Below are 90,731 nucleotides of genomic sequence, written 5' to 3'. Positions count from 1 at the left end.
AGAATTAACTTCTTTTTCATGTCCGTGCCAAGGTTGACCAATGGGGTTGCCGTTGCTATCCCACAAGCGCACTGTCGAATCATTGCTGGCACTGACAATCCACTGACCATCAGGGCTAAAGGCGACAGAATTAACTTCTTTTTCATGTCCGTGCCAAGGTTGACCAATGGGGTTGCCGTTGCTATCCCACAAGCGCACTGTCGAATCATTGCTGGCACTGATAATCCACTGACCATCAAGGCTAAAGGCGACAGAATTAACTTCTTTTTCATGTCCGCGCCAAGGTTGACCAATGGGGTTGCCGTGAATATCCCATAAGCGCACTGTCGAATCATTGCTAGCACTGATAATCCACTGACCATCAGGGCTAAAGGCGACAGAATTAACTTCTTTTTCATGTCCGTGCCAAGGTTGACCAATGGGGTTGCCGTGAATATCCCACAAGCGCACTGTCAAATCATTGCTGGCACTGACAATCCACTGACCATCAGGGCTAAAGGCGACAGAATTAACTTCTTTTTCATGTCCGCGCCAAGGTTGACCAATGGGGTTGCCGTGAATATCCCATAAGCGCACTGTCGAATCATTGCTAGCACTGATAATCCACTGACCATCAGGGCTAAAGGCGACAGAATTGACCCAATTCTCATATTTGCGCTGCGATCGCCTGATGACCCGATCTTGTAGTATTTGATCTAGCTCCCACAAACGCACTGTGCGATCGCCACCACTGATAATCAGCTTGCCATCGGGGCTAAAGGCTAGGGAATTAACCTGTCCTTCATGTCCACGCCAAGGTTGAGCGATCGCGTTGCCATTGATATTCCACAAGCGTATTGTCCGATCGCAGCTACCACTAATAATAAACTTGCCATCAGGGCTAAACGCTACAGAATTTATATGTCCTTCATGCCCGTGCCAAGGTTGACCGATGGGATTACCTTGGATGTCCCACAACCGCACTGTAGAATCACTACTACCACTGACAATCAAATTGCGATCGGGGCTAAAGGCGGCGCAAATAATTTTTGCCTCATGTTTATGTTTGTGCCAAGGTTGGGTAATGCTGTTACCTTGTAAATCCCACAAACACACCGTTCCGTCAAAACCAACGCTGATAATGCAATCGCCATTTGGGCTAAAGGCGACGGAAATAACTCCTTCCTTGTGTCCGCGCCAAGGTTGAGTAATGGCGTTACCTTGTAAATCCCACAAACACACTGTTCCGTCAAAACCAACACTGACAATGCGTACCCCGGAGGGGTTAGCGCAGCCATCGCTATTTGGGCTAAAGGCGACGGAAATAACTCCTTCCTCATGTCCCTGCCACGGTTGAGCAATGAGATTACCTTGTAGATCCCATAAACACAAAATTCCGTCAATACTGCCACTAACAATAAACTTGCCATCAGGACTAAAAGCTAGACAATTAACCTCTTGCTCGTGTCCACACAAAAATTGAGCAGTAGGATTGCCAATGATATTCCACAAGCACACCGTAGAATCGCTACTGCCACTGGCAATAAACTTGCCATCAGGACTAAAGGCTACACAATTAACCTCTTGCTCGTGTCCGCGCAAGCTATTTGCCTCTGTGGGTGTGTTCATTGCTTCCTTTAAGCTTCCCAAAACAGGAGCTAGAAGCTGGTTTGGATATTTCTCTAAATTCTCACCCATTGTTTGAATTGCCAGCACCAAACCCTCTAGTGGTTGGACAGGAAGTAAATTCAAAACTCTGGCGGATTGTTCGCGTAGTTTTAATTCAGTCAGTGCAAGGTTTAACTTTTGAATCTCTTGTTCCTGGCGATCGGGCCATCCAAGACTAGGATTAATAAATTGATTAGCTTGTTCGCTTAAATAACCAAACGTTTGCTCTTTTAGTTCTTGATAAGTCTTTGTCTTCAGAACCCGATTTACAATATTTTCTCTTTCCCACAGCACATCTAAGGTGTATGCCAGAAGTGGTAAATAATCATTTTGTTGGTGAAAATCATGAATAATTTGCTCAACTAATCCTTGTTCAAAGGTAACGCCATTTTTAGCAGCAGGTTCAGCGATCGCTAACTTTAATTCTCCATCGCTCATTCTAGTGAGTATACGACTATAGCGATCGTGGATCTTTGCAAGTTGGGGATACTCGCTAAATTTATCCAAAAAATCAGACCGCATTGTTAAAACAATTTTGACAGAGCTATCCTGCTGCTGGAACAGTTGAAAGAGACTAGCAAAAAATTTATCGCGTTCCGGTTTTTGAGTTTTTGTAAACAGTTCTTCAAATTGGTCAATAAAAATCAGAATACACTGATAATCTTGTTTGAGGAATGTGACAATTTTAATTAGGGTATTTTCTCTTATTTCTTTAGAAATATCCGCTAGTGACGATTTTTTACCATAAGTAGAAGCAAGACACTGATAAAGAGATTTAAAAGGATTTTCATCTGGGTGAAAACTTATATTAATTAATGATTTTTTATTAGATCCTAAATAAGGAATTAAACCTGCCCGAATCAATGATGATTTGCCAGTGTCTGATGCTCCTAAAAGCAAGAGTACATTATCTTTTTTTAAGCGATCGCCCAGATTAGCAATCCACTTCTCCCGACCAAAAAATTTGTCTTTATCTTTAATTTCAAAAGTTTTTAGTCCTAAGTAGGGAGAGTCTGTTTTGAGTGGACGACAATGAATGTCCTCAAAATTACTGTCAGAAAAAAAGTCGTATTCAGAAATACCTTGGACATTACAGCCAATATTTATATCGCCTTCAGAACTGTTAACCATCTTATCTCCTTACTTTTGGACATCTCTGGCTAAATCTTTACCTCAGTTATAGTTCCTCGGCTAATCTTTGTAAGTAACTCAACAAAATTAATTACACATTCTCTTGTAAAGCTTTCCCTATCGCCGCCCTATAGGATCACAAGTCGAATTACCCCCCTTAATCCCCCCTTGTAAAGGGGGGAAACCGGAAAATCTAGTTCCCTCCCCTTTAGAAGGGGAGGGTTAGGGTGGGGTAAAACCTTGGCTAATCAGCATTTCCAACTTGTGTGTACACGGTAGCCCATAGCATAGAAGTTTTGTAAATCCTATCCGTGAAAAATTAAGGTTTTAAATAGGTTTATTCAGCAAAATTACTTAAGTAACTTTCCAAAAAATGTAGTAACTTTATCCTAAAACGCCAAAAATGACAAACGGGATGGAACTTTTTGATAACCTACACCTTGCTATGTTTAGCGGCAAAGGTGGAGTCGGAAAAACGACAATCTCCTGCACCTTTGCATGTCGTTGGGCGCAGAAATTTGCTAATGAGCAAATTCTTTTAATCTCAACCGATCCGGCTCACTCTCTTGGAGATGTCTTACAAGTTAGCGTTGATGACATTCCTCGTCCCATAGCGGAACTACCCAATCTACTAGTAAGGGCGTTGGATGCAAAGCTTCTGCTACAAGAGTTTAAAGAACGTTATGGTCAGGTGTTAGAACTGTTAGTGGAGCGCGGTAGTTTTGTTGAAGGAGCAGACTTGCTGCCAGTTTGGGATTTAAATTGGCCTGGACTGGACGAGTTGATGGGCTTGTTAGAGATCCAACGCCTTTTTCAGGAGCAGCGGGTAGATCGAGTAGTAGTAGATATGGCTCCTAGCGGTCATACTCTCAACTTGTTTGGATTGATGGACTTTTTAGACACTTTCCTCGGCTCTCTTGAACTGTTTCAAGAAAAGCATCGGATTATTAGCAAGACCTTTGCTGGAAGTTACACACCCGATCGCGCTGACGAGTTTTTGCAAACCCTGAAAGCTGAACTGTCGCAAGGTCGTCGTCTGCTTCAAGATCCCACCCATACTGCTTGTTTGTTAGTTGCGATCGCCGAACCAATGAGTTGGTTGGAGTCAAAACGATTCCTAGAAGCCTTAGAAACTATGCAGGTTCCTTGCGGAGGGTTGTTTGTTAACCAAATCCTTGCCAGTGCGACTGACCCAGATCGTTACCAAGAACAACAACCGCTCATCAGCCAGTATACGGCTCTTGCTAACGGAAAGCCGATGTTTATTGTGCCACAACAAGATAAGGAGCCTTTGGGAATTGTCGCCCTCAGCAATATTATCGACCAAATCCATATTCCTCAGCTTGAACCACTATCTCCTGTTCATCTACTCCCAATTCAATGGCCTGAAAAAATTCCTCCCAGCTTTGGAGATTTTCTGACCGAAGGTCGTCGCCTGTTACTAATTGGCGGTAAGGGTGGAGTAGGCAAAACCACAGTAGCAGCTGCGATTGGTTGGGCTATGGCTCAACAACATCCCGATCGCAAAATTCGCATGGTTTCTATCGATCCAGCCCACTCCTTGGGTGATGCCTTTGGTTTGAGTTTAGGACACGAACCATATCAAATAACTACCAATCTTCGAGGTCAGGAAGTAGATGGCGATCGCATTGTCGATCAATTCAGAGCCGATTACCTATGGGAACTGGCCGAAATGATGAGTGGCGAAACCCAAACAAGCGAAGGTATTGAAATGGCCTATGCTCCTGCTGCCTGGCGCAAAATTGTCGATCAAGCTTTACCAGGGATTGATGAAATACTTTCCCTGTTAACAGTAATGGAATTGCTAGAGCAACAAGAAGAAGACTTGATTATTTTAGACACTGCTCCTACAGGTCATCTTCTGCGTTTTCTAGAAATGCCAACTGCACTGGCAGACTGGCTAGGTTGGATTTTCAAACTCTGGATCAAGTATCAGAATGTCCTTGGTCGTACAGAGTTTATGGGGCGTTTACGAACTTTGCGACAGCGCGTAGTCAAAGCCCAAAAAGTGCTAAAAGACGCACAACAAGCAGAGTTCATTGGGGTTACACTTAACCAGACTAGCGTACTTGCCGAACAACAACGCTTGTTCAAATCTATGCAAGAAATAGGTGTGAGCCAGAATTACCTTGTTCTCAACCGTTTTACTTCTAAAGCAACCATTAATTGCGATGACTGCGAGACAAATTTTCCAGGTTTGACAATAGTTCGCTTACCAATGCTTCCTCGCTCAGTTCAGCCTTTAGAACGCATCCAAGGAGCAGCTACCTGTTTATTTTAACGGCTAATTAGACTAAATTCTTTCATACCCAAAGAGAAATTTATTATGCATCGCACTCCAAACCGCAGACAAATTCCAGCCAAATTTAGCACCATGCCTCCTCAACGTTCTCAAGCAACAGCTTACTTAAATGCTTACAAAATGATGTTAGAGAAGGAGCGTTTAGAGGAGGAACTAGAGAAACTCGAAGCACGCCGACATCAGATTCAGGAGCGTCTTGCCATTTTAAATAGTCAAACAATTGCTGAAGGGGACATGACTCATCAGCAAGCAAAGACTGCCTTGGAGAAGAAGACACCAAAATTCAACACCATAATATTGGAATACTAAGTACTAAGATTTCAGCTGCCTATTCTTCGCAACTTACTTGCGCGGTCGCGGCTTAAAGTTGAATTAAAATATCGGCATTAAAACCCTTAACTAATGTCGTGAAATTCGGGTTAATCGACATTCAAGGGAAAGCGGCTAATTTAGAGCAATATGTATTGGTTAATGTGGATGGGTATAGATGAGAATAACTGTTGAAGAGTTGTTGCATATGTACGCTACTGGGGAAAGAGACTTTAGTGGGATTAATTTGAAGGCTGGTGATTTGGCTGGCGTTAACCTCACTGATGTTAACCTCAGTGCATCCAATTTGATTTTTACTAACTTTAGTGATGCTAACCTCACTGGTGCTGACTTGAGTGGTGCTGACTTGGCAGAGTCCCAATTTGATAGGGCTAATCTTAGTCGAGCTATTCTCAGAAAAGCCAATTTGAGTTATGTTGTCATGCGCTATGCCTGTTTGCAAGGAGCCGACCTTGCTGATGCTTATCTTGGGCATGGAGATTTTGAAGGTACGATTTTCAGGTGTAGTAATTTGGAAAGAGTCAGCTTTTACAGTTGCAATTTGAGGCAAGCTGATTTAGAGTCAGCCAATATTGTTGAAGTTTCCTTTGAAAATACTTATATCTACAGAACTAATTTCAGAAATGCTATTTTAGAAAATATTTCTGGGCCTACTAAAAGATGTGAGACTATTATGCCTAATGGGGAAGTCGTCTCCGATCCAGAAGTTACCACTAGTCTTAAAGACTTTTGGCCTTAAATTTGAGGCATTTTTCTAATTTATTATCGGTCGTAGTTATCCCAATGTTAATTCACCCGACTGTATATCAACGACTAACCGACGATTTGTTAACCATTGACGACCGAGCAAAACTTCTGTTAAATCTTTGCCAACATGTACAGGGATGTCAAACTCTTGGCCATCAAATAATACTTGACCAAGATAGATTTCAAATTTTACATCTCCCCGTGCAGTTCGCATTGTTTGCTCTCGTAAACGCTCCCAACCAAGTGCATCTATATCTTGCTTATTAATCGCTAACCAATACGAAAAACCTGTATCAAACATCGCCTCAACAGGTAATTCCAATCCATCTGATGTTATTAAATTAATTTCAAAAAGTAGTGCATCCTCATCACCAAAAAAACCGGCAATCGTCATATCGTGCCGCAAGCCCCAGACTCATTAATCCGAAAAGTATAGTGGATTTTGCCTGGATGCTGTTTGCGACACCGTAATGAAACTACTTCTAAATCTTTATCAATAAAATATTCTCCACTATCCGGTTCAACTGCAACAAACCAGTTGTAGTGAGTTTCAATTAATTCTGATTTGACTCGATCAAAAATAGGTTTACAACGTTGGTAAAGAGCCTCGCGTTCGGCTTCATGTCGTGCTTTTTGTTCTTCATTCCATTGAATTTCAGGGAATATTCTTCCTCTGCGTGCGGTACGAGCGGGTTTGGTTTCAGTCATGGCTGATTATATTCTGAATCGCGATACTTATATTTTCCCTCATCCACACATCGCGGATTAAATTTGATGAAAAAAGCCTCGCGTTCGCGGGTACTGTCCGTGAAAAAAGAATGCACGGTATCACAAGCTACTAATTTTCGATGTTGGCAAAAGTTTTCGGTCTACTGAAATTTATAGTAAATCAAAGGGTTTAAGACCCCAACAATACAGGTAGCGCCAGTTTCAGTCGGGGTTTAAATCCCCGTCTGAACGCAAACAGCGTGCCGTAGGCAAAATGTCTAAAATGTTTGAATTTTGTTAGCGCCGGCGGCAAGCGAGTCCGCATACTCTGTAAGAGTTGCAAGCTACGCTTTTAGCGTCTCGTAGAGAGCGTCATTTTGAATTTTGAATTGTTAATTATGGGGATTACCTTCTGCCACGGCAGTTGTTTTATGCCGGTAAACCGTCCATCGCACTACCTCCTCTCCTCCTGCCTCCTGCCTCCAACCTTACTCTTGTGTCTGATTCCGTTCCTCCTCTTCTGCTTCCAGAATCGCTAATAAAAGAGCTTCTTCCTGAATTTCAAACTCTTCTTCAGGAATTTCTCCCATATCGAAAGCAAGTTGGAGTGCAAGAAGCTGCTTGCTGAGATTCTCTTTATCATCAATTTCAGTACTCGCATGTTCTAAAATTTTTTCCCCAAGCCACGTTACCCCCATTAATGGGCCAGTAATCGGTAATAGTAAGAAGCGCAGAACCATATTTTTACACTTGTGTTGACTTCTTAAAGGTATCCTCTCAACACCGTAATCATGCTGATGACATAAATATTAAACATTACTAGTCTTGTGTTGATGCCAAAATCCGTTGGATTTGAGTCCAGTTAAGGTTGATTGACATCTGTATTTTATATTTGCAATGTAACAAAAAAGACTTTCGTATAACACATTACTATTGAGGAGGTACTTAGAGTTTGACAACAGTATTAAATGCATCTCCCCAGCGATTTGTCAATACACCTGCGGTTCAACGCGTCGCTCAACGTGCTTTGCGCTATCTACAGTCAGGTTTTTCCATACACTTACGTGGTGCAGCCGGAGTCGGAAAAACTACTCTGGCAATGCATCTAGCTGATTTGCTCAACCAGCCGATCATCCTCTTATTTGGAGATGATGAGTTTAAAACCTCAGACTTGATTGGTAATCAATTAGGTTATACCCGTAAAAAGGTTGTTGATAACTATATCCACAGCGTTGTTAAAGTTGAGGATGAACTCCGACAACACTGGGTTGATGCACGATTAACCCTAGCTTGTAAAGAAGGATTCACGCTGGTTTACGACGAATTCAATCGATCGCACCCGGAGGTAAATAACGTTTTACTCTCCGTACTTGAGGAGAGATTGTTAGTATTACCAACAAACCAACATCGAGCCGAGTATATCCGGGTTCATCCTCAGTTTCGGGCAATCTTAACATCAAATCCTCAAGAGTATTGTGGAGTTCATGCAACTCAGGATGCTTTGATGGATCGTGTTATTACCATCGATATGCCTACACCTGATGAACTGAGTCAGCAGGAAATTGTAGTTCATAAAACAGGTATAGATTCTGAGAAAGCAGAAAAAATTGTCCGCTTAGTACGGATGTTTTGGAGTCGATCTGGTTCTGGACAGGGCGGTGGATTGCGTTCCTGTCTGATGATTGCCAAAATCTGCCACGAACACGAAATTTCCGTAAACCCTGGAGATCCTAGCTTCCAAGATATTTGTGCCGATATCCTGCTTTCTCGCACGAATCAACCTCTCATGGAGTCAACTCGCCTACTGGAAGAGGTTTTAAGTGAATTCTATCATAGTATAAATACCCAATCTCAGCCGTCAGAGATAATACCAAACAACCAAAATCAGATTGTATTGGAACAACGAGTACCTTACGAGCATGAAGTCTACAACTACCTGTGTAATTCTCCAGGAAGGCGTTTCTCTGAATTGGCAGTAGAATTAGGGATCGATCGCAGTCAAATTGTGACTGCACTCAAGTCTCTCAGAGAACAGGGAGTATTAGTCCAAATGCAGGGCAATGCCGAGTCGCCGAACATCTCACAAACAGTTGCTTTTGATTCTGGCCATTTAATAAACAAATGAGTACTAATACTAATCGGGGAGCGATCGCCACATCAACTCAAGGTTCTACCTTGGCAGATATTCTAGAACGGGTTCTGGATAAAGGCATTGTTATCGCAGGAGATATTTCTATTTCCGTAGGCTCCACAGAATTGCTCAACATTCGGATTCGTTTGTTGATTTCTTCTGTTGATAAAGCCAAAGAGATTGGAATTAACTGGTGGGAGAGCGACCCCTATCTTAATAGTCAAACTCACACCTTATTAGCAACTAATCAACAACTTCAAGAGCGTCTTGCCAGTCTAGAAACAGAACTGCAATCGCTCAAAGCACTCAATCCTAATAATCATCAGAATGCAGGCGATTAGTAAATCAAAAGGTTCCGATTCCGGTTTAGCACCGTTGTTACTGACGGTTGTTGAACTGATACGCCAACTCATGGAAGCTCAGGTGATTCGGCGAATGGATGCTGGCACCCTCAGCGACCATGAGCTAGATCGAGCTTCCGAAAGCCTACAACAGCTTGAACAACAGGTTGTTAAGCTTTGCGAGATATTTGATGTTGACCCAGCCGATCTAAATATTAACTTGGGTGAAATGGGAAATTTACTTCCCCAATCTGGAGGATATTACCCCGGTGAAACCTCTAGTCAACCTTCTATTTTAGAACTTCTCGATCGCCTATTAAATACGGGTGTTGTGGTTGAAGGTGACTTGGACTTAGGACTGGCTCAGTTAAGCTTAGTTCATGCCAAGTTAAGACTAGTACTCACTTCTAAACCCCTGTAACTTTTTTATCTAAATTCTTCTTGGTAAGACATTCTTATGAGTTATGGCTTTTACATTTATGGAATTTTGACCTTGCCTGCTCCACAAAATTTAAATTTAGAGGGCTTAGATCGGCAACCCGTACAAATTAAAATTTTGGATGATTTTGCAGTCATCTACTCCGAAGCACAGCAAGAGCGTTATTTGGCCAGCCGTCGTAACCTGCTAAGTCATGAAAAAGTCCTTGAGGAGATCATGCAAGGAGGCGATCGCTATTTACTGCCCGTGCAATTTGGACTTTTGGTTTCCAGTTGGGAAAAGGTTTCACAGCAATTAATTCGTCCTCATCAAGAAGAATTGACGCAATTGCTTGCGAAGTTATCGGGTTGCCGAGAAGTTAGTGTCAAAGTTTTTTGGGATACCGAGGCAGAAATTCAGGGACTATTGGCAGAACACCCAAATCTCAAAACCGAAAGGGATAAGCTAGTCGGTCAACCCCTGAGTATGGAGCGGGTAATCCAAATAGGGCAAACCATCGAACAGGGAATTAACGATCGCAAGCAAGGCATCATTGATGTATTTAAAAGCACGCTCAACTCTATTGCGATCGAGGTGGTGGAAAATACTCCCCAAGTGGACACAATGATCTACAATTCAGCCTACCTAATTCCTTGGGAAGCAGAATTACAATTTAGCGAACACGTTGAAGCACTCGATCGTCAATTTGAAAACCGATTGCGAATTCGTTACAACAATTTCACTGCCCCGTATAACTTTGCTCGTCTTCGATTAACCACTTCCAACTGATTAATTCCTCTCTCTGTGAATAGCAATAAAAATTGAGAATGAAAAATTATTGAAACTTTTAATTTTTAAATTTTTCTCTACCTTTTATTTAAGAGGATGTTTGAAAAGTCCTCTTGTCGATAACACAACTTTCTAGATCCCCCTAAATCCACGTCAGTTGCTCATGGGGGAAACCCCCTTGGCGCTAGCCTCTCCCTTTGGGAGAAGACCGCGCACTGGCTACCCTTGTAAAGCTACGGTGTACACACAAGTTATGGAATTGGAATTACCCCTCCCTAACCCTCCCCTTGTAAAGGGGAGGGAACTAGATTTTCCGGTTTCCCCCCTTTACAAGGGGGGATTAAGGGAGGTAATTCGACTGTGTGTACACCGTAGCCTTGTAAAGGGTAGGGGGGATCTAAAATTGCCCAAAATCACAGTAAAACACTTTTCAAACAACCTCTAAGTTAAATCAATGGACGACATATTCAAAGGATTTGAACACCTATTAGAAATTGCCAAAGCTTTAGAAGAAAAAGTAGAGAAAGGGGAGTTAAAAACTTCTATTCAAATTCGGTCTCATAATCTCAGTAGTATTCCCCGGAAAGGCAATATTCCGAGAACAAGTAGTTCCAGCCGAGTCAGATCCAATTCCACCGATGCAGCTACACCAATGGATGATGCTGATGTCACCCCCCCATCAGCTCGGACGAACTCAAAAGCTTCTTGGCAAGGTATCGGCGGCTTGGCTGATGTCCTCCAAGAAATCAGAGAGTTAGTTGAAATTCCACTTAAACGTCCAGATTTATTGGTGAAATTAGGGTTAGAGCCTCCGCGTGGGGTTTTGCTCGTTGGCCCGCCCGGTACGGGAAAAACTTTAACAGCCCGTGTTTTGGCAGAAGAGTTACAGCTAAACTACATTGCCATCAATGGCCCAGAGGTGATGAGCAAGTATTACGGGGAAGCAGAAGCTCGTTTGCGAAGTATTTTTGAGAAAGCAACTCGTTCTGCTCCCTGTTTGATATTTATTGATGAAATTGACAGTCTTGCCCCAGATCGCAGCCAAGTGGAAGGTGAAGTTGAAAAAAGACTAGTGGCGCAGTTGCTTGGGTTAATGGATGGGTTTGCCAAAACTGAGGGCGTAATTGTATTAGCGGCAACAAATCGTCCCGATTATCTCGATCCGGCGCTGCGTCGTCCGGGACGCTTCGATCGCGAAGTTCAGTTTCGAGTTCCCGATCGCAATGGACGATTGGAAATTCTGACGATTTTGACAAGTGCCATGCCCTTGGAGACTTCAATTAATTTAGGAGCGATCGCCGATTTGGCTGTCGGTTTTGTCGGTGCCGATATCAAAGCTCTTTGTCAAAAAGCAGCCTACATTGCCCTTCGTCGTCAAGTCCCCTCGCTCAACAGTCCCGTTCCTGAGAACATGACTATCATGCAGCAGGATTTTCTCGAAGCAATTAAGGAGATAAAACCCTCAGTTCTCAGGTCTGTAGCAATTGAAACACCAAGTGTAAGTTGGGATGACATTGGTGGTTTGGATGATGTGAAACAAAAACTTCAAGAATCTGTAGAGGGCGCACTCCTCTATCCCGAACTATACGAGCAAACCAAAGCCAAGCCTCCCCGTGGGATTCTGTTGTGGGGGCCGCCGGGAACCGGAAAAACATTACTTGCAAAAGCGATCGCTTCCCAGGCTAGAGCCAACTTTATTGCTGTGAATGGCCCGGAATTACTCAGCCGATGGGTAGGAGCCGCAGAACAAGCAGTCAGAGAACTCTTTCGCAAAGCTCGGCAAGCAGCTCCTTGCGTTGTGTTTATAGATGAAATTGATACCCTGGCACCAATACGGGGACGATTCACTGGTGATTCTGGAGTTAGCGATCGCGTTGTCGGTCAACTACTCACCGAACTCGATGGGTTGCATGAATGCCCGAAAGTACTGTTAGTAGGAGCAACCAATCGTCCAGAAGCGCTCGATCCTGCCTTGCTCAGAGCCGGAAGATTGGACTTACAAATAAAAATCGATCTACCAGATCGAGCCAGCCGATTAGCGATTTTAGGAGTTCACAATCTAGATCGTCCCCTGGTTGATGTCGATTTAGAAACCTGGGCGACAGTTACCGAGGGTTGGAATGGAGCAGACTTGGCTTTATTGAGCAATCAAGCTGCTTTAAGCGCAATTCGTCGATACCGCGCCCAAGGATTGACTGACTCCAGCTTGATTCAGATTACAAATGATGATTTCCAACTTACATACCAAATGCTTGCTAATCAGCATCAATCTCAATAGTCTCTGACTTGAAAAAACACAGAAGTTTAGAGCGGAAGCTACTTAACGCAATGTGCAACTTATCCTTAGAACCCCACTTCCATTCCTTTCCCCCACAGGGAGAGAGGCTTTGATTCTTGCTCCCCTTCCCTTGTAGGGAAGGGGCTGGGGGTTAGGAGCGATACTTATCCTCCGAAAACATCTTTGATGTCAAAAGAAGCGTCCCGGAGAACTTCATGTGTACAAACTTAATTACAGAATAAGTATCCCAAGTTTATGTCAATATACGCTTATGCTCTTCTAATCCCGACCGCATCACCGCTGGTTCTACCTTTAGGGATGGAAAGGAATATTGAACTCGTTTACTCTTCTGGTTTAGCTGCGATCGTAGAGCCGGAAATCTCACTGGAGGCAATACAGGCAAAGGATGAGCATTTACTTCAAGCTGTATTAAACCACGATCGCGTAATTCGAGAACTTTTTCAACAAACTCCCCTTCTTCCCCTACGTTTTGGGAGGGGTTTTAGCTCTGTAGAAAAACTGCTGAATCATCTAGAAAAGCACCAAGAGCAATATCTAGAAGCCCTAACTCAGCTAGCAGACAAAGTTGAGTACACTTTAAAAATGACACCCTGTGATTTGCTTGACGATTCTGAAACTATTGATGCCAAGGGAAAAGCCTATTTATTAGCGAAAAAACAACGCTACCAAACACAGCAAGCATTTCAAGCACAACAATGCGAACAGTGGGAACTCTTGAGCCAGTTAATTCTCAAAACATATACAAATGTTATCTGTGAAACTCGACAGTCAGATGTGCGGCAAATCCACTTTTTGGCACAGCGTAACGATTCAACGCCCAGTACGCAGCTGTTTTCCCTTTGGCAGGTACAATGCTCGCACTGGCAATTAGCACTCAGCGAACCACTACCACCATATCATTTTCTAAAAAATACTCTCATATAAATTCATAAAAAATAATATTTAAAACTCTCCCAGAAAGAATAAAGACGATCTAATTTTTTATTTAATTTTTTTTATTTTCTTATATTTATCTTATATTTTTGGGAATACTAAACCCAGGAAGAATAAAACACATTGTGTAAGTTTTACCTACTGCTCAATCAGAGCAGGATGAAATCAATAATTAGAGTTTTGAGAGCAAAATAAAATGGCTGTTGAAAAAGTTAACTCATCTTCAAGTCTGGCTGAAGTTATTGACCGCATTTTGGACAAAGGAATTGTAATTGATGCTTGGGTACGTGTTTCTTTAGTTGGTATTGAACTGTTATCAATAGAAGCTCGGATTGTGATTGCTTCAGTCGAAACTTACTTAAGATATGCCGAGGCAGTTGGTTTAACATCCCAGGCTGCTGTTCCATCTGCTGCTTAACACCACATTAGAAAATGGGAGTCTTTATGGCTTCTAAGCTGATGCGCGTCTAAAGTATATAAACACTCTTGATGGTCGTTGACAGATGATTATTGACGGTTAACAGTCATCTGTCATCAGTCATCAGGTAAATGTACAAATTAAATGCGTAACAGCTTATTTAATATTTCTAGTTAACAAAATAGGAGATATCATCTGATGGCTCTCAAGAATTTATGGGAACAAGAGCGATCGCAGCGATTGCAAATAACTGCTGAACGCCGTCAAAAAGTTAACCAGTGGAAACAGCTAACTCAACAAGAATTTCAGCTGCAAGCAGATGTGGTTCATCAAGAATTGAGCAGTTTTGTTACCAGCCTTGACAACAACAGAAAGTTACAACAGCAGCAATTTCAGCAAGAGATTGTCGAGCGGCAATTGGAAATATTGCAAATAAAAACAGATGTCTCGCAACGCCAGCAAGAATACCGCCAACAGCGTTCAGCAAACGCTCAGGCATTATTCCAAAACTTGCAAAATTTCCGGGAAATCTTACATAACAGTGTTTGGGGCGATTACAGTCCCGAACAACCAGTTTCCCCGGCTCCTGTTAAAGAAGAAAAATTAGTTGTAACAGTTCCAAAATGGTCAATTTCCCGTTCTGCAATTAAAGCTAATGGTTTTCGTCCTTCCGCCAATACCATGACTCAGAAAGTGCCTGCCTTGAATGCAGATACTGTTAAATCTAAAGTGCAGCAATACATTCAGCAAGCTGAAGGAGCTACTCTGATAGAAATTGAAGAAGTGATAGGCTTAAGCCGGGTGCAAACGATAGATGTCCTGCGCTCCTTGATCAAGCAAGGCGTACTAGAACAACGCGATCGCCAATACTTTATTCGGCAACAAGCAATTTCTGGACAAACTTAATTTAAGCTCATTTTTTGTATTTGCAGACTAGCAGTTGGGCGATCGCTTATGTCTATCGCTTTAAGCAGCAGAGTACACAATCGATAAGCATTAAAGCTGGTCTATGCTTTGTAGTATTCAACATTTCCATCTTTTTCAGGTCTGGTATTGCAACTACATCTATACAAGCAATTTTCTCAATAGATGTAACATGGTAACAAGTTAACCTATTAATAATTAGAAAAAGAGCTTAAATCTTTGTTCAATTTTCCGGTTTTTAACTTTAAAAATATCCAGATTGGAAAGGGATATAACAAGCTGGGATAGCTCAATCAAGGTTTTGAACTGTGCTATTGGCAATCTCACAATGAAGTTAGTAAGCTGGATTGTTTGAGAAATTCTAATGTAAATGCAAAACTCAAGATATATAAGGAGGTGCGATCCATTGTGAATCAATTGATCGAGCAACTTCAAACTAAATTATTTACAGGCAGGCTGAATCTTGAAGCAAGGGATGGGCCGACTTGGACGCTATATTTTCGTTTAGGACGATTAATTTGGCAGGCTGGCGGTTCTAATGCCGATGAGCGATGGCGACGACACTTGTTGCGGTACTGTTCTAATCTGGATGTGACACAGTTGGAGCAGCTTGTCTCTCCCCAGGAAAATTATCGTGAGTATTCCATTCTTGCTAAGTTGCGAGAACAAAAATTAATCGAACAACAACAACTTGTTAGCCTGATTGCAAGCTCAATCACTGAAGTTCTGTTTGATATAATTCAGTACATTGAAGCCAAAAGAAATGGCAACAATCCAGCAGGGCAGTTGTCACATACTACCGTTGTTGGTGAAGTTCCTGGGGTTCTCCTAGCTGTAATACCAACAGAGGAAGTTTTGAAACGGGCTACACAAGCCTGGCAAGAATGGCAAAATGCAGGACTGGCAAACTACTCGCCCAATTTATTTCCGATCATTCAAAAAATTGAGCTACTCCAAGGACAAGCATCCTCTAAACAGATTATTGCTCTAGTTGATGGCACAAAAACTTTACGAGGTCTAGGGCAAAAAAGCGGTCGGGATGTCTTAGCTTTGACTCGGTTATTGATGACATTGGTAAAAACAGGGGCGATCGCTTTTTCACCTACCCCAAAGCTCAGGCAGGTTGTGATTAGTAAAGAAACTGGCAACCCCTCTAGTGCAGTTAATAATTCCAATTCTTCACTCAAGATAGAAGAGGACACTGTTTTACAAGTTGCGCCCAATTTCAACAAAGTTGCTCCCCCAGCGACTAGTAAAGAAATTGTCAGTCCGTCCAGTGCAGTTAATAATTTCAATTCTTCACTGAAGAAAGAAGAGAACACTGTTATACAATTTGCCCCCCCAGCAGCTAGTAAAGCAATTATTGATGTCTCAAGACCTTTAGTAGCCTGTGTGGATGATAGTCCGATGATCTGTCGCAGTTTGGAGGAAATTCTCACCCATCAAGGTTATCGCTTTGTTGGCATTCAAGATTCCTTGACGGCTGTTTTAAACCTAATTAAAAGCAAGCCAGACTTCATTTTTTTGGATCTTTTGATGCCAAAAGTCAATGGCTATGAAATTTGTTCTCAAATCCGTAAAACTCCAAGTCTCAAAAATGTGCCGGTTGTCATCTTAACCGGGAAAGATGGAATAGTAGATCGGATGCGAGCAAAATTAGTAGGGGCAACTGACTTTATGGGTAAACCTGTAGAAGCAGAGAAAGTACTCAATGTGCTTCACAAGTATTTAAGCGTTTAGGTTGAAGTGGTAGTTATGACAGTGGCTCCCCTACATTCATTTTTAAAACCGATTGTGAATGGTAAATTGCTCCCTAAATCTAGCTTGGTGTTAATTCATTTGTCGCCATTATTTTTCAAATTCTCAATTAAATAGTTAGGAAAAAATGAAAAAAGTTCTTTTAGTTGAAGATAGCCTCACAGAATCCGAAAAGATGACACGTTACCTAGAGCAAGGAGGATATTCAGTTTATGAAGTTCGCAGTGGTGAAGAGGCTCAACTCAGGTTGAAACAACAAAAACCTGACTTGATTCTACTGGATTTGATTTTGCCAGGCCAAAGTGGATTTGAGTTCTGCCGCAAGTTGAAAGCCGATCCGACAACAAAAGGAATCCCGGTAGTGATTTGCTCAACTAAAAACACAGATGTTGATAGAACTTGGGGCAATATGAGTGGTGCTGATGGCTATTTAGTCAAACCTGTAGATGAAAATACCTTGCTCCAGACTGTTAATAAATTTATTCGCTAAAGGAAACTAGGGCAATGGTACAGGCCAATGATAGCTTTTCTTCGCTACCCATTAATAGCCAATTTCGACTTGAAAACTCTTCTCAAGGAAACAACCAGAGGTTTTTAAGATTTCCGTTGAATGGAAAGGTAAATGGGTTACTCCCATTAGCTGATTTGCGGGGAGTAATTCAAGTTGCACTGACCGAGATTTTGCCAGTACCGCAGGTAGCAGAATTCTTGTTAGGCATAATGAATTGGCGGGGAGAAGCGATCTGGATTCTTGATTTAGCAGCTTTGTTGGGAGCAACACACTGGTGTCGGCGAGAAGGTGTGCGTAACTCTGGCATGGCGATGCTTGTTCAAGTCCAGAATCAAACCGTCGGGCTGTTGGTAGAGCAAGTCAATACCATTGAAGTTCACGATCCCCAAGAGCGGTTAGAGATTTCGACATCGATGTTACCTGCACGACTAGGCTCATTCTTACAGGGTTACTTTGTGGATTCTCAAGGTAGCCCTTTGATGTTACTTGACACCCAGGTTGTGATTCAAGCCCTTCAGCCTCTTTAAAGTTCAGAGCTTCCTATATAACGCCAAAAGCAGATGCACAAAGGCTTATGGACGCTGAAGCCGTTCTAGAAAAGTAATACCAATTTCAAAAAAGAATGCTCCAGATACACGCTTCCAAAGCCTTGTTCTGTCTGCCTTTCTTAATTTTGAATTTTGAATTTTGAATTTTGAATTGGTATAAGTAGTACTTTGTCAAGATAGTTTTGAGGGTTTGTAGTAAGCACTTTAGTGCTTGGAAAATAAGGACTAAAGTCCTTACTACGAACTTATTTACCCATCAATTTAAGCTTAACAAACTAGTAGCCTCCGTTCTGCATTCTACTTAATTAACTCCGACAACCTTCATAGCAAGAAAGATCATGGTAGCGCAACACAATCTTAGATCCAGCCAACCTCAATCAAATCCCAGCAACGGTTATAAGGAAACTGATAACGGGCATACCGTTGATGTACCAGCAAAACAGCAAATCACCTCCGCTCTAGAAGAATTGCGAACTGAACTGGATCAAGCTGATTGGGTGGAAACAGGGCCATTGCGAGAGAGAATCCGCAAGTTAAAAGAACTGCTAAGTGTGTTGCCATATCAAGACGGAGGAGATGGATTAGAGGTAGAGCAAGTACAGGCGATCGCCAGCAAAATCCGCCAATTTTCCGATCTAGATACCTTGCTCGCTACTGCTGTCATGGAGGTACAAAGCTCACTGCAAGCCGATCGCGTGGTACTGTATGAGTTTACGAATCCGACGCTGGGGATAGTTGTTGCGGAGGGGATGAGGGATGGCTTTACCCCAATGCTGAAGGAAAAACTGCCCGCCGTCATTTTTGGGTTAGGTTCTGCCAAGCTTTATCAACAAGAAAAATTAGTTGCGATCGCCGATACCTACACTGCTGGCTTGTCCCCTTACCAAAAGCAGCTCATGGATCGGTTTCAGGTAAGAGCTTGTGTGAGTTTGCCAATCTTAGTAAAAGATGAGGTTTGGGGTTTATTGGTAGTGCAGCAATGCACTGCTGCTCGTCAGTGGCAAAATGGTGAAATTCGGTTACTAAAATTGATCGCGCAGGAATTAGAAGTGCAACTGCAAGTTGCCGTGATTCAGGCTAAGTTGCAACAAGAAGTAGAAAAAGACCAAACCCTGGTCGGTGTAGCAAATAAAATTCTCCAGTCCAAAGATTTGGATACCATCTTTCGCGTTGCCACCCAAGAAGTGCGACAGTCACTAAAATGCGATCGCGTGGCAATCTATCGTTTCCAGCCAGATTGGAGTGGGGAATTTATCGCTGAATCTGCTGGATCTGAGTGGGTTTCTCTATTAGAAGAACAGCGAAACAACCCAGCAATTGTCAATAACGTTAACTATTGCAGTGTGAGGAACCTTGCAGACGAAGGGGGATTGGTTGGGACAACAGGGCGATCGCCCAGTGCAGATAGCTACATTCAGCACACCCAAGGCAAAAATTTCCATCGCGGACAGATTTATCGAGTCACGAATGATATCTACAGTGCTGGTTTTTCTGACTGCTATATCAAAGTTTTAGAAACCTATCAAGCCAAAGGATACATTATTGTTGCCATCTTCCAGGGAGAAAAGTTGTGGGGCTTGCTCGCTGCCTATCAAAATTCTCAGCCTCGTCAGTGGAAAGATAGTGAAGTTCGACTAATGGTGCAGGTTGCAACTCTGTCTAGTATTGCTATTCAACAGGTGCAATATCAGCAACAACTTTATCACCGCTCTGAGGAGTCAGCCAAACTTGTTGAACGAGAACGTACTGTTTTCGGCATCATTGAAAAGATTGGGCAAGCAACGGATCTTCGCACCCTTTTCCGCATTACCACCCAAGAGTTGCGGCGATTTTTAAAATGCGATCGCGTTGTCATTTATCAAATTTATCCAGACTGGAGTGGAGAAGTGATCGCTGAATCTGTGGCTGCTGGTTGGTCGTCATTGTTGGAGATGCAGGAACAAGACAGCATTTTAAAAACAGGTCTGCTATCTTCAGAGCGTTGCAATATTAAGGACTATAACTCCCCGATTAAACCTGATGCCGATACCTATCTGAAGGAAACCCAGGGTGGAGTGTACACCAAAGGAACGCGCTTTCGTAAAGTCAACGATATTTCTGCTGCTGGTTTTTCACCTTGCTATTTAGAAACATTAGAGAAGTTCCAAGCCAAAGCATACATTAATGTTCCCATCTTCCGCGCTGGTAATCTTTGGGGTTTGTTAGCAGCCTATCAGAATTCTGATGTTCGGAAATGGACTGAAGAAGAGACCGGTGCTTTGTTGCAGATCGGCGAACCGTTGAGCATTGCCCTCCAGCAAGCTGAATATATCGAACAGCTACGGTTAAAAAATCTCGAAATGACCCAAGTAGCTGAAGTAGAACACGCCATCGCCCGAATGACGGATAGAATGCTTCATTCCCAACACCCAGAAACAATTTACCGCACTACCTTGGCAGAATTGCGGCAGTTGTTCAAATGCGATCGCCTAGCAATATATCGCTTCGACTCTGACTGGAGTGGTGAATTTATTGCTGAATCTGTCGGAACTGACTGGGTGCCTCTGGTTGGCCCCGATATCAAGACCGTATGGGAAGACGAACACCTACAGCAAACTGAAGGCGGACGCTACCGCAACAATGAAACTTTTGCCGTCAATGACATCTATACTGTTGGTCATGCCCAGTGCCATATCGACCTGTTAGAGCAGTTCCAGGTTAAAGCCTACACCATCGCCCCGATTTTTGCTGGAAACAAACTTTGGGGTTTATTAGGAGCTTACCAAAATAGCGGCCCGCGCCAGTGGAATTCCGAGGAGGTGCGATTAGTGACCAAATTGGGCATTCAGTTCGGGTTAAGCGTACAGCAAGCCGAGTACATCGAACAACTGAGAACGAAGAATACAGAGTTAGCGCGAGCAGCAGAAGAGGAACAGGTGCTGACAGGGATGGTGGAAAAAATTCGCCAAGCTCAAGAGGCAGATACAATTTTCCTGAATGTGCTGCCAAGTTTACGCAAACAACTACAGTGCGATCGCCTAGCAGTATTTCGCTTTCATCCCGACTGGAGTGTGGAGTTTATTGCCGAATCCGTAAAAGATCAATGGCTGTCTTTAGGGAGTTCTGACATCAAAACGATTTGGATGGACGAACACCTACAAGAAACTCAGGGCGGACGCTATCGCAATCATGAAACCTTTGTTGTCAATGATATCTCCACTGCCGGTCACGTTCAGTGCTACGTAGAGATGTTAGACAAAATGCAGGCCAAAGCTTACGCGCTCGCTCCGATCTTTATTGGAAGCAAACTCTGGGGCTTTTTAGGAGCATACCAAAATACTGGCCCTCGGCAGTGGCAATCTAAGGATGTGCAACTGTTGCGAAAAATAGCTGTGCAAATGGGTATAGGTTTGCAACAGATTAAGTATATCGAACAACTCAAGAAGAAGAATGCAGAATTAGCGCGAACCGCAGAAGGGGAACGAGCATTGACACGGCTCTCAGAAAAAATTCGCCAAGTTCAAGAGCTAGAGATGATTTTCCGCAATGCCTTACCAGAATTGCGATCGCATTTGGAATGCGATCGTCTAGCCGTGTATCGCTTCAATCCAGATTGGGGTGGGGAGTTTGTTGCCGAATCCGTAAGTCGTGAATGGGTGGCTTTGGTTGGCCCCGATATCAGGACTGTATGGGAAGACGAACATCTACAACAAACCCAAGGTGGACGCTATCGCAACAACGAGACCTTTGTGATTAATGATATTCACACTGCTGGTCATGCCCAGTGCCACTTGAAAATTCTAGAGCAATTCCAGATTAGAGCCTATATCATCACCCCGATTATTGCCGGAAACAAGCTCTGGGGTTTGTTAGGAGCTTACCAAAATAGCGGGCCGCGGCAATGGCAAGAGAATGAAGTCAACTTGGTAGCGAAAATCGGCACGCAGTTTGGGGTTGCCGTCCAGCAATCGCAATACTTACAACAAACCTTAACCAAGAATGAGGAACTGATCAAACTGGCAGAACGGGAAGTAGCAAACGCCCGATTTTCCTATCGCCTGCCAAGTCGGTTAACAGAAATGGCCCAAAGTAATGGTAATGTTCTGGAATTTATCCAGTTTGCCACCCACGAACTTCGTCAACTGCTGAAAGTAGATCGAGTTGGAGTTTACCGTTTTGAGCCTGATTGGTCTGGAGAATTTGTAGTTGAGTCTGTGACTGGGGATTGGCCTAAGTTGGTGGGAACTAGCTTGGCCAAAGTTAGAGATACCTATCTCCAGTACAACCAAGGAGGGCGTTATGTCCGCAAAGAAAGTTTGCGGGTTGACAATATATATACTGTCGGTCATGACGAATGTCACGTCCAATTGTTAGAGATGTGGGGAACTAAAGCCTACATGATTTCTCCGATTTTTCAAGAAAATCGGCTCTGGGGGCTGATGGGAGTTTATCAAAATAGCGCACCGCGCCAGTGGGAGCAATCCGAAGAGGATGTTCTCAACCAAGCCAGCGTCCAGATTGGTATTGCCCTCAATCTTGCAGATTACCTAACACAGGTGCGTATTCAAGAGCAGCAACTAGCAGAAGCAGCAGAGCGCGAACGTACCGCACGGGAAAAGCTGCAACAAGGAGCTATCCGCGTTCTCATGGCTTTGGAACCATCCTTCAGAGGCGATCTCACCGTTCGAGCGCCCCTATCTGAAGATGAAATTGGGACGATCGCCGATGGTTACAACACTACGATCCAAAGTTTGCGAGATTTAGTGCGACAAGTGCAGATTGCTGCTGGTAGGGTGAGTGAAACTTCCAGCGATAACACGATCTCAGTAGTGAAACTATCTGACCAAGCTCAACAGCAGGCAGAACGGCTCGAACACGCTCTGGAACAATTACAAATGATGGTAACTTCCACCCAGATAGTTGCTGCTGATGCCCAAAAAGTCGGACAGGCGGTTCAAAGAGCTAATAACACCGTCCAAGCTGGTGATATCCTAATGGAAAAAACCGTAGAGGGCATTTTGGAGATTCGGGAAACCGTGTCGGAAACAGCGAAGAAGATTAAACGCCTTGGTGAAGCTTCTCAGAAAATCTCGAAAGTAGTGAGTCTGATTGAAAACTTTGCCACTCAAACTAATTTGCTGGCACTCAATGCTGCCATCGAGGCTACCCGTGCCGGAGAGTATGGCAAAGGCTTTGCGGTGGTTGCAGATGAAGTTCGTTCTCTGGCTTATCAGTCGGCTAGTGCCACCACAGAAATTGAGCGACTCGTGCAAGAAATTCAAGCTGGCACCAACGAAGTTACCGAAGCAATGGAAATAGGGATTAGCCAAGTTGTTCAAGGCTCGAACTTGATCGATGAAACTCGTCATTCCCTAAGTGCGATCGTCGTAGCTACCAACGAAATTGGTGGACTAGTACAAGGAATTACCGAAGCAGTTTCCCATCAAAGTCAGCAATCTCACATATTGACAGAGGCAATGATGGATGTTTCGGCGATCGCCCGTAAGACTTCAGAAAGTGCCATGCACATTTCCGAGTCTTTTGAGGAACTACGGATGACTTCACAACAACTGGAAACCAGCGTTAGCCAGTTCAAAGTTGACTAAGTAAGTCGTGGTGAATATTTGTTCTCAGGATAAGGCAGAGGGGCAGAGGGGCAGAGGGGCGGAGGGGCAGGGGAGAAATAACTCTCCTCTGCTCCCCTGCCTCCCCTGCTCCCCCTGCCTGCCTTAACAGATAAATCTCCTTGACACCAAGCGTATTATGAACCCCGATCCCAGTAATCAAGAGCAGGCTTTTCTTGCTGAAGCGGCAGAGTTGTTGCAAACCATTGAGCAGAATCTGATCGGTTTACTTGATGAAAAAACAATAGAAAAAGTTCATGCCTTGATGCGAAGCGCCCATACTATCAAAGGGAGTGCTGCCAGTGTTGGGCAAGAAACTATTCAGACAATTGCCCATCATTTGGAAGATGTATTCCAAGCGTTATACGCTCCAGAACTGGAAATCGATCCAGAATTGGGTGCTTTGCTTCTAGATGCTTATGAGTGCCTGCGAACTCCATTGAGTGCAGCCTTGATGGGCTTATCCTGCAATGAGGCAGAAATACTCGATCGCACTGCCTCAATCTTCGCCCAACTCCAACATAAACTAGGCGACTTTTTTGGTCGTGAGGCTCTGCTTCCCAGTTCGGAAGAACTTGGCTTTGATGTGGTAGAGTCAATCTTTTCCGGGAGTGTACTCCAGGATTTGCAACAGTTGGAAGCTGACATCCAAAGCCAAGATCCGCAACAAATTCAAACAACACTCAACTCCCAAGCCGAATTTTTTGCTGAACTAGCAGCATCTTATGGCTTATCTGGATTGGAAGAAATTGCCCAGGCGACCCTAAACGCGCTCAAAGCACATCCAAACAAAGTACTGGAAATCGCTCAGGTGGCTTTAGAAAATTTTAAAGCAGCTCAAGCAGCAGTACTTACAGGCGATCGCACTCAAGGGGGAGAGATATCTCTACAATTGCGAGAATGGGCAGGACTAACTATTCCTGTCCCAGAACCGCAAAGGCAGCCAGTTGCGATCGCTGCCCAACCCACAGAAACGACTACAACTGAGAATCAGCCATCCCCCCTCCTCAGTGCCAGCGAAGCGGAATCAATTTGGTCGTTTTTCCCGAAGCGGACTGATAACTCCGTAGCGAAAGCACCGGAGGTACTGGCACCTATTTCTCATTCTCAGGATTCGGTAGTAGTCCCCTCTGCCATAGAGCGGATTTTACAGTCAATCTGGATCGGAGATCCAGAGACATCTTGCCGATACTCAGACTCAGATCGGCCAGCCTCTCCACCACCAGCGCCAAGCCTCCAGGCTCAGTCATCGGCATCACTTCCCAGTATCAGAGTCGCGATCGAACAACTCGATCGCCTCAGCCATACAATTGGGGAATTGCTAATCAGCGAAAACCAACAAAACCTGCAATCTAACCACATCCAGAAAGCAGCTCAAGACACTCTACTACAGTTTTTGTACTGTCAACAACAACTTAGTAAAGTTTTTACTTGGTCGGATCGACATCTGCTGCTTCCCGAACGCAAGCAGCGACAGATGCATGTATCTCCCCGCCCAGTTATCTCTGTTACCGAGGCACAATCCAATTTTGATGCCTTAGAAATGGATAACTATAGCGAGTTGCACATTCTCCTGCAAAATCTTACAGAAGACATGGTGCAATTAGGAGAACGGATTGAGGCTGTTAATTCCTTAGTTCAGCAATCTCGCTTCAGTCTTGGAAAGCGCAAGCAACTGCTTTCAGGAGCGCAGGAAGATTTGCTGCAAGCCAGAATGGTTCCACTGGGAACAGTGTTGAATCGATTACCCCGGCTGCTGCAACAGATGGTAGCAACTTATCATAAGCCTGTTGAACTCAAGCTTGGCGGTACGAAGGTACTCGTGGATAAAGCCATTTCTGAGCAGTTGTACGATCCCTTGCTGCACATGATTCGCAATGCCTTCGATCACGGCATTGAACCGGTAGAAACCCGTCGCCAGCAGGGTAAACCAGAAACCGGAACGATTACAATTAAAGCCTATCATCAAGGCAACCGCACTACTATTGAGGTACGGGATGATGGTCGAGGCTTAAACTGGGAAGCCATTCGTCAGCGAGCTATAGAAAAACACCTGCTGACTCCCGAACAAGCCGCCTACGCCTCAGAAGACCAACTGGCAGAGTTATTATTTGAACCAGGCTTTTCTACCGCCAAGCAGGTTGGTGAGTTATCTGGCCGTGGTATCGGCTTAGATGTGGTTCGCACTCAATTGCAAACTTTACAAGGTTCGATTGTGGTGCGATCGATTTTAGGGCAGGGAACCACCTTCATGCTGCAATTGCCTCTAAGCTTGACAACGGCACGCTTGCTCGTTTGTCAATCTCAAGGTATTACTTATGGCTTGCTGTCTGAAGGAGTTAGCCAGGTTTTATTACCGCAGCCAGAGCAGATTCAAGTCCAGCAATCTTTACACGGGCAAGGCAGCCAAAAATTCTGGCAGTGGGGAGAAGGGCAAAGTCTGCAACTCGTTCCCATCCGCCCGCTTGCCGATTTGCTGGATTACAAATATCCTTTATTGACCCAAGACCACAATTTAAACCTCAGTCCTTTTCCAGTCAAACAACGGAACACCGTCGAACCTCTGCTGCTGTTGGAAACAGAGCATCAATACTTGTGTTTGCAAGTCGATCAGATTTTAGTCGAGCAGGAATTAGTAATTAAATCCCTCGGCAGAGTCCTGACTTTACCTAGTTACATCCAAGGCTACAGCGTGTTGGGAAATGGTAGTCTTACCCTAATCGTTGACCCGTTGGAGTTAGTTCGGCAAACTTGGGAGACAGATATGATCCCGACTTCCCCGGCATCAATTGCAACTAAACTATTGCCTGCGCCTGAGCCTGTTCTTACTCTAGAGGGGCAGCAAACCTTAACGATAACGCAACCGCAGCAACAGCCGATGGAAGTCAATACAGCCGTTGCTCAACCTAACCGACTGATGGTGTTAGTGGTAGAAGATTCGGTTGTACAAAGGCAAAGTTTGGTGCAGACGCTCCAGAAAGCCGACTATCAAGTGTTGCAAGCAGCCGATGGTCGAGAGGCGATCGCGCAAATGCTGCAACACGGTGATGTCGATTTAGTGATTTGTGACATTGAAATGCCGCAGATGAATGGATTTGAGTTTTTAGAACATCGTCGCCAAGACGAGCGTTTGTCCGGGATTCCTGTGGTGATGCTGACTACCCGTAGCGGACAGAAGCACCGCCAATTAGCTTTAGCTCTAGGAGCAAAAGCTTACATGACCAAACCCTATTCAGAACAAAATTTCCTAACCGCGATCGCTGAACTAGTTCATAACCCTTAACCCAATACCCTTGGGTTAAGCCTTTTTTCTCCCCCTGCTTCCCCTGCCCCCTGCTTCCCCTGCCCCCACCCGTAACTTCCTATGCTTAACACTCCCTTTCCGTTTAAGCGATTATCTGGCGCTGTGAGCGAGCGCGACTCATTACGAGTCGTTGTTTTTGCGATCGCAGACTATTTATTTGCCCTGCCAGTTGGTGCAGTTCTCAAGGTGATGGCTTGTCCCCCTATTAGGAGTACGGTTGAAAGTGGTATCGGGATGGTTGATTTGGGAGCGCAAACCATCACAATTGTGGACTTGCGCCAAAAGTTCATTCAGCAAGTGCAAGCCCAACAGCCGCATCAAGTTCCCTCTGCGGTTGACACTTCAGGGCGCTTCTTACTTCTGACTCAAACCCGGACTGGGGAAATTTGTGGCATTCCTGTGGACAAGCCCCCTGCCTTAATCGATATTCCTTTGTCAGCAGTGCGTCCGGTGCCGTGGTCTTATCGGCAAGTGGCGGAGTTAAGCTGTATTAGCCACATGGCTGTTTTGCCTGTAGCACCAAACGAGGAACCACTCAAAGTACTTCTTTTTGGTATGAGCCAGATATTGGCTGATAAGTTGGGGTTGCCCGGAACAACCCCAACCTTGGCTCCTGGGCTGACATCAGGCGAACAACGGCAAAGATTTCTGCGTTTTTCCTTGGGCGATGGAGGAAGTGGATTGCTACCATTCCACTCATTACAGGACATTATTCATCTCGCTAGCCAAGAAATTTCCCCAGCCCCGGCCTTACCAAGTTGGATTTTAGGTTTCTATAATTGGCAAGGACAGATGCTGCGGGTGGTTGACTTGGAACATTTGCTTGGTTATGCGCCGCTTTTGAAGCGGCAGTCACGACCAGAAAAGCCAATGGTTCTGGTTATCGAACTGCAAAATCAGGTAATCGGGTTTTTGGTGGCTCATGTCTACGATGTAGAGTGGCAGGATTTACAGCAAGCACAATCGGCACCAACCGACTTTTCCCCAAACAAACTGCTAAATTTTGTTCGAGGTATTCTGCCAGGCGATCGCTGGATTTTAGACACCAGAGCGATCGCCCAGACATTGCAATGGCAAACCCACTGATAAGAGGCAGGGGGCAGGGGGAGGAGGAGTGTGGGAGGTGTGGGGAGTGTGGGGGGTAAGACTTCTTCCCCATCCTCCCACACCTCCCACACCTCCCACACCTCCCACACCCCTTGGATTTCTCACTTGTGAGAAATCCAGGCTTGTTCCCTGCTCCCCTGCTTTTTCTATTTGACTTGATGCTGCCAAGGAGTTTTCTGTGACGATCGCAACTTTAGACCCTAATTCTGAAACCCAGCCTGTTGAAAATGAAATCCAGATAGAAGAAATTTTGGCTAATGTGGCTCTAATCAAAGCAGTCTTTCAATCTGCTAAGGGGCCAAAGGTCGCTCAATTGCAGCAGAAGGTGAGTCAAATCGAAGCTTTTATCCAAGCTTTGGCTAAGGATTCACCCAGTGACAACGATCAAAATGTTCGAGGGGCTTTTCAACTCCAGCGAGAACAACTTGCGGCCATCGATCGGCAAATGCAGCAGACAAAGGATCAAGCCGAACTTTTGGAGGTTACAGTTACCGCCCTTCGAGATGTTCTCAACGCCGATCGCGTTTTGATTTATCGTTTTGAGGAAGATAATCGCAGTAGGGCGATCGCTGAAGCGATACAAGCGGGTTGGACATCCCTGCTCAACCAATCCCTACCGATAAATTTGTTTGTTAATAAACCCGATGTTGGCGACGGACAAAACTCGCAGGACAACCTCACTGAAGTATTAGAATTAACTCCCCGCCAACAGCAATTTTGGCAACGCTTTCAGGTGCAAACTAGCCTCTGCTTACCCTTGATTGTCAAACAACAGCCTTGGGGTTTTTTAGTTATTCATCATTGCCTCCAACCCCGACAATGGCAGGAAGCAGAGCGCAGTTTGCTACAACAAGTAGGAATGATGTTGACAATTAACTTGCGCTGGGCTGAAATAGTAGCTCCACCTGCTCAACATCTGTCATCGCCTCCCCAAAAAGCTGAATCTGGCGATCGCTCTGAGTTACTAGTGCCATTTCAGCAGGTGAGCCAGGCTGTACAAGCAGGAGCAAGAATCGCCGAGCTTGCCGGCGAGCATTTAATGTCTATTCAAGATACTGTTGCTATTACTAATAAACAGCTGCAATATCTTGGTGAATTTTGCCAGCAAGCTTCTGGCTTTGTTCACCTTGTGGAAGGCTTGAGTACCAAAATTCAGGTTTTGTCCCTGAATACAGCTATCGAAGCCACAAAAGCTAGCGAGCGGGAAAGAGGTTTGCTAGCTGCTGCCGAACAGGTGGAAATTCTCGCCCGTCAAGCCCGCGACAGCACCCTAAATATAGAGGAATGGTTCCAAGAACTCCAGGTGGCAGCAGCAGACGTTGCTTCTGCTATCGAACCGTGCGATCGCCAAATCAGTGCTGGGTTGGAGTCAATCGCGCAAATCCAGGAGCAATTCAAAGCGATCGCCGACATCGCTGCTTGTAGCCTCCAAACAATATCGAAGCCATAGAATTGTCACAAACCCCATAGAAACGAGAGTTGTTTTCATGAGTACCAATTTTGTCCCCCAACCGCAGAACGACGATCGCTTCCTAGAAGAAGCGATCGATCTGTTACTGTTCTTGGAGCAGGAGTTGCCTAACTATACAAAAGACAGTAACCCTGGTACAGCTTTGGCTCTCATGGAAGCTGCTAGCTCTCTGCATTCGATTGCCATAGCAGCTGAGCTAGATGCCATTGCCATCGTTGCGGCTGCACTAGAAGAGATTTTTCAGCTGCTGCATCAGTATCGGGCAACTGTCAACGCCCCAATCGCCTCGCTGTTGTCGGAAGGATTAGATTGCCTACAGATGCTGTTGATGGCATTTTTAACAGCTTCGCAAATTGACGAAGTAGAAATTCTAGAGCGGATGTCTGCCATTGTTGCTCGTCTACAAGCAGAGTTTGGCGATCGCCAACAAAGCGTTATCGCCCAGGAGGAAACAAACCTTGAGATATTGATAGAGCAACCGCAGGAACATCAACCAGTTATTCAGTTTGGCGATCGCTTGGTCGAGGTAGAATCTTCTGCGGAGCAAATTATCGTTCAAGACAAGGAAAGTCTTGACAGGGAATTAATAGATGAAACTAGCCCCCAGTCTGGCAGCCTTGTTCACGTAGATACCGAGCAGCTTCCCATCAAAGTAGAGGAACTAACAAACCTGGAGGAGTATGGGGAAGGAGATTTTCATGCTTGGTTGGGGGATTTTTCCCTGCCTACTGAAACTTCTGTTGCATCCCTAGTTAAATCTGTTCGCGATCGCTATCCACTCTCTTTGCAAGAATCGATTTCTACCATTCTTGCAACAAATATTCCAACCGCCACACCCATTAATATTCAGCATCTCGAACAACTAAATGTGCTAGTTGCAACATTATTAATTAACTATAATCAGCAATCCTGTCAGGAAGAACAACAGCAACATACGATCGGGCGGTTGCTCCGACAAGTTAAACGATTACAACACCTGCTAGATAATCTACAGGAATGGTCAGGACGTTTAGCAGCAATTTCAGATACCCTTTCTCCCCTAGCTGCTTCTCGCTCTCAGCAATTATACAGTACTCTGCAATCTGTTTTGGCTGAAGCGTCTCAGGTGGCATCAACTGTTCATTCGCTGAATAACAATCATCATCAACTCCAACAAGAACTGATACAGCAGGAAAAGTTACTTAACCAGTCTTCCAATTTAGTCAAAAAAGTTACAACTATTCCTTTAAAAGTAGCGTTAGAACCTTTACATCGGCTTTGGTCTCAGTTACAAGCTCTACAAGATAAGTCTGCTAAACTACATTTACAAATTAGCGATATCCAAGTCGGTCGGGCATTTAGCGATCGCCTCCATGCTCTCCTGTTACATATAAGTTGCTATTTACTAGAGCAAAGTATTGAGTCTTCCCAAACACGCCAACAGCTAGGTAAAAATAGCAACGGTATTATTGAAATTCAAGTTTACCAGCAAGGAAATCAACTGATTATTGATGGCTGTGATGATGGCGCAGGACTTAACTTATCTCACATTTATCAACAAGCTTCAGCCCAAGGAATCGACCTGACAAAACCAGGGGATATCTTACAAGAACTGGTAATTGAACCAGAGGTTTCATCTGTTTTATGCGATCGTGCTGCCTTAGAGTTAGGAGTAGAATTAACTGAAGTTTGCAAGCAATTAACAGCTATTCAGGGAAGAATAGTATTGAAGTCTAAAGCTGGACATGGTACAGCCTTCTCGCTCCAAATTCCCCTCGATCAAAAAATTGCTCAACTTATCGTCTGTCAAGCTAACTCCAGAGTCTATGCATTTATTGCCGATTCTGTAGAGCAGATTTGTCTATCCCAGTCCGAACAAATCATCCAAACTCAAGCGGGACGTATGTTATTTTTGCAGTCTTCTGGCACCAGTGGCTTCCTTGGTTGCGATCGTGAGGATCTAACAACAGAAATGCTCGTCCCTATCCATTTATTGACTGAGGTGCTGATTTGTCCTAACCAGCTTCCTCCCTCAGTTACTACTTACAGCACAGATACACTAAATGCTTTCAAGCAGGATAAGCCTTTATTAGTATTTCGTTACTTAGACAAACGATGTGCTTTAGAAGTAGATTGCATCATTGGCAAGCAATCCGCTGCGATCCGTCCTCTGGGGGAAGCAATCCCAGTTGCTGCTTATATCCAAGGAACTAGCATTCTTGCCAATGGGCAACTTAGCCTGGTTTTGGATGGTCATCTTCTCACAAAATCTCTAACTTGAACTAAATATCTGCCATAATTGATACCAAGTCTTAAAGACTTATTGCAGATATGTTTGGAAATAATCGTCAAATAACTTACTAGCAATCTTTTTGAGATATCTCATCAAGATAATTTGTCGTGCAATTACGTATGTTAATTGCAAATAAAATCACCTCATGCAGAAATATAAGTTTTAGCGTAGGCGTATATCCTAGCTGAAAAGAGCAGGAGATTTGCCAAGTAGTTGAAATCTTGTTAACCTTTATGCTTAAAATTGCACAAGAGGTTTATTTAGCATCTACTAAAAGCTAAAGTCAACCCTTTGCAGGACTCCCATAAGCAATGCTGACTGAAATTTTGCCTTTCCGCTTTGAGTTAGACACGATCGCGATCGCCGGAGCGAGTTTGTGGTCATTGGCGCTATATCTAGGTTTTTCCCCAGTCAATGAATGGGTAATCGAGCAACTCAACCGCTGGTTTAACTTTGCCGAGCGATCGCTTTATACCAGCCAGTCAGAATTTGAAAAGACTCGTAAAGCTAGAGAATCCCAAAACTCTTTCTACGCTTCATTATTTAGCATTGTGCCTTTTTTGGTAATTGGTGCTTTATGTAACTGGGTTCTAGAAATTAGTTTAGGTGAGAGTTGGGGAATTAGTACAGGAATATTAGCTTGTATGGGCGCTGGCATTTATGAACTTGGGCGCAGGGATGGAGAATCTTCCGATTAAGTAGAGAAGAAAGTGAAGGAATAATTTTGAATTTTGAATTGTTTCCCACTTCCTTTACTTCCCAATTTCCTCGCCAACAATCTGTGCTATCTTCTGGGCTGCACCGCTTTCACCACGAATCTTACGGAGATTAGCGCGGATATCAGCCAATTTTTCTGGATGGGCTAATAAGTCTAAAACCATTTCCCCAACTTCTTGCGGTTGAAGTTTACCCATAAGTTCTGGCACTATCTCTTCCTGTGCCCAGATATTTGGCCATGCTAATAAACCTTTGCGTCTCACAAATCTCAGGAATAACCAATTAATCACCTTCGTAAAGAGCGTACCTACTCCCGGCAGATTTGCCAACAACCCAGGTAAACCATCCCAAGCACGCATGGCGTCAAGTTGCTGGGTTGGCAGCAAAACAATCATTGGCACTCCTAAAGCACCAAGTTCGGCAGTGTTTGCCCCCACTGTAGTTAAGCAGATGCAGCACTGGGATAATAAGTGATATGCAGGATTTTCTTGCCACAGTTCCACAGTTAAGCCTGTTGTTGTTTTGAGCAATGCCTTGCTTCTAGAGTCGTCTGGGGCAATTAAGTCAGCACCGCCAAAGCCAAACATTTCAGCAATAGGGTTTTTTTGGGGATCGGCAAAACTAGCTAAAGTTTGTAAATCTAAAGTTGGGGCTAGAGGAATCACAAATTTAGTTTGAGGTCTTTTTGCATGAACGTATTCAGCAATGCCTAAACTTAATGGTACTCCTTGGGCTAATTTTGCGGCTTTTGATCCAGGCAATAAACCAATCAATTCAGTTTGGAGTGATGCAGTGATAGGCAGAGGAGAATTTGAATCTAGGCTTTCTCCTGCTTCTAGCATCAAATCACCTACAACGGTGAACTTATGAGCATATTTCTGGGAAACATCAGCAGCAACTTTGGGTTTCATCACGCCAAAGCGATCGATCCAGTTATGCCAACGGGCTTCCCATTCGGCGTAAACCACTGTGCGATATCCCAGCTTTTTACCTATAACTACGGGGAAAATTTGATCGCCACCGAGGAAAATAACTACACCGCGACTTCTCCAATCCCAATTCTCAAAGGTTTTACCCCAAAGTAAAAATTGCCAAAAGTATTCTGCTGGCTGTACTCTATCTACTTCTGGGTAAGAAAGAGCGATCGCAGCTTCTTTTCCACTAGCATTTGAGCAAGGTGATAAGACTACACTGATCCTGACTTGATTTCGATCGTCGCCGAATTTTTGCCGCAACGCTCTTACTACTGGGCGTACCCAGGTTGTTACCTCACCTGGGCCATTTGATAGGATGAGAATATCTACTTGAGTCATTAGTTAATGTTCAAGAGTTAGGGGTCATTAGTCAAGAGGTAAATATTATCTAATTCGTTCCTAATTTTTAGAGGCACAACATCACTGATATAATTGCAGGCTATGTTCGATAACATCTGCAAGTTTTTGGCAGAGTCATTTTCAGCCGACTTTGCAACATGGCTACCTATAAATGCAATAGGATCGATACTTATAGATTAATATTTAATCATATTTATAATGTTTTATAGTGACTTCTCGCTGTCAAAAGTCAAACGCGACTTTAACTTAACTACAATTGAGAATGGACGGTTTTTACCCGAAACACAGTCCATAGAACCTAGCTTTTACCTCAAAGAAGCACTAAGCGAAGGACTACCACTAGCAACAGCAACTGATTCAGAAAAAGCTCGCTCAGAGTTAATTATTAGTCCTATCCTCGTAGAAGTTTGGAAAATTCTTGAACGCAAAGTCAGCTTTTTTTCGGGTGAAGATTTTACCGTTGCATCGGAGCTAGGCTTAAGTGGAGTATGTGATTTTTTAATTAGCCGCTTACCGGAACAAATATTTATTGAAGCTCCTGTCATCGTGATTATTGAAGCGAAAAAAGGTGATTTAAAACCTGGTTTAGGGCAATGTGCAGCAGAAATGATTGCCGCACAAAAATTCAATGAAACCAATAATATACCGATTAAGACAATTTATGGCAGCGTTAGTAGCGGTACAGCTTGGCGATTTTTGAAATTAGAAGAGCAAACACTGAGTATTGATTTGAATGATTATTCCGTTCCGCCAGTGGAAATACTATTAGGAATGTTGGTTTGGATGGTGCGGGAAGGTTGAAGAAGAATTCTGGGGGATTCAAGGGAAGTCAGTAGCAGAAAGCTAAATATTAGTTAAGAAATTATAGTAATTAGGCCATCGCATTTCGTCAAATATATTCAATTTTACAACCCGCACAAGCGGGTTTTGTTTTGTAATTACAACAATATAACTAAATAGCTATTTAACTATTAATAAAATATTACAAAAAAGTTACAAATAAGTGAGCGGATACTTTTAAACACAGTCAATAATTACAAAGAAATATTTCGTTTTTTATATCGATTTGTGTCAGATACACGATAAAATGCCCAGTGGGCAAGCGTTTTCTGATAAAAAACACATATTGCCGAAAAAGTAAGAAGTTAACAGTGGCTGATGATGCCGCTAAAAACTTCTAGTAGAGAACACGCATCAAAGGAGCCGAAGAAGCATGTTCACACACGTCAAGTCCACCATTAGACACATTGCGCCAGATAACTTACGCGGACGTAATTTAATCAAGGTGGTCTATGTCGTGCTTGAGTCCCAGTACCAGAGTGCTTTGTCGCAAGCAGTTCGCACGATTAACGCGAACAATCCTAACTTGGCGATTGAAATCAGCGGGTACTTGATTGAGGAACTCCGCGACCCCGAAAATTACGAGGAGTTCAAACGAGAAATTGAGAATGCGAATATCTTCATCGCTTCCCTCATTTTCATCGAAGACTTAGCACAGAAAGTTGTAGCAGCAGTAGAACCACACCGCGATCATCTTGATGTTTCCGTTGTCTTTCCCTCCATGCCAGAGGTAATGCGCCTGAGTAAAATGGGCAGCTTTTCTTTGGCACAATTGGGTCAGTCAAAAAGTGCGATCGCCCAATTCATGCGGAAACGCAAAGAAAAATCCGGTGCGGGATTCCAAGATGGAATGCTGAAGCTTTTGCGAACCCTGCCGCAAGTGCTGAAGTTTTTACCAATGGACAAGGCACAGGATGCCCGAAATTTCATGCTCAGTTTTCAGTATTGGCTAGGTGGTTCTCCAGAAAACCTGGAAAACTTCTTGCTGATGCTAGCTGATAAATATGTATTTAAAGGTTTAGACAAACAAAATTTTGCACCTTCTACATACGAACAGCCGGTGGTTTATCCCGATTTAGGGATTTGGCATCCTTTGGCTCCCAGTATGTTTGAAGATGTCAGAGAGTACCTCAATTGGTATACAGCTCGTAAGGATATTTCTAGCGATCTCAAAGATCCCCTAGCTCCTTGTGTCGGGTTAGTATTACAACGCACTCACCTAGTTACAGGGGATGATGCCCATTATGTAGCAATGGTGCAGGAGTTGGAAGCACTAGGCGCACGGGTACTACCTGTGTTTGCTGGTGGTTTGGACTTCTCCAAGCCTGTGGATGCCTACTTCTACGAACCAAATACCAACACACAGTTAGTAGATGCAGTGATATCGCTGACTGGCTTTGCTTTAGTAGGTGGGCCAGCCAGACAAGACCATCCCAAAGCAATTGAGGCACTTCAACGCTTAAATCGTCCTTACATGGTGGCGTTACCCTTAGTATTCCAAACCACAGAAGAGTGGATGGATAGCGATTTAGGGTTACATCCAATTCAAGTAGCTTTGCAAATTGCAATTCCTGAATTGGATGGGGCAATTGAGCCGATAATTTTATCAGGTAGAGATGGGGCTACAGGGAAAGCGATCGCATTGCGCGATCGGGTTGAAGCGGTAGCCGAACGCGCCTTAAAATGGGCTAATCTCCGCCGCAAACCGAAACTGGATAAAAAAGTCGCCATTACCGTTTTCAGCTTCCCGCCAGATAAAGGCAACGTGGGAACCGCCGCTTACTTGGATGTATTCGGCTCAATCTACGAGGTGATGAAAGCTCTCAAAAATAACGGCTACGACTTACCAGAATTGCCAGAATCAGCCGAAGCGTTGATGCAAGAAGTCATCCATGACGCACAGGCGCAGTACAACAGCCCAGAACTGAACGTTGCTTACAAAATGTCGGTTCCTGAGTATGAGGCGCTGACCCCTTACTCTCACCGCTTAGAGGAAAACTGGGGCCCACCTCCCGGACACCTTAACAGTGACGGGCAAAACTTGCTGATTTATGGTAAGCAATTTGGTAACGTCTTCATCGGTGTACAACCGACATTTGGTTACGAAGGCGACCCGATGCGGCTGTTGTTCTCCCGTTCAGCTAGTCCTCACCACGGTTTTGCTGCTTACTACACTTACCTAGAGCAAGTTTGGAAAGCTGATGCTGTACTGCACTTTGGTACACACGGTTCCTTGGAATTCATGCCAGGAAAACAGATGGGGATGTCTGGTGATTGTTATCCAGATAACTTGATTGGCTCAATTCCTAACCTGTATTACTACGCAGCGAATAATCCGAGTGAGGCGACAATTGCCAAACGCCGGAGTTACGCCGAAACAATTTCTTACTTGACACCACCGGCAGAAAATGCTGGTTTGTATAAAGGTTTGAAGGAACTCAGCGAATTAATTGCTTCCTACCAAACTTTAAAAGATAGTGGACGCGGTGTTTCCATTGTCAACAGCATCATGGATAAATGCCGGATCGTGAATCTGGATAAGGATATTAATCTGCCAGAAACCGATGCTAGAGACATGAGTGCTGATGAGCGGGATAATATTGTTGGCAACGTCTACCGCAAGTTGATGGAAATCGAGTCTCGGTTGTTGCCTTGTGGTTTGCACGTCATTGGTAAACCCCCAAGTGCAGAAGAAGCGATCGCAACTCTGGTAAACATTGCTAGTCTAGATCGTCAGGAAGAGGGACTTCAAGGCTTACCGGGAATTATCGCCAATAGCATTGGGCGTAACATTGATGATATTTACCAAAATAACGACAGAGGCATTTTAGAAGATGTCCAGTTATTGCAAGATATCACTTTGGCAACCCGTGCAGCAGTTACCGCCCTTGTCCAAGAGCAAATCGACGCGGAAGGACGAGTTTCTTTGGTTTCCCGGTTGAATTTCTTCAACATGGGCAAAAAGGAACCTTGGGTAGAAGCATTGCATAAAGCAGGTTATCCCAAAGTTGACACCGCCGCCCTAAAACCTTTACTTGAGTATTTGGAATTCTGCCTGCAACAAGTTTGTGCCGATAACGAACTCGGAGCATTACTTAGAGGCTTGGAAGGTGAATACATCCTACCCGGCCCCGGTGGCGATCCCATCCGCAACCCGGATGTATTGCCCACAGGTAAGAATATCCATGCTTTAGATCCGCAATCCATCCCAACAACAGCAGCAGTACAATCAGCCAAAATCGTTGTAGACAGGCTTTTGGTACGTAACAAGGCAGAAAATGAAGGAAAATGGCCAGAAACAATCGCCTGCGTCCTTTGGGGAACCGATAACATCAAAACTTACGGTGAATCCCTAGCGCAAATTATGTGGATGGTTGGCGTGCGTCCAGTTCCCGATGCCTTGGGACGAGTGAACAAGTTGGAATTGATATCTCTAGAAGAGTTGGGACGCCCCAGAATTGATGTGGTAATCAACTGTTCTGGTGTATTCCGCGACTTGTTCATCAACCAAATGAACCTGCTAGACCAAGGTGTGAAGATGGCAGCTGAGGCAGATGAACCCTTAGAAATGAACTTTGTTCGCAAACACGCTTTGCAGCAAGCTGAGGACATGGGGATTAATCTGCGTCAAGCAGCGACGCGCGTTTTCTCCAACGCTTCTGGTTCCTACTCGTCAAATATTAACTTGGCGGTAGAAAACAGCACTTGGGATAGCGAAGCCGAGTTGCAGGAAATGTATCTCAACCGGAAATCTTTCTCCTTCAATTCCGATAACCCCGGAATCATGGACGAATCCCGGCAGATTTTTGAAAGTACATTGAAAACTGCTGATGCAACTTTCCAAAATTTGGATTCTTCCGAGATTAGCTTAACGGACGTTTCCCACTACTTCGATTCAGATCCTACTAAGCTGGTGGCAAGTCTGCGGGGTGATGGTAAAAAACCAGCATCTTATATTGCAGATACAACCACAGCTAACGCCCAAGTGCGGACATTATCAGAAACCGTGCGTTTGGATGCGCGTACCAAATTGTTAAATCCCAAATGGTACGAGGGGATGCTGTCTCACGGTTACGAAGGTGTGCGCGAACTTTCCAAGCGGTTGGTGAATACAACAGGTTGGAGTGCGACAGCCGGCGCTGTGGATAACTGGATTTACGAGGATACTAACGAAACCTTCATCAAAGATGAAGAAATGCAGAAACGGTTGCTGAACCTTAATCCCCATTCTTTCCGCAAGATTGTATCAACTTTGTTGGAAGTGAATGGACGCGGTTATTGGGAGACTAGCGAGGATAATTTAGATCGCCTACGCGAGTTGTACCAAGAAGTTGAAGACCGGATTGAAGGGATAGAATAATCCCTAATCATAAATGTAGGGACGTTTTATAGAACGTCTCTACATAAAAAACGGTTTTGACAAATTGTATGGAATCCGGCTAAATGAAAATCAAATATATAATTATAGATAGGTATGTCTGCTAAAGATGTCTTTCATGAAGTTGTCAAAACAGCTTTACAGAAAGATGGTTGGCAAATTACTCACGATCCACTCACAATGAGCGTTGGAGGAGTTAACCTTTCGATTGATTTAGCCGCCCAAAAGCTGATTGCAGCAGAACGTGAAGGACAAAAAATTGCAGTCGAAGTCAAAAGTTTTTTAGAGAGGTCGTCTGCTATTTCAGAATTTCATACAGCATTAGGGCAGTTTATTAATTATAGAGGTGCATTACGACGGCGGCAACCGGAGCGTGTTTTGTATTTAGCAGTACCTTTAACAACTTATAAAACATTTTTTCAGCTTGATTTTCCTAAAGAGATGATTGTAGAAAATCAACTGAAAATGCTTATTTATGATGTAGAACAAGAGGTGATTTTCCAATGGATAAATTAACTCGATATCGCCAGCTTGTACAACAGATATTACATGATTATAGTGAGCAAAAACCAGCTTACGGAAATATAGAAGTTGAAACAATTTTTGATACAGAACGTGACCATTATCAAATAGTTCATGTAGGGTGGGAAGGTCAAGACTGGGTACATAGTTGTATTATTCATATTGATATTAAAGGTGGGAAAATTTGGCTTCAGTGGAATGGTACAGAAGATGATATTGCAGCTAATTTGGTAGCTGCGGGAGTTCCCAAGGAAGATATTGTGTTAGGTTTTCAATCTCCTTTTATGAGACAGTTTACAGAATATGCAGTGAGTTAGGAGATGTTTTGGTAAAGCTTTAGGAAATGGCCTAAGACTTTGGCTTAATCTTCAGCAAAAAGTTGATTTTTGGGATGCTTTGCAAAGCCATAAAGAAGAATATGAGCAAGTAATGATATTGGTTTAGAATAAATTCTGAAGAATCTTAGATCGCCTATACGATTTGTACCAACAGATTAAAGACCGAATAGAAGGAATATAATAGTCCTTATAGGGCAGGCTAAATGCCTATCTTAACATTTCAATCTAATTGTATAAATATAAATGCTCAAACAAACTATTGAAAAATTATTATACGAATATCCAATAGTAAACCAAGAAAAATTCAAAAACCATAATTTCCCAAGATATTTAAAGAATGATGTTCCAAAGTTGTTAGATAATTCTCTAAATCTTCCTGAAATATATAGTATACAAGCTTCAGCAGGAAATGGCTCATGGGCAAATATCCCTTGGATAGCTGTTTTTAATAAGCTGGTCACAGAAAGTGTGAGATTTGGATTTTTCCTTGTCTATTTGTTTCAGGCAGATTGTTCTGGTGTTTATCTATCTTTGAATCAAGGTACAGCATCTTTGAAAAAAAATTATGGACTTGGAGGTGCAAAAGATATATTACGAGAAAGAGCAAAAACTTTTAGGAAAATTATATCGACCGATATAAGTATTAAATATTATGAAAATATTGATCTTAAACTTGAAGCAATTCCTAAAGAAACTACTGCTCGAAGATTAGGTCAGGCATATCATGCCGGTAATATATTAGCTATTTATTATCCAAAAACAAGTTTGCCAGACTTAGATAAACTAGTCAATGATTTATTATTTTTTATCAAAATTTATGAAGAATTGATCGAACAACAACCTTTAGATACTCAGGATAATGAATTAGATTCTGAAGAAGTTTGGTTTGAAGATTTAACAAAGTATAAAATCCATAAAAGAGTAGAAAGAAATCAAGCTTTGTGTAATAAAGCTAAAGAAATACATGGATATATATGCAAAGCTTGCGGTTTTGATTTTGAGATGAAATATGGCAATATAGGCAAGAATTATATAGAAGCTCATCATCTAGTACCGATTGCAACTCTAGAAAAAACGAAAGTTCAGCTAGACCCTTCAACTGACTTTACTGTTTTATGTTCCAATTGCCACCGTATAATACACAGAATAAAACCTATACCAACACTAGAAGAGTTTAAAAATATAATCACAACTGATTAGTCAAGGCAAAAATTGAATCAGATTGTCCAACTCCTGAACTGAAACAGCGTTTAATATCTGCCTGATTGATGATAATACTAAGTACGATCGCACTCACTCTTCCACAATAGGCGATCGCATAATTTTTGAGGTTTTCTGTCAGGCGATCGCACTAACTCTTCCACAACAGGCGATCGCTTTATTTTTGAGGTTTTCTGTAAAGCGATCGCACTCACTCTTCCATACAGGCGATCGCATTATTTTTGAGATTTTCTGCAAGGCGATCGCTTTGTTTTTGAGATTTTCTGTAAGGCGATCGCTTAATTTTTGAGGTTTTCTGCAAGGCGATCGCTACATTGGTTACAACACAAGGAAAATCGCTAGGCAAGCTATAATTTATTCAAAGTGAAACTTATATCCCTTTATGTTAACGCTTGAGCAAATTGAGTCTGCCATTCTTCAACTGTCACCTGATGAGTATAAAAAACTCATAGAGTGGTTTGCTGATTTGGACTATCAACGCTGGGATAAGCAATTAGAGAAAGACATTGCTGATGGAAAATTGGAAGCTTTAGCACAGGAAGCGATCATTGAATTCAAGGCGGGTCACTGTCGGGAAATCTGATGCACTATACAACGCGACGTTTCTGGCAATGTTACAATGCTCTACCTGAAAATGTGCAACAGACTGCCGATCAATGCTATGAGTTGCTGAAAACAGATCCGTCGCATTTATCACTCCATTTCAAAAAGATTGGTAACAAGTATTGGTCAGTTCGAGCAGGACTAAATTACCGAGCTTTAGGTGTCGAGGTAGAAGGTGGAATTTCGTGGTTTTGGATCGGTACACACGCAGAATATGACAAGTTAATCGATAAGTTGTAACTCTGCATAACAAACCCTTTTATTGCCAAATATTTAGCTGAGGGGTAAGAAAGTGAGTTTGTCTTGCCTATAATAGGCGATGTCTAACGACAAGTCGCTATGCGTCTACGCTTTATATTTGAGGTTTTCTGCAAAGCGATCGCACACTCTTACACAACAGACAATTGCCTTATATTTGAGGTTTTCTGCAAAGCGATACCTACGGTGAGCTTCGCTAACGCGTTCACTCTTCCACAATAGGCGGTCGCATTATTTTTGAGCTTTTCTGCAAAGCGATCGCTCTTTATAATTACCTCTACCAATGGCTTCCGTCCTCTACATTGATGCATTAGGTAACTGGCAACTGCAAAAATATACTCTGAGGTTAACGATTTATGGCTGATCTCAAACTGTAAATGGGAACGGTAGAAACAAACATCAAACTCCATAAAGAAGTTAACTTGCCCCAAAATCAGAGGTACGTTTGTAGCCTGTGTCCATGCAAATACAAGTTGTACAGGTTCAAATTGTCCAACTACTCCTTGAAGAACCACGACACGCGCCTCGTATTGAGCTAAATTACCTGTCAAACTCAATACAGTTGTCTGCTGTTCCCACACATACCCAAGCTCAACTCCTACTGAATAAGGAAGCACATTCACGCTTGCTCCAGTATCCAACAGACCGGATGTTATCACAGAACTTTGCTGGTAGATCAAAGTAAGGGGTAAATAGGGGCGGAAACTGGCTTCGCCCAACGCAACATCAATTGGGATAAAGGAATACCGTTGTGCGTTACGCATGGTCTTGAGTTTTAGCAGCTTGTAGCACTTTTAACATGGTATCTGCGGCTTCAACTGCATCATAAGGCGACCACACAGGATAGGACTGATCGGCCTTAATCAGATTGGTTTCCTGTTGGGCTAATTCTGAAATTAAAACCTGCATAATGTAAAACTTATCTGCTCGACTAAGTTCTCGCAAAGTGGAAATTAATTCTGCTGAAACCATGCAAAGCACTCCAGTAAATTAAGTCTGCTTCTTGATCATAGATTATTCATTGGGTTTCATTGCGTTTACCCCAAACTACAACTAGAATAATCACGTCTGCGACTTACAGGTGAGACAATTCAAGCAGCTAATAATGCGATTGCACATTCTTCCACAACAAGGGATGTCTAACGACAAGCCGCTACGCGTCTACGCTTTGTTTTTCAGCTTTTCTGCGAGGCGATCGCTCACCCTTCCACAACAGGCGATCGCTTTGTTTTAAAGAAAATCTATTCAAGCAGTAGTTAAACTTCAGCAAATTTAATTTATTGTTTTTAACAATGAAAGGGAGGAAATTACTTTATGGATAAATTAACAGCATATCGAGAGTTAATTAAACAGGTGCTAACTGAATATGATAATTTATCTCGTCAATCACCTGACAAAATTGCTGAAAATTGTTTAGTCTTTGATGAAAATCACGATCATTATCTCTGGTTAACTGTAGATTGGCAAGGTAGCAAAAGACTTAAATACACTCATGTTCATATTCGGATTAAAAATGAGAAAATTTTCATAGAAGAAGACTGGACAGAAGAAGGAATAGCAACTGAATTAATGAAGTTAGGTGTAAGTAGTAGCGATATTGTGTTAGCCTTTCAGCCTCCAGATGTGAGAAAATTTACAGAATTTGCAACAGCTTAGTAAATTATTGTTCTACCGGGGCGATCGCATTATTTTTGAGGTTTTCTACAAGGCGATCGCTCCTCATAAACTATCAAAGCATAAAATTAAAGCATGACTATTCATAAAACAGATATGCTAAAAACGCTTTGGGCTACTGTTCGAGAAGGAAAAATCGAATTGCTAGAGTCAGAGGAATTACCGGAAGGGACAAGAGTGCTAGTGACGCTGCTTCCTGATGATGAAACTGAATTTTGGCTTCAAACCAGTCAAACATCACTCTCATCAGTTTGGGATAACACTGAGGATGATGTTTATGCCCAACTACTCTAAAAATGACATCATTTTGGTTCAGTATCCCTTTTCAGATTTGTCCAGTTCAAAAGTTAGACCTGCTGTTGTTGTAAGTGCGCCACACGTTTCTCAAGACATCCTAATTACACCTTTGACGAGCAAAACTGGAGCATTGCTAGAAGGTGAGTTTGTCTTGTTTGAATGGGCAGCAGCAGGGCTAAACGTGGCTACAGCAGTCAAGAGAGGTTTATACACAGTGCATAAAAGCTAACTTGTCAAAGTGATTGGCAAGTTAGCTGATACTGATGCTGAACTGTTAGAGCAATCTTTGCGGTATTGGTTAGGGTTGTGAATGGACAAAATCTTGTCCGCTATATTTAAGGTGTACCAGTTGCTTCCTCACTCCAAGTTAATCAGCATGGATATCACAGCTACTTTGAACGAAATCGCAACTCTCAGTGTTGAGGATAGAATCTGTATTGTACAGGCAATTTGGGATAGCATCGCAGCAGAGCAAGTTTACCCTGATTTAACCGATGCACAAAAGCAAGAACTCGATCGTCGAACTGCTGACTATGATTCAAATCCAGATAATGTGCTGACTTGGGAGGAAATCAAAGCATCAATTAAGGGGTAGCAATGAATTATGTCCTGGTGTTTCGCCCAGAGGTTCGAGAAGAACTCAATGATGCACACAGTTGGTACGAGAGTCAGAAACCCGGTCTCGGTGACGAGTTTTTAGACTGTGTAGACGAAACGGTGAATCGAATTTCTCAGATGCCAGAATCCTATGTAATTGTCTACGCTGATATTCGACGAGCAGTAGTGCGACGATTTCCCTATGCTGTGTACTATCGGATTGTGTCGAGTCGAGTAATAGTGACGGCAATTTTTCATGGTCGCAGAGATTCAAAATCGTGGCAGACGCGAACCTAATACTATAATTACGGGCGATGTCTAACGACAAGCCGCTACGCATCTACGCCTTATTTTTGAGGTTTTCTGTAAGGCGATCGCACTGACTCTTTCACAACAGGCGATCGCCTAAAATGCCATCATAGAAAGAGCGACCGCTTCTATATTTTTCATGATATCATATTATGATATCATGAAATTTGTGGCTATATTCAACTTAACTGTAAGATGGCTGTAATTGTATTGATTAAATGGATCTCAATAACAAACAACGTCAGATTTTAGAGTTAATTTTTACAAATCCTGTACCATCTAATATTCTTTGGAAAGATATTGAAAGTTTATTTATAGCTCTCGGCGCTGATATTACTCAAGGTAGAGGTTCGCGGATTCGTGTGAAATTAAATGATGTGAAAGCTGTTTTTCACGAACCGCATCTTCAAAATGAGACAGATAAAGGAGCAGTCAAATCTTTTAGAGAATTTTTAATTAAGGCAGGAATTGAAATATGATGACTTATAAAGGATACACAGCCAGTATAGAGGTAGATGTAGAAGCGGGAATACTTTTTGGTCAAGTCCTAGATATTAATGACGTAATTACCTTTAAGGCAAAAACTGTAGACGAAGCGCGTCAAGAATTTCAAATTTCTGTTGATGATTATCTTGCTTTCTGTGAAGAACTAGGAGAGGAGCCTGATAAACCATTCTCTGGTAAACTTCCATTCCGCACAACTCCAGAACACCACCGAAAAATATTTATTGCTGCTAAAAAGGCTGGTAAAAGCATAAATGCTTGGATGGATGAAATATTAACTGGTGCTGCGGATAAAGTAATCAATCCTTAGAGTCAATTATTCTAAATATTTTTTTCGCTAAAGTGCATTCGCCTTCGGCATTTTTATGGGAATATTCAAGTTTAAATTTTTTTATGGATGCCTTAACTATCAACTTTGCTCCTGTTCTTCAAATAACAGATGAGCAATTCTTCCAGTTATGTCAGATAAATGAATTAATTAGATTTGAGCGTAATGCTGATGGCACATTGCTACTAATGCCTCTAGTCGGAGGTTTAACCAGCAACCGCAATGCTAACTTAACTGCTCAACTTGGACTGTGGAATCGCGATCAATCACTAGGTATCGCTTCATTTTTGAGGTTTTATAGAAGGCCATACCTTTCCTGCGGAACGCTAAGGTACTCACTCTTTTACAACAAGCGATCGCTAAAGTTTCACGCATACAACGTATTCGCTTTATGATCGTTTATAGAAAAATTTCATTGTTAGCAAAATGTCTAAGCGTAGTTACGCCATTCTAGGAACTGGTGCATTAGGTGGCTTTTATGGTGCCAAGCTGCAAAAAGCTGGCTTAGATGTCCACTTTTTGCTGAAGAGTGATTATGAATATGTCAGTAAATCTGGTTTGGTTATTGAGTCAAAAGATGGTGATTTCACCTTGGCTCAAGTCAATGCCTATAATGATGTAGAAAAAATGCCACAATGCGATGTGGTGGTGATAGCGCTAAAGACGACACAAAACCATTTATTGCCGCAGATATTACCGCCACTGGTCAAAGATGATGGGGTAGTGTTGGTATTGCAAAATGGACTGGCGGTGGAAGAAGAAGTTGCCAAAATAGTTGGCAATGTCAGCATTATTGGTGGGCTGTGTTTTCTCTGTTCCAATAAAGTCGGAGCAGGACATATCCGCCACCTCGACTATGGACAAATTACCATAGGGGGATATGCTTCTGGCTACGATCCTACTGGAATTACAGATAAGATGCGGCAAATTGCCGATGACTTTGCTAGCGCTGGTATTTCAATGGAATTAGCTGAAGACTTATTACTAGGGCGATGGAAAAAATTGGTGTGGAATATTCCCTATAATGGACTGTCTGTAATTCTCAACGCTAGAACAGATGAATTAATGTCCTATGTCCACACCCGCAAATTAGTTGAACAGTTGATGTATGAAGTTGCAGCAGGATCTAAAAGTTGCGGACGCATCATTCCTGATAGTTTCATTCAAACAATGCTGGATTACACCGTGAAAATGAAGCCTTATCGTACCAGCATGAAAATTGACTACGACGAAAGGCGGCCTATGGAAGTAGAAGCAATTTTTGGAACCCCATTACGGAAAGCGCAAGCAGCAGATGTGGATTTACCGCAGATTAGCTGTATATACCAGCAGCTAAAGTTTTTGGATGAGAAAATAAGAGTAAAAGAGCGGGAAAACGCTTAATTATTTAATGCTTGGATGGATGAAATCTTAACTGTTGCTGCGGATAAAGTAATCAATATCTAGAGTTAACCATTATAAATATCTTTTTTGCCAAAACCACTATTCTAAAAATTCCTATTTCTTTTGATAAAATGCGCTTGGAAACCTGGAATTTTGGTTTTCAGTTTCCAATAATCTTAAGCTTTAGAGCACAGATATTATTAGTGAAATACGTTCGCACAATCAGTAATTTTGGATGATTAGTACTGGACTTGGGTGATTAAAAAATAGCGCTATTATTGACATATGATAAAAATTTTGGTGAATTAGTGTTCCGTCTACGTCGTATTGCTTTAGGTGTTTTATATACCAATACTGTTCGGTTAAGGCAAGAGACGCGATGAATCGCCGTCTCTACAAAAGACTGATTATTGTAGAGACGGCGATTTATCGCGTCTTTGTGATGATTTATGGCATCTTTAGCGATCTAGAATTTTCATCAAAAAACATTAACCAAACCGTATTTTTTTATATACTAATTCGAGTAATTCGCGCTGATAGTCAACATCTGTAACAGTGCGGGAAATTTTATGAATATCTATTTGCATTAACATAGGTGGGAGAGCATCCCATAAAGGAGGATATCAGATAAAAAATTTGGTATAATCTGTGGAGTTGATTTGTCAGATGCAGTTAGAGGTCATTTATAAAGTAAAAATAAAATTATTGTCAGGTGTGTTAGGCGCATATTTCGATATGATTTTTTACAAAAAACATATCAAAGCACCTAACGTACAGATATACAATATGAAGCGTTAGGCTAAAGCCGTAACTGCCTCCCATACTTAAGATTTACTTTATAAATGGTCTCTTAGTAACAATTATCCTCAAATTCATCAGATTTCTAGGAGTCTAAGATTGTTGTGGGTATGCTGGTTGGACGCTACGAAATTATTCGGGAATTGGGTGGCGGTGGCTTTGCGATTACCTTTCTAGCAAAGGATTTTCTACAGCCTAGTCAGCCGTTATGTGTTGTCAAGCAATTGCGTCCCGAACATACTAATCCTCGGATTGTAGAGTTTTTTGAAACAGAAGCGGCTGTTCTGGAAAAGTTGGGTAAAAATTCCCGAATTCCTCAATTATTAGCGCATTTTAGAGAAAATAAGAACCTTTATATTGTTCAAGAATTTATTGAAGGACACGATTTAAAGAAAGAAATCATTCCAGGTAAGCAGTTAAGTGAAGCTTATGCCACTAAGCTATTACAAGATGTTTTGGAAGTTTTGTCCTTTGTACATAATCAGCAGGTAATTCACCGCGACATCAAGCCTGAGAACTTGATGCGGCAGCATCAGGATGGGAAGATTTTTCTGATTGACTTTGGGGCAGTCAAGGAACTTGGCGCTCTGATAGTAAATATAGAAGGTAAGGTGACTTCTAGTGTCGTCATCGGTACTCCTGGGTATATGCCTAATGAGCAAAAGAATGGTAAACCCATATTTGCTAGTGATATATATGCCTTGGGAGTGTTGGTGATTCAAGCTTTGACTGGTGTTTCGGCAGTGGACTTTGAAGAGGATGCCAAAACAGGTGAAATTCTTTGGCGTCATCAAGCACGGGTAAGCAAGCATCTAGCTAATGTGTTAACCAAGATGGTGCGTCGTCATTACAGTTTACGCTACGCTAATGCGGCTGAAGTGCTACAAGACCTTTCAAAAAAAGTGCTGACAGCGCCAAGACAACCACAAAAAACAGTTAACTGGTCGCGGCGCAGAGTTATTCAAACAGTGGGGTTAATGGGAGGTAGTTTTAGCTTTGCAATTGTGCTTGAGAAACTCTTACTCAACAATTCTGCCCAGATAAAAACTTTGCCATCAACCTCATCTATTCCCCCAAATAATATTCAAGTACCGTCCCAAAATGAGACTCCAGCATTACCGACAAAAAGTGTAAATACTACTAAAGAAGTAGCTTTAAAAACTTTCCAGTTTGAAGTCATGAAGGTAGATGAGCAGGGAAACAATACCACAATCAGTCCTGGTCAGGCAAATTTTTTTATAGAAGACTTCGGTAACGGTAACACACTGGAGATGGTAGAAATTCCTGGCGGTCAGTTTCTTATGGGTTCACCACTAAATGAAAAAGAGCGAAACACAAATGAGGGGCCGCAGCATCCGATCGCTATTAAACTTTTTTTCATGGGTAAATTTACAATCACTCAAGAGCAGTATGAAGCAGTTATGGGCATCAACCCCTCTTACTTCCAAGGGACTAAGCGACCTGTCGAACAAGTAAGTTGGAATGATGCAGTCAAGTTTTGTGAAAAACTGTCGCTGATGACTGGCAAGAGCTATCGTTTACCCAGCGAGGCAGAGTGGGAGTATGCAGCTCGTGCTGGAACGACTACTCCGTTCTATTTTGGTGAAACAATTACGACTGAGATAGCTAACTATAATGGCGAGTATACTTATGGTTCTGCTCCCCAAGGTCAAAATCGTCTGGACACTATCGATGTTGGTAGTTTACCTCCGAATGCTTTTGGTTTGTATGAGATGCATGGCAATGTCTGGGAATGGTGCCAAGACAAATACCACAATGATTACCGGGGAATGCCTGCTGATGGAAGCGCTTGGGTAAGTGGAAATAATAATCCTTGGCTGCTGCGTGGTGGTTCATGGTTCAGTCAGGCAAGTTCTTGCCGTTCAGCCGCCCGTTTAGACGAGAGTAATTCGGATGCAGCAGTTTATGATTACGGTTTTCGGGTAGTTTGCACACTTTAAAAGGTTGTGTTGCACCTAACTAGAGTTGGTCTGGTAGAAGTGCAGAACAGGGCAAACGCACCTAAATTATTCTTGATTCCAACTCTGACTTTTCAGGGTATTTAGAAAACCTCTCTCTAAATCTCTCTCCTTTTAGGAGAGAGACTTTGAATTTTCCCCTTTAGAGCGTCGGGAAGAGGGTAGGGGGTTAGGTTTTTCGTGCGCTTTTCTAGATCCCGTGAAAAGTCAGATCCCAACTAAGGTTATTTCAGCGATGCCTACGGCTGCCTACGCATTTGCTATTTCAGCAAGAGCATTTGTTATTTCGGCGATCGCATTTGCTATATCAGCGTCAGCATTTGTTACTTCGGCGATCGCATTTGCCATATCAACGACAGCATTTATTACTTCGGCGATCCCTGTCACTAATTGCGTTTATCCCGAAATAATCGTTGCCAAGTTAATTCTTTTGTAGTCTCATCCCAATGCCAGCGTAATAAGTTAGCGGGTTGACTCTTGGCAATTCCTGGTAAACCAATTGCTTGTCTAGGTGCATTAGTAGCTAAAGCGATCGCACTTTCTACGTCACAAATTCCCCACTTCACCAAATTCTGCACTCCCACCAACAAGGGTAAAGTCGTCCCCGATAAAGTGCCATCCGCCAGTTGTGCCGTACCGTTTTTAACTTCAATTTGCCGACTATCCCAAGGATACACGCCATCGGGTAAACCCAAAGGTGCAAGAGCATCGCTGACAAGAAACAGCCCTTTTTCTTGATAGCTAGCGCGAAGTAAAATTTGCAGCATCGTGGGCGAAACGTGTTTACCATCAGCAATAAAACCACACATGACATCAGGATGAGTAATTGCTACTCCTAATAATCCTGGTTCGCGGTGATGTAATGCTGGCATGGCGTTGAAAGCATGGGTTACCATCGTTGCACCCTCCTCAAAGGCACGTTGTGCTTGGGCAGCTGTTGCCAGAGAGTGTCCTAAACTGACAGTAATCCCCAGAGAACGCAAATATGGAATTACTTCACCTGTCAAATCTAACTCCGGCGCTAAGGTGATGACTTTCACAACATGGGCATAATCTCCTAAAACCCGCTTTACCCGATCGATTGTTAAGGGTAACAAGTACTCTGTTGGGTGTGCGCCGCGCTTTTGCAGATTCAAAAATGGGCCTTCTAGATGTACTCCAAGAATCTTGGCATCTGCTTGTTGACTGGGGAGAACCTCAGCAATAATTGCAAGCGATCGCTGAATCTTTTCTACCGAAGTTGTCACAAGTGTCGGTAAAAATCCATCTACCCCGACATCCCACAAAAATTGCCTTATTTTCTGGAGTATATGAGCATTTTCAGCCGTCAAATCAGGAAATGCCAAACCCAACGCACCGTTAATTTGCAAATCAACGCCGCCTAAAGAAATCCAGTCGCCTGCAACATTTACTAAAGGCGCACGGCTGTACGCCTCTACTGTACTCATTGGCAAGATTTGCTCAATTATGCCCTCTTGATTAACCAAGAGCATCTGCAAATCTTTGTAACCAGGCACTCTAGCATTGATAATATCTACAGGATTTTGCGTTGCTTGGGTCATCACACTGGCGAGAAGATAGCTAAATCTGATTTTAGATGCAACTAACATCAATGAATCAATTAAAACCACACCAATAGATGAGATGATAATCGGCATCACCTAGCTTCCATAAGCTAGCTCAAATAATTTTGAATTTTGAATTTTGAATTATTATGACTCCCATAGTTGGTATTATCATGGGCAGCGATTCCGATTTGCCCACCATGAAAGATGCGATCGCAGTTTGTGAAGAATTTGGCGTTGAAAGCGAAGTGGCGATCGTTTCTGCTCATCGCACCCCAGAACGCATGGTGCAATATGCTCAACTTGCACACCAACGCGGTATTAAGGTTATTATTGCTGGTGCTGGTGGTGCTGCCCATCTGCCTGGAATGGTAGCGTCTTTAACTCCACTTCCTGTGATTGGTGTTCCTGTGGCCACTCGTAACTTACAAGGTGTTGATTCTTTGTATTCTATTTTACAAATGCCTGGTGGTATTCCTGTGGCAACAGTAGCGATCGGTAATGCCAAAAATGCCGGACTTTTAGCAGTACAAATCCTCGCAACTGGGCAACCAGAATTACTAGAAAAAGTACAACAATATCGCCAAACTCTATGTGAATCAGTAATTGCAAAGCAAGCAAAACTAGAAGAATTAGGCTATGAACAATATTTGCAGCAGATGGTTTAAGATAATCCGTAAAAAAATCTTAACGGCAGAGTAGGGTAGCAAAGGAGCAACAAGTCTTTTCTCAATGACCAATGACAAATGACAAATGACAAATGACAAACCAAACTATTCGTGTTGTTGCCCGTATTATTGCTTTGCCTAACAAAGTAGAAGAAGTAAAAGCTGTACTGTTGGAACTGATTGAGCCAACCCGACAGGAAGCAGGTGCGATCGAGTATGAACTTTTGCAAAACCAGTACGATCCAACAGACTTTACTTTTGTAGAGAAGTGGATCTCTGATGAAGCCCTGAATACTCATCTAGATTCACCCCATCTCCAAGCGGGAGCTGCCAAACTAGAAGGTTTAGTGACTATAGCACCAGATATCCGTCGCTACCATCTTTTGGAATAGTGTCATCTTGCTAACTTGAAGCAGACTCTTTATTTTGGGAACTCCAAAAATTAAATTACTCAATTCCTCCATCCAAGAGGACTAGCACATATCTTCTTCCTCTGCCTCCCCTGCTCCCCCTACCTCCCCTGCTCCCCCTGCCCCCCTCCTCCCCCAGCGATTGATTATTTTTTTATTTGGAAGTCCCTTTTGGGGATGATTTGGAATATTTCAGCTTTAAATTCCAAGATTGAAGCGATCGCTCCAGAATCAATGCAGCATTCTGAAGTATCTTGATCCTGAGGCCTTAGTCAAAATTGAGAGCTACAACATCCATGTGCCAATTGCTCGGAATGAACTGCAATGTTCCAACGGATATTTGCTTTTCTTTTGAAGGGTTTTCTGCACGGGGAGGAAAAACGGATCATCATAGCGATGGCTGGGGCATTGCTTTCTTTGAAGGAAAGGGATGCCGGATGTTTTTAGATGCCCAACCTTCTGTTGCTTCTCCGGTAGCGGAGTTTGTCCGGAGTTATCCCATCCACTCAACCCATGTCATAGCCCATATCCGCAAAGCCACTCAGGGTGAAGTTGCCTTACACAACTGCCATCCTTTCCGCAGAGAATTGTGGGGTCAGTATTGGGTGTTTGCCCACAATGGTAATTTGCCAAATTTTGAACCGGAAAATTTGGGCTTTTATCAAGCTGTAGGTGACACCGATAGTGAAAAAGCATTCTGTATGATGCTAGAAACATTGCGATCGCGCTTTCCTGAGGGTAAGCCTGACATAGAGGAACTGTACCCGGTGCTGCAAGAAATTACTGCTGTTATTGCAAAGGTGGGTATATTTAATTACCTGTTATCAGATGGAGTCCACTTTTTTGCTTATTGTTCAACCAACCTCAGCTACATTGTTCGCCAAGCGCCCTTTGCAGCGGCCCATTTAATTGACCAAGACATGACCGTAGATTTTCGGGAGGTGACTACTGAACGCGATCGCGTCGCTGTCATTGCTACCACACCCCTCACTGACAACGAAATTTGGACACAAATCGAACCGGGAGAATTACTAGTTTTTCAGGACGGATTACCTCTGAAATATGCATTCAGTTAAAAATAAGTATTTGCTCAATTTTCCCATTTAGATAATTTCTAGATGGGTTTTATTTTTTATGCTTTTCATATTGAGTAATTTAACCAAGTCATTTTCTCCTCCTGCCTCCCCTCATCCATCATTTTTGGGTTGGTCGAGTACTAGTCTCTGGTTAAGAATACCCTCCAATAGACTGTCCTCAAAAATTAGCTATTCTCTAGCAATTTGCTTGATACACTAGGTAGCCAAATGTAATGACAACTTGATAGCTGAAAGTCAAAGCATTGTAATTGCTCACAGAACTGCTAAAATCACCATATTCTTGGTAAAGAATGTGAGGTTTGTTGGTGTTTGCAACTAGATACATGAAATAATCCAGTATGATAAACACTATATAACTGTATTCCCATCAATTATCTGTAGTTTTAGCGGAGGAAATAAAATGAGTTTGTGGCAACGCCCACTGAAAAGGTTACAAGCGATGGCTGAACATAGAACCAATCGGTTCAGACTAAATTCGCTCAAAGGCTTTGTATCGCTCTTTTTGGTAGGGACTGTTTTGAGTGTGGCGCTTGCTGCCTGCTCTGGTGGAACTGCGAATAATTCTTCCTCTGAAACCCCTACCGCTAGTCCTGTTGCTGCAAGCAAGGATAATGTTGAATTAACTCTGGTTTCCTTTGCTGTTACCAAAGCGGCTCATGAAGCAATTATTCCTAAATTTGTAGAACAGTGGAAAAAAGCTCATAACCAAACTGTCACCTTCAAGCAAAGCTATGGCGGATCTGGTTCCCAAACTCGCGCCGTTATCGATGGTTTGGAAGCAGATGTTGTCCACTTGGCACTAGCTGGAGACACCTCAAAGATTGAGAAGGCTGGATTGATTCAGCCCGGATGGGAGAAAGAAGTTCCCAACAATGGTATTGTCTCCAAATCAGTTGCAGCATTAGTAACTCGTTCAGGCAATCCTAAAGGCATCAAGAACTGGGAAGATTTAGCAAAAGATGGTGTAAAACTGATTACTGCTAACCCCAAAACGTCAGGCGTTGCTAAGTGGAATTTCTTAGCACTATGGGATTCTGTGATTAAAACAGGTGGCGATGAGGCTAAAGCTACTGAATTTGTAACTAAAGTTTACAAAAATGTGCCAATCTTGCCTAAAGATGCGCGGGAAGCTACTGATACATTTGCCAAGCAAGGGCAGGGAGATGTCTTAATCAACTACGAAAACGAAGTTATTTTGGCACAGCAAAAGGGTGAGAAGGTTGAGTATGTCGTTCCCGATGTGAATATATCCATTGACAATCCGATCGCTGTGGTGGATAAGAACGTCGATAAGCATGGAACCCGCGAAGTTGCTGAAGGTTTTGTGAAATACCTCTATAGCCCAGAAGCACAGCAAGAGTTTGTCAAATTGGGATTCCGTCCTGTGGATGAAACTATAGCTCAAACTAAAGAAGTTACAGACAAATTTCCCAAGGTGAAAACTTTAGGTACAGTTGCAGACTTAGGCGGTTGGGAAGCAATTGATAAGAAGTTCTTCGCAGATGGGGGCCTGTTTGACAAAATTCAAGCCAAAAAATAAACGGTAACTAAATAATTCGTAATTATAATTCGTAATTACGCTCTCTACGAGACGCTACGCGAATGGCGATAAGCAAGCTACTTAATCCGTAGAGTGTGGGCAACTCCTATAAGTAATTACGAATTAACAATTACGAATACTGACAAAAATTTCTTTTGAATTTTGAATTCGGAGCGAAACGACGTGACAACTGTATCTCCTTCTGTGGAAGTTGAACGCAAAACACCGTTCTGGAAGAGATTGGGGCGGGTTCCTTGGACTTGGCGAATCACCATAGGATACCTGACAGTGATGTTGTTTATCCCCATAGTTGCCATGTTCCTCAAAGCAAGTACGGAACCTCCGGCGAGATTTTGGGCGATCGCAACCAGTGAGATCGCATTAGCAACATATAATGTGACTTTTGTGACAGCAATATTTGCTGCTCTGCTCAATGGCGTATTTGGTACTCTAATTGCTTGGGTTTTGGTTCGCTATGACTTTCCCTTTAAACGCTTGATTGACGCCACAGTAGATTTACCCTTTGCGCTGCCAACATCGGTAGCCGGGCTAACTCTGGCAACAGTTTACAGCGATAATGGCTGGCTAGGTTCGCTACTAGCACCACTGGGAATTAAAGTAGCTTTTACCCGCACGGGAGTAGCGGTGGCAATGATATTTATCTCACTACCTTTTATCGTGAGAACTGTGCAACCCGTGCTTCAGGAAATGGAACATGAAATTGAAGAAGCCGCCTGGTGTCTGGGTGCTTCTCAATGGCAGACCTTTTGGAAAGTGATTTTACCGCCATTATTTCCGACAATTTTAACTGGTGTTGCCTTGGGTTTCTCCCGTGCAGTTGGGGAGTATGGTTCCACCGTGATTATTTCTTCCAATACGCCCTATCAAGATTTGATCGCACCTGTGCTGATTTTCCAGCGCTTAGAGCAGTATGACTATTCTGGTGCAACAGTAATTGGCATAGTTTTACTATCAATTTCGTTGGTACTGCTATTGGCAATTAATTTCTTACAAGCATGGGCAAGGCGATATGACAGTAGATAAGCCAAGTTTTCACTCATCTGCATCTGATACACATACAGCCAAGCCTAAAGAGCAGAAAAGTTGGGTGCCAATAGTTTTAATTGGTATAGCGATCGCCTATTTAGCGCTAGTTCAATATATCCCGGCAATTAACGTTTTTGTTCAAGCCTTTAGTAAGGGTGTTGGGCCGTTTTTGTCCAACCTGACGCGACCAGCTTTTCTCCATGCAGCTTGGTTAACACTGTTGCTGGCTGTGATTTCTCTGCCTTTAAATACGGTATTCGGTTTATGTGCAGCTTGGGCGATCGCTCGTCATAAATTTCCCGGACGCGCCATAGTTTTGAGCATTATTGACTTGCCCTTTTCCATCTCGCCCGTAGTCGCAGGATTGATGATTGTGCTACTTTACGGACGCAATGGCTGGTTTGGCCCTTGGCTCCAGGCACATGATATCAAGATAATCTTTGCCTTTCCAGGTATGGTGCTGGCTACAGCCTTCGTGAGTATGCCCTTTGTGGCGCGGGAAGTGATTCCCGTTTTAGAAGAATTTGGTAAGGATCAAGAAGAAGCTGCTAGAACTCTAGGTGCAAAAGATTGGCAGATATTTTGGCGTGTCACCTTACCTAGCATCCGTTGGGGCTTACTCTACGGATTAATTTTGACCAATGCTAGAGCAATGGGTGAATTCGGGGCAGTTTCGGTGGTATCTGGGAACATTGCTGACCAAACCCAGAGCCTACCACTGTTTGTAGAAGATGCTTACAAACAATACGAAACCGAGGCTGCTTTCTCTGCGGCTGTACTGTTAGCATTGCTAGCAGTAGTAACCTTGGTGCTCAAAGAAATTTTAGAACGGAAAACCCGCATTAAAGATGTTGAATAGGTTAGGTATGGGTCATTGGGCATTGGTTATTAATTATTCTCCTCTGCCCCCAGCCCCCAATCCCCTTGATGGTAACAATCATGACTAGTGACAATACACTTACCAATAAACGGATTCGACTAAGAATTCCCAAGGACTATCACCAGGAACCTGTAATTTCTCGCCTGGTGTCTGACTATGGACTGACTGTGAATATCACCGCAGCAATTTTGGGAGCCAATGCTGTTGGTGATGGTTGGTTTGACCTTGAACTACAAGGAACAGATGCACAAATCCAGAGCGCATTAACCTATCTCCGCGACTTGGAGTTGGAAGTTTGGGATGAGACTAAAGCAAGTGATTGGTAAAGTAGTTTGATTGCCGTTCGCTAATTTTTCAAATTAGAACGTAGACTTGACAATATCTCTTTTTAGAGGTATTTAAGCATAGATATCCATAGGCGATCGCTCCGTCAAAATCAGCTCTGAAAAGGTGCGATCAGCACTCCTATCTCTTTAATATTTACCCAAAGAGCAGAGCAATCGCACTCCATTATTCACAGAGAAGCGATTGCATCCTTTGACTCTTTCACAAAAAAAAAGCGCTTTTGGGGCTGAAATGAAGGGCTATCGCTTCAATATTTAGTTTTGAATTATGGCTACTAGCGGAAGAAGGATTTCATTTTGTCCCCAACCCCAGAAAAGAAACTGCCTACATTATCAAAGCTAGTTTTTAAAACATTATCTACCTTATTTCCCTGTCCAAGAAGATCAGCACCCAGGTAAACAGTATCAATAACTGTACTTGTAAGTGATGCTGCCATTACTCCAGCAAGAGGAGTGCCAAATATACCTACAACGACACCTACAGCCAAACTAGCCCCTGCTTTGAAATATGCTCTTCTTTTTTCCTCTGGAGTTTTAGCCGTGACTAAATCTACAGCTGTGAACCCCAGACTTAATCCAGGAACTACTCGCTTAGTGAGAAATTTGGCTACAGGTTTGCTAGACTTTATCAGTTTTGGCAAGAAAGGCAGTGTTTTGTTAATTCTTTTAGAAAAGGTTTGAAAAGTTTTGATAACTGGACGCGCTTTTGTAGTTATAAATTTGGCTATTTTCGCCTCTAAGCGTCCATTTTGGCTTCTGAGAAAGTATTTCCTAGCTGCAACTACAGTTCGAGTCATTAAGCGTGAAACCTTTTGCTTACTCCCAAGAGCGAATTTATTAAAATTGTTGATTTTGCGACTCCAATCATAAACAATCTTTGTTGTTCCTTTAGAACTTGTAAGCTGGCGAATTAGCTGAGAACCTTGGTATATACGTTTCGCTCCACCATATATACTTTGAGCTGTCTTAGCTTTCTTAAAAGTATCGTAAAAAGCATATCTACCATCAGGCTGAACGTACAAAATTCCCTTAGCAAAGTGATAGACAGCAACACCATTACTGATGTTACTTCTAACTGGGTTACCTAATACACCTATTTTTTTAGAAAGTTGATTGATAATACCTTGAAGTTGTTCTTGTTTGCGGCGTTCTTCCTCAGCACGACGACGAGCTTCTTCCTCAGCACGACGACGAGCTTCTTCTTCAGCACGACGACGAGCTTCTTGTGCCTGTTCTGGAGTATTATCAACATAAAGAGCAGATACCCAGTTATTAGTCCCAGCAATCTTATACCAACGACTGCTGCCACCACCTGGCATATTAGGATCTGAAACCCAACTGCCATTGTTTTCATAAGCATCAAAATTAATGGCATCTCCAGGATATTTGTAGCCAATTGCTGAGTAGTTCTGTCCCGGGCCAGAACGTATCCTTAACCATCCTGTTTGTCTGACATATCCAGAATTTATTATCCGTCCGGTGAAAGTTGGCACGAAAACCGAAACTGCACGCTCTCCTGGAGTAACTTGACCTTCGCCATCCCAAGTCAAAGGAGATAGTAGAGGCTTAGGCTGATAAGCTTCTGGCTGAGTATGTTTAGCTAGTTCTACTGCTGTTGCAATGTTAACAAGACCTGCCCCGGTTTCTTCATCCCAACCAGGCGTACTTAGATCGACAGCAGTCTGTTTGAGAATTTCTTTAACTTGTAAGTAGCTTAAATGAGGATTGGCAGCCCAAACTTGGGAAACTGCACCTGTAACCTTAGCAGCAGCAACGGATGTACCAGCCATTTCACCAATACCAAAATCAAAGGGTATGGAGAAATCACTATTAGTTAAAGTTGACAAATCTAAATCATCTGCTGTCTGTGCTGATGAAGTTTCTAATGACTCTGCTAAAGCTGCAAGCAAAGTCTCAGATACCTCTTCGTCCTCAAAAGCTTTGAAAAATTGACCGATCGCATCCAGCAAACCCTCAGTAAATTCAGGTTCAAGCTCGTTGAGATCAAACCATACATTATCTGGATCGAGGTAATCAGAGAGCAGTTTTTGGATTTCTGCGATCGCTTCTTCATAGGCTTGTTTCTCTTCGGAAGTCAGATCCTCTAGCAGATCGAGAACGTCAGTTTCAGATTCTTTAGTATCGCAATAACACCCAAATACTTCTTCAGAAAAGTCGTTGGTTATAGCATCCACCTCATCTTCTGATGTTTCATCATCCTCGGTCAGCAGATTCAGATCGGCTCCTTCACCTACCGTCGATATTATAGGCTCATCAGCCGTACCCCCAGGTGCTACTAAGTCTAATCCATCCCCATAACTAGAGTATTCAGCGCGTTTGTTGTTCCAGTCGATCGACCCAACAGTAATAATATTGTCAAATTCCTGAGAAGCTTGACCGAGGGCAGACATAGTTCCCCCATCGTTTCCAGCTGCGACTACAACGATTACCGCGTTTTGACGGGCATATTCTAATGCCTCTCGTTCTTGTGGAGTTAGTTCATAGCGTGTTGTTACGCTACCATCGGGGTTAGTTTGAGTCAGGTCAAAGCTGAGGTTAACTACGCCATTTGGTTGTCCAGATGCTTTAAATTCATCGACAAATTCTCGTAATGATTCTGCCCATTTACCCGAACCAATGGCACGACCTACCCAAACTGGTGCTTGGTCATTAATACCATCAATGCCAATGTCGTTACCTTCTGTAGCGCTAATAATCCCTAAAACATGAGTGCCGTGTTCGCTGCCTTCACCATCTGCCAGTAAAGGATTATTGTCATTATCAACTAAGTCTCTTCCCAACTTCACCCGACTGTAATCAATATCTGGATTATTGGCATTAAATCCTGTATCAATAACCCCAATTAAAGGCTGATCTGACTTTTTAAAATTAAATTTAGGAGGTCTATCTGTCCCCAACGGGTCAAAAGGCAATATAGGGACAGTAGAATTTACATCTGGAAGCTCAAAATTAGGCCAACCAGATGTACCAGCACTAACGCCAGGATGATTACCAGATCCTGGTGATGGTGAATCTAGAGGACAAGCATCTGGACTGTCCAGTATTGATACATTTTCAGTAAATGAATTTGTAGATACTCCCGGATTATCAAAAAATGGTAAAGGCTGAGAACTAGGGTCAACCAGCCAATCACTCATTACTTGATGATCTAATAAGGAAATATGTGGTTGATTTAGTAATTCTAAGCTATTTGGATCTAGTGCTTGTAATAAATCACTTTGACTAAAATCAATTTCCGAACCTGGAACAGTATGTAAATCAATTAAAAATGGGTCAGGCGAATTTTCTCCACCACCGACAAGAACACTAGGAGTAATAATATCATCTAAAGCAAAACTTTTACCTTGCCATACTTCTCTCGGTTTTGATTTTTTGGATTTTTTAGCCTTTTGACTCTTCTTTCCACCCAATCCAAATAGACTCATAAATGCACCCTTGAAAACAGTAAATAATTAATTGAGGTAGATGTATTAACGCTAGCTAATTGCCATACGTATGGCTGTTTGCCCCGTATTAGCCAGTTCATTTAACTGGCACTTTTTTAGATTATTTCCGTGGGATCAATTAACTGGAATTCTAAAGATGGAGAAAGAGAATGATAATTTTCTTCACTCTGTTCATTATTTAATGTATGGAAAGTATTAATTGGCGGACAAGTATTATTATTTAAGCCATCAACTTTTTTTCTCAGTCGCTGCTTGAGTAAATATCCTCCACCTAAAATTCCAAAAGCTAATATACCTATAAAAGGATAAGGCTCAGGAACAGATGTTTTGCAGAGAGCAGAAGGTTTATAATAATTACCTGCGCGTGAAGGCTCGACATTTATTAGCCAAATGAGAGACGTTACTCCTAACACACTTGCAAATAAAACAGTTCTAGTGATTTTTAGGTGAGAAAATTCCATGATTTTTACTTTCCTCTCGATAATAGTGTTTAGAATTTAATTCAACTACTTTCCTGGAAAAAATGGTGTATATAAATGCCATATCCAAAAAAATAAGTTAACCAAAAGCCAGGTGATATAAAGTAAAGAAGCAGGAGCATAAACCGCTAGAATTCCTATATCTTCAGTGCGTTCTGGACTATCTTCTCTTCGCCATAGTTGACCATAATATACAAATGACCTTTTACGTAAATGGTTAATTCCAGTCATGGCTTCTAGCAAATAATAGCCATCAAATTTATTAAGTGGATTGAGATTAATAGCTAAGGTAAATTGGGCTGCTAGCATTAATAAATAAGTAGGTTTATAAAACAAATTTCCTGGCGTTAATATACTCCATAAACACAATGCAATTCCCCAAATAACTAGTTGACAAATTATCCCTGCTGCCATGACTAAAGTACGTTGCCTTCGTTTAACTAAGCCATAAGCATCGGTGGTATTGGTGTATGCTCCTGGTAACAGACAGATAAACATTAGTCCTATGTCTAAAACAACACCTTTATAATGCTTCAATGTGAAAGCATGGCCAAGTTCGTGAATAGATACTACCAACATCATCAGCAAGGCAAAAGGAATTATTAAACTATAACCTTGACTATTCCATAACTCCTGCCCCAGGTTATAAATTCTTTCTTGTTTTGAAAAAGCAATGACAGTAGTAAAGCCTAAAAATATGCAGAGTAAGAACGAAAACTCTGTTGTGAAAATAAACCTGATTTTATTAATATTGCAGTTGAGCCAATTATCGGGATTAAATAGGCGAAACTTAAAAAACAGTAGTTGTAATATGCTAAATTGTTTTTTATATTTTGGTGGATCGATCCCTGCCAACATTCCTTTAGCTGCTAAGTTTTGCAACAATTCTTGCAGATACTGAGGGCTAATTTTATATTTAGCCGTAATATTTTCCACGGGTAAGTTACCTAATTGCAAAATTAGGTTTTTATCATAATTACTTACTTGCATATAAGCAATATTATCTAGATTTTGCAGCCGTAATAACCAATATTCATCTGTGTGCCATATCCACTGCACAGTGTTTTTTAGCCGATGCAGTTTTATATTTTTAGTGATTTGTTCAGCACTTAAGTTTTGTATTTCATTCTTTTTGGGGATGGACAATACTCTCAAATCAGACAATTTTTCCAATAGCTGTATGATGAAAGTAGAGTCAATTTCCTCGCCAAATTTGTGTTGACAATTTTCCTGAACCTGTTTGACTGTCAAGGTTCCATCAAAATGCTTTAGTGCGTAGCCTTCATTTGCAGAAAATAGAAATTTCTGCTCTGTTTTAAGTGCTTGTAAAAGCACTTGTTCTGAGTCAGATACAGAAAGTATTTGCCAGTGAATTTTAAGATTTGGGCAAAGCCAATCTTGACAGGTGGCTAGATTGAAATTTGAATTTTCTGGTAGATGCATATTCTAACTACGGTAGGTTATGAAAGTTTTTCTCTCTTATGGACAGATTGAATGCAAACGTAGGCAGAATAATATTTTGGATATCAATAGCAATAGATAAGCGATCGCAATAGTGTGACCACTACTGTAATTAGTAGTAGTGTTGCAACACTTTCTTTTTGCCTAACAAGACAATTGTTATAAATCTAAGAAGAATCTGTTTGGAAACTCTATGTTTAAGCGCGTATCTGATACATCAGAACACTGCATCTCTCAGTGATAACCGACTTACATTGCTAAATGGATATTGCTAATGTGAAGCTTGGGCAAAAGTAAATAAAATTTTACTAAAAATAATATGGGTGGTAAGGGGCGACTATACCAAAAAGGTGCGGAAGTAGTGGTGCGATGATGACCTTGCTAGTTCCATACTAAAGACTAAGCTTTCGTTTATAAATCACAGATATAAGAAATTGTCAATTGTTTCGGATCAAATTACTTCAGATAAGTTGAGCATACTTTAAGTGAATTTACCCATTGTTTTTTTGCGGACTTTATGCGAATCTCCTTTACATAACGATAAAATACATTAATTCGATAGAGTTACAGTAGTTTAACAAGAGCCAAAAATATGAAAATCTGTATCAGCATGACATTCAAGCAGGCACAGTTGAGTCGTAGGGGCACGGCATCAGCAAGATTCTCTGCCAAACCGAAAGATTACGTAGCCGCAGCCCAATCTAGGCATCGCTATTGGGAATTAATCTGATGTCTCAGAATAAATCTGTAGAACCCGCTTCAGTCCACAGCCGCATTCTCGTGCCTCAGCGTTATCACAAGCAACCTGTAATTTCCCGATTGGTTTCTCGTTATGGTTTAACCGTCAATATCAAAGCTGCATCCCTGACATCAGACAGTGACAGCGACGGCTGGTTTGATTTGGAACTTTCAGGCAATCCCCAAAAACTGACAAATAGCCTATCTTACTTACAAGGATTGGGAGTGAATTTGCTGGAATTAGCGATCGCTAACCACATTCAACCCAACCAACACTCTCTACCTTTCCCAGATCCAGCTAGCATCAGTCCCAAAGACTCTGCATGGCTGACAAATCAATGGCAAGAACAATTTCAGCAATGGATTTCTCTGGGTCAAACCAATCGATTGCGTTTGCAACTGTGCGTCTTAAAATCTTATTACGAAGAACCAGTGATTTCCGAGTTAGTTTCTCGTTATGGACTAACAGTCAATATCACCAGTGCAGTACTTCAACCCAATACGGAAGATGACGGTTGGTTTGATTTGGATTTGTGGGGGCGAACAAAGCAACTCTACTCTAGCCTGAGTTATTTAGAAAAACTGGGGCTACCAATTTGGCTGGATTTATCTAGCGTTTATAGCGATGTCTACGACGGGCTACGCCTACGCTAATTAATAAAATCGTCAATATCCAATGGCAGCATTAAATAACCGTCAAACCAATTCCCAAACCAGATTATCAGTGGTTCCTTCAGTCTATACAAAAAGCCAAGTCACTCAGATTCGTCTGCGGATACATATTCCCAAATGCTATCTGCAAGCGCCTGTGATTTCGCAGTTAATTTCTGCTTATGGCTTGGTAGTTAATATTACTAAGGCTATTCTAGAACCAAATACAGATGGAGAAGGATGCTTTGACATTGAACTGCGGGGAACAGTGCCACAAATTTGTAGCGGTCTGGCTTACCTGGAATCTCTGAATTTGAGAATTGTGGGCAAGCCGAATGCTGACGGCGATAGCTGGTCTTGCTGAAATAATCTAAATTTCGTAGTACCAAATTTCTTCTTCTCGCAACACAATTCGATGCAGGGAAAGACGATTAATCAAGCCCTCTTGTTCAAACTGCCCAAGAACACGAGTAATCGTCACACGAGTTGAACCAAGCATTTCTGCCAAGTCTTCATGAGTCAGACGCATATCTATTAAACGTCCCTTCTCAACTTCCGAACCAAACTTTTTGGATAACCATGCCAACAGCTTGATGAGCATAGTATCCACTTTTTTATGGCTACGAATGATCATCAATTCTTGAGCCTGTTGGATATGGGCAAGTAGAGTTTCTGTTAGGTGAGTCCACTCCTCGAAAGGTAAGACTGTCGCTTCTACTTTAGTTAGGCATTCCATCTGATAAGGTTCTAATTTTGACAAAGACTTCCCAACGACATCTCCAGGGCCCCACAATCCTAGAGCGACGGTTGTACCATCTTCAAGATAGGTAAAAGTCCTGACAAAACCCTTTTCAATCTTCCAAAGTCCGTTATGATGCTCTGGCAGAAATGACCTACGCGCAAAAAGTTGATTAGTATTATTACTTGTTGAGCTAGATAAGCTTGTGTACAAAGACACCATATTATATAAAGCTATTCTCCGATAAACTAACCGTAGTATTATATTTATATCAGGTTCTAAGAACCTATGGGTATTTTAAAGAGGGCAATGGAGAAGAAGCAGAGGGGCAAGGGGGAGAATTAAAAATTAATTAACTCTTACTCTTTCTCCTCTGCTCCCTGCCCCCTGCTCCCCTGCCTCTTCCCTTAGATTCCTGCACCATCAAGAAAATCTTCAATTATCCCATCAGAATTTTTGCACTTAGGGTTGTCGGTTGGTTCGTTGTCAAGCTCAGTTGGGGAAAAACTTGATTGTTCCAACTCCTCGAACTGTTTCTCTAGAGACTTGACGCGTTCAAATAAAGCGCGGATTACTTCAGCTTCTACATCGCGTACTTTATCGTGATCCAGAACATTGGTAGCTAGGTTGTTCTGACGAGTCACGCGCCCTGGAATCCCAACTACGGTAGTGTTACTGGGCACATCTCGTAGCACCACAGAACCGGCTCCAATACGGACGCGATCGCCAATTTGAATATTTCCCAATACCTTTGCACCCGCTCCCACAACTACATGAGAGCCTAAAGTTGGATGGCGTTTACCGCTTTCTTTCCCAGTCCCGCCAAGGGTGACGCCTTGATAAATCAGGGCATAGTCGCCGACGATCGCTGTCTCACCAATCACTACTCCCATACCGTGGTCTATAAATACTCCCTGGCCAATTAATGCCCCAGGATGGATTTCAATCCCAGTTAAAAACCTACTAATATGAGAGATAAACCGAGGTATGAAGGGAATTCCAATTTTATGCAGCCAGTGTGCTAATCGATGGAATATTAGCGCTTGCAGTCCAGGGTAACAGAACAATACTTCTAGCCAGTTCCGGGCTGCTGGGTCACGCTCAAAAATGGTTCGCAAATCAGTTAGTAGCATACTCTGTTGAGGTTTTCGTTGGTAGGTGAGGCTCTGAAAACAGAAACTCAGGATAATTCCCACAAAAAGATTAAGTCATTCATGGGAATTGTGTAGGATAATAATCTACGGTAAATCGATAGTGTATAGTGCATTTGTGGGTAGTTAAGTGGGATGCTATCACATTCCACACTCTAAGAAAATTAATTTCGCATAAACTGCGATAAGTCCCCCAATTCACCGTAGTATATTGAGTACAGTCTTGAATAGCCAAAACTACGCTCTTTTGGATCTGTCTTCCAAAGTGGAATACGCGCTGCTAGCACTCTTAGAACTGGCAAGCCACCACGGGAAAAAACTTCCTCTAACTATGAGCGAGATCGTTGCCAAGCAACCCATACCTGAGCGCTATCTGGAACAAATTTTGACCAACCTCCGGCGTGCTGGTGTGGTGCAGAGTCAACGCGGCTCTAAAGGAGGTTTCGTTTTAGTTCGCGAACCTTGGCAGATCACTTTGCTTGAAATTGTTACTTTGGTAGAAGGCGAGCGGAAAGAGAAAGATACCTCTGACTCTCCGACTCTGGAAAAGACTCTGGTTTATGAAGTTTGGGAGCAAGCTAACGCTGCTTCAATTGAAGTTTTGGGTAGCTATACACTCCAAGACTTGTGCCAGGAAAGAGAGACTCGCGCACAGCAAAGTCCGATGTATTATATTTAGACACGAGGGAGTACACACATGCGGATAGCGAAAGATATCACAGAGTTAATCGGACGGACTCCTTTAGTTCAATTAAACAAGATTCCCCAAGCTTCAGGAGCGGTTGCTCGGATTGTGGTGAAGCTAGAAAGCATGAATCCAGCATCTTCTGTGAAAGACCGGATTGGTGGGAGTATGGTGGAAGCGGCAGAGGAAGCAGGCTTGATTCACCCTGGAAAAACCGTTTTAGTAGAGCCGACTTCTGGAAATACAGGAATTGCGCTGGCGATGGTAGCGGCCGCCAAGGGGTACCATCTTATTCTAACGATGCCTGACACAATGAGCCAGGAAAGACGATCCATGCTCAAAGCTTATGGCGCTCAATTAGAGTTAACGCCAGGGGTAGAAGGGATGCGAGGAGCGATCGGTCGTGCAGAGCAGATTTTAGCTCAAACGCCCAATGCTTATATGTTGCAGCAGTTCCGCAACCCCGCTAACCCGAAAGTCCACGCCCAAACTACAGCAGAAGAAATTTGGGATGATACCGATGGAGAGGTAGATATTCTCGTGGCGGGAGTGGGTACTGGTGGGACGATTACGGGAGTTGCAGAAGTTATTAAAAAACGGAAGCCGAGTTTCCAAGCGATCGCAGTTGAACCAAGCAACAGTCCGGTATTAACAGGTGGTAAATCAGGGCCTCACAAAATACAGGGTATTGGCGCGGGATTTGTCCCAGCAATTTACCGTCCAGAAGTGGTAGATGAAGTGATTCAGGTAGCGGATGAGGAGGCGATCGCTTACAGCCGTCGTCTAGCAAAAGAAGAAGGATTGCTATCGGGGATTTCTACTGGCGCTGCTTTATACGCGGCTATTAAAGTGGCACAGCGACCAGAAAATGCAGGTCGTTTAATCGTCATGATCCAGCCTAGCTCCGGCGAACGCTACCTCAGTACCTCACTGTTCAAAGATCCAGAAGAAAATGAGTGGTTGAGTAAAGTTTGATTTTGCATACCAATTTTAGATTTTGGATTCTCCCGCAGATGAGTCGTCTTTCTTGAAATCAATTATTTAGATTTTGGATTTGAGATTTTATTCTCGTCCAAAATCTCCGAAATTCTGAGCTAAACCTCATCGAGGTTGAAACCAGTAGTTTTTACAGTATTGGCTGAAAAGTTCATATACCAAAGGCTACATATTTAAACTGACTGTTGAAATAGCTCCAGTTTTCAAGATGGACGTGGTTTAAGTAAGTCTTAGCTTCAGACTTCTCTCAAAATCTAATACCAATTTTAAAAATGATTGTGACAGATGCGACAAAAAGCTATTCACTAACTATTTCACAACCTAAAATCTAAAATCTAAAATTACGTGTTAAACTGCTAAACTCTAACTTAGGTAAAAAGTTAAGCTGCGATAATTAAGGTCAAAAAAATCTTATTGATGTCATAGCGATCGCCAACTGATTATGAACATCGTAATCTGGTCTGCATTTATCATTTTGATACTGGTGTTGCTGTATGTATGGTATCGTCACCGTGTCGTTAAACGAAACCCACCACAGACAGCACTGGCATCATTTAGCACATCACAGTCTTCTGTTTTTCCATCCCTACAATCACAGTTGCGCGAACTTGTGAAGATTGCATGGACAACAGAGCAATCCTTCCGGCATCCGCAGTTTTTGCTGAATTTGGGGGATTTTGCCCATACCACTGCACCAGATCAAGTTGTTGAAGTTTTGATCCGCCATGCGAAACGGGTTACACCAGGGTTTCAGGTTCCATATATGGTGCCACGTGTACTCGTGACATCAATACCATTCGCAGCTGGAATGTTTGAGGAGGACGAAGAAGGTTGGGTTACCATCAAAGTTAGTTCGGATTTATTTCAAGATAAATTGGCAGCGCAAGCCATTCTGGCGCACGAAGTATGTCACTATATTTTGAGCAATTCTGGAATCCGTAAAAGTAGTTTTGAAATAAATGAACGCTATACAGATTTGTGTATGTTTGTCTGTGGGTTTGGAGAGATATTTCTTGCAGGATACAAACGTCAACCAGCACAGAATGATTACCGTCCAGGGCATCATTTAGGTTATCTGACAGATGCAGAATATCAATTTGCTCATCAATACGTGATGCAACTCCGCCAATCTAAGGAACTAGCACCTCCCTCTGAATTAGATATAGTTAAAAAACGATTGCGACAACTCCTTTATAGTGATGAAAGCGCCTGCGAGCGAAATATTGAAGCAGAACGCAGACGAAGTCCACATAAATCGGAAATGGAACTTTATCGTGATGCCATTGCTCGGCTCGAAAGGGATCGTGGACGGTAGTTAAATGGAGTACATCAGCGCGTAACTCCTAATGGTATAAAATTGGTTTGTTGGTCACTTACTTGAATTTTCGCCAATTTCATCGGCACTTTGATGATTTTTCACCAAAATTATCAAACAGAAACAACTAGCAGCTAGCTTTATTAAGCTCAAAGCTTCACTTTTTAATACAATAAAAGCGCCTAATCCTATAAGAACAAAAGGCACAATATTATTAATGTAGCGAGTCAATACATCAGCTATGACTCTGTTGTTAGTTAATTTGTATGCAACGTAGCACCAAACTCCTAACAATAGAAAAAATAATCCGATAATTACCAAAAAACTCTCTAAGTTGCTGCTAGCAAATAAAGGCACATAGACACTAATATTATCGCTACCATTGGCAATTGTAACGGCTGCTACACTATAAGCTTGGGGAGAAAAAAAACTAGTAAATGTTGATGCTTCAGTTTCTTCTGTTGCAGCTATAATTTCTTCTGATGAATCTTCTTCTCGATTCACTAAGCTGCTGATACCTATGGACATTGGTAGTAAACCAAGTAATCCAATCCAGCTTTTTGATAAAACTAATCCCCCAAATAAACCAGGAAGACTCAGAATTAACAGAACCGTAAAACCAAGAAACTGACCAGTAACTATATGCCGGGGGCGAAAGTTAGCATTTATTTGAGAAAAAAACAATAATAGAATGACGATATCATCAATATTAGTGGCAATGAACGCGATCGCCCCTGTAGTAATTGCAGTAAGTAACTCGTTCATATTTTAAGAGAAACATAGACATGCTTTTATATTGCAACAGGCTACCGCGTTCGTATTCGTATTGGCAAAGCCTCTCTTAGAGAATGTTTCTCTGCAATGCCAAACACTACATTTGAATTTTGGCAATAAACCTCGTGAATCGTTGAAATTCCTTGAATAATTACTTTGTCTATTTTAAAGCTTAGTTGTACTAGAAGGTTAATTTGGTATGGTGAGAAATCGTAGGTTCTAAAAATCCAGCATGAGTAAGCTAGGGACAGCCTTCAGTGAAGGGATAATTGCCTTCATCGCCACTAATATCGATGACATCATTATTTTGCTAGTACTTTTCTCACAGGTAGATGTTAATTTTCGACGACGGCATATTTTACTCGGTCAATATCTGGGTTTTACAGCCATTATCATCGCTAGCTTACCAGGATTTTTTGGTGGATTGGTCGTACAGCGAGAATGGATAGGATTGCTAGGACTGCTACCAATCGCAATTGGAATTCAACAATTAGTATCTAGAAAAGAAGAAACAATAACAGTTCAGACAGTCAGTAGTGATTTTAGTCAGTCCACACCTACTAACCCCGTGTTGTCTTTTATTTTGAGCGTTTTGCATCCCCAAACCTATAAAGTGGCAGCAATAACTGTTGCTAATGGTGGTGACAATATTAGTATATATATTCCTTTATTCGCTGGTCACGATCTTGCCAGCTTGGGAGTAATTCTAAGTATATTTTTTGTCATGGTAGGGGTTTGGTGTGCGATCGCTTATTTTTTAAGCCGTCAACCTACCATTGCTTATATTTTAAGTCGCTACGGTAAAGCTATCGTACCTTTTGTGTTAATTGGCTTGGGTCTGTTCATTATGTATGAACGAGGTACATTTACTCTACTACCTTGGCTGAGAAGTTAATCAATGTTAGATGCGGGATTTGGAATTGAAAATCTCAAATTGCTTGCTTATACCTGATGAACTAATTTCCAACTCACCATCATCAAGATGGCGTAAATGATAAACCGTAGTGGGCGTTGCGGAGCTATCTGGCAGATTTTAGCACCTAGTAACACTCCTGGAACAGAGCCTATCCATATAGGCAGTACCAAACTCCAATCAACTGTTCCCAAACTGAGGTGACCGAGGGCTGTAAACAGCAGTAAAATTGCTGCGTGTGAAATATCTGTACCCACTAACTTCCGTGCATCAAGGCGGAAAAACCCAATCAGCACTAGGGCAAACATTGAACCTGATGAGACGCTTGTTAGACCGACCAAACAGCCTAAAATTGCTCCCAAAGTGATTGTTAGGAAGCGCCCAAAGTTAGTTTCTAAGTTTAATTTTGGCAGTTCGGGTAAATTAAATTTGGGGAAAAAAGTCAATAACAACAATTGCACTAGTGCTAACACTGTAACTAGCAAAATCATCCCGCCAAGCAAACGGAGCAAGATGTTATCTAGGTTATACTCACCTGTACGTTTAAGGAAGTGCAAAATCCCCACCCCGAAGAGTGAGCCTGGAACGCTCCCGAATGCCAGCCATTTGACAACTTCTGTATCAAGGGTTTTCTGTTCCCAATGCTTGACGCTACCAACAATCTTCATCAATGTGGCAGCTACAACATCAGAACTCACAGCGATGGAAGGCGGAACTTGAAAAACAAAAATCAACATTGGCGTGATGAGAGAGGCTCCGCCAATTCCCGTCAAACCAACGATAATGCCAACAAAAAAGCTTAAGAACGGTAGTAATAGATAGTGCATACTCTTCGGGGGTTTCAACAATCAGTTATCAGTTATCAAAGTCCTGTTGAGTCTCCCACTTCTATAAGTGAGCAGCGTCGGTAAGGGTTGATTAATTCCCCAAACGAAGCCTTGATAACTGTTCACTGACTTAACTACGAGCAGTTAGAGAGCAGCAAACTCAGCCAAACTATAGCCCAGTGGTAGACAGGGCTAGTTATGACAAGTTATTGCGTTTCTCAAGGATTCCTGGACAACTTAAAACCTGTGTGGAAGTTTTTGTAAGCATGACGACTGGCGTTTAGCTCAAACAGACTTTGATAACTGCTTATTGGTCAGTCGCTCTGCTCAACTCAACTTCTAACTAGGTTTTTCTACAGTTTTACATATAAAACCACGTAAGGCGATGCACTTACCGTATTTTACTCGTAAGTATGATTAAACGTCTAGCGTATTCGCGTTGTATATTGTTCAATTATCTGGATAATACACCGCAGTCAGTCAAACTCCCTACGGACTGGTTACTCAAAAAATTACCTACAAGTTAGTAAGCATAGGGATAATACCAAACTTTGTAGAGACGCGATATATCGCATTATGCTGCAATTAGGCAACATCCTGAAAGTGATTACAATACTCAAGGTCAATTCCGATTCCCTAATTTAATGACTCATGGAAAACTTTGTTTTTTGCAATCCAGTCAAAATCCTGTTTGGCAAAGGTCAAATCGCCAACATTGCTGCTCAAATTCCTGATAATGCCAAAATCCTGATTAATTATGGTGGGGTAGCATCAAAACTAACGGCGTCTATAACCAGGTGAAGTCTGCATTGGCAAACTTTGGCTATAGCCAATGCCTAGTACCGCAAGGCGGAATTAAAAATTAAAAATTAATACAGCGTAAGCATTTCATTGGTTTTGAATGGGTGGTTTATTTACGCCGTACTGTACTAGTTCTGTACCCAGTGCTGAAAAAAACTTGACTTACAAGCAACTATCATGATAATTTAAATAAAACCATTCGGTCGGTAATATTTTATTTACAGCAATTTTCAATTCAATAAACTCCCTACTATCAAAATCGCTGTAATGTCCAAAGGCGAAGAAACAAAAACCAGAATTCTTGAGCAAGCAGCCGAACTGTTTAATCAACAGGGGTATGCAGGTTCATCGATGTCAGACATTATGCGTGTAACTGGATTGCAGAAAGGAGGAATTTACAATCACTTCCAAAGCAAAGATGATCTCGCACTACAGGCTTTTGATTTTGCGATCGCTCGCATTAAACAGCATACTAGATTTGCATTACGAAGCAAACGCCACGCAGTAGAACGCCTGCAAGCAATCATTGGCGTATTTAGTAGCTTCGCAGAAAATCCACCTATCAAGGGAGGGTGTCCACTGCTGAATACTGCTGTGGAGAGTGATGATGCTCATCCGGCGTTGCGAGAACGTGCTCAACAGGCGATGAACTCTTGGCTACATCTGATTCGTCGAATTATTGAAACGGGAATTCAAAAGGGTGAAATTCGCCCTGAAGTGAGTGCTGATGAAATCGCTACCATCATAATTGCAACCCTAGAAGGAGCCATAATGATGAGCAAGCTTTATGGAGATTCAATTCATATGCACAGGGTAATTAATCACTTAAATCAATACTTGGAAACTCACCTTTAAATGTATGGTACAAATCAAGGTATATGGTTTAGCAGACAAATTAAATCCTGTTAAAGCGGATCTATCAAATATAATCCATACCTCTGCTATTGAGGTTTTACAGCTTACGCCTGAAAAAAGATTTCACCGTTTTTTCCCACTGGATAAATCAGATTTTTACTATCCCTCTGATAGATCGGATAATTATCTGGTCGTTGAAATTAGTATGTTTGAGGGGCGTTCGGTAGAAACAAAAAAACAGTTAATTCGCCTGCTAATTAAAAATATTAATGAACAGTTGAATATTCCTGTGTACGATATTGAAATCACACTTTTTGAAACGCCAAAATCTAACTGGGGAATTAGAGGCTTACCTGGGGACGAGTTAATCGTAAACTACAAAATAGAAGTCTGATATTCCAGAGGAATTACATAATAAATCTTTACAGCATCAACAAGGAATTCGGAAAATTTAACAATAAGAATACTTTTGATATTTTTTTGATTTGTTACAAACCGTTCGGTCTGTTTAGGAGTAAATATTTTAATGTCCTAAAAATTGTTCAAGTTAATTTAGCAACATTTGAATAAAAATCTATGCTGAGGATAAATAACAAGTCATTAGCTATTGCCTGTGCGTCAGGTAGTTTTAAAGGTGCATTTGCTCATGGTGTGTTAAGTGCTTTGGAATCAGCAGGAATTCGAGCCAATGCCTATGCTGCGGCATCTTCTTCGGTGGTACCTATTGCTTGGGCTGCCATTGGTGAAACAACTAATTTGGGTGTGGATTACTGGTTTGCAGGTTTACAATTACTCAAAAAACCAGATATTGGGATGAGTCAAATAGTACTTGCGGGAATTGCACATTTGAGTCCGCCCAAAGAACGATTGTTTGCACCAGAAACACCCAGTTATTTCATTGCCACCAGTGCTGTAATTTCTGAAAGTGCTGCTAACGAGACTCAAACTGAAAAAGCGAGACGTTTAGGCAGAAGGTTGTTGGTATCGGCAGGAAAACGCGATCGCAGTTGGGTGGATGAACATTTGCAAGTAGCTTTGTTTAGCACCAGCAACCCCAAAGGTGAATTGCATTTGAATGCTAGTAATTTTGAGGAAGTGGCTTATGCTTCTTCGAGGATGCTTCACGGTTGGAATATCCCCGCTTGGATAGACGGAAAGCCTTTCATAGATGCGTCCTATACCTGCTTATGTCCAGCGATCGCAATGGTTGAGGCGGGATATCAGGAAGTAATTGCGATCGCTAACGAACCAGGTACACTTTATCAAGATATGTTTCAGTTAGAACCAATTCCTGAGATTTACAAGGGAGCGCGTATCCATATTATTAGACCAGATGTTGACCCCAAAGAGTATGAAGTTAATTTTACAGATGCTACGGAAGCAGGGTTAATTGGGATTTATCAACATGGTAAACAAAAAGGAAATGAGTTTATCGAGCATCTTACGCTTGAGTAAAGATTTTTAAGAACATGAGGAGTGAGGAAAATTTCTCTTCATCACTCCTCATAAGCTACTTCTTACACTTGATTCAATACAACAGTTTATTGATGCACTAAACCTCTAACTAAAGATGCACATTATTGTTAAACAAGGAGGTATCTATCTAAACAGATGCTATGGAAATACAAGAACTACACTGTATAAAGAGATTTAAATCCATCAACTTACTTAGCATCAGCCAATATAGTTTCAATCTCTGCTAGCTGTACCACTCCTGAAAAACTTGGACTATTAATTACAAAGAAAGGTGTGCCAGAAACAGCCAGTTTTTCAGCTAGTTGGATATCTTTACTAATTGCGGGAGTAGCAAGAGTACGGTCGCGTTTAAATTTACCCAAATCCAGATTCAGATTTTTAGCAATATTTAAATATAACGCCTCACCTAGTTGCTTTTGATTAGTAAATAGCGCATCATGATATTCCCAAAATTTGCCTTGCTGATGTGCCGCCCAAGCCGCTGTTGCAGATGGCAATGCTTCAGCATGAATTGCAGTCAGAGGTAAATTCTTGTAAACCAATTTGACTTTATCTGGATACTTTGCTAACAATTGTTTCAAGGTTTTATGCGCCTCAGCACAATAGGGGCATTGAAAATCTGAAAATTCTATCAGTACAGTCTTTGATTTAGTTGAACCTGTGGTGGGAGACTCACCAATCACTGTTTGAGGATTCGTTTTTAAATCCTGTAAAAATCCTTGCTGTGCTTGCTTGACTTTCTGTTGTTGTTGCTGTTGATAAGTTTGAACAGATTCGATAATTGCCTCTGGATGTTCCCGGATAATTTGCAATACTTGCTGTTCTAACTGCGGATCGATGCGGCTAGCAGCTTGTGCAGGAAATGACCAGGTGACGACCAAACATAGCAGACCTATTGCTGTGCAAGTTCGTAGATACTGAAATAAAGGACTAAACCAATCAAAGAATATATCCATACAAAAACTCATAAATATTTTTTTATAACTCACAGAGGCGTAGTCGCTTCAATCTAATACTACGCTCCAATTTAAAATCCCCGTAATTTTAATTATGGGGATTTTATGCATTACTTTTTACTTATTAAAAAGATCCAGCAATCATCCCAGCAAGTAAAATAAAACCAATCCACACGTTTTGCCGGAACATCTTACCATAAACAGGATTAGGTAAGTCTCGCTGTCTTAATCGCAGAGACTGCCAAACCCATCCAATAGTAGCAATTGCCAGGCTAATCCAGAAGGCTAAGTGCAGATGCATGAGTACACCCAACCAAGCCAATAACAAGATTGTGCCAGCAAAGAAAATTCCAATAGCTACAGGGGCATAATTCCCAAAAAATAGAGCGCTAGAATTAACACCAATGCGGCGATCGTCTTCCTTGTCGCTCATAGCGTAAACAGTATCAAATCCCAATGTCCACAGTACAGTCGCGCCCCAAAGTAACCAAGTTGCTTGGGAGATGGTTTGTGTGACTGCACTCCAGCTAATCAATACCCCAAAACCCCAAGCGATGGAAAGCACCAATTGTGGCACAGGAAACACCCGCTTTGCGCCTGGATAAAGCAGAATTACAGGTACTGCTGCCACGCATAACCAGAAACTCAGGGGGTTAAGATAAAAAGCCAGGATAGCTGCACATGCTAGGGATACGATCGCAACTACAATCCCAACTTTCACAGACAAGGCGCGAGAAGCCAGGGGGCGATCGCGTGTTCTCTCTACTTCTGGATCGATATCCCGATCCCACAAATCATTGACAACACACCCAACCGCACTCGTAGCCAGAGTACCCAATACAATCACGCCAACTAGAGGTAAAGGCGGTTTCCCAGAAGCTGCCAAAAACACAGCCCAAAGGGCAGGAATCATTAAAATTAACCGTCCTTCTGGTTTATGCCATCGCAAAAGCCGGATAATTACAAGCCAAACTGGTTCCTGGGGGCGTTCTGGCGTCCTTAACATAGAAATCAACAAATAACTTGAGATAGATGAATTCACACATCTTTACATCTATAGAATAACGTTATTTGTTATTTGTAAAAACATAACCTCAAGTGGCAACTTTAAATATCTTTAAATAGTCACAATGGTTAAAAGCAGTAAGGTGAATATACTTAGCTTAGTTACCCTCGACCAAAAATGAAGAGTGCTGGGTATTTTTTAATTTACTCAGTGCTGAGTACGGGCTAAACGCCCCGCTACCGCTAACACTACTCAGTTTGAGCAAGTGTGTTGCAGTAAATATCAGTGCCAGCTACCCCGACATACCACCGTTTGCCATCATTTCTTATAAAGAGAGAAAAATAGATGCTGAATTCAGTTGCTTCGGCTAGCTGGGAGAGTGTTCCAACTCAACCATCTAAGCAACATCGGATTATTGCTGCCATTGACCTGGGAACAAATTCTTTACACATGGTAGTAGTCAAGATTGACCCGACACTACCAGCTTTCAGCATTATCGCTAGAGAAAAAGACACTGTAAGACTAGGCGATCGCAATCTTAGTAATGGGGAACTCAAACCGGAAATAATTGAAAAGGCGATGGCTTCTTTAGGACGCTTCCAAGAAGTTGCCAAAACTATCAACGCTGAAAGTATCATTGCTGTGGCAACTAGCGCTGTGCGGGAAGCCCCCAATGGTAAAGATTTTTTGCACAGAGTAAAAACGGAGTTGGGTTTAAGCGTTGACTTGATTTCTGGTCAAGAAGAAGCGCGACGAATCTACCTTGGCGTGCTGTCGGGGATGGAATTTCACAACCAGCCCCACATGATTGTTGATATTGGCGGTGGTTCCACAGAGTTAATTTTGGGCGATAGTCAGCAAGCACGCATTCTCACTAGTACCAAAGTTGGTGCAGTGCGACTTACTAGCGAGTTAATCGCCACCGATCCCATCAGCAACACCGAGTTTCACCACCTGCAAGCATACACACGCGGGATGTTAGAACGTTCCGTGGATGAGATACTAGCAAATCTCGAACCTGGAGAATCTCCCCGTTTGGTGGGTACGGCGGGCACAATTGAAACCCTGGCAATGATTCATGCACGCGAAAATTCGGGTGTTATTCCTTCCACTCTCAATGGCTACCAGTTCAGTCTTAAAGACTTGCGAGAGTTGGTAAATCGCTTGCGGAAACTGAGTAACTCAGAAAGGGCTGCGATTCCCGGTATGCCAGATAAGCGGGCTGAAGTTATACTCGCTGGCGCAGTAATATTACAAGAAGCAATGACCCTCTTGGGCAGTGAATCGGTTACAGTCTGCGAGCGTTCTTTGAGGGAAGGCGTAATCGTAGACTGGATGCTAACCCACGGTTTAATTGAAGATAAGCTGCGCTACCAAAGTTCAGTTCGGGAACGCAATGTTCTAAAACTCGCTAATAAATACCACATCAACTTAGAATATAGCGATCGCGTGGCAAAATTTGCCGAGAGTTTATTTGACCAAACTCAAGGTACACTACACCACTGGGGATCTGACGAGCGACAATTATTGTGGGCGGCTGCAATATTACACAATTGCGGTCATTATATCAGCCATTCGTCTCACCACAAGCACTCTTACTATCTAATTCGCAATGGTGAATTACTCGGTTATACAGAAACTGAGATTGAAATCATTGCTAATTTAGCGCGTTATCATCGCAAATCGCCACCCAAGAAAAAACATGAGAATTATCAAGGTTTGTTGACTAAACACCAGCGACAAATGGTCAGTCAATTGAGTGCAATTTTAAGATTGGCAGTGGCATTGGATAGACGACAAATTGGTGCGATCGCTCAAGTCCAATGTGAGTATTATCCCCAATTTCGGCAGGTCAACCTGCTAATTTTCCCATCTCAATCTGATGATGATTGTGCTTTAGAACTTTGGAGCTTAGATTATAAAAAAGGAGTATTTGAGGAAGAATTTGGAGTGAAATTAGTAGCGTCTTTAGAAAAATCTAGCGTTGCTAACTTGTCTTAGAAAGCGAGGTGCGTTAACGCAGATAACGCACCTGCTGAATAAAGTATAAGCGCACATATATGCGCCATTACAAAATATCTGTAACTTACACATATGCTTTCAAAATTCCTCTAGATAGATTCTCATATACTTTTTCATCATACTTTAGGATGAATTGATAAACTACCTAAATAAGTAGTTTAAAAACACAAATTAGAATTACAATAATCACTATAGTTAATAGTCTATTTAATGTAGGTTATGTTGCTATTGGATATCTAAGCTGGGAAAACTTAGGTATCCTTTTATAAAGTTTTAATGAAGCAGGCTAAATTGCTCACTTTTCTGAACTGGAGAATAATCGGGGTTCAGCATATAATTTACATATCTTAATTGTGAAAATTCATCGCTTTGGGGAGCTACGATCGATATCAAACCTGGCGAGAAAAATTTGATTAATTTACCTGTGACAATTTCTCCTGCTAAAACTGCATCTAAATTAACTTACGATGTACTGATTGAAAATGAACAAGATGGCAGGTTTAATGCAACGGTGCTAGGCTTCCCAGACTGCAAAAGCTTAGGGGCGACAAAAGAAGAAGCTTTAAAAGAACTAATCCAACATTTACAAGCTCGTTTAGAGAAAGCAGAAATAGTTACTTTAGAAATTGAGCCTCCCAAAGTCGAGCATTCTTGGATGGAATTTGGGGGTATGTTCAAGGACGATCCGCAATTTGACGAGATGCTGGCATATATAGAAGCCGATCGCCGTCAACTTGATGCACAAATGGAGGAATATTATCGGCAACTTGATACGGAGAATGAAACCAAGTGATATGGATACTTGATACCGATCGCGCTTCACTTTTTTAATAGCGGCATCCAGTTGTCACGTAGCGGATAAATGCAGTCAATCCTGAAGACATTGCCATATCTGATGTATTCGTACTAGCTTAAGCAAAGCTACAGGCTACTTTAGAGCTTTTCAATAAATGTGCGATCGATATGCTATTAATTCTTACGAAGACTTGATTTGTTTAATAGCACAGGTGAGAAAAATCATCACATTTTACTCTCTATCAAAGAAGCACAAAAGTAAGGTTTTATCATCATCAGTGCGAGAATTTAGCCGTTCCGAGTTGAGGAATTCTATCAGATATTTATCTTCCTCCTCTGGATTAACAAGTTCGTGCAAGTATTGCTCCAAAGGTTTAAAGAAAGGTGAGAAAGCTTTCCAATCGCTTAAACGAATTGCTACTTTTTCCAATCCATCAGTGGAAGCACAAATAAACTCTTGTTTTTCGGAAATAACCTCTACCTGCATTTCTTTCACTGCATTTGTTGAGGTGATAAAAGTTGTTTCATTGATGAACTCACCTTTATCTGGTTGAAACAACAGTTGATATTCTGATTCTTGGGAATGCACCACAATGAATCCATCCCCGATTTGCATAGCTGCAACCCAGTCATTAGTTGCCACGAAAACCAAAAGAGTACAAGCTAAATCATTGACAGAATAATCTTCTTTGGCTGCTTGCTTATGTAATTCTGTAATAACTTTTTTCGCAATTTTAGCAAACAGTTTTTGAGCTTCTTCTTTGGACAGTGGTTGAGAAAAGCTTTGGTCAAATTCTTCTTGTTTATCAGGATATTCATTAATGTCAGAAAAGCATTTTAGTACCGTTTCCACTGCTAATTTAGAACCAATATCCGAATATTTAGCACTGCCAGCACCATCAGAAACCGCGCCTACAATCACATCATTAAAGATGCGATAATCCCCATAATCTTGACAAACTATCCCCTGGTTTTGATGACTTGTTCCAATAGCCGAACGCGCAACAGCTTTCCAATTCACAAAATTTCCTCTAACTGGTAATTTGATTCCATCCCATAGCTGCTAAAGCTACAGCTTGCCCTATTTTGCCACTAGAAACCCGTTTCATCTTTGAAAACAGCAAGTCCTCGATTTAACTCTTGGATAGGCGCGTTTTTCTGGATTTTCAACGAATTCAGGCAATCCTACAGACATTCGATGCTCCTAAATTAATTCAACTGGTCTGAGAGATAAATCACTTACATTTTTAACTTAAAAAAAGCACTTTAACAGTAATAGCTTTTATATGTAAAGCTACTTCCGATCTGCCCGATTAAAAGCATTTGTGCTACCTGATAAAGCTTTTTATTTAAATGTATCTATCTGATTACAATCTTCAGCCTCCTGTCATCTTAGCTACACCTGAGTATTAAGTCCTTCTCTTTGAGACGCTACGCGATAGTGCTTTACACCCGCCAGACGCGATGTCTACGACGGGCTATGCCCACGCAAAACTACATAATTCGGTAAAATTGGGTAAAGTAATTTTTGCACTTGTTAAACAAAGGCATCAGTAAACCCATGCAACTGAAACTCAGTGCATCTCGACTTCCCTTCGCCCCCCTTTTGTTAATCGCCCCCTTTTTCCTATGGGGGACGGCAATGGTAGCCATGAAAGGAGTGATACCCCATACCACACCGCTATTTATGGCAGGAGTGCGTTTGATACCAGCGGGGATGTTAATTCTGATTGCAGCCGCATTTATGGGTAAACCCCAGCCCAAGGGTTGGGCTGCATGGCTGTGGATTGGATTATTTGCCCTAGTAGATGGGACGCTGTTTCAAGGCTTTTTGGCAGAGGGATTAGTCAGAACCAGTGCGGGGTTAGGGTCTGTGATGATTGACTCGCAACCCTTGGCTGTGGCCTTACTGTCGTTGTGGCTCTTCCAAGAACACATTGGTTTTTGGGGATGGCTGGGGCTAGGCTTGGGAGTCACAGGTATTAGTTTAATTGGCTTACCTGATGAGTGGATTTTACATTTTCTCGACTCAGGCGCAAATATCACAACTGGCAGCTGGCAAGATTTCTTTGCTAGTGGCGAGTGGTTAATGCTGTTAGCAGCCCTATCAATGGCAGTGGGAACAGTGTTGATTCGGTTTGTGTGCCGACATGCTGACCCAGTAACAGCTACGGGATGGCACATGATTTTGGGTGGATTGCCACTATGGGGAGTTTCATCAGTTGTCGAATCCCAGCAGTGGGAGAATCTAGGAGCATCTGATTTAGTGGCTTTGGGTTATGCTACCGTATTTGGCAGTGCGATCGCCTACGGGTTATTCTTCTACTTTGCTTCTAGTGGCAGTCTCACCAGTCTTAGTTCCCTCACCTTCCTCACACCCGTGTTTGCACTACTATTTGGCAATCTCTTTCTCTCAGAAGTCCTCAGTCCGTTGCAGTGGGTAGGTGTTTTCTTGACTTTAATCAGCATCTATCTCATTAACCAACGCGATACTTTAGCAGCGCAAAACGACACAGTTACTGTCGGCGAAATAGCTAATATACAGCAACCAGTTTTAGAGGCATCGGCTAAAAAATTGAACCCCATAGCTCTAGCAGTCAGAGAATCTGAACCAGAAATTTTGCCCTAATTTAGTTAAAGAGGAGGTTAGAGAGAAATTAATTCAAAATTCAAAATTTAAAATTCAAAATTGTATCCTTACAGGGATATTGCTACGCGCAGCGTCTCTTAGAGAAGAAAAAGGCTGGGGGAAATGAGAGAGAACACCCAATGCTCAATGCCCAATAAAAAAATGACAGTTAACATTTGGTCATCTAGAAGCTATTGTGGGATCGAAGACTTCAAAAGCACGTTTAGGCTGAAACTTGCAATATGAGGCTATGCCGTTCCTCAATTTTGATATTTACCTGTTTTTCTTGCGTGGGTTTTTACCCAAATCGCGCAAGTACAGCCACACCTAACCTAGCACCTGAGATTTTAGAACTTGCACAAGCTAGTTCGACAGTTACTGCTAGTCCGGCTGTGTTGAGATATGGTAGTCCAAAACCAGATGTGCAGAGACTACAAACTCAATTAAAGCAGTTGGGATACTACAGTGGCGTGATAGATGGGCAGTACAACGCCAGTACGGAAATAGCTGTAGCTAAATTCCAGAAAGCCAAGGGTTTAAAAGTAGATGGACTTACGGGTCTGACGACTAGGGCGAAACTGCAAGCAGCAATGGAGACCAAAAATCAGATTATTACCTCTCCAAGAGTTGCTTCTCCAAGAGTCACCTCTCCAAGAGTCGCCTCTCTTGCTCCAAGTTCCAAACCAACTGCAAAACCCAAGCCAACTGAGAATGGTTTTGCTTGGTGGTTAATATTTGCCATCGGAGTTCTAGGAAGTATTGGCGCACTTGTTTACCTGCTGAAGTCGTTTCGTCAGGTCAAGCAAGTGCAAAAGTCCGAAATATCAAATACTAAAAGTTTGAGTGAAGCTAATAAAGTCTCGATGATACCACCCCCGCCAGAAATTGTGACTGCTCCACAAACAGCTAATGCACCACTCGCCACACAATTGCTGCTACCAGAAAAAACTTCCCGGCTTGCTAAACTCAATATCGTTGACGAATTAATTCAAGACTTACGCAGTTCTGACCCAACAAAGCGACGCAAGGCTATTTGGAATTTGGGTCAACAGGGAGATTCGCGGGCAATTCAACCTATGGTTGACCTGATGATTGATGCCGATTCTCAAGAAAGCAGCTTAATTTTGGCAGCTTTGACAGAAATTGGTATCCGCACACTCAAACCGATGAATCGTGCTTTAGCAATTTCAATCCAAGATGAAAGTCCACAAGTGCGGCAAAATGCTATCCGTGACCTGACACGCGTTTATGACATGATGGGTCAAATGAGTCAGATGTTGCGCCATGCGCTGGAAGACCCAGATACCGAAGTGCAAGCAACAGCACGATATGCTTTAACTCAGATGAATCGAATGCGTGGCTTGCCAGAGCAACAAAGTCTACCGGAAGATTCACACAACGATTTACGAGAATAGAGCAGGAGTCATTCGATTTTAGATTTTTCCTTAAACATCTTCGGCTTGGTGCAGTCGCTCATCGGGAAACCCCCAGACGTTCTCTATGAGATGCTGTTTCGCGTTCGGAGAATTCACTAAAATCCAAAATTCAAAATCTAAAATTGGCAGAGTCAGGAGCAAAACAGTTTTTGATGGTTTTGAGTTCTAGTTTGTCTACTGCACCAAGTTTAAATCCGCTGTTAGCCTAAAAATATTTCAATTGGATTTGGATATTAGTGTTTGGGCCTGCGACTAAAAATGCTGCTTCGCTAAATTTGGGCGCACTTGTGCGAATTTCTGGGTTCCTGGAAAATCCAAAGCCTTCCTCTGGTATACCAAAGGCATTACTATTGAAAGTGCCGTCATCATTTTGATCGTGGAAGACAGCAACAGCGTAATTACCTGCTTTTAAGTTCTCAAAGGTAATGTCTAAGGGAGTAGCAGTAATCTTGCTACACTGCTTTTGTAAGCCGCGATCGCTAGGAAATCCCTCACTGGTAGCAAATAGACTGATACAGACTTGTCCTTTTTTATTCTTTAAGCCATCAATTTCTACGGTAAGTTCGCCGTTAAAATTTGCTTTGGCACTAAATGGCCATACCAGATTTCCCAGAACTGCTAATAGCAGCATACTAGCTCTCAATCCTCTAACCATAAAATTGTCACAAGGTAAAATAAGTTTTGCTGAAATTAAGTTTTCACTTTGATTCAGATCGGGCAAATTTATGGTGGCATTATTCGGTCAATACTCGCAAGTAAGCTGCCATATTTCGTCTCTAGATTTGTCTGTATACGCAGTAGTCAGGATTCATAATTTATCTCTGCAAAAAAAAATGTATCAAAAACAACGCAGATTTCCAAGACATATCCTGAGATAGCGGATCGATCGTCACTCAGTTAAATCTGGTTCTAAGTGTAAACTCACAGGCGATCGCTATTTTAATCGATCGGATGCACCAGTTGAGCAAAGATGCTTTGCTTACTGGCTTGTCGTTAGACATCGCCTTACCTATGAAGCACCATTAAATGAGGGAAACATCTCTCGAAACTTCCATACAAGCTTATAACCTGAGTTAAATAGAATCGTAGTGATAAACAAGGCTAACAAAGCTAATTTCCTTAAAAAAACCGAATTTAGAGTACCTGTAATATGGGAGACTTGGCATTATTCCCTATAAATCAGATTTCAGATGACTAAGACAATTTCGGATATCGCAGTCAAGACGATCGACGGTGAGGATAAGCAATTAAATGAGTATACCGGGAAGGTACTATTAATTGTGAATGTGGCTTCCTACTGCGGTTATACTTCTCAATACGAGGGGTTAGAAAAATTGAATCAGAAGTATGGAGAAGCAGGGTTAAGTATTTTGGGGTTCCCCTGTAACGATTTTGGAGCGCAGGAACCAGGAAGCAATGAAGAGATTGTGGAATTCTGCACGAGTAAATATGATGTTACCTTTGAATTATTCGATAAAGTCCATGCCAAAGGTTCGCAGCAGCATCCACTTTATGAGCGACTTACTAAAGCCGTAGAGCCAACGGGAACTGTTGCTTGGAACTTTGAAAAATTTTTAGTTAATAAACAAGGTGAAGTGGTAGCTCGATTTAATAGTAGTGTCCAGCCCAATTCATCAGAGATGATTGCCATAATTGAAAAAGAATTAGCAAAATAGTGATTAGTCAATAGTCATTAGGTAATAATTTTTGTACCATTGACTGTTAGCTCTGGACTGTTAAATTTATTTACATCCAGTCCCTTAATTGAGAATATTATCTCAATGAGTAGTTTAATTTATTTGTGTCTAATTTGTCATGAACGTTGCAATTATTGGTTGTGGTTATGTTGGTTATAAAGTCGCTCAATATTGGCAGCAAAAAAAGAATTTTGTTGTCACTGTAACCACAACTTCCCCTGAGCGTGTCCCTGCACTAGAATCAGTATCCCAAAGAGTTGTAGTTACCCGTGGGAATCACCTAGATAGTCTAAAATCAGTTTTGCACAATCAAGATGTTGTACTTTTGAGCGTTGGTGCAAAAAATGGGGAAGTTTATGAAGAAACTTATCTACAAACTGCCCAAACTTTAGTTTCATGCTTGCAGCAGGTTCCGACTGTGAAACAATTAATATACACAGGGAGCTATGCCGTATATGGTGATAGAAATGGTGTATGGGTAGATGAAGAAACACCGCTTGCACCCGCTAATTTAAATGCACAAATTCTCCGAAAAACAGAGGATGTGCTGCTATCAGCATCTAGCGAAAATCTTCGCGTTTGTATCTTCCGCTTAGGAGGAATTTATGGGACTGATAGGGAACTGTTGAAAATATTTAACAGATATTCTGGTGAAACCCGTCCTGGTAATGGCGAGGATATTACAAATTGGATTCATTTGGATGATATTGTTGGTGCGATAGAATTTGCCCGTCACTCCCGTTTGCAAGGGATTTATAATCTAGTAGATGATGCACATCTCACCAGCCGAGACTTACTAGATAGCTTATTTGAAAAATATAATTTACCCAAAGTTAAATGGGATACAACTACTAAGAGTACCCGCCCATATAATGCTTGGGTATCGAATGAAAAGCTTAAAGAGGCTGGATACCAGTTAATTCATCCACAGATGATTTTTTAGCAAGTATTAAAAACTAGTAATTATGCAAGCATCTGCTGTAACTAACACAACCAATTTGACAGCATCTCCTAGCCAGTTTTATAGCTGGCAGAATTATCGTTGCGCCTATGAAGTTCATCAACCAACTAACAAAACACCAGAGGGCATTCCGTTACTGCTAATTCATCCTATTGGTGTTGGATTGTCGCGGCAATTTTGGCAGCGATTTTGTCGCGAATGGTATAGTACAGGTCAGCGTAATTCAATTTACAACCCTGATTTGCTAGGATGTGGCGAAAGTGATATGCCTCATGTGGCTTATACTCCTAGTGATTGGGCAGAACAGTTGCAGTACTTTTTACAAACAGTAGTGCAAAAACCTGTGATTGTAGTTGTACAAGGTGCCTTATTACCAGTTGCAATCGCATTAGCACAAAAGGAATCAAACTTAATTGCCAGACTTGTCCTCTCTGGGCCTCCAACGTGGGCTTTGATGACAAATAAATCACCAGAATGGCGGCAAAAATTTGTTTGGAATCTCTTAGATTCGCCTTTTGGGAGTGCTTTTTATCGCTATGCACGCACCCGAAAGTTTTTACATTCTTTCTCGACTCGTCAACTTTTTGCTTCTGAAAATGCTGTAGATGCAGAGTGGTTGAATACATTGCTTGCAGGTGCAGAAAATCCTGCTAGTCGTCATGCGGTGTTTTCTTTTCTCGCAGGGTTTTGGCGACAGGATTATACTAGTTCTATGGCCTCTATTCGGCAACCAACATTAGCAGTTATGGGAGAGACTGCATCGAGTATTAGTCAAAAAGGTAAAAAAGAAACGCCAGATGAACGTTTGGCTCACTATCTCGCCTGTTTGCCTCAAGGTCGAGGTATAAAAATAAATGGGCGTAATGTTTTACCATATGAATCAACCGCTGAATTTGTCGCAGCGATCGCGACATTTATTAATGAAGTTTCTTAGCTGATTGATAATTAGATATATACCAGTTCTCCCATGATAGGTTATGACTGGAATTGATTACTAAAGGCAAGGAAAATTATGTTCCCCAATCGCCGAGGACAAAGAGTTCCCAATGTCACTTTCCATACTCGTCTGGACAACCAGTGGGTGGATGTGACAACCGATGAATTGTTTGCTAATAAGACAGTGGTTGTCTTCTCCTTACCAGGTGCGTATACTCCGACTTGTTCATCAACTCATCTCCCTGGTTATAACGAGTTGGCTGGGGTTTTCAAAGAAAATGGTGTCGATGAGATTATCTGTATTTCTGTCAATGATACCTTTGTGATGAACGAATGGGCAAAGGATCAAGAGGCAGAAAATATCACACTAATTCCCGATGGTAATGGTGAATTTACCGAAGGCATGGGAATGCTGGTAGATAAATCAGACTTGGGGTTTGGGAAGCGATCGTGGCGCTATTCTATGCTGGTGAAAGATGGCGTAATTAACCAGATGTTTATTGAGCCAGACGAGCCAGGAGATCCCTTTAAGGTGTCCGATGCCGAAACAATGCTCAGATACATCAACCCTCAAGCAGTGAAGCCTGAAGTAGTTTCCCTGTTTGCGAAAGTTGGTTGTCCCTTCTGTGCCCGTGCTAAGACTATGCTCAAGGAAAATGGCATTAACTACGAAGAAATTACCTTGGGTAAGGATATCACCACCCGGTCGTTAAAAGCTGTTACAGGTGCGACAACAGTTCCCCAAGTGTTTATCGATGGTAAATTAATTGGTGGTTCTGAGGCACTAGAAGCCTACTTCGCTGCTAAATAGTTTTCACTAGGGGCGCACAGATGTGCGTCCCTACAACGTATAAAAAGGTCGCCCTTGGATGATTGAGTTTTAGTAACGGCGATCGCGTTCCAAGTCATAAATCACTTTCTCCAAATACCATTCATCCGATTGACCCTGGTTCCTCTGGCGCTGCTGTTTGAGTAATCGTTCGGCTGTTGTCCCATCACCATTAAGTAAAATAAGTAAACGTTTTTGCAGTTTTCTGTTTTTCAGGTCACTGAAGTATGGCTTAGAACCCTTGCCCCGTGGTTGAGACGACCACAGTTTGATTAAGGCAAGTGATAAGCTGACGATCAGAACCACCACAATCAATCCCATACTTATTGAGAGTAAGTAGTTATCGCCTTATATTGTGTAAAAAATTTACTTATATAGCAACAGTGATATCTTGGATGTTTTCGTGATGAAACTGAAAAACATCTAAATTGCATAATCGAATTAAATCAAATTCTTGCGGCGTAGGGAACATGAGCGCCCTGATTATGCAAGGTTATTTGTAGAAGAACTTAATTGGCAATTCTCAATGCCGTATTCTCGGCGGTAACTTATACTATCTTCTAATACTTTGCACTTATTTACTTGTATCAGGTTTAAAGTCAGCAATTAACAAATCTTCAGATGAGTAGATGTATTTTTGTCCACTATTTGCTACTTCTCATATAAAATTGACTCGGATTGAATTTGCATTTATTTAAAAGACAATATGTTTGCCAGAATCCGCCGAATTGTGAGTCAATTTTTTAGTAGGTCGAGGACAATCAACAACGAACCACTGAATAAAGTGAGTTTGATTGTGATTATTTTGATTGATATTTTTATCTTGATTAATGTTTTTACAGGACTCGATGATATTAGCAGGTGGCATATCAGCCCGACCGAAGCTTATCCATGTTATTCTGAGTGGCAAAATTATCGGGCAAAAACCACTAAAGATAAAGACTATGAAATTGTTAAACTTTCATTGCCATATGAGAATAGCAATCAACTCAGCTTTCAGCGAAACTATCAACAAGCCGAAGCAGGACATCTGGGTAAGGTTTCTAAAACGTGCTTGCAATATGCCGACTACAAAGATAAGATTAACAATCCTGAAAAGCAGCAAATTATAAAAAGTATCGATCGGGAACAAGCGAAAATAAGTAGCTTTGAACAAGCGAATCGTACTATTGAATCTCAATATGACTCAACACTTTTAGAAAAAATTGCAGGTCAGGGTCGCGAACAATCAATTAATCAAGTCGGCGCTGAAAAAGCTAAACAAGCATTAGAACAAAATAATCGCCAAATTAATACCCTTAAACAGGAAATTTCTACTCTTAAAAATGAACTGCTTGCCAAACCGGAAAGCATTAGTTTTATAACATTCCTTAAAGATGACAATCAATTCAGGGAAGTCGAGCAAGGCTATCGGCAAGCATCATTTTGGTATCCAAGTATCCAGCTTGCTTTTCAGTCCCTTTTTCTTCTGCCGCTAATTCTCATTGCCTTATCAGTTCACAAATTTGCTCAAGGAAGAGGATATGGACTCGTCTCGCTAATTAGCTGGCATTTGCTAGTTATCTTTTTTATTCCACTAATCATAAAAATATTTGAATTTCTTCAAATAGGTGTAATATTTAAATTTATCTTTGATATCATTCGCACCCTTTTTGGTGGTTTGCTTTTCCTGATAAATTATGCTTATATCTTGCTGATTCCAATTATCGGTTTTGGAATTATCCAATTTTTTCAAAAATTTGTCTTTAATGCTAAAGTCCAGGCAGCTAGCAGAGTTCAAAAATCACGCTGTGTCAATTGCGCCAAGAAAATTCGACATCTTGATGCTTACTGTCCGCACTGCGGTTATTATCAAAATATTGAATGTCAAAACTGTCATAATCTGACTTATAAACATTTGCCGTATTGCAAACATTGTGGAACTTCTCAAAATTGCAGTAATTTGTAATCAGTGAAGTAGTAAAACTTTCGCCATGCTTGGCTGAGAACAACACTATTAAATTTGGTAAGCGTTCATGAGTCCAAATAGTTAAAACTGACTACTGATAGATGACATCGACAGACAACTTATAGGTTAATTGATTACAACCAATTTAATATGGAAAAAGTGAAACAAGCCAATAAAGAGAGTCAGTCGCCGCTTTCTTTTCTCATAAACCTGTTGATTGCTCGTTGGCGATCGCTCTTACTCCTCTTAATAGGAGTTTATTTACCTTTGCAGGTCTTTGAAATCCTGACAGTGAAGATATGGGAGAATCAAGCTGGCTTCCCGTGGGATGTGCCTATTCTGTTAGCAGTTCATTCTACAGCAAACCCACAGCTTGATGTTTTAGCAGTGGCGCTAGCCATAATTGGGTTGCCTTGGACGGCGATACCGATTTTAGGTGCGATCGCAGTAATGTTACTACTTCAAAAACGCTGGCGATCGCTAGCTTATTTACTCACCGCTTCACTGGGAAGTGTCATCATCAACCGCACAGCAAAGGAATTAATGCATCGAGTGCGTCCACAATTGTGGCAGTCCATTGCACCTGAGTCTAGTTTTGCATTTCCCAGCGCTCATGCAATGACGAGTATAACTCTGGTAGCAATCTTGCTATTCTTAACTTGGCCTAGCTCTTGGCGCTGGTTGGTTCTTATATTCGGCAGTTTATACATAATAGCTATTGCATGGTGTCGCCTCTATCTGGGGGTACATTTTCCGAGTGACATTCTCGCAGGTTGGATGGTTGCATTAGGTTGGACAATGGGTGTCAGTCTAATTATCAAACCGTATATAACTATAGCCAAAT

At 42.1% G+C, this 90,731-nt stretch carries 91 protein-coding genes and 1 pseudogene (1 of these 92 cut by a window edge); 67 read left to right on the top strand and 25 right to left on the bottom strand.

The annotated features are described in order from the left end of the window. Positions 1 to 2,778, bottom strand: a 2,778-nt coding sequence (locus V7L01_RS15930) for a WD40 repeat domain-containing protein (RefSeq protein ID WP_335036264.1), incomplete at its 3' end; no start/stop codon positions are given. A 403-nt stretch (positions 2,779 to 3,181) separates the two neighbouring features. On the opposite strand from V7L01_RS15930, the gene V7L01_RS15925 reads away from it, so the two are divergent. From V7L01_RS15925 to V7L01_RS15915, 3 genes are all read left to right on the top strand, one after another. Continuing rightward, positions 3,182 to 5,080 (top strand): ArsA family ATPase, encoded by a 1,899-nt coding sequence (locus tag V7L01_RS15925; RefSeq protein WP_335036262.1) that lies wholly within the window; start codon positions 3,182 to 3,184, stop codon positions 5,078 to 5,080. A 45-nt stretch (positions 5,081 to 5,125) separates the two neighbouring features. Continuing rightward, complete coding sequence (locus V7L01_RS15920; protein ID WP_099098970.1) at positions 5,126 to 5,410, top strand: hypothetical protein; 285 nt, start codon at positions 5,126 to 5,128, stop codon at positions 5,408 to 5,410. 178 nt (positions 5,411 to 5,588) lie between these two features. Beyond that, on the top strand, positions 5,589 to 6,170 hold the full coding sequence (locus tag V7L01_RS15915; protein ID WP_099098971.1) for a pentapeptide repeat-containing protein: 582 nt from the start codon (positions 5,589 to 5,591) through the stop codon (positions 6,168 to 6,170). A gap of 36 nt (positions 6,171 to 6,206) precedes the next feature. Here the strand turns inward: V7L01_RS15915 and V7L01_RS15910 are convergent, their stop codons facing one another. The 3 genes from V7L01_RS15910 to V7L01_RS15900 form a co-directional block, all read right to left on the bottom strand. Beyond that, on the bottom strand, positions 6,207 to 6,572 hold the full coding sequence (locus V7L01_RS15910) for a retroviral-like aspartic protease family protein (protein ID WP_099098972.1): 366 nt from the start codon (positions 6,570 to 6,572) through the stop codon (positions 6,207 to 6,209). Beyond that, complete coding sequence (locus V7L01_RS15905; protein ID WP_099098973.1) at positions 6,569 to 6,886, bottom strand: hypothetical protein; 318 nt, start codon at positions 6,884 to 6,886, stop codon at positions 6,569 to 6,571. The genes V7L01_RS15910 and V7L01_RS15905 overlap by 4 nt, the downstream gene beginning before the upstream one ends. Positions 6,887 to 7,374: 488 nt before the next feature. Continuing rightward, on the bottom strand, positions 7,375 to 7,626 hold the full coding sequence (locus tag V7L01_RS15900) for a gas vesicle protein GvpG (protein ID WP_335036259.1): 252 nt from the start codon (positions 7,624 to 7,626) through the stop codon (positions 7,375 to 7,377). Between the two features lie 212 nt (positions 7,627 to 7,838). Here V7L01_RS15900 and gvpN point away from each other — a divergent pair, with 212 nt between their 5' ends. The 14 genes from gvpN (at position 7,839) to V7L01_RS15830 (ending at position 27,949) form a co-directional block, all read left to right on the top strand. Then, positions 7,839 to 9,011 (top strand): gas vesicle protein GvpN, encoded by a 1,173-nt coding sequence (gene gvpN / locus V7L01_RS15895; protein WP_335036257.1) that lies wholly within the window; start codon positions 7,839 to 7,841, stop codon positions 9,009 to 9,011. Then, positions 9,008 to 9,358, top strand: coding sequence for a gas vesicle protein (locus V7L01_RS15890; protein ID WP_334876716.1), 351 nt, complete (start codon positions 9,008 to 9,010; stop codon positions 9,356 to 9,358). The genes gvpN and V7L01_RS15890 overlap by 4 nt, the downstream gene beginning before the upstream one ends. Further along, positions 9,345 to 9,779 carry a gas vesicle protein K gene (locus V7L01_RS15885; RefSeq protein ID WP_099098977.1) on the top strand — a complete coding sequence of 145 codons (435 nt, stop codon included), beginning with the start codon at positions 9,345 to 9,347 and terminating at the stop codon, positions 9,777 to 9,779. The genes V7L01_RS15890 and V7L01_RS15885 overlap by 14 nt, the downstream gene beginning before the upstream one ends. 36 nt (positions 9,780 to 9,815) lie before the next feature. Further along, a complete protein-coding gene (locus tag V7L01_RS15880) occupies positions 9,816 to 10,565 on the top strand; it encodes a GvpL/GvpF family gas vesicle protein (RefSeq protein ID WP_334876712.1) in 750 nt (249 codons plus the stop codon). Positions 10,566 to 11,019: 454 nt separating this feature from the next. Continuing rightward, entirely contained in the window at positions 11,020 to 12,843 is a 1,824-nt protein-coding gene (locus V7L01_RS15875; protein ID WP_335036255.1) for an AAA family ATPase, read from the top strand. Positions 12,844 to 13,098: 255 nt separating this feature from the next. Further along, a complete protein-coding gene (locus V7L01_RS15870) occupies positions 13,099 to 13,788 on the top strand; it encodes a GvpL/GvpF family gas vesicle protein (RefSeq protein WP_335036253.1) in 690 nt (229 codons plus the stop codon). 205 nt (positions 13,789 to 13,993) lie between these two features. Further along, entirely contained in the window at positions 13,994 to 14,215 is a 222-nt protein-coding gene (gvpA, locus tag V7L01_RS15865) for a gas vesicle structural protein GvpA (protein ID WP_012408764.1), read from the top strand. A gap of 198 nt (positions 14,216 to 14,413) precedes the next feature. Further along, positions 14,414 to 15,121, top strand: a complete 708-nt coding sequence (locus V7L01_RS15860) for a gas vesicle protein GvpC (RefSeq protein WP_335036251.1) — start codon at positions 14,414 to 14,416, stop codon at positions 15,119 to 15,121. Between the two features lie 426 nt (positions 15,122 to 15,547). Beyond that, positions 15,548 to 16,879 carry a response regulator gene (locus V7L01_RS15855; RefSeq protein ID WP_335036249.1) on the top strand — a complete coding sequence of 444 codons (1,332 nt, stop codon included), beginning with the start codon at positions 15,548 to 15,550 and terminating at the stop codon, positions 16,877 to 16,879. Positions 16,880 to 17,024: 145 nt separating this feature from the next. Further along, the gene (locus V7L01_RS15850) at positions 17,025 to 17,387 is read left to right on the top strand and encodes a response regulator transcription factor (RefSeq protein WP_069071669.1); all 363 of its coding nucleotides are present in this window, start codon (positions 17,025 to 17,027) and stop codon (positions 17,385 to 17,387) included. A 14-nt stretch (positions 17,388 to 17,401) separates the two neighbouring features. Next, a complete protein-coding gene (locus V7L01_RS15845) occupies positions 17,402 to 17,935 on the top strand; it encodes a chemotaxis protein CheW (RefSeq protein WP_334896799.1) in 534 nt (177 codons plus the stop codon). Positions 17,936 to 18,294: 359 nt separating this feature from the next. Next, the gene (locus V7L01_RS15840) at positions 18,295 to 23,541 is read left to right on the top strand and encodes a GAF domain-containing protein (RefSeq protein ID WP_335036247.1); all 5,247 of its coding nucleotides are present in this window, start codon (positions 18,295 to 18,297) and stop codon (positions 23,539 to 23,541) included. 157 nt (positions 23,542 to 23,698) lie between these two features. Then, positions 23,699 to 26,842 (top strand): hybrid sensor histidine kinase/response regulator, encoded by a 3,144-nt coding sequence (locus V7L01_RS15835; protein ID WP_335036246.1) that lies wholly within the window; start codon positions 23,699 to 23,701, stop codon positions 26,840 to 26,842. 81 nt (positions 26,843 to 26,923) lie between these two features. Beyond that, a complete protein-coding gene (locus tag V7L01_RS15830) occupies positions 26,924 to 27,949 on the top strand; it encodes a chemotaxis protein CheW (protein WP_335036244.1) in 1,026 nt (341 codons plus the stop codon). Here the strand turns inward: V7L01_RS15830 and V7L01_RS15825 are convergent. After that, complete coding sequence (locus V7L01_RS15825; RefSeq protein ID WP_335036242.1) at positions 27,902 to 28,138, bottom strand: hypothetical protein; 237 nt, start codon at positions 28,136 to 28,138, stop codon at positions 27,902 to 27,904. The two genes, V7L01_RS15830 and V7L01_RS15825, sit on opposite strands and share 48 nt — an antisense overlap. Before the next feature lie 10 nt (positions 28,139 to 28,148). Here V7L01_RS15825 and V7L01_RS15820 point away from each other — a divergent pair, with 10 nt between their 5' ends. From V7L01_RS15820 to V7L01_RS15810, 3 genes are all read left to right on the top strand, one after another. Continuing rightward, on the top strand, positions 28,149 to 29,420 hold the full coding sequence (locus V7L01_RS15820) for a GAF domain-containing protein (protein ID WP_335036240.1): 1,272 nt from the start codon (positions 28,149 to 28,151) through the stop codon (positions 29,418 to 29,420). A gap of 37 nt (positions 29,421 to 29,457) precedes the next feature. Further along, positions 29,458 to 31,701, top strand: a complete 2,244-nt coding sequence (locus V7L01_RS15815; protein WP_335036238.1) for a chemotaxis protein CheW — start codon at positions 29,458 to 29,460, stop codon at positions 31,699 to 31,701. Positions 31,702 to 32,024: 323 nt separating this feature from the next. Next, positions 32,025 to 32,411, top strand: a complete 387-nt coding sequence (locus tag V7L01_RS15810) for a hypothetical protein (protein ID WP_335036236.1) — start codon at positions 32,025 to 32,027, stop codon at positions 32,409 to 32,411. Between the two features lie 54 nt (positions 32,412 to 32,465). Here the strand turns inward: V7L01_RS15810 and V7L01_RS15805 are convergent, their stop codons facing one another. Then, positions 32,466 to 33,743, bottom strand: coding sequence for a lipid-A-disaccharide synthase (locus V7L01_RS15805; protein ID WP_335036234.1), 1,278 nt, complete (start codon positions 33,741 to 33,743; stop codon positions 32,466 to 32,468). Between the two features lie 219 nt (positions 33,744 to 33,962). Between V7L01_RS15805 and V7L01_RS15800 the strand changes: the two genes are divergently transcribed. From V7L01_RS15800 to V7L01_RS15780, 5 genes are all read left to right on the top strand, one after another. Continuing rightward, positions 33,963 to 34,565: a hypothetical protein gene (locus V7L01_RS15800; RefSeq protein WP_335036233.1), complete on the top strand. Its 603-nt coding sequence runs from the start codon at positions 33,963 to 33,965 to the stop codon at positions 34,563 to 34,565. A gap of 412 nt (positions 34,566 to 34,977) precedes the next feature. Continuing rightward, positions 34,978 to 38,964, top strand: coding sequence for a magnesium chelatase subunit H (locus V7L01_RS15795; RefSeq protein WP_335036231.1), 3,987 nt, complete (start codon positions 34,978 to 34,980; stop codon positions 38,962 to 38,964). 114 nt (positions 38,965 to 39,078) lie between these two features. Then, a complete protein-coding gene (locus V7L01_RS15790; protein ID WP_335036230.1) occupies positions 39,079 to 39,498 on the top strand; it encodes a XisH family protein in 420 nt (139 codons plus the stop codon). Beyond that, positions 39,486 to 39,821, top strand: a complete 336-nt coding sequence (locus V7L01_RS15785) for a XisI protein (RefSeq protein ID WP_335036229.1) — start codon at positions 39,486 to 39,488, stop codon at positions 39,819 to 39,821. Before V7L01_RS15790 ends, V7L01_RS15785 begins: the two co-directional genes overlap by 13 nt. Before the next feature lie 264 nt (positions 39,822 to 40,085). After that, a complete protein-coding gene (locus tag V7L01_RS15780) occupies positions 40,086 to 41,042 on the top strand; it encodes an MrcB family domain-containing protein (RefSeq protein WP_335036227.1) in 957 nt (318 codons plus the stop codon). 77 nt (positions 41,043 to 41,119) lie between these two features. Here the strand turns inward: V7L01_RS15780 and V7L01_RS15775 are convergent, their stop codons facing one another. Together V7L01_RS15775 and V7L01_RS15770 are read right to left on the bottom strand one after the other, a co-directional pair. Then, on the bottom strand, positions 41,120 to 41,257 hold the full coding sequence (locus tag V7L01_RS15775; RefSeq protein WP_335036225.1) for a hypothetical protein: 138 nt from the start codon (positions 41,255 to 41,257) through the stop codon (positions 41,120 to 41,122). Then, positions 41,254 to 41,409, bottom strand: a complete 156-nt coding sequence (locus V7L01_RS15770) for a hypothetical protein (RefSeq protein WP_335036223.1) — start codon at positions 41,407 to 41,409, stop codon at positions 41,254 to 41,256. Before V7L01_RS15770 ends, V7L01_RS15775 begins: the two co-directional genes overlap by 4 nt. 36 nt (positions 41,410 to 41,445) lie before the next feature. On the opposite strand from V7L01_RS15770, the gene V7L01_RS15765 reads away from it, so the two are divergent. Next, complete coding sequence (locus V7L01_RS15765; RefSeq protein ID WP_335036221.1) at positions 41,446 to 41,646, top strand: hypothetical protein; 201 nt, start codon at positions 41,446 to 41,448, stop codon at positions 41,644 to 41,646. Beyond that, positions 41,646 to 41,906, top strand: coding sequence for a ParE family toxin-like protein (locus V7L01_RS15760; protein WP_229462057.1), 261 nt, complete (start codon positions 41,646 to 41,648; stop codon positions 41,904 to 41,906). The genes V7L01_RS15765 and V7L01_RS15760 overlap by 1 nt, the downstream gene beginning before the upstream one ends. 149 nt (positions 41,907 to 42,055) lie before the next feature. Here V7L01_RS15760 and V7L01_RS15755 read toward each other — a convergent pair whose 3' ends face one another. Further along, on the bottom strand, positions 42,056 to 42,688 hold the full coding sequence (locus tag V7L01_RS15755; protein ID WP_335036219.1) for a hypothetical protein: 633 nt from the start codon (positions 42,686 to 42,688) through the stop codon (positions 42,056 to 42,058). Continuing rightward, the gene (locus V7L01_RS15750; protein ID WP_335036217.1) at positions 42,681 to 42,896 is read right to left on the bottom strand and encodes a hypothetical protein; all 216 of its coding nucleotides are present in this window, start codon (positions 42,894 to 42,896) and stop codon (positions 42,681 to 42,683) included. The genes V7L01_RS15755 and V7L01_RS15750 overlap by 8 nt, the downstream gene beginning before the upstream one ends. Positions 42,897 to 43,029: 133 nt before the next feature. On the opposite strand from V7L01_RS15750, the gene V7L01_RS15745 reads away from it, so the two are divergent. The 12 genes from V7L01_RS15745 to V7L01_RS15690 all read left to right on the top strand — a co-directional run bounded on the left by V7L01_RS15745 (position 43,030) and on the right by V7L01_RS15690 (position 49,775). Then, on the top strand, positions 43,030 to 43,158 hold the full coding sequence (locus V7L01_RS15745) for a hypothetical protein (RefSeq protein WP_335036215.1): 129 nt from the start codon (positions 43,030 to 43,032) through the stop codon (positions 43,156 to 43,158). Between the two features lie 80 nt (positions 43,159 to 43,238). Further along, positions 43,239 to 43,580: a XisI protein gene (locus V7L01_RS15740; protein WP_335036214.1), complete on the top strand. Its 342-nt coding sequence runs from the start codon at positions 43,239 to 43,241 to the stop codon at positions 43,578 to 43,580. Between the two features lie 93 nt (positions 43,581 to 43,673). Next, on the top strand, positions 43,674 to 43,892 hold the full coding sequence (locus V7L01_RS15735; RefSeq protein WP_334843202.1) for a hypothetical protein: 219 nt from the start codon (positions 43,674 to 43,676) through the stop codon (positions 43,890 to 43,892). Further along, positions 43,876 to 44,124 carry a MazF family transcriptional regulator gene (locus V7L01_RS15730; RefSeq protein ID WP_335036212.1) on the top strand — a complete coding sequence of 83 codons (249 nt, stop codon included), beginning with the start codon at positions 43,876 to 43,878 and terminating at the stop codon, positions 44,122 to 44,124. Before V7L01_RS15735 ends, V7L01_RS15730 begins: the two co-directional genes overlap by 17 nt. 81 nt (positions 44,125 to 44,205) lie before the next feature. Then, positions 44,206 to 44,490 (top strand): addiction module protein, encoded by a 285-nt coding sequence (locus V7L01_RS15725; protein ID WP_335036210.1) that lies wholly within the window; start codon positions 44,206 to 44,208, stop codon positions 44,488 to 44,490. 2 nt (positions 44,491 to 44,492) lie between these two features. Continuing rightward, positions 44,493 to 44,789: a type II toxin-antitoxin system RelE/ParE family toxin gene (locus tag V7L01_RS15720; protein ID WP_335036208.1), complete on the top strand. Its 297-nt coding sequence runs from the start codon at positions 44,493 to 44,495 to the stop codon at positions 44,787 to 44,789. Positions 44,790 to 45,019: 230 nt separating this feature from the next. After that, positions 45,020 to 45,280: a type II toxin-antitoxin system HicA family toxin gene (locus V7L01_RS15715; protein WP_335036207.1), complete on the top strand. Its 261-nt coding sequence runs from the start codon at positions 45,020 to 45,022 to the stop codon at positions 45,278 to 45,280. Beyond that, on the top strand, positions 45,280 to 45,615 hold the full coding sequence (locus tag V7L01_RS15710; RefSeq protein WP_335036295.1) for a type II toxin-antitoxin system HicB family antitoxin: 336 nt from the start codon (positions 45,280 to 45,282) through the stop codon (positions 45,613 to 45,615). Before V7L01_RS15715 ends, V7L01_RS15710 begins: the two co-directional genes overlap by 1 nt. An 83-nt stretch (positions 45,616 to 45,698) precedes the next feature. Beyond that, the gene (locus tag V7L01_RS15705; protein ID WP_335036205.1) at positions 45,699 to 46,028 is read left to right on the top strand and encodes a Uma2 family endonuclease; all 330 of its coding nucleotides are present in this window, start codon (positions 45,699 to 45,701) and stop codon (positions 46,026 to 46,028) included. A 31-nt stretch (positions 46,029 to 46,059) separates the two neighbouring features. Next, positions 46,060 to 47,016: a putative 2-dehydropantoate 2-reductase gene (locus V7L01_RS15700; RefSeq protein WP_335036203.1), complete on the top strand. Its 957-nt coding sequence runs from the start codon at positions 46,060 to 46,062 to the stop codon at positions 47,014 to 47,016. A 379-nt stretch (positions 47,017 to 47,395) separates the two neighbouring features. Next, positions 47,396 to 47,569, top strand: coding sequence for a hypothetical protein (locus V7L01_RS15695; protein WP_335036201.1), 174 nt, complete (start codon positions 47,396 to 47,398; stop codon positions 47,567 to 47,569). Between the two features lie 355 nt (positions 47,570 to 47,924). Next, positions 47,925 to 49,775: a bifunctional serine/threonine-protein kinase/formylglycine-generating enzyme family protein gene (locus V7L01_RS15690; RefSeq protein WP_335036293.1), complete on the top strand. Its 1,851-nt coding sequence runs from the start codon at positions 47,925 to 47,927 to the stop codon at positions 49,773 to 49,775. 267 nt (positions 49,776 to 50,042) lie between these two features. Here the strand turns inward: V7L01_RS15690 and V7L01_RS15685 are convergent, their stop codons facing one another. Next, positions 50,043 to 50,180, bottom strand: a complete 138-nt coding sequence (locus tag V7L01_RS15685; protein ID WP_335036199.1) for a hypothetical protein — start codon at positions 50,178 to 50,180, stop codon at positions 50,043 to 50,045. Then, positions 50,180 to 51,355, bottom strand: a complete 1,176-nt coding sequence (nagA, locus tag V7L01_RS15680) for an N-acetylglucosamine-6-phosphate deacetylase (RefSeq protein WP_335036291.1) — start codon at positions 51,353 to 51,355, stop codon at positions 50,180 to 50,182. The genes V7L01_RS15685 and nagA overlap by 1 nt, the downstream gene beginning before the upstream one ends. A 152-nt stretch (positions 51,356 to 51,507) precedes the next feature. Between nagA and purE the strand changes: the two genes are divergently transcribed. The 3 genes from purE to V7L01_RS15665 all read left to right on the top strand — a co-directional run bounded on the left by purE (position 51,508) and on the right by V7L01_RS15665 (position 53,512). Then, positions 51,508 to 52,026, top strand: coding sequence for a 5-(carboxyamino)imidazole ribonucleotide mutase (gene purE / locus V7L01_RS15675; RefSeq protein WP_335036198.1), 519 nt, complete (start codon positions 51,508 to 51,510; stop codon positions 52,024 to 52,026). A gap of 92 nt (positions 52,027 to 52,118) precedes the next feature. Next, positions 52,119 to 52,418: a putative quinol monooxygenase gene (locus tag V7L01_RS15670; RefSeq protein ID WP_335036196.1), complete on the top strand. Its 300-nt coding sequence runs from the start codon at positions 52,119 to 52,121 to the stop codon at positions 52,416 to 52,418. Positions 52,419 to 52,732: 314 nt separating this feature from the next. Then, positions 52,733 to 53,512 (top strand): class II glutamine amidotransferase, encoded by a 780-nt coding sequence (locus V7L01_RS15665; protein WP_335036194.1) that lies wholly within the window; start codon positions 52,733 to 52,735, stop codon positions 53,510 to 53,512. Between the two features lie 196 nt (positions 53,513 to 53,708). Here V7L01_RS15665 and V7L01_RS15660 read toward each other — a convergent pair whose 3' ends face one another. After that, the gene (locus V7L01_RS15660) at positions 53,709 to 53,858 is read right to left on the bottom strand and encodes a hypothetical protein (protein ID WP_335036192.1); all 150 of its coding nucleotides are present in this window, start codon (positions 53,856 to 53,858) and stop codon (positions 53,709 to 53,711) included. Between the two features lie 75 nt (positions 53,859 to 53,933). Here V7L01_RS15660 and V7L01_RS15655 point away from each other — a divergent pair, with 75 nt between their 5' ends. The 4 genes from V7L01_RS15655 (at position 53,934) to V7L01_RS15640 (ending at position 57,326) form a co-directional block, all read left to right on the top strand. Beyond that, positions 53,934 to 55,073: a sulfate ABC transporter substrate-binding protein gene (locus tag V7L01_RS15655; RefSeq protein WP_335036190.1), complete on the top strand. Its 1,140-nt coding sequence runs from the start codon at positions 53,934 to 53,936 to the stop codon at positions 55,071 to 55,073. Positions 55,074 to 55,256: 183 nt separating this feature from the next. Then, a complete protein-coding gene (gene cysT / locus V7L01_RS15650; protein WP_442936975.1) occupies positions 55,257 to 56,117 on the top strand; it encodes a sulfate ABC transporter permease subunit CysT in 861 nt (286 codons plus the stop codon). After that, the gene (gene cysW, locus V7L01_RS15645; RefSeq protein ID WP_335036188.1) at positions 56,104 to 56,979 is read left to right on the top strand and encodes a sulfate ABC transporter permease subunit CysW; all 876 of its coding nucleotides are present in this window, start codon (positions 56,104 to 56,106) and stop codon (positions 56,977 to 56,979) included. The genes cysT and cysW overlap by 14 nt, the downstream gene beginning before the upstream one ends. An 80-nt stretch (positions 56,980 to 57,059) precedes the next feature. Continuing rightward, positions 57,060 to 57,326 (top strand): NIL domain-containing protein, encoded by a 267-nt coding sequence (locus V7L01_RS15640; RefSeq protein ID WP_335036186.1) that lies wholly within the window; start codon positions 57,060 to 57,062, stop codon positions 57,324 to 57,326. Between the two features lie 293 nt (positions 57,327 to 57,619). Here the strand turns inward: V7L01_RS15640 and V7L01_RS15635 are convergent, their stop codons facing one another. From V7L01_RS15635 to V7L01_RS15625, 3 genes are all read right to left on the bottom strand, one after another. Continuing rightward, positions 57,620 to 60,790, bottom strand: a complete 3,171-nt coding sequence (locus V7L01_RS15635; protein ID WP_335036184.1) for a S8 family serine peptidase — start codon at positions 60,788 to 60,790, stop codon at positions 57,620 to 57,622. A gap of 116 nt (positions 60,791 to 60,906) precedes the next feature. Next, positions 60,907 to 61,272, bottom strand: coding sequence for a hypothetical protein (locus V7L01_RS15630; protein ID WP_335036182.1), 366 nt, complete (start codon positions 61,270 to 61,272; stop codon positions 60,907 to 60,909). 45 nt (positions 61,273 to 61,317) lie between these two features. Beyond that, a complete protein-coding gene (locus V7L01_RS15625) occupies positions 61,318 to 62,625 on the bottom strand; it encodes a site-2 protease family protein (RefSeq protein ID WP_335036180.1) in 1,308 nt (435 codons plus the stop codon). Positions 62,626 to 63,343: 718 nt separating this feature from the next. Between V7L01_RS15625 and V7L01_RS15620 the strand changes: the two genes are divergently transcribed. The 3 genes from V7L01_RS15620 to V7L01_RS15610 are packed head-to-tail and all read left to right on the top strand — an operon-like array spanning position 63,344 to position 64,504. After that, positions 63,344 to 63,481, top strand: a complete 138-nt coding sequence (locus V7L01_RS15620) for a hypothetical protein (RefSeq protein WP_335036178.1) — start codon at positions 63,344 to 63,346, stop codon at positions 63,479 to 63,481. Further along, on the top strand, positions 63,481 to 64,143 hold the full coding sequence (locus V7L01_RS15615; protein ID WP_335036176.1) for an NIL domain-containing protein: 663 nt from the start codon (positions 63,481 to 63,483) through the stop codon (positions 64,141 to 64,143). The genes V7L01_RS15620 and V7L01_RS15615 overlap by 1 nt, the downstream gene beginning before the upstream one ends. A 22-nt stretch (positions 64,144 to 64,165) precedes the next feature. Then, entirely contained in the window at positions 64,166 to 64,504 is a 339-nt protein-coding gene (locus tag V7L01_RS15610; protein ID WP_335036174.1) for an NIL domain-containing protein, read from the top strand. Positions 64,505 to 64,510: 6 nt separating this feature from the next. On the opposite strand, the gene V7L01_RS15605 is transcribed toward V7L01_RS15610, so the two are convergent. Further along, a complete protein-coding gene (locus V7L01_RS15605; RefSeq protein ID WP_335036172.1) occupies positions 64,511 to 65,101 on the bottom strand; it encodes a Crp/Fnr family transcriptional regulator in 591 nt (196 codons plus the stop codon). A gap of 185 nt (positions 65,102 to 65,286) precedes the next feature. After that, the gene (gene cysE / locus V7L01_RS15600; protein WP_335036170.1) at positions 65,287 to 66,012 is read right to left on the bottom strand and encodes a serine O-acetyltransferase; all 726 of its coding nucleotides are present in this window, start codon (positions 66,010 to 66,012) and stop codon (positions 65,287 to 65,289) included. A 214-nt stretch (positions 66,013 to 66,226) separates the two neighbouring features. Between cysE and V7L01_RS15595 the strand changes: the two genes are divergently transcribed. From V7L01_RS15595 to V7L01_RS15585, 3 genes are all read left to right on the top strand, one after another. Beyond that, a complete protein-coding gene (locus V7L01_RS15595) occupies positions 66,227 to 66,709 on the top strand; it encodes an RrF2 family transcriptional regulator (protein WP_335036287.1) in 483 nt (160 codons plus the stop codon). A gap of 18 nt (positions 66,710 to 66,727) precedes the next feature. Further along, on the top strand, positions 66,728 to 67,690 hold the full coding sequence (gene cysK, locus V7L01_RS15590) for a cysteine synthase A (protein ID WP_335036168.1): 963 nt from the start codon (positions 66,728 to 66,730) through the stop codon (positions 67,688 to 67,690). A 463-nt stretch (positions 67,691 to 68,153) separates the two neighbouring features. Further along, a complete protein-coding gene (locus tag V7L01_RS15585; protein ID WP_335036166.1) occupies positions 68,154 to 69,026 on the top strand; it encodes a hypothetical protein in 873 nt (290 codons plus the stop codon). 54 nt (positions 69,027 to 69,080) lie between these two features. Here the strand turns inward: V7L01_RS15585 and V7L01_RS15580 are convergent, their stop codons facing one another. After that, on the bottom strand, positions 69,081 to 69,791 hold the full coding sequence (locus tag V7L01_RS15580; RefSeq protein WP_335036165.1) for a cadmium resistance transporter: 711 nt from the start codon (positions 69,789 to 69,791) through the stop codon (positions 69,081 to 69,083). Between the two features lie 241 nt (positions 69,792 to 70,032). Here V7L01_RS15580 and V7L01_RS15575 point away from each other — a divergent pair, with 241 nt between their 5' ends. Further along, complete coding sequence (locus V7L01_RS15575) at positions 70,033 to 70,695, top strand: cadmium resistance transporter (RefSeq protein WP_335036163.1); 663 nt, start codon at positions 70,033 to 70,035, stop codon at positions 70,693 to 70,695. Positions 70,696 to 70,742: 47 nt separating this feature from the next. Here V7L01_RS15575 and V7L01_RS15570 read toward each other — a convergent pair whose 3' ends face one another. Beyond that, the gene (locus V7L01_RS15570; protein WP_335036161.1) at positions 70,743 to 71,540 is read right to left on the bottom strand and encodes a sulfite exporter TauE/SafE family protein; all 798 of its coding nucleotides are present in this window, start codon (positions 71,538 to 71,540) and stop codon (positions 70,743 to 70,745) included. Between the two features lie 651 nt (positions 71,541 to 72,191). Between V7L01_RS15570 and V7L01_RS15565 the strand changes: the two are divergent. The 4 genes and pseudogenes from V7L01_RS15565 to V7L01_RS15550 form a co-directional block, all read left to right on the top strand. Further along, positions 72,192 to 72,355, top strand: a pseudogene (locus tag V7L01_RS15565) (NADH-dependent alcohol dehydrogenase); the annotation flags it as partial. 253 nt (positions 72,356 to 72,608) lie between these two features. Beyond that, positions 72,609 to 73,196 (top strand): TetR/AcrR family transcriptional regulator, encoded by a 588-nt coding sequence (locus V7L01_RS15560; protein WP_335036160.1) that lies wholly within the window; start codon positions 72,609 to 72,611, stop codon positions 73,194 to 73,196. Between the two features lie 4 nt (positions 73,197 to 73,200). Further along, positions 73,201 to 73,590, top strand: coding sequence for a tautomerase family protein (locus tag V7L01_RS15555; protein WP_335036158.1), 390 nt, complete (start codon positions 73,201 to 73,203; stop codon positions 73,588 to 73,590). A gap of 182 nt (positions 73,591 to 73,772) precedes the next feature. Continuing rightward, positions 73,773 to 74,651 carry a hypothetical protein gene (locus V7L01_RS15550; RefSeq protein WP_335036156.1) on the top strand — a complete coding sequence of 293 codons (879 nt, stop codon included), beginning with the start codon at positions 73,773 to 73,775 and terminating at the stop codon, positions 74,649 to 74,651. A gap of 209 nt (positions 74,652 to 74,860) precedes the next feature. Here V7L01_RS15550 and V7L01_RS15545 read toward each other — a convergent pair whose 3' ends face one another. Then, a complete protein-coding gene (locus tag V7L01_RS15545) occupies positions 74,861 to 75,640 on the bottom strand; it encodes a DsbA family protein (protein WP_335036154.1) in 780 nt (259 codons plus the stop codon). Between the two features lie 112 nt (positions 75,641 to 75,752). Next, positions 75,753 to 76,634, bottom strand: a complete 882-nt coding sequence (locus V7L01_RS15540; RefSeq protein ID WP_335036152.1) for a 4-hydroxybenzoate solanesyltransferase — start codon at positions 76,632 to 76,634, stop codon at positions 75,753 to 75,755. A gap of 345 nt (positions 76,635 to 76,979) precedes the next feature. Here V7L01_RS15540 and V7L01_RS15535 point away from each other — a divergent pair, with 345 nt between their 5' ends. Next, positions 76,980 to 78,635: a Ppx/GppA phosphatase family protein gene (locus V7L01_RS15535; RefSeq protein ID WP_335036151.1), complete on the top strand. Its 1,656-nt coding sequence runs from the start codon at positions 76,980 to 76,982 to the stop codon at positions 78,633 to 78,635. Positions 78,636 to 79,080: 445 nt separating this feature from the next. Continuing rightward, on the top strand, positions 79,081 to 79,449 hold the full coding sequence (locus V7L01_RS15530; protein ID WP_335036149.1) for a type II toxin-antitoxin system HicB family antitoxin: 369 nt from the start codon (positions 79,081 to 79,083) through the stop codon (positions 79,447 to 79,449). A gap of 234 nt (positions 79,450 to 79,683) precedes the next feature. Here the strand turns inward: V7L01_RS15530 and V7L01_RS15525 are convergent, their stop codons facing one another. Continuing rightward, positions 79,684 to 80,472: a PP2C family serine/threonine-protein phosphatase gene (locus V7L01_RS15525; RefSeq protein ID WP_335036147.1), complete on the bottom strand. Its 789-nt coding sequence runs from the start codon at positions 80,470 to 80,472 to the stop codon at positions 79,684 to 79,686. Between the two features lie 540 nt (positions 80,473 to 81,012). Between V7L01_RS15525 and V7L01_RS15520 the strand changes: the two genes are divergently transcribed. Next, positions 81,013 to 82,080, top strand: a complete 1,068-nt coding sequence (locus V7L01_RS15520) for a DMT family transporter (protein WP_335036145.1) — start codon at positions 81,013 to 81,015, stop codon at positions 82,078 to 82,080. A 242-nt stretch (positions 82,081 to 82,322) separates the two neighbouring features. Further along, positions 82,323 to 83,495 (top strand): peptidoglycan-binding protein, encoded by a 1,173-nt coding sequence (locus tag V7L01_RS15515; protein ID WP_335036143.1) that lies wholly within the window; start codon positions 82,323 to 82,325, stop codon positions 83,493 to 83,495. A gap of 226 nt (positions 83,496 to 83,721) precedes the next feature. Here the strand turns inward: V7L01_RS15515 and V7L01_RS15510 are convergent, their stop codons facing one another. Beyond that, positions 83,722 to 84,147 carry a DUF2141 domain-containing protein gene (locus V7L01_RS15510; protein ID WP_442936973.1) on the bottom strand — a complete coding sequence of 142 codons (426 nt, stop codon included), beginning with the start codon at positions 84,145 to 84,147 and terminating at the stop codon, positions 83,722 to 83,724. Positions 84,148 to 84,706: 559 nt separating this feature from the next. On the opposite strand from V7L01_RS15510, the gene V7L01_RS15505 reads away from it, so the two are divergent. From V7L01_RS15505 to V7L01_RS15490, 4 genes are all read left to right on the top strand, one after another. Continuing rightward, entirely contained in the window at positions 84,707 to 85,192 is a 486-nt protein-coding gene (locus tag V7L01_RS15505; RefSeq protein WP_335036140.1) for a glutathione peroxidase, read from the top strand. 139 nt (positions 85,193 to 85,331) lie between these two features. Next, on the top strand, positions 85,332 to 86,156 hold the full coding sequence (locus tag V7L01_RS15500; protein ID WP_335036138.1) for an SDR family oxidoreductase: 825 nt from the start codon (positions 85,332 to 85,334) through the stop codon (positions 86,154 to 86,156). Positions 86,157 to 86,178: 22 nt separating this feature from the next. Further along, a complete protein-coding gene (locus tag V7L01_RS15495; protein ID WP_335036136.1) occupies positions 86,179 to 87,108 on the top strand; it encodes an alpha/beta fold hydrolase in 930 nt (309 codons plus the stop codon). A 78-nt stretch (positions 87,109 to 87,186) separates the two neighbouring features. Continuing rightward, a complete protein-coding gene (locus V7L01_RS15490) occupies positions 87,187 to 87,921 on the top strand; it encodes a glutathione peroxidase (RefSeq protein ID WP_335036135.1) in 735 nt (244 codons plus the stop codon). A gap of 69 nt (positions 87,922 to 87,990) precedes the next feature. On the opposite strand, the gene V7L01_RS15485 is transcribed toward V7L01_RS15490, so the two are convergent. Then, the gene (locus tag V7L01_RS15485; RefSeq protein WP_335036133.1) at positions 87,991 to 88,260 is read right to left on the bottom strand and encodes a hypothetical protein; all 270 of its coding nucleotides are present in this window, start codon (positions 88,258 to 88,260) and stop codon (positions 87,991 to 87,993) included. A gap of 385 nt (positions 88,261 to 88,645) precedes the next feature. Between V7L01_RS15485 and V7L01_RS15480 the strand changes: the two genes are divergently transcribed. Both V7L01_RS15480 and V7L01_RS15475 read left to right on the top strand, forming a co-directional pair. Continuing rightward, positions 88,646 to 89,887: a hypothetical protein gene (locus V7L01_RS15480; protein ID WP_335036131.1), complete on the top strand. Its 1,242-nt coding sequence runs from the start codon at positions 88,646 to 88,648 to the stop codon at positions 89,885 to 89,887. Between the two features lie 150 nt (positions 89,888 to 90,037). Beyond that, positions 90,038 to 90,731 carry the 5' portion of a phosphatase PAP2 family protein gene (locus V7L01_RS15475; protein ID WP_335036129.1) on the top strand. Its footprint extends 74 nt past the window's final position, so only the first 694 of its 768 coding nucleotides appear in the window; the start codon lies at positions 90,038 to 90,040; its stop codon lies beyond the right edge, outside the window.

Origin of the sequence: Nostoc sp. (genome assembly GCF_036917095.1) — a bacterium.
Classification (GTDB): Bacteria; Cyanobacteriota; Cyanobacteriia; order Cyanobacteriales; family Nostocaceae; genus Nostoc.
This window is presented reverse-complemented; position numbering and strand designations above follow the sequence as displayed.

Coding starts and splice junctions, on each gene's coding strand:
- V7L01_RS15925 (WP_335036262.1), top strand. CDS start 3,182: ATGACAAACGGGATGGAACTTTTTGATAACCTACACCTTGCTATGTTT.
- V7L01_RS15920 (WP_099098970.1), top strand. CDS start 5,126: ATGCATCGCACTCCAAACCGCAGACAAATTCCAGCCAAATTTAGCACC.
- V7L01_RS15915 (WP_099098971.1), top strand. CDS start 5,589: ATGAGAATAACTGTTGAAGAGTTGTTGCATATGTACGCTACTGGGGAA.
- V7L01_RS15910 (WP_099098972.1), bottom strand. CDS start 6,572: ATGACGATTGCCGGTTTTTTTGGTGATGAGGATGCACTACTTTTTGAA.
- V7L01_RS15905 (WP_099098973.1), bottom strand. CDS start 6,886: ATGACTGAAACCAAACCCGCTCGTACCGCACGCAGAGGAAGAATATTC.
- V7L01_RS15900 (WP_335036259.1), bottom strand. CDS start 7,626: ATGGTTCTGCGCTTCTTACTATTACCGATTACTGGCCCATTAATGGGG.
- V7L01_RS15890 (WP_334876716.1), top strand. CDS start 9,008: ATGAGTACTAATACTAATCGGGGAGCGATCGCCACATCAACTCAAGGT.
- V7L01_RS15885 (WP_099098977.1), top strand. CDS start 9,345: ATGCAGGCGATTAGTAAATCAAAAGGTTCCGATTCCGGTTTAGCACCG.
- V7L01_RS15880 (WP_334876712.1), top strand. CDS start 9,816: ATGAGTTATGGCTTTTACATTTATGGAATTTTGACCTTGCCTGCTCCA.
- V7L01_RS15875 (WP_335036255.1), top strand. CDS start 11,020: ATGGACGACATATTCAAAGGATTTGAACACCTATTAGAAATTGCCAAA.
- V7L01_RS15870 (WP_335036253.1), top strand. CDS start 13,099: ATGTCAATATACGCTTATGCTCTTCTAATCCCGACCGCATCACCGCTG.
- gvpA (WP_012408764.1), top strand. CDS start 13,994: ATGGCTGTTGAAAAAGTTAACTCATCTTCAAGTCTGGCTGAAGTTATT.
- V7L01_RS15860 (WP_335036251.1), top strand. CDS start 14,414: ATGGCTCTCAAGAATTTATGGGAACAAGAGCGATCGCAGCGATTGCAA.
- V7L01_RS15850 (WP_069071669.1), top strand. CDS start 17,025: ATGAAAAAAGTTCTTTTAGTTGAAGATAGCCTCACAGAATCCGAAAAG.
- V7L01_RS15845 (WP_334896799.1), top strand. CDS start 17,402: ATGGTACAGGCCAATGATAGCTTTTCTTCGCTACCCATTAATAGCCAA.
- V7L01_RS15840 (WP_335036247.1), top strand. CDS start 18,295: ATGGTAGCGCAACACAATCTTAGATCCAGCCAACCTCAATCAAATCCC.
- V7L01_RS15835 (WP_335036246.1), top strand. CDS start 23,699: ATGAACCCCGATCCCAGTAATCAAGAGCAGGCTTTTCTTGCTGAAGCG.
- V7L01_RS15830 (WP_335036244.1), top strand. CDS start 26,924: ATGCTTAACACTCCCTTTCCGTTTAAGCGATTATCTGGCGCTGTGAGC.
- V7L01_RS15815 (WP_335036238.1), top strand. CDS start 29,458: ATGAGTACCAATTTTGTCCCCCAACCGCAGAACGACGATCGCTTCCTA.
- V7L01_RS15810 (WP_335036236.1), top strand. CDS start 32,025: ATGCTGACTGAAATTTTGCCTTTCCGCTTTGAGTTAGACACGATCGCG.
- V7L01_RS15805 (WP_335036234.1), bottom strand. CDS start 33,743: ATGACTCAAGTAGATATTCTCATCCTATCAAATGGCCCAGGTGAGGTA.
- V7L01_RS15800 (WP_335036233.1), top strand. CDS start 33,963: ATGTTTTATAGTGACTTCTCGCTGTCAAAAGTCAAACGCGACTTTAAC.
- V7L01_RS15795 (WP_335036231.1), top strand. CDS start 34,978: ATGTTCACACACGTCAAGTCCACCATTAGACACATTGCGCCAGATAAC.
- V7L01_RS15790 (WP_335036230.1), top strand. CDS start 39,079: ATGTCTGCTAAAGATGTCTTTCATGAAGTTGTCAAAACAGCTTTACAG.
- V7L01_RS15785 (WP_335036229.1), top strand. CDS start 39,486: ATGGATAAATTAACTCGATATCGCCAGCTTGTACAACAGATATTACAT.
- V7L01_RS15780 (WP_335036227.1), top strand. CDS start 40,086: ATGCTCAAACAAACTATTGAAAAATTATTATACGAATATCCAATAGTA.
- V7L01_RS15765 (WP_335036221.1), top strand. CDS start 41,446: ATGTTAACGCTTGAGCAAATTGAGTCTGCCATTCTTCAACTGTCACCT.
- V7L01_RS15760 (WP_229462057.1), top strand. CDS start 41,646: ATGCACTATACAACGCGACGTTTCTGGCAATGTTACAATGCTCTACCT.
- V7L01_RS15755 (WP_335036219.1), bottom strand. CDS start 42,688: ATGCGTAACGCACAACGGTATTCCTTTATCCCAATTGATGTTGCGTTG.
- V7L01_RS15750 (WP_335036217.1), bottom strand. CDS start 42,896: ATGGTTTCAGCAGAATTAATTTCCACTTTGCGAGAACTTAGTCGAGCA.
- V7L01_RS15745 (WP_335036215.1), top strand. CDS start 43,030: ATGCGATTGCACATTCTTCCACAACAAGGGATGTCTAACGACAAGCCG.
- V7L01_RS15740 (WP_335036214.1), top strand. CDS start 43,239: ATGGATAAATTAACAGCATATCGAGAGTTAATTAAACAGGTGCTAACT.
- V7L01_RS15735 (WP_334843202.1), top strand. CDS start 43,674: ATGACTATTCATAAAACAGATATGCTAAAAACGCTTTGGGCTACTGTT.
- V7L01_RS15730 (WP_335036212.1), top strand. CDS start 43,876: ATGCCCAACTACTCTAAAAATGACATCATTTTGGTTCAGTATCCCTTT.
- V7L01_RS15725 (WP_335036210.1), top strand. CDS start 44,206: ATGGACAAAATCTTGTCCGCTATATTTAAGGTGTACCAGTTGCTTCCT.
- V7L01_RS15720 (WP_335036208.1), top strand. CDS start 44,493: ATGAATTATGTCCTGGTGTTTCGCCCAGAGGTTCGAGAAGAACTCAAT.
- V7L01_RS15715 (WP_335036207.1), top strand. CDS start 45,020: ATGGATCTCAATAACAAACAACGTCAGATTTTAGAGTTAATTTTTACA.
- V7L01_RS15710 (WP_335036295.1), top strand. CDS start 45,280: ATGACTTATAAAGGATACACAGCCAGTATAGAGGTAGATGTAGAAGCG.
- V7L01_RS15705 (WP_335036205.1), top strand. CDS start 45,699: ATGGATGCCTTAACTATCAACTTTGCTCCTGTTCTTCAAATAACAGAT.
- V7L01_RS15700 (WP_335036203.1), top strand. CDS start 46,060: ATGTCTAAGCGTAGTTACGCCATTCTAGGAACTGGTGCATTAGGTGGC.
- V7L01_RS15695 (WP_335036201.1), top strand. CDS start 47,396: ATGAATCGCCGTCTCTACAAAAGACTGATTATTGTAGAGACGGCGATT.
- V7L01_RS15690 (WP_335036293.1), top strand. CDS start 47,925: ATGCTGGTTGGACGCTACGAAATTATTCGGGAATTGGGTGGCGGTGGC.
- nagA (WP_335036291.1), bottom strand. CDS start 51,355: ATGACCCAAGCAACGCAAAATCCTGTAGATATTATCAATGCTAGAGTG.
- purE (WP_335036198.1), top strand. CDS start 51,508: ATGACTCCCATAGTTGGTATTATCATGGGCAGCGATTCCGATTTGCCC.
- V7L01_RS15670 (WP_335036196.1), top strand. CDS start 52,119: ATGACAAACCAAACTATTCGTGTTGTTGCCCGTATTATTGCTTTGCCT.
- V7L01_RS15665 (WP_335036194.1), top strand. CDS start 52,733: ATGTGCCAATTGCTCGGAATGAACTGCAATGTTCCAACGGATATTTGC.
- V7L01_RS15660 (WP_335036192.1), bottom strand. CDS start 53,858: ATGTATCTAGTTGCAAACACCAACAAACCTCACATTCTTTACCAAGAA.
- V7L01_RS15655 (WP_335036190.1), top strand. CDS start 53,934: ATGAGTTTGTGGCAACGCCCACTGAAAAGGTTACAAGCGATGGCTGAA.
- cysW (WP_335036188.1), top strand. CDS start 56,104: ATGACAGTAGATAAGCCAAGTTTTCACTCATCTGCATCTGATACACAT.
- V7L01_RS15640 (WP_335036186.1), top strand. CDS start 57,060: ATGACTAGTGACAATACACTTACCAATAAACGGATTCGACTAAGAATT.
- V7L01_RS15635 (WP_335036184.1), bottom strand. CDS start 60,790: ATGAGTCTATTTGGATTGGGTGGAAAGAAGAGTCAAAAGGCTAAAAAA.
- V7L01_RS15630 (WP_335036182.1), bottom strand. CDS start 61,272: ATGGAATTTTCTCACCTAAAAATCACTAGAACTGTTTTATTTGCAAGT.
- V7L01_RS15620 (WP_335036178.1), top strand. CDS start 63,344: ATGAAAATCTGTATCAGCATGACATTCAAGCAGGCACAGTTGAGTCGT.
- V7L01_RS15615 (WP_335036176.1), top strand. CDS start 63,481: ATGTCTCAGAATAAATCTGTAGAACCCGCTTCAGTCCACAGCCGCATT.
- V7L01_RS15610 (WP_335036174.1), top strand. CDS start 64,166: ATGGCAGCATTAAATAACCGTCAAACCAATTCCCAAACCAGATTATCA.
- V7L01_RS15605 (WP_335036172.1), bottom strand. CDS start 65,101: ATGGTGTCTTTGTACACAAGCTTATCTAGCTCAACAAGTAATAATACT.
- cysE (WP_335036170.1), bottom strand. CDS start 66,012: ATGCTACTAACTGATTTGCGAACCATTTTTGAGCGTGACCCAGCAGCC.
- cysK (WP_335036168.1), top strand. CDS start 66,728: ATGCGGATAGCGAAAGATATCACAGAGTTAATCGGACGGACTCCTTTA.
- V7L01_RS15585 (WP_335036166.1), top strand. CDS start 68,154: ATGAACATCGTAATCTGGTCTGCATTTATCATTTTGATACTGGTGTTG.
- V7L01_RS15580 (WP_335036165.1), bottom strand. CDS start 69,791: ATGAACGAGTTACTTACTGCAATTACTACAGGGGCGATCGCGTTCATT.
- V7L01_RS15575 (WP_335036163.1), top strand. CDS start 70,033: ATGAGTAAGCTAGGGACAGCCTTCAGTGAAGGGATAATTGCCTTCATC.
- V7L01_RS15570 (WP_335036161.1), bottom strand. CDS start 71,540: ATGCACTATCTATTACTACCGTTCTTAAGCTTTTTTGTTGGCATTATC.
- V7L01_RS15560 (WP_335036160.1), top strand. CDS start 72,609: ATGTCCAAAGGCGAAGAAACAAAAACCAGAATTCTTGAGCAAGCAGCC.
- V7L01_RS15555 (WP_335036158.1), top strand. CDS start 73,201: ATGGTACAAATCAAGGTATATGGTTTAGCAGACAAATTAAATCCTGTT.
- V7L01_RS15550 (WP_335036156.1), top strand. CDS start 73,773: ATGCTGAGGATAAATAACAAGTCATTAGCTATTGCCTGTGCGTCAGGT.
- V7L01_RS15545 (WP_335036154.1), bottom strand. CDS start 75,640: ATGAGTTTTTGTATGGATATATTCTTTGATTGGTTTAGTCCTTTATTT.
- V7L01_RS15540 (WP_335036152.1), bottom strand. CDS start 76,634: ATGTTAAGGACGCCAGAACGCCCCCAGGAACCAGTTTGGCTTGTAATT.
- V7L01_RS15535 (WP_335036151.1), top strand. CDS start 76,980: ATGCTGAATTCAGTTGCTTCGGCTAGCTGGGAGAGTGTTCCAACTCAA.
- V7L01_RS15520 (WP_335036145.1), top strand. CDS start 81,013: ATGCAACTGAAACTCAGTGCATCTCGACTTCCCTTCGCCCCCCTTTTG.
- V7L01_RS15515 (WP_335036143.1), top strand. CDS start 82,323: ATGAGGCTATGCCGTTCCTCAATTTTGATATTTACCTGTTTTTCTTGC.
- V7L01_RS15510 (WP_442936973.1), bottom strand. CDS start 84,147: ATGCTGCTATTAGCAGTTCTGGGAAATCTGGTATGGCCATTTAGTGCC.
- V7L01_RS15505 (WP_335036140.1), top strand. CDS start 84,707: ATGACTAAGACAATTTCGGATATCGCAGTCAAGACGATCGACGGTGAG.
- V7L01_RS15500 (WP_335036138.1), top strand. CDS start 85,332: ATGAACGTTGCAATTATTGGTTGTGGTTATGTTGGTTATAAAGTCGCT.
- V7L01_RS15495 (WP_335036136.1), top strand. CDS start 86,179: ATGCAAGCATCTGCTGTAACTAACACAACCAATTTGACAGCATCTCCT.
- V7L01_RS15490 (WP_335036135.1), top strand. CDS start 87,187: ATGTTCCCCAATCGCCGAGGACAAAGAGTTCCCAATGTCACTTTCCAT.
- V7L01_RS15485 (WP_335036133.1), bottom strand. CDS start 88,260: ATGGGATTGATTGTGGTGGTTCTGATCGTCAGCTTATCACTTGCCTTA.
- V7L01_RS15480 (WP_335036131.1), top strand. CDS start 88,646: ATGTTTGCCAGAATCCGCCGAATTGTGAGTCAATTTTTTAGTAGGTCG.